Raw genomic sequence first — 113,826 nt, 5'->3', positions numbered from 1 at the left:
TCCACCCAGAGTCCCGGGACGCAATGGGCCAACCGCGGACGCTCGCGTCTTGGGGGTGGTGTGTGCCGGAGGGGCGCTCCTCGCGATGGGCTTTGCCCTGCGAAACTGGTTGCAGCTGGCCCGCCCCGGCGCTGCTTTGGTGCTCGCGCTGGTGGCGGCGATGGGCTTGGGCCTGGCGGCGGCCGCTCGTTGGGGAGCGCCACCCCGGCGCATCCTCGACGCCCTGAGCGCCGTGATCGCGGTGATGGTGGGACTCGTGAGCCTGCTCTCCGGCGGCTTCGTGGCGGGGCCGCTCACCTGGGGTCTGGTGGTGCCCATGGTGGTGCTGGTTTTCGGCGACGTGGGCCAGCTCGGGTTCTGGTTCGTGCTGCTACTCGGGGAGTTCGTCGGCATCCACGCCTACGCTCACGCCAACGCAGCTCTCTGGCGCACCAGCACCCCGCAATTCCTGCCCACCTTGATCGGCATCTTGGTGCTGATCACCCTCGTCGGTGTCGTTCACCAGCATCAGCGCCGTCGGCACCGTTCGGAGAAGGCGAGGCTGGCGAGCGCACTGGCAAAGACCGAGCGGCTCGAGGCCCTCGGTCACCTCGCTGCCGGCGTGGCCCACGACTTCAACAACCTGCTGACCATCCTGCAGACGGCGACGGACGAGCTGAAGAACCACGTGGAGGACGACTCGGATGCTCGCCGTGAGCTTTCCGCCATACGCTACGCGACGGATCGCGGAGAAGCCCTCACTCGCCAGCTCTTGCTGTTCGGGAGCAGCCACGCCGTTGGCAGCACGACCTTCGACATGCGCGAGATGCTCCGCATGTTGGACCCCGTGTTGGATCATCTGGTGCCGGCGAGCATCACGCGCCACATTTCCTTGCCGGACGGTCGCTGCTGGGTGAACGCGGAGCAACGCGCGATGGAGCAGGTGGTCGTCAACTTCGTGGTGAACGCTCGCGACGCGATGCCGGAAGGAGGGCGTCTCGCGATCGAGCTGTCGCGTCGCGACGAGAGCGTCGTGCTCACGGTTTCGGACACCGGTACGGGCATCGCTGCTCAGGTGATGCCGCATCTGTTCGAGCCGTTCTTCACCACCAAGCCGCGCGGCCGCGGGACGGGCCTCGGGCTCGCGTCGGCTCACGCAGTGGTTCGCCGGGCGAACGGCCAGATCGACGTGAGCTCCGAGCCGGGCGCCGGGGCATGCTTCACGGTGACGCTGCCGTTGGTGGAAGCGCCGGGGGCCGTCGACCCGAGCTTGCTCCCGCCGGAGCTGGACGCCGAGCGCCTGGGCGTGGTCGCGGTGGTGGACGACGAAGTCGCGGTGCTCCGCGCGGCGGGCCGGGTGCTCCGGCGCCGGGGCCACACCGTGCTCACGGCAAGTGATGGTACCGCGGCACTCCAACAAATTCTGAAGCATGACCCGCCGGTGGAGGTGCTCTTGACGGACGTGGTGATGCCGGCCATGAGCGGAGCCGAGCTGTTTCACTCTCTCAGCGAGAAGTTCCCCGAGCTCCGGGTGGTGTACATGTCGGGCTACGCGGAAGAGCGGCGGGTGACGGAGGACGTGAAGCTCGGGCTCGCGGACTTCCTGCCCAAGCCCTTCGACGAGGCATCTTTGAGCCGGGCGGTGGCCAGCGCTCTCGCCCGTCGCAGCTGAGCGCGTTGTTTGGCATGCTCGGGGCATGACGCACCTGCTCGCCTGCATCGACTTCTCTCCCGTGACCCGAGACGTGCTGGCTCACGCGAAGCGTATGGCCCAGGCGCTGGGTGCCGAGGTGACGGTGCTGCACGTGGCGGATCCCGACCCCGCCTTCGTGGGCTATGACCCGGGGCCGAAGAGCGTTCGGGACAACGTGGCACGTGAGCTGCGCGCGGAGCACCGCGAGCTCGAAGAGCTGTGCGACGCCATGCGCGGTGAGGGCCTGTCCGTGCGCCCGCTGATGGTGCAGGGAGCAGCCGAGGCTCGTATTCTGGAGCACGCCGAGCGCCTCGCGGTGGACTACCTCGTGCTCGGCTCCCACGGCCACGGAGCGCTGTACGATCTACTGGTGGGCAGCGTGGCGGACGGAGTGATGCGTCACGCTCGCGTGCCGGTGCTCATGGTGCCGTCACACCCCGGCGGCAAAGCTCGGTAGCGACGCGAAGCGACGAACGTGGAAGACGTCGTCGCCGAAGGCGGTGTACAGCACCTGCATGCGCTTGAAGTACAAGCCCACGTCGTGCTCGTCGGTCACGCCGATGCCGCCGTGGAGCTGAATGCCTTGGCGGGTGACGAAACCGCCGCCCTGGCACAGGTGCAGCTTGGCGGCGCTCACGGCGCGCTTGCGCTCGTCCGCGCTGGCGTCGGCCTGGAGCAGCGCGAGCAGCATGGTGCCCTTGCCCAGCTCCGTCTCGACGAACATGTCGACGTTGCGATGCTGCAGCGCCTGGAAGGTGCCGATGGCGACGCCGAACTGCTTGCGCTCCGTGAGGTAATTGCGGGTCATCCACAGCACCGTTTGCATGATGCCCGAGCCCTCCGCGCAGGCCGCCGCGGCGCCGTAGTCGAACACGTGCTCCAGCACGCCGGCTGCCGCGTCCGCGTCACCCACCAGGCGATCCGCCCCGACCTCGACGCCGTCGAGCTCGAGCATGGCCGCCCGGCGGCCGTCCATCGTCTTGACGGACTCGACCTTCACGCCCTTCATGCCCGGGTCGACCACGAACAGGGACACGCCGCTTTCGTCCCGCGGCCCGCCCGCGGTGCGGGCGCTGACCAGGATGTGCTGGGCCGCGTGGCCGTTGTCCACGAAACGCTTCTTGCCGCTGAGGCGGAAGCCGGAGCCGTTCTTCTCGGCCTTGGTTTCCACGTCCGTGACGCTGTGGCGGCTCTGGGCCTCCGTGGTCGCGAGGGCCAGGCTCGCGTCCCCCGCGATGGCGGGAGCGAGGAACTGCTCCAGTTGCGCCTCGCTGCCCGAGAGGGACAGCGCGCCGCCGGCCACCAGCAGCGGTACGTAGGGTTCGGGGACCAGCGTGGTGCCGAGCTGCTCGAGGATCAGGCCGGCCTCCACGAAGCTCATGCCGGCGCCGCCCGCGCTCTCCGGAAACATCACGCCGAGCCAACCGAGCTCGCCCATCTGTTTCCAGACCTTCTTGTCCCATCCGGTCTCGTCTTCGCGCAGGCGCCGCATGCGCTCCACGGGCGAGTCCTTCTTCACGAAGGACTGGACGGTGTCGATCAAAAGCTTCTGGTCTTCCGAAAGCTCGAAGTCCATGACTGGTGATTCCGTGGCTCAGGCCGAAGGCAAGCCCAAGATGAGCTTGGCGATGATGTTCTTCTGGATCTCGTTGGAGCCGGCGTAGATGGTCGCCGCGCGCATGTAGTTGAAGGCGGAGGGCACCCAGTACTCACGCTCGGGAACCACCCCGGGCTCGTTGAACCAGGAGCGGGCGTTTTCTCCCATCACGCTCATCAGGAGGTCGAAGCAGGCTTGCTGGATCTCCGTGCCGCGGAGCTTCAGGATGCTGGACTCCGGGCCCGGTGCGTGTCCGAGCTGAGCTCCGGCCAGCGCCCGGTAGTTCGCCATCTTCAATGCTTCCAGCTGCATCTCGATGCCGGCGATCTTGGCGCGGATCAGCTCGTCCTCGAGCAGCGGCTTGCCGTTCTGGTAGGTCTCCGCGCAGATGCGCTTGGCTCGGAGCAGCGCCCGAGCGCTGATGCCCACGCCCGCCACCAGGGTGCGCTCATGGCCGAGGAGAGCCTTGGCGTAGGTCCAGCCACGGTTCTTCTCGCCCACCAGGTTCTCCTTCGGAACCTTGACGTTCTCGAACCAGGTCTCGCAGAACGCCGGGGTGTTGCCGGTGGTGAGGAACGGCTTCACCGTCACTCCCGGGGACTTCATGTCGCACAGCACGAAGCTGATGCCCGCCTGCTTCTTCACGTCCGCATCCGTGCGGGCGAGAACGAAGATGAAGTCGGCGTATTGAGCGTACGTGGTCCACGTCTTCTGACCGTTGAGCAGGAAGTGGTCCCCCTGGTCTTCGGCGCGGAGCTGGAGGGACGCGAGATCGCTACCGGCGTTCGGTTCCGAGTAGCCCTGACACCACACCTCTTCGCCGCTCAGGATCTTCGGCAGATAGCGTTGCTTCTGCCAGTCGCTCCCGAACTGCATGATGAGCGGACCCACCATCGCCAGGCCAAAGGGGGAAAGGCGCGGCGCGCCCGCCAGCTCCAGCTCCTCGCTGAAGATGAAGCGCCTCGTCGCGTCCCACCCGGGACCGCCGTGCTCCTTGGGCCAGTGCGGGGCGACCCAGCCCTTGTGGTGAAGGATCTTGTGCCACTCCATCACCTCTTTCATGTCGAACTCGGCATCCGCCGCCGCCTTCTTGGCGAGGTGAGGGGGCAGAGCGCCGGCGATCCACTCGCGCACCTCTCGACGGAACGCCTGTTGCTCGGGAGAGAAGCTCATGTCCATGGCGTGATCCTCCAACGGCCGGGGCGCCGTCGCCCAGGCGGGCGCACCTTATATCACGCTCCAGTTGCGCTCCGGCGTGGCTTCGGAGATGCTCTGATCGTGACGCCGAAAGAAAAGACGATCGTGAAATCGCTGGTGGCGGTGGCTTGGGCGGACGGGACCGTGAAGGAGCCCGAGCGCGGGATGATCGAGGGCCTGCTGTGGGCGTTCGGCGCGAGCGACGAGGACGAGCAAGAGATCCTCGAGTACGCCAAGAAGAAGCGGACCCTCGCCGACGACGTGCCGGTGGACGAGCTGGAAAAGGCGGATCGCGAGCTGCTCCTGGCCCACGCGGCGCTGCTCACCCACGCCGACGGCAAGCAGACCAAGGGCGAGGAAAAGGTGCTCGCCAAGCTCACGGAGATGCTGGGTTTCGAAAAGGCCCAGGCCAAGCCCATCATCGAAGGGGCGCGGGACCGCGCCAAGAAGCTCGCGGAAAAGATCTGAGGCGGCTCTCGACTCGATGAGCGGCCTGCGCTAAAGGCCCGGGCCCCATGGGCTTTTCCTGCGGCATCGTCGGCCTGCCGAACGTCGGCAAGAGCACGCTGTTCAATTCGCTGTCCACCGCCAAGGCCGAGGCGGCGAATTTCCCGTTCTGTACCATCGAGCCCAACGTCGGCGTGGTTCCGGTACCGGACCCACGGCTCGACGCCCTGGCGAAGATCTACGCGCCGGAGCGCGTGGTGCCCACCACCATCCAATTCGTGGACATCGCCGGGCTGGTGCGCGGCGCCTCCAAGGGGGAGGGCCTGGGCAATCAGTTTCTGAGCCACATCCGCGAGGTGGACGCCATTGCCCACGTGGTGCGCTGCTTCACCGACGAGAACGTGACCCACGTCGACGGGCGCGTGGACCCGGCGGCCGATGTCGCCACCATCCACACGGAGCTCTGCCTCAAAGATCTGGAGACGGTGCAGAAGCGTCTCGATCGCGCCCAGAAGCAAAGCAAGGGCGGGGATGCGGTGGAGCGCTTGGCCATCGGTGTGTGCGAGAAGCTCGTCGCCCACCTGGATGCGGGCAAACCCGCGCGCAGCTGTGGCATCGAGGGAGAGAAGGAGACGGAGCTCGTCCGGCTGATGCAGCTGTTGACGATGAAGCCCGTGTTCTACGTAGCCAACGTGGACGAGGCGTCCCTCGGCGAGCTCCAGGAGAACGTCTACTACGGCGCGCTCAGCCGGCTGGCGGCGGAGGAAGGCGCTCCGGTGGTGCCCATCTGTGCCTCCCTGGAGGCACAGATCGCCGAGCTCGAGCCCGCCGACCGCCCGGAGTTCCTGCAGAGCGTGGGGCTCAGCGAGCCGGGGTTGAACAGCGTGATTCGCACCGGCTACGAGCTCCTGGGGTTGATCACGTTCCTCACCGCCGGGCCCAAGGAGTGCCGCGCTTGGACCATCCAGAAGGGCTGGTCTGCGCCCCAGGCCGCCGGGGTGATCCACACCGATTTCGAGCGCGGATTCATCAAGGCGGAGGTGATCTGGTGGGAGGATCTGGTCGCCCTCGGCAGCGAGGCGAAGTGTCGCGACGCCGGTAAGCTCCGCATCGAAGGCAAGGAGTACGTCGTCCGGGACGGCGACGTGGTCCACTTCAGATTCAACGTCTGAACGCATCTGCGGTGCCGGACTGATGTTGGCCCGGCGCGGAACCCCCCCGTCCCGGAGCTTCCGCGGCGGACCGACAATCAAACGACAGACATCCGTCGGTTGCCCGCACGCGCGGTCCGCGCTGGAGTTCGTCCATGACGAACGCGGCTCTGCTCCGCTGGGTTTCGTCGCCGGACAACCCCGCCGTGCGCCATCTGACGGTCGTATCGCCGCAGTAAGGGGTCCGCCCTTCGTTCCGTCACATGACCACGCCGTTCCTGCTCGGGGACCATCGCTCCGGATTGCTGGACATGCTCGAACGCGTCGCCGATCTCGATGCGACGCTGAGCCGTGGGTGCGGGCAGCGCTGAACGACATGGAAGCGCTGACCGCGGATGGCCGCGTGACACTGGGGAAGAACTACGGTCGCGCTCTGATGAGCCCGATCCCCCTCGAGCCAATCGGACATCCGTCGCGGCTTTTGACCTATCAGTGGCTCGTCGTTCGACGGCGCCTCACGGCTGCCACTCGCTGAACCGCACCACCGGGACGGGACCGCCGAAGTAGCCGAGGAAGCGTGCGATCCACACGAAGAACAGCCCGGCGAAGAGGGTGAGCGCCACGATGGTCAGGATGACGTTGGCGCGATGGCTGAGGCCCTTGCCGCCACCGCCGCGGACGAAACCCACCGCCAGGCTCACCATGGTGGCGATGTAGACGGGCGCCACGACCAAGACGAGGGGGTGGTAGTGCAGGCCCTCCAGCACGTGACCGTGGAGCACCGCGGAGGTTGCCCGGGTGAGACCGCAGCCAGGGCAGGGGATCCCGAACAGCCCTGCGGTGGGGCACAACGGGAAGTCCGAGGCGACCGCGGCGATCACCGGCAGTGTGCTGAGGGCCACCAAGCCCACGCGCTTCCAGCGGCCATCGGCGGCGCTGGGGGTGGTGGTCACGGCGACGGGATCGACTCCTTGCACGGCGGGCCGAGCATAGCTCGAATCGCGCGCCGTGACGGCTGGCCCAAAGAAGAAGGGCCGGCAGACGTCGTCTACCGGCCCTTTCTACGGCTGCTCGCAGCCTCACATGGGCGGCTGGCCGCCGCCGGCAGCCTGCCAGATCTCGTTGAGATCCCCGGTGAGGAAGTAGGGCCACAGGAACAGGTAGAGGATGGGGCTCGTCACCTGCGCGTTGGGAACGCCCGCCATGTGCTTCGCTTCCAGGACCTTTTCCGGCAGCTTCCACATCTCGATCAAACCGAGGATGGGGATGAAGAACATGATGGGGTTGAGGTCGTCCTTGCCGCGGAAGGCCTTGAGCTCGTTCACCTCCACCCACAGCACGTACAGCAGGTAGAAGCCGCAGATCATGCCGATCACGAGCTGCATGATCGGGTTGCGCGTGGCGCCGATGGGACCCGCTGCGCCGCCGCCCTGCATGGGACCGGCGCCGGGGATCGGCCCAGCCATTCCGCCGGGACCGGCGGGGATCATGGCGCCACCGGGTGGGGGTGCACCGCCGGGTCCTGGGGGAGGACCATAGGCACCCGCGGGCCCGGGCGGAGGACCATAGCCGCCGGCAGGCCCACCAGGGGGCGCGCCAGGCGGAGGACCGCCCATGGGATCACCGGGCGGTGGACCGCCCATCGGAGGGCCACCCATCGGAGGGCCGCCCATTCCAGGGGGAGGACCGCCCATGGGAGGAGCTCCACCTGGGGGAGGGCCGCCCATCGGGGGGCCACCTGGAGGAGGGCCGCCCATCGGAGGGCCGCCCATCGGAGGGCCGCCCATCGGAGGGCCGCCCATGGGGGGACCAGCCGGGGGAGGGCCGCCGGGAGTGGGGAACGCGGGGGGCGCACCGCCGGGCGCAGCGATGGTGCCGCCGAGGGGATCCGCCGGGCCGCCCGGAGAAGGCGGAGCGGCCGGCGCGGGGCGGGCGGTGCCGCAGCGGGGGCCGGCGGGGGTGCCGCAGGTGCGGGGGGGCGGGGGGCAGCGCCTGGGGAAGGTGGCGCGACGCCCAACATGGTGCCCTTCAGGGAGGGCTTGGGAGCCGCGGGCGGGGCGGGAGCCGCGGGCGGGCCACTGGCTGCGCCTCCGGGTGCGTCACCTGGGCGGGGAATGCCTGCGGGCGCGTTCATCATGAGCATGGTGCCCTTGAACTTCGGCGCCGCTGCACCTTTCAGGTTGAAACCGCACTTCGTGCAGGTCGTGGCGGAGTCCTGATTCTGTGTCCCACAGTTCGGGCAAAACACCATTCACCTCCGGGTGTCACCGGGTAAGCCGGCAAGCGCCGCCAGCCTACACGCCGAGGGGGCACTTTCTCAAGTGTATCGAGGCGCTTTCGTCGCCCTGACGGGGGAGGCATGGGGGTCTTGACACCTCCGAAGACCGCTCACTACGGTGCGCTCGCCCGGGCCCCCGGGTAGCGCGGGAAGCCGCGGCAAATCACCAGCCGCCGCCCGCCTCCGCGCTGACGCCCACGGAACTCCGAACATGGCTTTTTCCCTCAATGGGGAGCAGGAACGAGAGCTCGAAAAGATCCTCTCGCGCTACCCCAACAAGATGGCGGCGTGCATCCCCACGCTGCACCTGTGCCAGGAAGCCAACGAAGGTTGGGTCAGCGCCGACGTGATCCAGTTCGTTGCCGATCGTCTGGGCCTCGGGACGGCTCACGTGGAGGGGGTGGTCACCTTCTACACCCTCTTCAACCGCCACAAGCCGGGCAAGCACCAGGTCTGGGTGTGTCGCACGCTGTCCTGCGCGCTGCGTGGCAGTGAGAACATTCTCGACCACTGCAAGAAGCGGCTGAAGGTGGAAGAGGGTGGCACCACCAAAGACGGAAAGATCACTCTGCGCACGGCGGAGTGCCTCGCGTCCTGCGGCACTGCTCCCATGATGCAGGTCGACAAGACCTATCACGAGAACCTGACCATCGAAGGCGTCGACGAGATCCTCGATCGGCTGCTTTCAGACTGAGTCACACCATGCTCAAGCAAACCACGTATCTGTCCCACTCCTACGACAAGGCGGACGGCTACACCCTGGCCGCTTACGAGGCCGCGGGTGGCTACCAAAGCGCTCGAAAAGCGCTGGGAATGAGCCGCGAAGCCGTGGTCGAGGAAGTGAAGAAGGCGCACATCCGCGGGCGCGGCGGCGCAGGGTTCGATTGCGGCACGAAGTGGAGCTTCATGCCCAAGCAATCGGACAAGCCCCACTACCTGGTGGTGAACGCCGACGAAGGCGAGCCCGGTACCTTCAAGGACCGCACGATCATGGAGCGCAATCCCCACGCGCTGATCGAAGGCTGCATCATCGGCTGCTACGGCATCGGTGCTCACGCCGCCTACATCTACGTGCGGGACGAGCTGCACCTCGCCAAGGCGCGCTTGTGGGAAGCCATCGAAGCGGCGAAGGCCAAGGGTCATCTTGGTGCGCGCCCATTCGGCAAGGACTACGCGGTGGAGGTGTACGTCCACACCGGCGCCGGTGCCTACATCTGTGGTGAGGAAACGGGCCTGCTCAACTCCCTGGAGGGCAAGCGCGGCGAGCCTCGACTCAAGCCGCCCTTCCCGGCTCAGTTCGGCGCCTTCGGCTGTCCCTCCACGGTGAACAACGTGGAGACGATCTCGATCGTGCCCACCGTGTTCAAGATGGGTGGAGATGCGTTCAGCAAGCTGAGCGAGCTGCATCCCTTCAACGATGGCGGCGCTCGGCTTTTCGGTGTCAGCGGTCACGTGAAGAACCCCGGCATCTACGAGTGCGCGGTGGGGCTGACCCTGAGAGAGCTCATCTACGACCTGGGCGGCGGCCTCTCGGCGGGCACGGAAATCCTCGGGGTGATCCCCGGCGGCTCGTCCTGCCCGGTGCACCGACCGGACGAGGTGGTGAACGTGCCGAACGACGAGCGCTTCGCTCCCTATAACGGCAAGAGCATCCTGGACATCCCCATGGGCGTCGACACCTTCCGCGCCGTCGGCGGCATGCTCGGCACCTGCTGCGCCATCGTGCTGTCGGACGAAGCGGATCCGGTGCTCGCTTTCCACAACCTGATGCGCTTCTACCGCCACGAGTCCTGCGGTCAGTGCACGCCCTGCCGTGAAGGGTGTGGTTGGCTCGATCGCATCGCAAACAAGCTCGTGGATGGCACCGCCACGATGGAGGACCTGGATCGGGTCCACCAGATCGCCAGCGACATCACGGGCAATACCATCTGCGCCTTCGGGGACGGTGCGGCTCAGCCGGCGCTGTCCTTCGTGCGCAAGTATCGCAAGCACTTCGAGGACTACATTCTGACCGGCGGTAAAGGTCAGACCCGAAAGCTCGTCGCATGACCGTCGGAACCTTCTACTTCTCCGTATGCGCCATCGTGTGCGTGGTGGGGGCGTTGACCACGGTCATCGCGAAGAACCCCATTCGCGGCGCGGTGGGGTTGCTCGCCACCATCGTGGGCATCGCCGGGCTGTTCCTGAAGCTGGAGGCTCAGTTCCTCGCGGCCATCCAGCTCATCGTCTACGCCGGCGCGGTGGTGGTGCTGTTCGTGTTCGTCATCATGCTGCTGGGGCCGGATTCGCAACCGAAGCCCGGCAAGGGACGTCTGGCGCGCTTCGTCGGCGGCGGCGGTCTCTTGTTCCTGGCGGTGGCGGCGCTGGTGCTGATGGGCAAGGGCGAGCAGGCGCCCACGCCGCTCACCGCGCCGAACCCCGGCTACGGCTCCACGGAAGCGGTGGGCGGCCTCTTGTTCTCGACCGGCATCGTGCCCTTCGAGCTGGCCACGGCGCTGCTCATCGTGGCGGTCGTCGGTGCCATCGCGGTGGCTCGCAGCCGCCACACCAAGCGCGCGCCGAAGACCGACGCCCACGAGACTCGCCGGCTCTTCGCCGGCCCCCTGCACCCCCGCGACGCTCAGCACCCGCTCAGCAAGGAGGCCGCGGAATGAACCTCCTGGGTCAGATGGTGGAGCACTACGTGCTCCTGTCTTCCATCCTCTTCACCATCGGCGCCATCGGCTTCGTGGTGCGTCGCAACGTCCTGGTTCAGCTGATGAGCATCGAGCTGATGCTGAACGCCGTGAACCTGATGCTGGTGGCTCAGAACCGCATGCACGGCGACAGCATGAACGGGCAGATGTTCGCCTTCTTCATCATTGCGGTCGCCGCAGCGGAAGCTGCCGTCGGCCTCGCGATCGTCCTCTCCTTCTACCGCCTCCGGGCCTCCGTCGACAGCGACGAGGCGGACGCGCTCAAGCACTGAGCCATGGCAGAGCTCCTCAAGATATTCCCCGAAAGCGATTTCACGCTGCTCGCGGTGATCCTGTGTCTGCCGCTGATCGGCGCCTTCGTGAACGGCGTGTTCGGCAAGCGGTTGGGCAAGGAAGCCGTCACTCTGATGGCGCTCTCCGCCGTCGGCCTTTCCTTCCTGTTCTGCGTGCTGTCCTTCGTGATGTTGGCGCACGTGCAGCAGGGGGAGGAAGCGGCGCGCTTCACCTGGTCCGCCTGGAAGTGGCTGGACATCAGCGGCCGCTACGACATCGGCACCATTCCGGTGCAGGTGGCGTTCTCGGTGGATGCCCTCAGCGGCACCATGTCGCTGATCGTCACCGGCGTCGGCTTCCTGATCCACCTGTACTCCACCAAGTACATGGAAACGGACGCGAGCTACCATCGCTTCTTCGCCTACCTGAACCTGTTCATCTTCTCGATGCTGGTTCTGATCCTGGGCGACAGCCTGCCGGTGTTGTTCGTGGGCTGGGAAGGCGTGGGCCTGTGCAGCTATTTGCTGATCGGCTTCTGGTTCTCGGAAGAGAAGAACGCGGCCGCCGGCAAGAAGGCGTTCATCACCAACCGCATCGGTGACTTCGGCCTGCTGGTGGCCATGGCGCTGCTCGTCTACTACGTGGGCGCGCTGGACTGGTCCGGCATCGAAGCCAGCCGCAACTCGCTGCTCACGCCGGTCAAGGTCTGGCCCATCGGCAACAGCGTGCCCTTGGCAGACAAGTTCGCGTTCCTGTCGTTCTTGAACACGCCGCTCAAGGTGTCCGCGGCTTCCCTGGTGGGCTTCGCCCTGTTCCTCGGCTGCGCCGGCAAGAGCGCCCAGATCCCACTGTACGTGTGGTTGCCGGACGCCATGGCCGGCCCCACCCCGGTCAGCGCCCTGATCCATGCCGCCACCATGGTGACCGCCGGCGTGTACCTGGTGTGCCGCATGGCGCCGGTGTTCGTGTTGAGCCCGGCGGCGATGTTCACGGTCGCCCTCATCGGAGCGCTCACGGCGGTGTTCGCCGCCACCATCGCGTTCGTGCAGACCGACATCAAGAAGGTGCTGGCGTACTCCACGGTGAGTCAGCTCGGTTACATGTTCCTGGGCGTCGGAGTGGGCGCGTTCACCGCGGGCTTCTTCCACGTGATGACCCACGCCTTCTTCAAGGCCTGCTTGTTCCTCGGCGCCGGCAGCGTGATCCACTCCATGCACAAGCGCATCCACGACACGGATGCGTCGCAGGACATGCGCAACATGGGCGGCATGAGGAAGTTCATGCCCATCACCTTCGCCACCTTCGCGATGGCGTGGGTGGCCATCATCGGCGTGCCCGGTACCGCGGGCTTCTTCAGCAAGGACGAGATCCTGCTCAAGGCCTACACCTCCAGCATCGCGTCCCCGGTTGCCGGCGGAAAGCTGATGGAGATGACCCGCACCGGCCAAGAGGTCACGGCGCTCGAGCTGTGGCAGTGGCCGAGCTGGGGCAACACCGTGCTGTTCGCCTTGGGCGCCATTGGTGCCGTGATGACGGCCTTCTACATGTCGCGCCTGGTGTTCGGCATCTTCTGGGGTGACTTCAAGGGTTGGAAGATCGTCAGGAAGTGGAAGGAACCCGCTCACGACGACCACCACGATCACCATCATCACGATGCTTCCGAGCCCCTCGAGGGGCCGACCCCGAAGGAGAGCCCGTGGCAGATCACGGTGCCGCTCTTGGTCTTGGGCTTCTTGAGCATCGTCGGCGGCTTGCTGAACGCCCACCTCTTGCACATCACGCCGCTCGAGCACTGGCTCGAGCCGGTGTTCAAGGTGGCGACGGACGAGAAGCACGTGAAGCTCGCCGAGCACGGTGAAGGCCTGGTGATGATCATCGGCCTGTCCGCCGTGGCCATCGGTCTCGCGGCAGCCTTCTACATCTACATCCGCGAGCAGGGCGGCCCTGCCAAGGCGCTCGCGGAGAAGTTCCCCGGCCTGCACCAACTGGTGCTGGAGAAGTGGCGCATCGACGAGCTCTATGAAGAGACCTTCATCGGCGCCGTGGACTCCCTGGCGGAAGCCGCCGTGTGGTTCGACAAGGTCGTGGTGGATGGCGTCATTGCCCGCGCCACGGCGTTCATCGTCCAGGTGACCGGCTCGGGGCTGCGTCTGTTCCAGACCGGTCGCGTGCAGACCTACGCCGCGGTCATGGTGGTCGGTGTGGGGGGTCTGGGCTGGTTCTTGGTCGCCCCTCACGCTCGCACCAACATTGCCGAGAACGCCGGGAACTACCGCGTGGAAGCCGCCCCCGGCTTCGGCTACCAGTACCGCTGGGACGCCGATGGCGACGGCAAGTGGGACAGCGAGAAATTCGGCGACCAGACCAGCGTTTCTTTCAGCCTGGACCACGGCAAGACCAAGAAGGTGCGGCTGCAGGTGAAGAACGCTTTCGGTCGTGTGACCGAAGACGACGTGGACGTGACCCGGCCCAAGGCGGATCCCGCCGCCGGTAACACCGTCATTCAAGTGCAGCAGTTGCCCGACGGCACCGTCCGGGGCGTCGTGCCCGGACAGAATCCACAAATGCCCAATCCCCACGCGGCGCCGCGTGACGTGCGGAGGCCTGCGCAATGAGCCCGGTTGCTAAGTCGCTGTTCGAGCTCGTTCCATACCTAGTGGCGTTCGCCGTCGGCTTCGTGGTTCCGCGCCGCAAGAGCTGGCTGGAGCGCGTGGCCGTGGGCGTGGTCGGCGTGCTCGGCTTGGTGCTGATCCTCGGGCTGTGGCCCGAGAAGGCCGCCGGCGCCGCCGAAGCGGCTCCGCCCACGGAGTGGCCCGAGCTCCTGAACTTGATCGTGTTCCTGCCCATCGTCGGCGCGCTCGCCATCCTGTTCCTGCCGCGGCAGACGCCGAAGCTCCTGCGCCAGGTCACGCTCGGAATCCTGGGCCTCGATTTCCTCGCGTCGCTGCTGCTGCTGCGCGTGCCCATGACCACGGGCTGGCACTTCCAGTACGTGACGGAGTGGCTGCCGAGCTTCGGCATTCGCTACCACGTGGCGGTGGATGGCGTGAGCGTGTGGCTGATCTTGCTGTCCACGTTGACGACTCCAATCGCCGCCTACGTCTCCTTCGGCTCCATCAAGGGGCGCACCAAGGACCTGTGCTTCTCCTTGTTGCTCTTGCACGGAGCCATGCTGGGCGCCTTCGTGGCCCTGGATCTGTTCCTGTTCTATCTGTTCTGGGAGCTGATGCTGGTGCCGATGATCATTCTCATCGGCGTGTGGGGCGGCGTCGAGAAGATCAAGGCGAGCTACAAGTTCTTCCTCTATACGATGGCCGGCAGCGTGCTGATGCTGGCTGCCATCCTGTACATGGTGTGGACGCACCAGCAGGTCGCCGGCTTCGTCACCTTCGACTACCTGGCCCTGAGCCAGCTGGTGCTGCCGCGAACGGCCGCGTGGCTGTGTTTCGGCGCCTTCGCCCTGGCCTTCGTGATCAAGGTGCCGATGTTCCCGCTCCACACCTGGTTGCCGGACGCTCACGTGCAGGCGCCCACTGGCGGCTCCATCATCCTGGCGGCGGTGCTGCTCAAGCTCGGTACCTACGGCTACATCCGCTACTGCATGGGTATGTTCGCAGGCCCGGCCTGGAGCGCCGCGGCGAACCTCGCCGGCGTGGCGGTCGGGGGCGGCATCCTGTACGGCGCGCTCGTTGCCTGGAAGCAGGACGACATCAAGCGACTGGTGGCCTACTCCTCCGTGGCCCACATGGGCTTCGTGATGTTGGGCTTGTTCGCCGCGACCCACGCCGGGGTGCAGGGCGCCATCTTGCAGATGGTGAACCACGGCGTTTCCACCGGCGCTTTGTTCCTCTTGGTCGGGGTCATCTACGACCGCCGGCACACCCGCGAGGTCCGGGAGTTCGGCGGCATCGCCAAGGTGATGCCGGTGTACGCCGCGCTGTTCGTCATCGTCACGATGTCCAGCATCGGCGTGCCGGGCACCAACGGCTTCGTGGGCGAGTTCATGGTCATCATGGGGACCTTCGTGTCCCTGCCGCTCGGCTCCCACGGTCAGCTCCAGGCGGTGCTCGCGGCCTTCGGCGTGATTCTCGCGGCGGTGTACATGCTGAGCGTGGTGCAGCGCGTCTTCTTCGGACCGCTGTCGAACCCCAAGAACAAGGGCTTGGCGGATCTGAACGTGCGCGAGAGCGTGGCGCTGTCCCCGCTCATCGTCCTCATCTTCGTGATCGGGCTGTTCCCGTCGATCTTCCTGTCGCGCTCCGCGGACGCCGTGGACGCGGTCATCCAGCGCTACAACGACGGTCGCAAGGCGTACCAAGAGATGGATCCCGAAGCGACACAGGCGAAGCTCATGCCCCATGACGACGGGCCTCTGTTCAGCGGCTACCCCGAGCCGCCGAAGAAGGAAGGGGAGGAGTCGACCGAGGCTCCCACGCAAGCCGCGCAAGCTGCGCTCGGCGCGGAGGCCGGCCGATGATGAACGTCGTGTTCGGGTTGTCCCCCATCTTCGCGGTGGCTCTGGGCGCGCTGCTCCTGATGCTAGCGGAGGCCTTTGGGCGCCCCGCCTCGCCGGAGGGCATCGGTCCGAACGGTGAGGTCATCGACGCCGGGGCCGGCCGCTCCGGTGAGCTCGGGCTCATCGCGACCGTCATCCTGTTTGCCGGCGCGGTGCTCAGCGTCGCCGTGTGGATGGTCGGTCCCGAGAAGCTCAGCGGGCTCGAGGTCACCCAGCCTTACTTGGTGATGGACCGCTTCTCGATTTTCTTCTGCTTCGTGCTGTGCCTGGGCGGCGGTCTCGCATCGCTCTTGGCCGGCGGCTATCTGCCGGAGCACAAGATCGACCGCGGCGAGCTGTTCCCGCTCCTCTTGTTCTCCACGGTGGGCGCCATGGCGCTGTCCGCCGCCGGGGACGTGCTCAGCCTGTTCATCGCCCTGGAGACCATGTCCCTGGGCGTGTACGCGATGGTCGGCCTGCGCAGGAATCCGCGCTCCGCCGAGGCGTCCCTCAAGTACTTTTTGCTCGGCAGCTTCGCGGCGGCGCTGATGTTGTTCGGTGCGGCGCTCTTGTACGGCGCCACCGGCCACACGGATCTCGCCGGCATCGGCGCGGCCATCCAGAACATCGGCAAGGGCGGCAGCGTCGTGGGGGCCGCTCCAGTGCTCGTCGCGCTGGTGCTGGTGGTCGCGGGCTTGGCCTTCAAGGTCAGCGCCGTGCCCTTCCACATGTGGACGCCGGACGCCTACGAAGGCGCGCCCACGCCGGTCACCAGCTTCATGGCGGTGGCCGTCAAGAGCGCCGCCTTTGCGGTGCTGCTCCGCGTGCTGCTCGTTGGCTTCGGTGATGCCCGGCTGATGAGCTGGGCTTCGGGCTGGCCGCCAGCGCTGGCGCTCATGGCCGTGCTCAGCATGACCGTGGCCAACGTGGTCGCCGGTCGCCAATCCTCCGTCAAGCGCATGCTCGCCTACTCGTCCATCGCGCACGCCGGCTACGCCCTCATCGGCGTGGTCGCCGCCATGCGCAGCAACATGGGCGAATCCAGCGTGCTCTTCTACATGCTGACCTACACCGTCAGCACCGCCGGCGCCTTCGGCGCGCTGATCTTGTGCGGCAGCCGCGGCAAGGAAGCGGTGAGCTACGAAGATCTCGCCGGCGTGGCCAAGCGTCACCCCGCGGCGGCCCTGGCGTTCTCGCTCTTCTTGCTGTCCCTGGCGGGGGTGCCGCCCACGGCCGGCTTCTTCGGCAAGCTGTACGTGTTCCGCGCCGCGATGGACTCCCAGCTCTATGCCCTCGCCGTCATCGGTCTGGTGAACAGCCTGATCGGCGCCTACTACTATCTGCGCGTCATGGTGTTCATGTACATGCGGGAGCCCGCGCCCGGCGCCCCGGTGGCCGTGCCCATGCGCTCCGGCTACGTGGCGTCGGCCCTGGTGATCGCCGCGGTCTTGGTGTTGGCCCTGGGCCTGATCCCCGGCGCTTCGCTGGAAATGGCGGTTTCAGCGACGGTTCGTGGTGGCTGAGCTGATTCCGCGCTGAACCGACAAAACAAAAAAGAAACGGGGACGCGAAGTGCGTCCCCGTCTTTCTTCCATGCCAGACGTGAAGCTCAGCGACCGAGGTCGAACTTCAGCTCTTGCTTGGCGGTGCCGATGATGAACGGGTTGTAGGTGAGCTTCAGACCCGAGGCCTTCTCGGGAACCTCGAAGGTGACCCAGCCCTTGGCCTTCTCGCCCTTGCCGATGCGCACGCTCTTGAGGTCCGGCTCGCAGCCGCCGAAGGTGCTCGTGTAGGAGTAACCCTCGCCGTCGGTGATCTTCGCGTAGAAGGGGTTCACCGGAACGTCCTTGTCCGCGGTGCCCTCGATGCTCACCTCGACGCCGAGCTTGATGTTCCCCTTCTTGGGGCGGAAGTAGTACTTGACCTTGCACTCCTTCACGTTATCGATCGTCATCTTGTAGTCGGGGGCCGTGGCGGCCTCGCCAACGTTCCACACCTTGTTGGTGATGGGCGGTGTGGTGGCGGTCGGAACCGGGGTGGTGGGCGTCTCCGCGGTGGTCGTCGTGCTGCCGGTGGTGCTCGAGCTCTTCTTTTTGCAGGCGAGCAGAGCGCCGGCGATGAGCACGACACAGCCGAAAGCGGTCCAAGAGCTGGAGCGAATGTGCATCAGCGGCAAACCTTTCCGTAGCTGTTGAAGCCCCTGGCCGAGGGGCGGGCAGACCTTACACAGGTCGGAGCGGATTTGAAATCAGGGAGCGGCGCGTCCATGACCCACTACGGCCCGGACCTTGCTCCCCGAGGACCCGCGCCGTAATACGACCTCTCCGAGGCTCTTCTTCCCGCCGGGCGCATTTTGAGCAAGTATCTGAAATTACACATGAAGTACTTCAGCATGGGTGTTGGTCCGGCGCGGAAGCAGCGCGGCCTGCGTGCCACCTTCGTTGCCATCGCTGCCACCGCGGTAGTCGGCTGTGACAAGCCCGCAGCGTCGAGCGCGGCGACCTCCGCCTCCGCGGCGGTGGCCGTCGCGCCGTCGGCGTCGGGACCTCCTGTCACGCACGCCATCCCCGTCGCGGAGGACAAGGTCCGAGCCGTCGTGAACCCCAAGGGAGACAAGCCCTACGCCGGCCCCACGGGGAACGTCGCGGGCGTCGTGCGTTACCGCGGACCGAAGCCCAAGATGCGCGACGACGTGCTGGCGAAGATCCGGGCCAAGTGTGACGCCTCCAAGATGGTGTACGGCCCCGAGTTTCGCGTGGGCGCTGACGGCGCGCTGGCGGACGTGTTGGTGGCGGTCACCGGGTACGACGGCTACTTGCCGGCACGTTCGGAGGCGAAGCGCGTGGACGTCTCGGGCTGCGCCTTCGACCGTCGCACCGTCGTCGCGATGTTCGGGCAGCGGCTGGACGTGTACTCCAAGGACAAGGAGCCGTACATGCCGCGGCTGCTGGGCGCCTACGCCAAGGCCGTGATGGTCGCGGTGCCGGGGGGCGACGCGGTGAAGCTGTATCCCGACAAGCCCGGTCGCTTCGGGCTGACGGACGCGATGTACGGCGCGATGTACGCGGACGTGTTCGTGCTCAAGTACCGCACGGCGTCCGTCACGGGAACGGATGGGCGCTTCGAGATCAGCGGCGTGCCGGTGGGGGACCTCGAGATCGACGCGCTATTGCCGGTCAACATGCTGACCAGCAAGCAGAAGGTGAAGGTCGAAGCCGGCAAGACCACCCAGGTCGAGCTCACACTGGAGCCCGGCGACGCCGGTCACTGAGCGAGCGTCTGCTTCACGCGCTCGGCCACGCTCTTGGCGAGGGCGTCTTCGGGCGCTCCGAGATCGCCCCGCGCGCCGAGCCAGGTGCGCGCGGCATCGCGGCCCGCGCGGCGAGCGATGAGCTCGACGAGGAGCCACGACGCGAGCGGCGAGGGGGGCGCGCTGGGAGGCTCGAGCTCGGCGGCAGTCGACGAGGTGTGCAGCAGATCGCGTGCGACGAGAGCGGCGACCCAGGCGTCGGCGTTGCTGGCGTCGGCGGCCAACACCTGCTCGGCCTGACGCAGGCCGATGCCGGCGGCGCCCAGGGCGACGGCGCGCGTCGCGAGACGACCGGCGGGCAGGTGACACGCGTGAGCGAGGGACTGCGCGCGCTCGAGATCGTCGGCTCTCAGGGCGGCGTCGAGAGCATCGCGCTCGAGGGCGCTGCAAGGCGCCGCCAGGCCCACCTTGCGGCGGCGCTCGAGGCGCTCGGTGAGGGCGTCGTCGGCGAGGGCCTGGGCCGCGTCCGACGACAGCGCGCGGACACGCTCCCACGCGCCGGCGGGCGTCGGCAGCACGAGGGCGCGGGCCAGCGCCCAACGCCGCGCTTCGTCACGGCGCCCGAGGCGTTCGAGGGCGTCGATCACCAGCTCCGTGGACGCGTCGCTGGCGGGATCGAGGGCCACTGCGCGGCGTGCCTCGGACAGCGCGCGCTCCGGGTCTTTTGCCAGGGAACAGCGGGCAATCTCTTGGTGCAGGGGCGCGTATTCGTCGTCGAGATCCGCGGCTCGGGCGAACACGGCGTCGGTGCTCGGCAGCCCCTGGGCGCAGCGCACCGCGCCGAGGCGCGTCCACACTTCCGGGCTCTCGGGATCTTCCTCGGACGCGGCGCGGTAGTAGCGCTCCGCCAGCCCGAGATCGCCCCGAGCCTCCGCCAAAGCGCCGTAGGCGTAGGTGGCGTAGGCGGTCTCGCTCACCGGGCGGCCGTCTATTTCCTGGCCGTCCACCAGGCGCACCACGCTGCCGGTCGACAAGCCGCAGCCCGTGAGGCTCAAGGCCAGCGCAAACGTCGCGATGCGCATCATCGAGAGAGCTCGTCGCCCAGCGCAGCCAGGAACGCGTCGTTCTGCTCGCGCGTCCCGATCGTCACCCGCAGGCGGTGGGCCAGGCGACCGCCGCGTTGATGGAAGCTCCGCACCAACACACCGCGCGCCTTGAGGCCTTCGAACACGCGTTCGGCGGGCAGCGGCGTGGAGAGCCAGATGAAGTTCGCCTCACTCGGCGTGGGCTCGACGCCGGGCAGCGCCGCGAGCGCCTGCGAGACGCGCTCGCGCTCGGCCATCACGTGGGAGGTGACGCGGGCGAGCTCCCCCGAGAGCTCCTCCAGCACCACGGTGGCGAGCTCTTGGGTAGGGGTGGCGACGTTGTACGGCAGGCGTGCCTTGTCGAGCTCCGCGACCAACTCGGGGCGGCCGATGAGCCAACCGAGGCGCAGGGCGGCGAAGCCCACCTTGGACAGGGTGCGCAGCAGCGCGACGTTCTCGTGCTTGCGATAGAGATCGATGTGGCGCCGAGCCGCGTAGTCGGCGTAGGCCTCGTCGATGACGACCAGCGCGCCCGCGGCGGCTTCGATGATCTCATCGAGTCGCGCCGGGTCGGGCTGAGTGCCGGTGGGGTTGTTGGGGCTGGCGACGAACACCAGGTTCGGCGGTGCCATCGACAGCGCGCGGGTCATCGCGGGCACGGAAATGTCCCAGTCGGCGTCCAGGGGGACCTCGAGCACGCGCTGGCCCCGCACCTTGGCGCTCAGCTTGTACATCACGAACGTGGGGGTGGTGGTGAGCAGCGTGGGCACCGTGGTGCGACCCCGCGGCTGGCACAGCACCGTGAGCAACAACGAGATCACTTCGTCGCTGCCCACACCGACGAGAACTTCGTCTTCGCTCACCGCCGAGCGTGCGGCGATGGCCGCTCGCAGCTTCCGCGCGCGAGGATCCGGATAGCGATTCCACGCGGTCCGCGCTGCGACCTCCGCCAGCCGGGCGCGAGCAGCGGGCGACAGCAGGTCCGGCGCCTCGTTGGCGTCGAGGCGCACCGCGTAGCTCCCGGTGTCCGGAGAGTAGGCGCTGAGCTCCCGAAGCTCGGGGCGGAGCAGCTGAGCGAGCGAGAGCTCGGGCATGGCCGGGGATAGTACCCGGCTTTTGCTCAGTACGAGTATTCGAGCTGATAGGCCGTGCAGGCAGCGCCACCGGGCTGGTCGACGCGCACGAACAGCTGAGCATCGTCGGCGCCGAGACCGGAGCAGCTCAGCGTGGTTTCGGCCGTCCCGCCGGTCGCGCAGCAGCCGTGCACACCTCCGGGTGAGGTTTCCGTCGCGCCCTGGGCGCAGGTCAGCGTGGTGGTCCCCGAGGTGCACTTCGCGAAGATGCACACACGGAGGCCCGCGCTCACCGTCGCCTTGGGGTTCGGAGTGCAGCTCAGCAGGTTGTCGGTGCCCTTGAACGTGTACCAGTCGACGTCACCCGGGGCCGCGATGCCGCCCACCGTCTTCTTCGCGTCGCAGTCGTTGACGTCGTCCACCGTAGCGGCGGTGCTCTCGGCCTCGTTGGGTTCGTTCAGCGGATCGGGGCATGCGTTGGCATCGCTTGCGGCGTCTGTGGTGGCGTCGCTTGCGGCGTCTGTGGTGGCGTCACTTGCTGCGTCGACACCCGCGTCGCCAGGAAGACCTGCCGCGCCCGCGCTACCGCTGGAGCCAGCGGCACCTGCGCTGCCCGCGCTGCCCCCGCTGCCTGCGGAGCCTGCAGCCCCCGCGCTACCGCTGGAGCCTGCGGCGCCCGCGCCGCCTCCACTACCGAGGATGGTTGCAGGGTCTTCCGAGCCGCACGCGGAAAGAATGGCGACGACCAGCACGAGAGCGAGCTTCTTCATCGCTCTCAGCGTGAACGCTGCGTGACGCGGACGTTACTGACCGTTTCCGACACCGTCGTCGGAGTCGTCGTCGGTCGGCTCTCCGAGCACGAAATCTTGCCAGCGATGGCGCAGCGTGGTGCTTTCGGAAAGCTCCGGTACCAACGTGGCCGCCATGCTCACCGCCGTGAGAAACGCCTCGGCGCTGCGAGCGTCCTCGGGCAGGTTCGCGCGGGAACGCGCCGCGAGACGCTGCAGTCGGCCCAAGAGCTGGCGGGCCTGGACGCGGATGCCCTCGAGCGCTTCGTTGGAGAAGGCCGTGCGCGGGTCGTTGCCGGGAGGGAACAGCAGCGCGAAGGCGGCCGGCCGCGACTTGGCCAGACGCACCGGAACGTCCAAGGCTTCGGTCAGCTTGTCCGCCGCGGCGATGCGTTCGGACAGCTCCTCGAACGCGTTCTCCGCGAGGGCGAGGACCAACGCTTCGAGCGACTCGAAGTAGCCGTACACCGTGGCACGACCGAGCTCGGCTTCGCTCGCCACGCGCTCCACGCTGAAAGCCGCCCAGCCCACTCGCTCCGCCACGGCCCACCCCGCTCGAAGGATGTCGGCGCGACGCTGCTGTCGCTCGCGCTCGCGTCGCTCCGCAATTCCCATCACCCCCGATCGAACGCCGAGGTGACGCGAGCGTCAACGACTCACTTCCGGTAGGGATTCTTCTTGGATATGCCGTCGCTGGTGGCGGTGGCTGTCGGCGCGGGTTGGGGCGTCGGGGCGGGTGTGGGAGCGGACACCGACCGCGCGATCGTCTTTGGTTTTTGGGGTCGTTCCGGCGCGGAAACCGCGCTTGGCGCGGGCGCGACGCTGGGCGTCGGAGCCGGCGGCGCGGTGGGGATCTCCAACCCCGCGGCGCTGGGCGTCGGAGCCGGCGGTGGTGGGCTCGGTTCGGCCTGCACCGGCGTGGACGCTTTCACCAGGAGCCAGGTGCAGAGAAACCCGAGGAGCACCAGGGCACCCAGCACGAAGGGCCACAGCGGCCGTGGCTTCACCACCGGGATCACTTCCTCGGTGACGTCTTCGTTGCCTGGCGTGTGCACCGGCTTTCTGAGAGGGATGGGAAGCTCGGGGTCCGTGCCTGCTTTCAGGCGCCGGGTGACGCGCTTCTCGCGCTCTTTCAGATCCGCGCCCATCAGCGATTCGACGAAGTCCGACACTTCGGCGTGGCTCGCCAACCAACCGGTGTGGCGGCCGATGTGCTCGATGGCGTCCATCATCGCCCGCGCCGACGGAAAGCGGTCCGCGCGGTTCATCGCGCAGGCCTTGGCGAGCAAGTCGTCGAGCTGTGGCGCGACGCTCATGACGGTCGAGATACGCGGCACCCCGTTGATGAGGATCTGCGTCACCATCTTCGCGTCGTCGTCCTCCGGCCACGGCGTGGTGCCGGCGAGGGCGATCCACAAGGTGAGTCCCAGGGAGTAGACGTCGAAGTCCGGACCCACGGCTTCTCGCCGCAGGTACTCCGGCGGCAGGTACATCAGCTTGCCGACGATGTACTGCTTGTCCGTCTGCACCGAGGCGATGGCGCTCTTGGCGATGCCGAAATCGCTCACGCGAGCCACGCCGTCGCGACCGACCAACACGTTCTGAATCGAAACATCGCGGTGGAGCAGCTCCAGGCGCTGGCCGGAGGTGTCGCGGGCCTCGTGCGCCGCGTGTAGCCCGGCGAGGGCGTCCAGCCCGATGCGCAGCACGATCGGCGGCGGGATGGCGTTGCGTTTGAGCGCGACGCGATCCACCAGCTCTTCGAGGCTGGCGCCTTCCACGTAGTCGAGCACCAAGAAATGCCCGTCTTCGTCGGTGCCGACCAAGTGCGTGGCCACCACGTTGGCGTGGCGGATGTGGGCGGCGACGCGCGCCTCGTCCAGGAAACGATTCACTGCTTCCACGCGGTCCAGCATGTGCGGGTGCAGGCGCTTGATCACGACCAGGCGCTCGAATCCCGCCACCCCCACGGCGCGAGCGAGCAGCGCCGTGCCCATGCCTCCGCGCCCGAGCTCGAACAGGGGCTCGAAGGAACCGATGCTCACGCCGCTGGGCAGTGACGCTCGGTAGCTGGCGTTCATCAGAAGCGCCCCCGCGCTCCCAGTCGAAGCTCTCCGGGCGCGACCGCGGCGCTGACGGAAGCGTCCCCCCACTGCACCAGCTCGAGCCCGGCGTAGGCGGTGGCGGCTCCCACGATCACGGTGGAGGCGAGCAAGATGTCGGTGCGCCGCACCTTGCCACGCACGTCGTCCACTTGTCCGGTGGTGGGCGTGCTCGGCAGCTCGCGCTTGCCCGACAGCGCGTCGAGGCCGGACCAGGTGGTGATGCCGGCGAGCAGCGCCGTGGCGCCCGCGCCGGCGTAGAACCATCCGGGAGAGAGCGGACGGGGCTCGACGCGATCCCTTCGAGGCTCGCTCTTCGCTTCGGGACGCGTGGGTGGGGCGCTCTCGGCGGGCTGGCGGGTCTGGGCGACGTCTGCTGCTTTCGAGGTTTCCCCGGGCTTCACCGGGTGAAGCAGGATGCGGTAGCGGGCGCCGGCCTCCAGCGTCATCGATTCCTCCGCCTGGGCATCGGCATCCCCCCGGGCGATAAGCTGATGGTTACCCGGCAAGACGAAGGCTTCCCCGGCTTTCGTGGTCGCGCCATCCAGCGTCAGGGTGCAGGGGGTCGGCTCACAGGCGAGGTCGATGGCGGCGAGCTTCTTTGAAGCCTCCGCCAGCGCTTGCCGCGCTCGAGCGGCAAGGTCCGGTTCCGTCGCTTCCCGGGCGACGGCGCGCTTTGCCACGGTGGCCACCAACAAGTGGTCGTTCGCGCGCCGCGCGGCGGAGAGCGCGTTGGACAGCGCTTCGGCGTTCGGCACCGCAGCGTCCGCCTTCAAGAATGCCTTGGCCGCTTCTTGGTAGCGCGCGTGCTCGAACAGCTCGACACCCTCGTCGAAAGCCGACGCCGCCGTCTGCTCTGCAGGCTGGGCTCGTGCGCTGGAGGACAATGTCAGTGCGACCAGCAGCACTGCGCCGGGCCAACGGCTACGGACGAGGTCGATCATGCGCTACGATGCTCACTGTGACCCGACGAGGCACCTCTTGGCTAGTGCGCGCGTGCACTTTGATTGCGGCGACCACCGCGAGCTCGTGCGCGCTGGTGATCGGCGATCTGCCGGAGGGCGTGGACGGAACCGGAGGCGACGCATCCGTGACGTTGCCGGACGCGGGGCAAGATGCAGCGGAGGCGAGCACGGGGGGCTCGGCCGGCGCGGCTGGAAGCGGCGGCGCGGCCGGAAGCGGCGGCGCGGCTGGAAGCGGCGGAGCGGCGGGAAGCGGCGGAGCGGCAGGAAGCGGCGGAGCGGCGGGAAGCGGCGGAGCGGCGGGAAGCGGCGGTTGCAAGGCGACCTGCGATTGTGATGGGGACGGGCACAAGGCCAAAGGCAGTTGCGGGGGTGACGACTGCGATGACGCCGACGCCGACGTATTCCTGGGGCAAACCAAGTTCTTCGACAAGGCGAGCCTCCACCTGGGGTTCGATTACGACTGCAGCGGCGGCGTGGATCGAGATTTCAACGTGATCGACTGCGGCGGTCTGGCGCTGACCGGCTGCGCCAACAAGCCCGACGGTTACCTACAAGCCACGCCCTGCGGTCAAAAGGCGGACTTTGGCGGCTGTAAGGTGACGGGCGTGATTCCGCTACAGACCTGCGTCGACGATCCGAAGCAGACTGGCAAGACCGTGCTGTGTCACTGACCGCGGAGCGCGGCTAGCGCTTCAGCGGCTCGGTCCAACGTGACGTTGCCGTCCTCGGCGATGCGCTGCGCCACGGTCTCCACTTCGTCGCCTTCCGCGCCCGCGGCGGCGGCCACCGCTCGGGCGTGAAGGGACATGTGCCCGCGCTGGATGCCCTCCGTGGCCAAGGCACGGAGCGCGGCGAGATTCGACGCAAGCCCCATGGCGGCCGCGGTCTCGCTGAGCTCGGCTGCGGTTTCGATCTGCAGGATGGAAAGCGCGAGGCGCGCGGCGGGGTGCACCCGCAGGGTCCCGCCGACGACGCCGAGGGCCAGGGGCATCTCGAGCTCCCCGACGAGATCCCGCCCGTCGCGTCGCCAGATCGCCAGCGGCGCGTAGTGACCGGAGCGCGCGGCGTAGGCGTGCGCTCCGGCTTCCACCGCCCGCCAGTCGTTGCCGGTCGCCATCACTACGGCGTCCACGCCGTTCATGATGCCCTTGTTGTGGGTCGCCGCGCGGTAGGGATCGAGCTCCGCGAAGCGAGAGGCGTCCACGATGCGATCGATGATGGCGTCGCCATGGATGCCTTCGCAGCTCGCGTCCGCCGGGAGCTCGAGGTCCGCCGCGTGGGCACGGCAGGTGACGCGGACGCGCCGTCGGTCGCACAGGTTGCTCAGGATCCGGAGCCCCAACGTCGCTCCCGTCAGCTCCGCCGCTCGCGGCCCGACGGCTTCTGCCACGGAATTGACCAGGTTCGCTCCCATCGCGTCGCGGCAATCGACGAGCACGTGGACCACGACGATGCCGTTGCCCAGATCGCGCACCTCGATGGCGTGCGGGCCGCCGCCGCGTTCCACCAAGCCGGGAACCGCGTCCGCGGCGAGGGACAAGAGCTCCTCGTTGGCGTCCTCCAGCGCGCGAATGGCGTGCGCCGGATCGCTCACGTTGCGGAGCTCCACCTGGGTGGTCATCAGCGACTCCACCATCTCCGCCGCGAAGCCGCCGGCGCGACGCACCATCTTGGCGGCGTTGGACGCCGCCGCCACGACGCTTGGTTCCTCCACCACCATGGGCACCAAGCGGTCGATCCCGTTGATGCGAACATTGAGGGCCACGCCGAAGGGCAGACCGTAGGTGCCGAGCACGTTCTCGACGATCTTGTCCGCCGTGGCGGGCGCGAGGCCGCCTTTCGCCAGCGCCTTCTCGATGCTCTCGAGCTCCACGCCGGACAGCTCCGACACCTTCTGGCGTCGGGCTTCGATGTCGAGCTTGTAGAACCCTGGGATACGCGAACCGGAAGTCATGTCATTCACTCCAAGGCGTGGACGCCGCGAGCGTGGAGGGCGAGGTCCAACGCGTGGTGGTCGAGGGCCGCGCACTCCTGTCGAAGCTCCGCGCTGGGAGCCTCCCGAGCGACGTAAAGTGCCACGTCGCCGCCGCCCGCACCCGAAGGCAGCACGGTTCCGCCACGACGGCGCGCCAGCCGTGCCAGCTTCGCGACCTGCGGCGTGACGATGGGCACCCCCGCCGCGTCTCCCAGCGCCTGGAGCGCCGCGTGTTGGGCATCGAGGGCGTGGATGAACGCCGCAGCGTCCGCCGCCCGCAGCGCGGCGACGGCGGCATGGGATGCCTCGAGCTGCGGAGCCAGCGCGCGCTCCCGCTCGGGCAAGGCTTGCACTCGGGCGATGAGCTCGGCGGTGACGGCCGGCAAGCCGGAGGCCCACACCTCGATCACCAAGCCGGAAGGGAGCTCGGCGGCCTCACAGGAAAGCCGGTCGCCGCGCTGGGCGACCAGGGTTCCGCCACGGGCGCTGGCCGCGACGTCGATGCCACTGCCGCCGCCTTGGGCGCGATGATGCGCGGCGAGGGCGAGGGGTAAGACGCGATCGGCGAGCGTCGCGTCGTCGAGGGCGCCGCTCTCCTTCAGCTCCAGCGCGGCGAGGGACGCTACGAGGATGGCGGCGCTCGAGCCGAGGCCGAGCTTGCCGCGGGCGTCGCGCAGCGCGCTGGCATCGAACCAGGGTGCAGCGCGATCGCCGAGGGCGGCCTTCACTTCGGGAGTGACGACGCTCGCCGGACGCTCGCTGTCCGCCTCGGCGTAGCGGCTGACGGCGGAGACGATGGCGGGCGCTCCGTGCAGCACCGCGTACGCGCCCGAGAGCACGACCTTGCCGGGCGCCCGCGCTCTCATCGCGCGGCCCACTCCTCGGCGCTCACGAGGCGTGCGTCGGGTCCGGGCAGGCAGCGGATCGCGCGCTCCACGCCCGGCACGGACGCTAGCGCGTGGCCCACCTCGTCGGCGCGTTCGAGCTGGCACAACACCTTCACGTGAGGTCCCGCGTCCATGGTGTAGTAGGCGGCAATGCCGCCCTTGCGCAAGGCGCGCACTGCGTCCATCGCCGCCAGCGTGGCCGGCGCGAAGTAGCGGATCGCCGGGCGCGCGGCGAGCATGGACGCGTGCATCATCAGCGCGCTTTGCTCCATCGCCGCACCCAGGGTGGGGAAGTCGCGCTCCAACACGGCGCGCCGCACCTCTTCGAACAGCACTGGGGCGTGATGCACCCACACCGGGTAGTACGGGCTCGTCGCTCGCGTGTGCTCCATCCCTTCCGTGGAGCCCACGTCCTTCGGTCCCTTGACGGTGATCGCGACCCACATGCACACCGAAAGCTGCTCGGGGCCTGCCACTCTGTCGGCGCTCGTCGCTCCCGCGCCCAGCGCGACCCAGCCGCCGTAGACGGAGCGTGCCGCCGAGGCGCTGCTGGCGCGCGCCAGATCGCTGACCCGCGACGGGTCTTCGGGCAGGCCCGCCGCCGCCCGCGCCGCGAGCGCCAGCGCCGCGAAGCCCGAAGCGCTCGACGCCAAGCCCGCTGCGGTCGGGAAGTCGTTGACGGACTCGACCTGGGCGCGAGCGTCGAGGCCCGCCTCCGCGCGCACGCGATCCAAAAGCGCCACCACGCGGTCCCGCGCCTTGCCCTCGGCGACGGCGCCATCGAGCTCGACGCGATCGTCCCCGAGCCCCGCATCGAAACGCACGCGCGTGAAGGTGCGAAGTGCGTCCAGCGTCAGCGACAAGCTGGGAACCGCCGGCAGGTTCCGCGCGACGTCCGCCTTGCCCCAGTACTTGGCGAGGGCGATGTTCGCATGGGCGATCGCGTGGGCTTCGCTCACCGGTCGGTCTCCCGCACGCGAGTGCCGAAGCACTCGATGCCTGCGCTCCGCCAAGCGGCGAGCACTGCGTCGGCGGATTCTTCGCACAGCGCGATCACCGCGCCGCCGCCGCCGGCTCCCGTGAGCTTGGCGCCCAGGGCCCCCGCGGTGCGCGCGATGGCGCAGGCGTTCTCGATCTCCTCCGTGGACACGAACAGCCCCGCCAAGAGCATTTGATTCAGATCCATCAATCGACCGAGGCCGATGACGTCTCCGTGCTCGATGCACAAGCGAGCGTTGGAAACCACCGAGCGGATGCCTTCCAGGGCCTTGTCCACCACCTCGGGCCGCCGCGCCTTGAGCGCCGCCACGGAATCCACCATCACCTTGGTACTGGCCGGGGGCCCGGCGACGGCCACGGCGAGGACCAACGGCTCGAGCACCTTCACGGGGCGCGCGCCCTCGCTGCGGCTGAAAAGGATGCACCCCCGGGCGGCCGCCGCCGCGGCGTCGATGCCGGAGGGATTGCCGTGAAACACGCGCTCCCAGGCGGTGGCTGCTTCGAGCACTCGCTCCGGCGACGGCGGCTCCGCCGCGAGCTCGAGCACCGCCCGCGCCGTGGCGACGGCCATGGCGGCGGATGCGCCCAGGCCGCAACCGGGAGGGACGTCTACCTCGAGCCGCACCTCGACGTCGCGCTCGTCCAGCGTTGCCAGCAGCGCGCCAAACGCCTTGCCCACGTCGCTACCGTCGTTGGCTTGGATGGCGTCGTTCCCGAGCACCAGACGCGAGGCATCGGCCCGACGCGCCTGGGCACGCGCGCCCCGCTCGATGCCGGCGGCGATGGCGGGCACTCCATACACCACGGCGTGCTCGCCGCAGAGGATCACCTTGCCGTTTGCCGTGGCCATCAACTGAGGCGCGACGTCAGCGCTCGCGTCGCGCCTTCGAGCATGGCCAGCCCTTCGGCGGAGACGCGGCCCTCTCGCAGTGCGGCGATCGCTGCCTGCGACAGCTCGTCGATGCGCTGCTCTACCGCCTCCCGGGCGCCCGAGCGCTCGATGACCTCGATGGCTTGCTCGAGCTGGGCGTGGGTGGCCTTGGGGTTACCCACCACCGCGCGCAGCCGACGATGGTCCCGACCGCGCGCCCGTTTCAGCGCGATGGTCAGCAAAACCGTGTGTTTTCCGCTGCGCAGGTCGCTGCCGAAGGGCTTGCCGGTCTGCGCCGGATCGCCAAAGGCGCTGAGCAGGTCGTCGCGCAGCTGGAACGCCACACCCACCGGCGCGGCGAAGCCATCCAACGTGGTCAGGAGCTTCTGGCTCCCGCCGGCAAGCTGAGCGCCGACGCGGAGGGGACCGCGCACGGTGTAGCTCGAGGTCTTGAGCTCGTAGACCTTCTCCACGTCCCGCGTACGCCCGAGCACGTCCAGGTGCTGCCCGGCTACTGCGTCCACCTGCATCTGAGCGAAGCTCTCCAGCACCTTCGCCAGACGGCTGGGAGACACCTGTACGCGAGTGAGGGCTTCCGTCGCGAAGGCCTGAGCCAGGTCGCCAGCCAAGATTCCGGAGCGCTCGCCGAGGCGCTTGGAACGGAGCTTCTTGCTCAGCGCCGCGTGCACCGCCGGACCGCCGCGCCGCACGGTGTCTTCGTCCATCCAATCGTCGTGGATCAACAGGTAGGCGTGCAACAGCTCCAGCGCCACACCGGCGTCCAGCGCCGGCTCGAAGGGCGCGGTGCTGCTGGCGGCGCGGTAGCCGGCGACCAGCAGTGCCGCCCGCGTGCGCTTGCCGCCTCTGAGACACAGGTCGCGAACGGCGGCGGCGAGGTCCACGACCTCGGGACCGTGCGCCGACAGCGCCTGTACCTTGCCGTCCAAGAAGCTCTCGAGGCGGGCATCGACGTCGCGGCGCACGCTACTGACCAACGCCGAGAACGCGTTCTTGGCCATCGCCTTGGCCTTCGGCCGCGGCGGCTGAGGAGGCTGCTTTCGTCGCCGCTTCTTCTTGGAAGTCCGCGTCTTGGAAGGCATTTTCGGCGGAAGCGTAGGGTCGGCCGAAAACCCTGTCAATTCGATCCGGCCTTTCAATTTTCGCCCTTCTGTGGCCCGCTCGGCGGGCCGGAATGAGCGACATCTCACAGCGCAAGGAGGACCACCTCGACCTCGCCATCCGGGGGGACGTGGGCTTCAAGGAAACCACTACCCTGTTCGAGTGTGTCCGGCTGGTTCACGACGCGCTGCCGGAGCTCGCCTTCGACGAGCTCGACACCTCCCTGCATCTGCTCGGCAAGCGCCTGCGGGCGCCGATCTTGATCGCGGGAATGACCGGCGGGACCGAGCGCGCCCGCCGGGTGAATCGCGAGCTCGCGTCCATCGCTCAGGAGCGCGGCTACGCATTCGGCCTCGGCAGCCAGCGCGCGATGCAGAAGAACCCCGACGTGGCGTCCAGCTATCAAGTGCGGGAGGTGGCGCCGGACGTGCTCCTGTTGGGCAATATCGGTGTGGTGCAGGCGGCCAAGGCGACCACGTCGGAGATCGAAGGCTTGGTTCACAGCGTGGAAGCCGACGCCCTGTGCGTTCACCTGAATCCCGCCATGGAGCTGGTGCAGGCGGACGGCGACCGCGACTTCCGCGGAGCCTTGGCGGCCATCGAACGACTGGTGCGCGAGCTTTCGGTGCCGGTGGTGGCCAAGGAGACGGGCTCGGGCCTGAGCCGCGGGGTGGGGCGCCGCTTGTTCGCGGCGGGCGTTCGCCACGTGGACGTGTCCGGCGCGGGGGGAACGTCCTGGGTCGCCGTGGAGACCCATCGGGCGCCCGACGAACGCCGGGGTCTGGGGCAGACGTTCTGGGAGTGGGGCATCCCGACCGCGGCCAGCGTCGCGCAGGTGAGCGACCTCGGTCTGTCCACCGTGTTCGCGACCGGCGGTATCCAATCGGGCCTCGACGTAGCCAAGGCGATCGCCCTCGGCGCCAGCGCCGGCGGCATCGCGCGTCCGGTGTTGCAGGCTTTCGAGAACGGCGGACGCGCCGGCGCCGTGGCCTTCCTCGAGCGCGTGGAGAACGAGCTCCGCATGGCGATGTTGCTCACGGGATCGCGGGATCTCGCTGCGCTCCGCACCGCCCCGCGCACGATCGCGGAGCCGCTCAGGGGCTGGCTGTCGCCAGCAGCCGCGCCAAGCGCGGGGTGATCTCCGCCACGGCACCCGGTCCCTTGATGGACCCCTCCATGCGCACGTCGCTGCAACGGCCCTGGGCGTCGGGTTTGGCGAACAGCGGAATCAGACGCGAGATGCAGCCCGCCCGCTCCAGCCGAGCTTCGTCCCGATCGTGGTCGAACTCGAGCAGCCGGAGCTCGGGGAAGGCCTGATCCAGGTCGCCTCGAGCCGCCGCCTGATGAAAGCGCTGACAGGGCTCGCACCAGGGCGCCCCCACGTACACCAGCAAGCTCTTGCCGTCGGTCTTCGCCTTGGCCGCCTCGCGCTGGATCACGGCCGTGGCTTCCTCGCTCGACCCCGGCGCGCTCACGATCTCCACGTGGCGTGCGGGGGCGGCCTTCTCGGGGGCGGGCTTCGGCGGGTCGTCACACGCGGCGAGCACGAGCGCCGCACACAAGAGCCACCTCATGGCAGCTGACGCCGCACGATCCGGCGTAGCACGCGGCCGTCCTCGCTGGGGCTGAAGCCGCGCTTGGCGAGCCAGCGGCCCAGAGTCGTGGGATCGGGATGTCCGTCGGGGATCACGTTGTACAAGTGGTTCAGCCCGCGGGCGCGGGCCTCCTGCTCGAGGTGATCCATGATCGAGGTGCCGATGCCGCTGCCGCGCGCCTCGGGATCGACCGCCACCAGCACTTCGGCGTCGCCCCACACGGTATCCATCCAGCCGTAGCCGACGATCTTGCCGTCCTGCTCCACGTGCCACCAGTCCCCGGGGACGAGATCGCCCTCGTGCTGGTCCGCGAAATCGAACACCCCCTCGGGCGCTCCCCCGACGATGCGGGCCTTGTCGGAGTCCCAGTAGGCGGGGCTCTCGTGAACGAAGCTCGATGTCATGTCGGGCATCTTAGCTCGGGACGCCTGTCGTGGTAGCGTGCCGCGGGTCGTCCTTCGCATGCATTCCGTCGCCGTCCGAGCTCGGGGGCTCCTCGTGATTGCCCTGCTTCTGCCAGGTTGCGCCAAGGCCTGCTCCCCCGAAGGCAAGACAGACGAGCCGCAGAAGCCCGCGGTAGTGGAAACTGCAGGAGGCGTGAAGCTCACGAACGCCGGCCGCGAGCCCAAGAACAAGCTCGAGGTCGGGCGCTGGACCGGTCTTCAGTATCAACAAACGGTGGAAAGTAGCGGCTCCATCGGGCTCTCCGGCGCGCCACCAGCGCGGGGACCGACGCTTTCTGCCACGACCAGCTTTTCCGTGCTGCGGGGCACCGCCGACCCGGTGGCCAAGACCATCGATGGTCGAAAGCTGTCGCTGGTGGAGGAACGCGGCGAGCTTGTCGACGTCCACGCCGAGAGCAAGGAGGTCCCTCCGGAAGCCCTGAAGCAGCTCGACCAGGGGCTCGCCTTGCTCGTGGGCATCGTCACGCGGCAGCTGGTGGCGGAAGACGGCGAGGTCGCGGAGGTCACGACCGAGCTCGTCGGAGGCAAGAAGCCCACCCCCGAAATCAAGCAGCTGCTCGACAAGACCTTCGACGCGCAGCGCAGGTTTCCGTTCCGTCTCCCCCCCACGCCGGTGGGAGTGGGGGCCAAGTGGAGCTTCTCGGAGCCGATCGTGATTCAGGGCATCCACGCCACGCAGGCTTCGGAGATGACGCTCACGTCCTTCGACGAGCACACCGCCAAGATCGCCATCGTGGTCCGGCAGCAGGGCGGGCGGCAGGAGCTTCAGCATCCGCTGGATCCGTCGGCGTGGGCCACGGTGGAGCAGTACCGGGGCGACGGTAACGGAGAGTTCCGCATCGATCGCCTGACCGCCGTCGTGCTCGATGCGCACCTGGCCACGACGGGGAGCCTTCGGCTGTCGTGGAAAGAGGGAGATCAACCCAAGAACGCGACCTTCATCGCGGCCTCGGTCACCAACATCCGGGGTCACATCGGTGCGGCGGCGGACGGCGGTGTGGCGGACGCTGGGGCACGCGACGCGGAGTGAGAGCATGGCCCGCATCGGCCCCACGATAGCGCTCACCAGTCTCACGATCGTTGCCAGCGAGCTGATTCTGACGCGGATCTTCTCGGTGGTGCTCTGGTACCACTTCGCCTTCTTTGCGATCTCCGTGGCGCTGTTCGGGCTGGGCGTCGCGGCCCTCGCCGTGCACTTCTTCCAGCACCGGCTACCGGAGGCGCACACCGATCGCCACCTCGCGCTGGGCGCCATGGGTCAGGCGCTGGCGCTGGTGGTCGTCGATTTCGCGCTGTCTCGCTTTTCCCCCGACTGGTTCGGCGGCGTGTTCACCGAGCTGACGTTCAAGCTGGTGCTGTTGTTCCTGCTCGCCGCGTTGCCCTTCCTGGCAGCGGGCTTCGTGGTTGCCCTCGGCATGTCGCGCGCTGCCAAGACGGCTCACTCGCTCTATGCCTGGGATCTCCTGGGCGCCGGTCTCGGCTGCGCCCTCACGGTGCCGCTGCTGTCGCTGTTTGGTGGGCCCAAGGCGCTGGTGGCCGTCGCAGCGCTGGCGCTCGGGTCCGCGCTGATCGCATGCAAGGGCCGTGGCGTCCGAGGCGCCGCCCTGGTGGGCTGGCTGATCCTCGGGGCGCTGTGGCTGACCGGAGCGGAGACCAAGCTGTTCCAGGTGCGCGTGGCCAAGGGCATCGACCTGGCCCAGGTGGAGCCGGAGCTCACGCGCTGGAACGCCTTCAGCATGGTGAGCGTGCTGCCCAGCACGGGCTTCCGCGGCTGGGGACTCTCGCCGCTCTACAATGGTCCCATCCCCGACCAGAAGACGCTGGTCATCGACATGAACGCGGCCACCACGCTGACCAAGTTCTCCGGCGACTTCTCGGCGGTCAGGAACGTGGCCTTCGATCTCAGCGCCTTCGTCTACCGCGTGCGGCCCGACGCCCCCCGCGTGTGCGTCATCGGCGCCGGCGGCGGCAAGGACGTGCTCGCGGCGCTGATGAGCGGCGCCGGGCACGTCACGGCGGTGGAGGTCAATCCGCTGATCGTGAACGACGTCATGCGCGGCAGCTACCGCGAGTTCACCGGCGACCTCTACGGCCGTCCGGACGTGACGGCCGTCGCTGCCGACGGTCGCGCCTTCGTGCGCCGCGCCGGTCCGGGTTCCTGGAACGTCGTCCACCTGAGCATGGTCGACACCTCCGCGGCGAGCGCCGCCGGCGCCTACGCACTGACGGAGAACGGCCTGTACACGCAGGAGGCCTTCGAGGACTTCTTCTCCGCGCTCACGGACGACGGCCTGCTCAGCGTGTCCAGCGTGAGCCTGCCGGAGCTGGCGGTGGGCCCGCGCCTGGCGACGGTCGCCCGCGCGGCGCTGCTGCACCGGGGAGCCGACCCGGCGGCGAGCCTCGCGGTCGTGCAAACGCCCTGGCTCGGGCGGCCGAACGCCATCATGACCACGCTGATCGCGGCGCCCCGCGGGCTGCCGCCCGCGCTGTCCGCCCGCGTGGTTCAGCAGGCCAAGGCGCTGGGCTTCTACGTGGTGTACGTGCCCGGCGGCGGCATGCCCGCCGTGAGCGGCGAGCAGCGCACCATCGATCGAGTGGCCACGGCGAAGGACGACGCTGCGCTCGGGAAGGAGCTGGCCGCGCTACCCCTCGACGTCTCCGCGACGACGGACGACCACCCCTTCTTCTTCTATCAGAACCGCCTCTCGGATCTGCCGCACGCCCTCACGGCCAAGGGCCCCGCGCACCTGTTCGGGAACGGCTTGGTGATCTTGGCGAAGGTCGCCCTGGTCGCGCTGGTGATGGTGCTCCTGTTCCTGGTGCTGCCGGTGGTCCTCAGGGCGCGCGCGAGAGCGGATGACGCGCCGGGCGCCGGCTACGATCTCGGGTACGTCGCCTGTCTGGGCATCGGCTTCATGTTCGTGGAGATCGCGCTCCTGTACCGCTTGTCGGTCTACCTGGGCGAGCCCACCGCTACGCTTTCCGTGGTGCTGTTCTCCCTCCTGGTCCTGGGGGGCATCGGCAGCCGCGTGCTCGCGGGACCCACGACCGCCGCGCCCCGGCGCCTGCGCTTCGTGCTCGGCGGCGTGGTGCTGCTGGTCTTGCTCGCTGCCTTCGGTTTGCCCAGTGTGCTGGAAGCGGGCCGCGCCTTCTCCGCCACCGGGCGCGCTGCGCTTGCGGTGCTGTTGATCGCGCCCGTCGGCTTCTTGCTGGGCGCGCCGCTGCCCACGGCGCTGGTGAGCGTCGCGAGTCGTGCCCCGCACCGCATCCCTTGGCTCTGGAGCGTGAACGGCGCCACCAGCGTGCTCGGATCCATCTTGGCCACGCTCACCGCACTGCACGGTGGGCTTCGCCTCACTCTCGTCGTCGGCGCCGTCGCCTACGCCGCGGCTGCGCTCCTGTCGTTGCGCGTGGTGACTCGACAGGAGCGCGCGTGAAGGGGCGCATTGCCATCCTCGCGGTCGTCGCGCTCCATCTCGCGCTCTTGGCCTACTTCGCGCCGCCCCGCGTGATGTTCTCGAACGAGCCCATCACCACCGTGGACTACTCGCTCCACGTGGTGCAGGTCGACCGGGCGGTGCGTGCGTTCCACGAGTCCGGGAAGCTCTGGGGCTGGGATCCCCTGGAGCTCGCGGGGCAGCCCGCCGGCATGGTGGAAGACCTCACCAGCAAGGGCACCGAGCTGTTCGTGATCGCGTTGGGCGGCCTCGGCGTGCCCATGGGCCGTGCCTTCAATCTGTTCGTGCTCTGCGTGCACCTGGGGCTGGTGGCCGCCGCTTGGGGATCCGCGCGCCTCTTCGGCCTGAACCCCGCCGAGACCGCGGTGGCCATGCTCTCCTGGGTGCTGCTCTGGTTCTTCGACTCCTTCATGCACTGGTCGTGGTGGGTCGGAATGATCAGTTGGTCCTTCGCCTGCTACGCCAGCGTGCTGCTCGTGGCGCTCCTGTATCGCACCCTGGAGAGCCGGCGCCGTATCTTGTACCTGCCGCTGGCTCTGCTCGCGGCAGCGCTCGCGCTGGTGCACCCGTTTGCGGTGTTCGCCGTGCTGGTGCCTTGTGTCGCGCTCTACGCCCGGGCCTTTCGCGGGATGTCGAAGAGCGAGCACGCGCTGCTGTGGATGGCCGCGGCGTTTTCCGCCTCCACCGCGCTCTTGTGGATCGGTCCGCCGCTTCGCATGCGCCACTACATCGGCGACATCGACACCTTCTTCAACACCACGCTCTCGTATCTGTTCTTCGATACCTTCGACCTCATGCGCGACGGCCGCGAGACGGGCTGGCCGGTCCGAACGTTGGTGCGCACGCTGTGTTTCGTGGCCGCCGGGGTCGGTCTGTACCGCTACCGGAAGCGGGCGGATCGCCGCGGCCTGCCCCTCGGCACGCTGTGGCTCACGAGCTTCGCCTTCGCGTATCTGGCGGCCTACGTCTGGATCGGTCGTCAGTTCCAGCCCTATCGACAGATCGGCGTCGCTGCCCTCGGCGCCGCGCTCCTGGCGGCCCCGGTGCTCACGGAGGTGCTCTCGCCCGGCGCTCTCCGCTCCTACTCCCGAGGCGCGCAGATCGCCCTCGCCCTGGCGGTCTTCGCGATCGCCCCGCGCTTCGTGCGTACGGTCATGCACTACGTCCCCGACCTGATCCCGAAGCAGACCGTGCGCACCGGCCTCGATCTCGAGACGTCGCCGCTGGTGGGCCTCGATGAGCCCAAGCCCTTCGCCATGCGCCACACGTCCGCTGCTCCCGGCCACGTGAAGGTGCGCGACTGGCTGCTCGCCAACCACCACGGCCGCGGCCGCATCGTGGTCAGCGAGTGGATGCTCGGCGAGTACCTGGTCGTGGCCACGCATCTTCCGATCCTCGGCGGCATCCCCGAGCGCAACGTTCCCCACGTGGACGCCAACTTGTTCCGCCGCAATCCCATCGGAGCGCTTCCGGAAGCGGAGCTCGCGCGGTACTTCCGAGACTACGCCGTGGGCTTCGTGATCATCAGCGGGGATCACGGACCGTTGGACGCACGGCGCCAGCTGCTCGAGCCCATGGTCGTGCTGTCCGGCTATCGCATCTACCGCGTGCGGGAGGAGCCCAGCTACTTCGCACGCGGTGAGGGTAGGGTGGTCGAGCAACGCCTGAACCACCTGAAGGTGGCGGACGCTTCCGGCGGCGACGTGGTCTTGCGCTTCCACTGGATGGAGACGTTAGGATGTCGTCCCGGCTGTCGCGTCGAGCGCGAGGCGATACCGGGGGACAGAGTCGGCTTCATCCGCGTGCCGAGCGCACCCCAGAGCTTCGAGATCTTCCAGGACTACGCCAAGTGATTGCGGCGGCTCGCATCGTCTTCGACGTCTTCGTGTACCGCGTGCGCCGGCTCGAGATGGCGAACATGGTCGCGGCCATCTCGCTCAGCCTGGCGTTGGCGCTCCCCGGCAAGCAGGTGCTGCTGCGCGCGCTGTTTGCGGCCGTCTTGAATCTGCTCGCCTACCTCACGAACGACTACTACGACGTCGATCGCGACCTCGAGGCAGGCCGAGCACTGGACAAGACGCGCTACCTCGCCGACCACCGCCGCGCCGCCATCGGCGCGCAGCTCGGCCTGGCGGCGCTGTTGGTGGCCCTCGCCTTCGTGATCGACGTCGGCCTGTTGATCCCCGCGGCGGCCGGCGCGGGCATCTGCTGGGCGTACTCGGCCAAGCTCAAGTGCGTCCCGGTCCTCGACGTGCTCAGCATGACGCTGTGGGGCGCCGCGATGCCCCTCGTGGGCGCGCCCATCGGCAGCACCTTGGGCTGGGCGCTGGCCGCGCAGCTCGGCCTGTTCTCCACCTGCTTCGAGCTGATCCAGGTGGTGCGCGACCGGGAAGAAGATCGCGCCGTGGGCATCGAGACCACGGCCGTGCGCTACGGCGAGAGCACGGGCCGGCTGCTGATCCGGATCGCTTTCGTGGTGAGTGCCCTGTACGCCGTCCTCGTCCTCCACCGCGTGTTCGGCCTGGCGCTGTTCGCGGCGCTCTTGGTTCCTTTCGGCGACGACACCTCACGCTATTGGACGCGCATTCGCATGGTGCTCGGTGTCACCTGGCTCTTCATCCTCGGCGCGGTGTATCTGGGCGGCGGTGCCGCCGGCTTCTTGACGTAGCGCCGCCAGCTCCGTGGTGTGGCGCCGCCGGCATTCCCGCCGAGCATGGGGTCCGTTTCCTTGTTGGTCCGCCGCGGAACCTCGCGCGGCGGACCGCGCGGTTCCGCGGCGAACCGGCACAAATGAAATGAAGCGAAGGGGGCGTCCGCTTCGCGCTGCGTCGTGGACAGCTGGCGTCAGCAGCTGTCGCAGGGGTCGTCAGTTCTGCGCTGCGGCGGTGCCCGCGGCGCCGGGCTTGGTGCCGCCGCCCGCGGGTCCGGCGCTGCCCGGGGTGAGCGTCGTGGTGGTGACGGTGGCGCTGGCGCTGCCGCCCTTGTAGACGGCGTAGCTGTCACCACCGGCGCCGCCGCCGCCCGGTCCGCCGGTGCCGCCCTTGCCTCCGACGCCGCCCGCGCTGCCACCTAGGCCCGCAGATGGAGTGGAGCTGTTGGAGCAGCTGGAGCCCCCCGGTGGAATGAAGATCTCCGTGCACCCGTAGCACGATGATCCGTTCGATCCCTTCGCACCGCTGCTGCCGTTGGCGCCGGTTCCGCCGTTGGCTCCGGAGCCGCCCTTGCCGCCGTTGCCCGCCTTCACGCTGCTGTTGGTGATGGTGAGCTTGGCGTCCCACAGGAACACGCCGATGGAGCTGCCGCCGCCGGTGCCGACGCCGCCCTGTCCACCGGGGCCGCCGCCGCAGCCGGGCTTGCCGTCCTGGCCGCAGGACTGAGTGGCTGCAGAGCAGTGGCCATTGGTGAGACAGGTGCTGCAGTTGACACACGTGTGCGTCCCACCGGCGGTGCCGTTGTTTCCGGCACTGCCGGTGCCGCCTTGGGATCCCGAAGACGGCTGGTAGCCCGCTGCCGTGTAGGTTCCCTTCGAAGCGCCGTTACCGGCGCTGCCACTGCCGCCGTTGGTTCCCGTACCGGCGCTGCAGCTCGCCGGTGGATTCGCGCCGGCGCTTCCGACCGAGCCGTCCTTGCCGACGCCAGCGTTACCGAGGGCGATGCTCACGCGTTCGAGCTCCAGCTGGGTGGTCGCGCCGGTGGCGAACACGCCGTACAGCGACTCGCTCGTGGCGGCCGCGCTGGTCCGGCTCTGGATGGTCAGCGTTTCGATGCGCGCGGTGCCGCCGAGGTTGACCAGCCGGAAGGTGGCGTTGTCGCTCACCGGTCGCACGACGGTCAGAGTGGGCGCATTCGCGCTGCAGTCGCGGTGCCATTGACCGTCGTAGGTCCAACCGCCCTGCAGCGTGACCCCGGCGGCGACCACCAGGCCGTTCTCCGCGTAGTTGGCGGCCGCGAGGACCACCGTCTTCTTGGTGGCGGAGGCCGCGGCCAGGGTGAGGCCTTGTTTGATCGTCTTGCAGGGCGCGGCCGGCGCGCCGCAGCTGGCGCTGTCCGTTCCGGTGGGGGCGACGGTGATCGACGTGGCGCCGTTCGGCTTTTGGTCTTCACAGGCGATGCCCGAGTCCACGGTGCCGCCATCGGTGCCAGCGCTGCCCGCGGCGCCGGCGCTGCCGCCGCTTCCGCTCGCGCCGCCGCTTCCGCTCGCGCCGCCGCTTCCGCTCGCGCCGCCGCTTCCGCTCGCGCCGCCGGCGCCGCTCGTGCCGCCGCTTCCCGCGAGACCGCTGTCCGCACCCGCCGCGCCGCTGCTGCCGGATGTGCCGCCGGTGCCCGAGTCCTTCGTGGGGCTGGCGGTGAACTCGTCGCTGGAACAAGCGGCGAAGACGAAGAAGGCGGCGAGGGACGCGAGGCCCAAGGAAGTGCGCATGGGGCCAGCATACCCGAAGCGCGCGGCTGGCTTCACCCTGTCAAACACGCCAGCTGGTCGCGCTGCGACAGGGGCTGTCGCAGGGGTCGTCAGTTCTGCGCTGCGGCGGTGCCCGCGGCGCCGGGCTGGGTGCCGCCGCCCGCCGGTCCGGCGCTGCCCGGGGTGAGCGTCGTGGTGGTGACGGTGGCGCTGGCGCTGCCGCCCTTGTAGACGGCGTAGCTGTCACCACCGGCGCCGCCGCCGCCCGGTCCGCCGGTGCCGCCGGTGCCACCCTTGCCGCCCGGCGTGCCGCCGCTGCCTTGGTGGGGCGCGCCCACGCAGATGGGCGTGGGCGGTGGGGTCATGGAGCAATACAGGCATTCGAAGCCCAGGTTGCCGAGGGCGCCGGCGCTGCCGGTGGCCCCGGTGCCGCCGCTGGCACCGGAGCCACCCTTGCCGCCGTTGCCGGACTTCACGCTGCTGTCCAGGATGGTGAGATCGGCGTCCCACAAGAACACGCCGATGGCGCTGCCGCCGCCCGTGCCGGGGCCCCCCGGTCCGCCGGGCCCGCCACCGCAGCCGGGCTTGCCGTCTTGGCCGCAAGAATCGGCGATCGAGCTGCCGCATCCGCAGGGCGAGCCCTTCGGTACGGAGCACGGCTGACAGGTGTGCGCCCCGCCGGGGGTTCCGTTCTGGCCCGCCGTGGCCGTGCCTCCGGAGGCTCCCGAAGCGGGCTGATAGCCGGCGGCGGTGTAGCTGCCCTTGGGCGCGCCGCCGCCGGCGCTGCCGTTCTGTCCGTTGGTTCCGCCGGCGGGCGTGCAGATCGACACCGGGTTGCCGCCCCCGCTCCCCGTGCTGCCGTTGCTTCCACCACCGGCGTTGGCCAAGGTGATGCTCACGTGATCGAGGACGACCTTCGTGGTCGCGCCGGTGGCAAACACACCGTACAGGGACTCTCCGGTCTTCGCGGCGCTGCTGCGGCTCTGGATGCTCAGCGTCTCGATGCGGGCGGTGCCGCCGAGATCGACCAGGCGGAACGTAGCGTTGTCCGTAGCGGGGCGAACGATGGTCTTGGTGAGGGCATCGGCGGTGCACAGGTGCTGCCACTGGCTTTCGTAGGTCCAGCCGCCTTGCAGCGTGACGCCCGCCGGCACCACCAGGCCGTCCTCGGCGTAGTTGGCGGCGGCCACCACCACGGTGTTCTTGGTGGAGGAGGCGGCAGTGACGGCCAAACCCTGCTTGATGGTCTTGCACGGCGAGCCGGGAGCGCCGCAGCTCGCGCCGTCGGTGCCGCTGGGTGCCACGGTGACCATGGTCGCTGCGTCCGGCTTCTGGTCCTCGCAGGTCACGCCGGAATCCGGCGGGCCGCCATCACTGCCGGCGGCGCCCGCAGTGCCGGCGCTCCCCGCTGTCCCCGCACCGCCGCCGGTGCCCGCGCTTCCCGCCGTGCCGCCGGTGCCGCCGCCTCCGCCGCTACCCGCCACACCGCCGTCCGCGCCCGCGGCGCCGCTGCTGCCCGCGGCGCCGCCGGTACCGGAGTCCTTGGAGTCTGCGGCCGTGAACTGGTCACTGGAGCAGGCAGCGACGAGAGCGAGGGCCGTGAAACTGGAGACGAGGAAGCAAGCGCGCATGTCGGCCATGATAGCGCGCTTCGTCAGCCTCCGAGCGTCAGTTCCTGACCCACGTCGGGCGGCGTGAAGGGCACGTAGCGGCCGCCGTCGAACACCACGAAACGCAGTACTTTCGAGCCGATGGGCCACATGAAGCGGAACACCGCCTGGGTCGGAGCGCCGCGCTCGTCCACCTGGGTGATCTCCACCAATGCCGTGCCCACGAAGACCTTGTCGCCGACCTGCATGGGGTGGTGGCGGTCGCGGTACAGGCGATCGAAGGGGCGATCGAGGAACGAGGCCGGCACCGTGAGGCTGAGCGCGTTGGGATCGATGCGCTCCACGGTCATGGGACCGAGGGTGCCGGCGAGGCAGGTCATGGGCACCGCCGGCAGCCCGCGGGACCAACGCAGATCTTCGAGCAGCTTGCAGAAGTAGAAGTCGGGAGAATTGACGACCACCAGGCGCTCGCCGAGCCCCGTGACGCTCGCGTAGGCGCTGTCGCTCGCGCGGCGAACGGCTGCGTCCATGCGCGCCATCGCCAGCGAGCGATAGGGAAACAGCGCGGGCGCTGCGCCGGCGTGCAGCACGAGCAACAGCGCTGCGACGATTTTCGACGCGAGCCGTTCGCGCCGTGCGCGCTCGACCCATAGGGCGATCAGGCCGAAGGCGCCGATGCCCGGCAGGAACAGGGAGCGATCGCTCGGGAACGTGGCGCAGGCCGGGAGCAAAGAGAGCAGGAGCCCGACGGCGAAGAAGCGGGCGACGCGTTGTTGCCGCGGCGGACCAACCAAAATGAAGAAGAGAGCGAAACCTCCGAAAGCAAGGAGCCAACGTCCCCCGCTGGAAAGCTCGTGCCAGCGGTCGGCGCGGATCGGCCCGAGCTGTCCGGCGAGCAACGCGCCCAGGCGGTTCGGAAGCTCGCGCAGGTAGCCGAAGGGATCGCGAACGGGATCGATGTACAGCGCGGAGCCCACGGCGCCGTGCCCGAAGAGCTTGAACCCCACGGCCCAGGCGGCGGTCACCAAGAACGCGGGGGCGAGTGACAGGAGCCGCCTTCGACCGTCGTCGAGGAACGCGGCGTAGGCCAGGAAATAGCCGAAAGCGCCGACGGTGGCCTCGCTGGACGCGAAGCCGAGAGCGAGCATGACGGGGGCGAGGGCCGCGGCAGCGCGGGAGCCCTCGGCGCGCCAGCGGTGGTGGAAGAACAACGCCAGGCAGCCGAACAGCGCGCCCAGGATCACGTGGCGATTGGCGATCCAACCGACGGCGTGGGCGTGGGCGTCGTCGACCGTGAAGAGCAGGGCCGCGAGCCCGGCGACCCACGCGGGGCGCAGGAGCTTTCGGAACAGCGCCGCGGCGGCGGCGACCAAGCCGAGGTACACGAGCACGCTGTGGAGGTGCGCCAGGGCGGGGCTGTGACCCCACACGCGGTAGTCGAGGTGGTAGCCGAGGGAGGCGAGAGGACGCCAGAAGGAGATGTGGAAGTCGTCCGGGGTGATCCAGGGCAGCGAGCCGAAGCGACGGGCGGCGTCCACGCCGAGGGCGAGGTCGCGGGCGTCGTACAGGTTCAGGTTGCCGAGCTCGAAGGGACGCGTGGCGCTGAAGCGAAACAGCCAGTCTTCCGTGGCGAAGCCGGAGGCGATGCTGGGGGCCGACAGACCGAGAGCGAGAGCGACGAGCGCGAGAACCCAGCGTCGCGACGAGAGCGCGCGCTGCACTCGCGCATTCATCCGCTGCCTCGCATCACGAGCACGGCGGGGATCAGCAGCAGGTAGCAAGCGGCGGCCACCAGCAGCAAGACCGTGAGGCCGTAGGAGAGCGCGATGGCGATGGCGAGGCTGCTCGCGAGCACGCTGCCCACGCCGTTGATGCCCCAGAGCCACGGCGTTTCTGCGGACAAAGCCTGACGCGCGATGCGCAGGCCGGCCGGAAACGCGAAGCCGAGACACAGACCGGTGACGCCGCACACGGCGATGGCAAAGCCGATGCGATGCGCGTTGCCCTGCGCGGCGACGGAAGCGCTGAGGGTGGGCCAGGCGAGGGCAATGGCGGCGAGCACGGCCGCCAGCACTACGGGATACACGAAGCAGATGGGAGCGCGGTCCAAGGGCAAGCGGTCGCTCAGCAGCGAGCCGAGGCCGGCGGCGCCCACCAGGCTCGAGAGCACGACCAGCAGGCTGTAGGTCGGGTGCCCGAGCACCAGGCTCAAGCGTTGCAGGAGCGCGATCTCCGCCAACATGAAGCCGACACCGATGGCGGCGAAGTACACCAGCGCCGCCCACAGCGTGCGGCCCGAGTGCCCCTGAGGCCGCGCGCGCCGGAACAGCGGCAGCACGATGGCCACGATCACCAGCACCAAGGACGACAGCAGCGCGAGGCCCAGCGTGCGGGTGGCGAGCAGGTTCCCTTCGATGCTCCCGTGGGTCGCCTTGGGCAGCGGTTTGGCCACGGCTCGCAAGCGCACCACGTTGAAGAAGAAGGGGCGATCGTCCGTGGGCGGTCGGAAGTCCAGATCCGGCTCCAGAGCGACACGGTCGAGCTCGGCGGTGGACTTCGCCGAGAGGTATGCCACGAGGCGCGGCAGCGTCGCGGGCTTGTTCGGCGCGGCGACCACGATGAAGCCTTCTTGGTCGGCGAGCTGGGCGAGGCCCGTCTGATCCGCGGCGGTGAGCGGATCCTTGGACAGGATCAAGGTGGCGACGGGACCGGAGGCGAGCAGGGCGATGTGCGCGCTGGGATCCTTCACGCCCTTGGCGAGCAGCGCGCCGACGGCGAGCGAGACCAAGCGCGCGGTTTCCACGGTGGCCCAACGCGAAACGGTGAGCACGCCCCCGGGCTCCAGGCGATCCAGGAACAGATCGAAGGCCTGCACCGTGTACAGGCTGTTCTCCCCCAAAGCGTGGGCGCCGGCGCCGGTGGCGGCCCAGGTGTCGATGAGGGACGCCTGGATCACGGAGTAGCGCTGCTCCGGGTGCCGGGCGAGGTAGCTGCGCGCTTCGTCGTGCACCAGCTGCACGTCCGGCCGGCCGTGAATGCCGGTCTTTTCCCCCAGCGGACCGCGCAAGAGCTCGAGCAGGCGATCGTTGAACTCGATGCCCACCACCGGCGCGTGGCCCGAGAGCAATGCGGCCTGGATGTCCCGGGAGCCGCCGACGCCGATGATGGCCATCGGCCCCTTCGGGCGAATGCGATGCACGACGTTGGTGACGTCGCACTGGAGGAAACGCAATTTCTCGAAGTCGCTGCCCACCAGGTACAGCGGCGTCGCGGCGTGAGCGTCGATCTCGATGCCCTGTTGCAGCAACACCGGCGCGCGGCACTTGCGGCCGCCGCCCCACATCGCTGCCGGCACCTGCGCGGGGGCGAGCAGCTGCACCCGGGAGTGGCTGTTCCACAGCTCCTTCACCACGTTGTCGCGAGACTCCGGGCGGCCCTTCACCCACAGCGGCTCGAGACCGTGATCGCTGGCGGCATTCGCCCCGGCAAGGGCAGCCAGGCCCAGCGCCGCGGCGGCGCCCTTCTTCACCAGATCCCGATGCCCGCCGGAGCGCGCGAACAGCACCGCGGCAAGCGCGGCGATCACGCTGGAGGCGAGGATCGCCGAGCCACCGTCCAGCACGTGCAGCACCAGCGGCACCAGCGGCGCGCCCAGAGCGGCGCCGCCGAGATCCACGGCATACACCCGGCCCACGGGAAACGGCGAGCGCGTCAGCGCCGCGGCGACCACGCGCCCGGCGGGATAGAAGGGCAGGGCGATGGCGCCCGCGAACACGATGAAGAGCACCACCGTGGTGGCCACCGGCTCCACCCTCAGCGGCATCACCAAGAGCGCGACGTAGCTCGCCGGGATCGCCACGGCGAGCAGCAGGGAGTCCCGCGCCAGCGAGCGCGACAGACGCTCCAGCGTCCAACGCTCGGGGTTCAGGTATACGTGCACCGCGCCCGCCGTGAGCCCGAACAGGCCCATGGCGATCACCAGGAACGCCAGCGAGTACCAGGTCAGAACGCTGAGCAGTCGTGTGTCCAGCACCTCCAGCGCCAGCAGGCAGGAGGTGACCAGAGCCAGGCCCGCCAGGAACCAGCCCTGTCCTGGCGCCTCACGTTCGTTGGAGCTGTCCGGCACCTCAGCTGTCGTCTTCTGAATCCGTCGGCGGCGGCGGATGCGAGTGCGACACGGAGGACTGCCGGCTCTGATAGGCGGAGTTGGACGCCTCTTGGTACAGCTCCTTCGCGCGCGGAGCATTGGCGTCGGTGCGCATGATCTGAATCAGCCGCTGCATCGCCGCGCCGGGAGACAGGGATCCGTCGTACATCGACAGCTTGATGCGCAGCACCTTGAGGGCGTTGCCCTGCTCGGTGGCCTGGCTCAGCTTCGAGCGCGCGCCCTCGAGGTCGCCGGCCTCCAGAAGCTCGTCGATGGCATCCAAGTCGGCGGAATCGTCGGTCACGGCCTTCGAGGGTAGCAAGAACGCCCCCAAAGCGGCCGGAATCCTTGCGAAGGGGCCGGAAAATGTCTTCCCGGCCGTCGGGCCGTCCCTCACCCGTGCGGGGGCCCGGCGGAGCGTGATACCGTGCTCCCTCTGGACCGCCAGCGAGAGTGGAATGTCGGACGAGGATCGAGGTCGACGAACCGGGCGTAGCGATGCGCCGCCCCAGGATCTCAAGAAGGAACGCGATCAGTTCCTCAGGACATTCACCAAGGGTGCGCGGCTCACGGAAGAGTCCATCGCGGAGTTCGAGCGCATGCAGGGGCGGCTATCGGAGTTGGAGTCGGAGAACGCCGAGCTCAGGGCCAAGGTGCAGGCGGACTCCGCCATTCGGGAGCTGCTCGACAAGATCGCCGAGCTGGAGCGGGACAAGAGCGACCTGCTCAACCGCACCCAGAAGGCGGAAGCGGTCTCCAACGAATTTTCCACCCGCTTTCACGAGATCGAGGGGGAGTTCGCGAACCTCGCCAACCTGTTCGTCGCCAGCAATCAGCTCCACGCGAGCTTGTCCCCCCGCGGCGTCACGCGGCGCATCAAAGAGGTCTTGGCGCAGCTGGTGGGCGCGGAACGCTACTGCATCTACCTCGCGGATCGAGACCGCCAAGAGCTGGTCCCGGTCGCCTTCGAAGGCGTTCGCGGCGAGGAGCTGAGCCCGAGCCCCGTGGACAATGGGCCGGTCGGCACCGTCTTCCAGAGCGGGGAAGCCTCCGTGGAGGAAGATTCGGACCCGAGCAAGGGCTCGCTTCTGCGTCCGGCGGCCATCGTTCCCCTCTCCGTGGACGACCAAGTCGTCGGGGTGATTGCGATTTTTTCCACGCTGTCGCAAAAGACTCGCTTTGACACCATCGACTTCGAGCTCTTCAAGCTCTTGGGCCAGCACGCCGCCTCGGCGCTGGTCAGTGCCAGCCTGTTCGTTCAGGCGGAACGAAAAATGCCCGGGCTGGAAGCCTTCCTCGATCTCAGCGTTTGACCCATGGCCGAATACTCCTGCTTGATAGTCGAAGACTCGCCGATGATGCGGCAGCTCTTGGTCTTCGCCCTGGCCCGCGTGAAGAACCTGCGCGTGACCGAGGCGGACGACGGCGTGGATGGTCTGCGCAAGCTCGCCTCCGCTCGCTACGACATCATCGTCACCGACATCAACATGCCCATCATGGATGGGTTGAAGCTCGTCAAGCGCGTGCGCAGCGATCCGGTGCACAAGGACACTCCCATCGTCATCATCACGACGGAGGGCTCGCAGGAAGATCGCCAGCGTGCCCTGCAGCTCGGGGCGAACGCCTACATCACCAAGCCGATCCAGGCTCCGCAGGTCATCGCCACCGTCAAAGAGCTGCTCAAGATCGAGTGACCTGGGTCAAGATCTGCGGCGTCACGTCGGTGGAGGATGCCGTCCTCGCGCGGGATCTGGGAGCTGATGCCATCGGTTTGAATTTTGTTGTCGGGTCGCCGCGGAAGCTCGCGGAAGAGGACGCGCGGCGCATCGTCGGCGCCGTGGGCACGTCGCTCGAAATCGTCGGCGTGGTGGCGGACATGACCGACGCTGGCGCGCTGCGGCAGCGCGTCGGTTTCGCCACCCTGCAGCTCCACGGCGGCGAGGCGGAAAGCGCGGTCGCGGCGCTGCTCCCCGGCGCCTACAAGGCCGTGCGCGTCGGAGGCGCCGCGGACGTGGAGCAGGCGCGACGCATGCCGGGGGACCGCGTGTTGGTGGACGCGCGGGTGGCCGGAGTGCTCGGGGGCAGCGGCGTTCGTCTCGAGCTCGCGTTGGTGCGCGAGCTGTGCCGTGAGCGTTCGGTGATCGTCGCCGGCGGGCTCACGCCGGAGAACGTCGCCGAGGTGATCGCGGAAGTTTCTCCCTGGGGCGTGGACGTGGCCAGCGGCGTGGAGAGCGCGCCCGGGAAGAAGGACGCAGCGCGGGTCGCGGCGTTCGTGCGCGCCAGCAAGGGGGCGGCGTGAAGCGCGCGCTGCTCGCGGGCGCCGTCGTGGTGGCGGCGTGCTCCTCGGCGAGCATTCGCGGTGGCAGCGCCCAGGGCGCGCGCCGCGAGCTGTCGGGAACGACGCTAGCGCGCTATCAGGAGCGCGAGTGCGTGGACAGCAGCCGCGCCCCGGTGGCGCGAAGCGCCACGGTGGTGCTCACGAAACAGAAGGACGGGCGCCTGCTCTTGGCCGAGACGGCCCCGGCGCGAGACACCGTCGTTGCCGAGCAGCATTTTTCCGAAGGCGGCGAGGACGTGTACCAGGTGGTGCTGGAGCCGAGCAGCGGTTCCGCCGTGCTGTCGGACTTTCGCATCCCGCAGGACCGAGCACGAGAGGGGCGTATGACCCTGAGCGAGCGCTGGTCGGAGCGCGAGCTGCCGGACGGCGGCTTTCGTGCCACGGCCACCGGCGCCGCCGTGAGCTGCCGCTTGGTTCCGGAAGGCGCTGACGGCGGCGCACCCTGACCTTGCGCGCACCGGGCTCGCGCACGAGACTGTCCCTTCCCATGACTCAGAGCACTGCGCCCGAGCCGTTCCGCGCCGGCTACTTCGGAGAGTTCGGCGGCCGCTTCGTCGCGGAGACGCTGGTGGTCGCCCTCGCCGAGCTGGAGCGAGCGCTGGAGGACATCGTGCTCGCGGAGCCATTCCAGAGCGAGTGGCGGGACATGCTCCGGAGCTACGTCGGGCGCCCGACCCCCGTGACGCGCGCCGAGCGCTTGCGCCGAGCGCTGGATCCGAAGGGCGACACCATCGCTGCGCTGTGGCTCAAGCGCGAGGACCTGTGTCACACCGGCGCGCACAAGATCAACAACGCCCTGGGTCAGGTGCTGCTCGCCAAGAAGCTCGGCAAGACGCGAATCATCGCCGAGACGGGCGCAGGGCAGCATGGCGTGGCGACGGCAACGGCGGCCGCGGTGCTCGACATTCCCTGCGAGGTGTACATGGGCGCGGTGGACGTGGAGCGGCAAGCGCCCAACGTCGCCCGCATGCAGCTCTTGGGGGCCAAGGTCACTCCCGTGCACAGCGGGTCCCGCACGCTGAAGGACGCAATGAACGAAGCCCTGCGCGATTGGGTCACGAACGTGAGCACCACGCACTACTGCGTGGGCTCCGCCGCGGGCCCGCACCCGTACCCCACGCTGGTGGCGGAGCTCCAGCGCGTGATCGGTGACGAAGCCAAGGCGCAGCTCCACGATCACACCGGCGCGCTGCCGGATGCCGTGGTCGCCTGCGTGGGCGGCGGCTCCAACGCCATCGGCATGTTCCGCGCGTTCATGCCGGAGCCCGTGGCGCTGTGGGGCGTGGAAGCCGCGGGAGAGGGCGTGAGCACGGGCAAGCACGCGGCCACGCTCACCGCCGGGCGCGTCGGCGTGCTGCACGGCTCCCGCACCTTGGTGCTGTCCGACGACGACGGTCAGATCTTGGAAGCGCACTCCGTAAGCGCCGGCCTCGACTACCCCGGCGTCGGCCCGGAGCACGCCGCGCTGGCGCGCTCCGGTCGGGCCAGCTACCTGGCGGCGACGGACGAAGAAGCGCTCGACGCCGTGGTGCGGGTGGCGCGCCAAGAAGGCATTTTGATCGCGCTGGAGACGGCCCATGCCTTTGCGCGGCTCTCGGACATCGCCCAGCGGGAACGCGAGCGTCTCGGTCGCCCCGTCACCCTCGCGGTGTGCCTCTCGGGCCGGGGTGACAAGGACCTTTCCACCCTCCTCGAGCGACGGTCATGACGGCGGAGCGCCTTCGGCACTGCTTCTCGACGCGGGCGGGCAAGACCCGCCTGGTCGTGTATCTCACCATCGGGGATCCTTCCGTGGAGGACTCCCTGGCTTGCGCTCGCGCCGCGCTGGAAGCGGGCGCGGACGTGCTCGAGCTCGGCGTGCCGTTCTCGGATCCCACGGCGGACGGGCCGGTGATCGCCGCGGCCAGTCACCGCGCCATCGAGCACGGCGGCTCCTTGCGCCGCGCCCTGGACGTGGCCCGCGGCCTGCGCCAGCAGAGCGCCGCGCCGCTGGTGCTGTTCAGCTACTTGAATCCGATCGTGGCTTTCGGCGAGGAAGAGCTGCCCGCCGCTGCCGCCGCTGCCGGCGTGGACGGCCTGCTGGTGGTGGATCTGCCGCCGGAAGAAGGCGCGCTGCTTCGTGGTGCCGCGCGCGCTGCGGAGCTCGCGATGATCCCCCTCGTGGCTCCGACCACGTCCCCCGAGCGGCTGCCGCTGGTGGTGGATGGCGCCGACGGCTTCGTCTACTACGTGTCCCTCACCGGCGTAACGGGCTCCGCCAAGGCGCCCCTCAGCGAAGCCGCGAAGGTCGCCGCGAAGCTCGAGCGCGACATCGGCGTGCCCGTGGCCGTCGGCTTCGGCATCGACTCGCCGGAGCGCGCCCGCGCCGTCGCCGACGCCGGCGTCAGCGGCGTGGTGGTGGGCACCGCCGTGGTGCGCGCCATCGCCGGCGCCAAAGACACCGCGGGTCGCGTGGCTGCCGTCCGCGAGCTGGTGGCCGCCCTGCGCTCCGGCCTCGACAGCTGATTGTTGGTTCGGCGCGAGCCCCGTCCCGGACGCCCCCGCGGGCAACCAGATGAAACGTAATTTTCGCGCGGGTGAAACATGAAACGTCCATCTTCGCGCGGCGGCACCCTGAAAAGTCCCTGCAAATCTTAGGGCGCGCGTTGGCCCGACACTTGCTCACCTTCTCTTGCTCGGCGGGTCCGAGCGCATGGAGGAAACGATGCAGATCAAGGGCTTTTTCGATGACCGCACGTACACCGTCACTTTCGTGGTGTGGGACGAGAGCAGTCGGGACGCAGTGGTGATCGATCCGGTGCTCGACTACGACCCGGTGGGCTCCTTCACGTTCACCGAGAGCGTGAACCAGGTGAGCGACTTCGTGCGCGACGAGAAGCTCCGCTTGCGCTGGGTGCTCGAGACGCACGCCCACGCCGACCACTTGTCAGCGTCGCAGCTCCTCAAGAAGCGCTTCGAGGCGCCCGTCGCCATCGGCGAGAACATCAAGACGGTACAGAAGACCTTCAAGGGCTTGTTCGGCCTCGACGACGGCTTCGCCACGGACGGCAGCCAGTTCGATCGACTGCTTTCCGACGGCGAGACGCTGGAAGCCGGAACGCTCCGGGTCGAGGTGATCGCCACGCCCGGGCACACGCCGGCGTGCGTCACCTTCAAGATCGGTGACGCCATCTTCACCGGCGATCTGTTGTTCATGGACGACTACGGCACCGGCCGTTGCGACTTCCCGGCGGGCAGCGCCGAGGCGATGTACGACTCGATGCAGAAGATCTACGCCCTGCCGGACGCGACGCGGGTGTTCGTCGGCCACGACTACATGCCCGGCGGCCGAGAGCCGGCGTGGGAGAGCACCGTCGCCAAGGAAAAGGAGCGAAACCCGCAGCTTTCCGCCAAGACGACGCGGGAGCAGTTCATCCAGATGCGCACCGCGCGGGACGCGACCCTCGCCGCCCCCAAGCTCCTGTTTCAGTCCGTCCAGGTGAACATCGACGCGGGCCACTTGCCGCCTCCCGCGGAGAACGGCCACCGCTACTTCCGCTTGCCGCTGAACCTGTTGCGCCCCGCGAACGAGCTCGGAGAGCCGATCGAAAAGCGCTGAGCGTCAGTCCCCACGCCTTCACGCCTTCACGCCTTCGGTCGCCGCGCGCTCTTCCCGTCCCCTCACGGAGCGCGCGGCGACTTCTTTTTGTGAAGCGGGGACGCACGCGGATGCGAGTGCGAAAGCACGGTGGGCCGCGGCGAGAAGGTGGCCGGCACACGAAAGATGGCTCGTGGCGTATTTTCGGGGAGGGCGACGAGCGTTTACGAGCCGCGCTTTGGTGGAGGGTGGTTCCGCGGCGGACCGACAACAAAAGAAGAAGGGCCAGTCTCTCGGGGAGGAGAGACTGGCCCGGTTTCACTGCGGCCACGCCGACGCCCTGTGCGCGGCGCGGGCGGGAGGCTCACTCTGCGGGAGTGGGCTCCGCCTTGGCCGGGGTGGGGCTCACTCTGCGGGAGTGGGCTCCGCCTTGGCGGGGGTGGACGCCTCGGGGGTTTGGCCCGAGTGGATGCGCATGCCGTAGAAGGAGCGCCACACGAAGAACAGCGTGATGGCGAAGAAGATCGCGGCGAGGACCGCGCTGGTCTCCCGCGACAGCGTGATGGCGAGCTCCACGGCGAGCAGGCCGAACAGCGTGGTGAACTTGATGATGGGGTTCATGGCCACGCTGCTGGTGTCCTTGAAAGGATCGCCGACGGTGTCGCCCACGACGGTGGCGTCGTGCAGGGCGGAGCCCTTCTCCTTGAGATCGACCTCGACCACCTTCTTGGCGTTGTCCCAGGCGCCGCCGGCGTTGGCCAGGAACAAGGCCTGGAACAAGCCGAACAGGGCGATCGAGATCAGGTAGCCGATGAAGAAGAACGGCTCGGCGCAGGCGTAGGCCAGGGTGCCGAAGAACACCGCGAAGAAGATGTTGATCATCCCCTTCTGGGCGTACTGCGTGCAGATGCCGACGACCTTCTTGCTGTCGGTGATGCTGGCCTTGACCACGCCGTCGAGCTTGATGTTCTTCTTGATGAACTCCACCGCGCGGTAGGAGCCGGTGGTCACCGCCTGGGTGGAGGCGCCGGTGAACCAGAAGATCATCGCGCCGCCGGCCACCAGCCCGAGCAGGAAGGGCGGGTGGAGCAGGGAGAGCTTCTCCTGATTTTCCTTCAGACCGTTGGTGAGCACCACGATGATGCTGAAGATCATGGTGGTGGCGCCCACCACGGCGGTGCCGATGAGCACCGGCTTGGCGGTGGCCTTGAAGGTGTTGCCCGCGCCGTCGTTCTCCTCGAGCAGGTGCTTGGCGCGCTCGAAGTCGACGTCGAGCTTGTAGTCCTTCTTCAGCTCTTCCTCGATGCCCTCGATGCTCTCGATGGTGGACAGCTCGAAGACGCTCTGGGCGTTGTCGGTGACGGGGCCGTAGGAGTCCACGGCGATGGTCACGGGGCCCATGCCCAGGAAGCCGAAGGCGACCAGACCGAAGGCGAACACGGCGGGAGCGAGCATGATGTCGCCCAGGCCCATGCTGCTGACGTAGTAGGACGCGCCCATCAGCACGAGCACGATCACGCCCATCCAGAAGGCGCTGAAGTTGCCGGCGGTGAGGCCCGACAGGATGTTGAGGCTGGCGCCGCCCTCCTTGGAGGAGGTGACGACCTCGTCCACGTGGCGGGACTCGGTGGAGGTGAACACCTTGATCAGCTCCGGAATGACCGCGCCGGCCAGGGTGCCGCAGCTGATGATGATGCTGAGCTTCCACCACAGCGTGCCGTCGCCCAGGGTCTGGATCAGCAGGTAGCTGACCAGCACCGTGAGGCCGATGCTGATGAAGGACGTGAGCCACACCAGCTGGGTGAGGGGCTTCTCGAAGTTGAAGGACTTGGCATCGCCCAGGGTGGCCTTTTGGTACGCCTCGTTGAGCAGGTACGAGACGCCGCTCGCTACCACCATCATGATGCGCATGGCGAAGATCCAGACCAGGAGCTGCACCTGCACCAGCTCCACGGGGACCGCGAGCAGGATGAAGGTGATGAGCGCCACACCGGTCACGCCGTAGGTCTCGAAGCCGTCGGCGGAGGGGCCCACGCTGTCGCCGGCGTTGTCGCCGGTGCAGTCGGCGATCACGCCGGGGTTACGGGCGTCGTCTTCCTTGATCTTGAAGACGATCTTCATCAAATCGGAGCCAATATCGGCGATCTTGGTGAAGATGCCGCCGGCGATGCGCAGGGCGGAGGCGCCCAAGGACTCGCCGATGGCGAAGCCGATGAAGCAGGGGCCCGCGTAGTCCCGCGGGATGAACAGCAAGATGCCCAGCATCATGATCAGCTCCACGCTGATCAGCAGCATTCCGATGCTCATGCCCGCCTTCAGCGGGATCGCGTACACGCTGAAGGGCTTGCCTTCCAGGCTCGCGAAGGCCGTGCGGGAGTTGGCGTAGGTGTTGATGCGGATGCCGTACCAGGCCACGCCGTAGCTGCCGGCGATGCCGATCAAGCTGAAGCCCAGGATGACCATCACCTTGAGCGGCTCGAAGTGCTGCAAGAACCCGAAGTACACCAGGATGATCGAGCCGATGAAGATCTCGAGCATCAGGATGAACTTGCCCTGGGTGATCAGGTAGGTTTTGCAGGTCTCCCAGATCAGGTCGCTGATCTCCTTCATGGACTTGTGAGCGGGCAGGTCGCGGATCTGGCGCAGGGTGACGACGCCGAACACCAAGCCGAGAGCGGTGACGAGCAGGCCCCAGCTGAGGAGGCTCTTGCCGGTCATGCCCAGCATGTGAACGCTGTCGAGGTCGGGCAGCACCAGGTTGGCCTCACCGCCGCCGTGATGGCCCGACTCGCCTTCGCTGGCCCACGCGCTCGCGCTGAACAGGAGCGTCGCGAGCAGCGCCGCGAGGGTGGTCAAGTGGATCGTGGCTTTGTCGATGAAGCCACGGACGGACGAAACTGACATGGGATTACCTCCGCTTTCGCGGAGGCGAGCTTCCACGCCGTCGATGAGGGAGCGTCGCACGGCATGTGCGGCCCTCGGCCTCACCGTTTCGGGGCGCTTGGCCTCGCCTCGTCATTCCGGGAACCCGCGGGTCCCGGCTGGCGGCGCGGCTCTACCAGAACTGCCCACAGGCGCCAACGCCTAAGGGTAGGTGAGTGTAGGTGCAGTTAGCAGGACTTGCGGCGCCGCAGGGCCAATAGTCCGAAAATACTCAGGAACCAAAGGCTCGAAGGGGCGTGCCGGGAGCCAGCGACGCGGCAGCTGCAGCCGCTGGCGTCGTCCGAGACCACCTTGGTCTTCTGACCGCTGCTGCCGCCGCCGGTGGAAGGGCCGGCGTCGATCGTCGCGCCGCCCCCGGTCGAGGGACCGGCATCCGGCGGCGCGCCGCCGGTACCGACGGAGCCCGCGGCGCCGCCCGTTCCGGCGTCCGGCACGGTGGTGCCACCGAAGCAGTTGGAGGTGTGCACCGGACGGGTGTTGGCGCAGTCCGTGGGCGAGGCGCAGTGGGGCTCGCTCAGGTTTGGAGGCGCGCCGGAGCCGCCTACCTCGGCGACGTCCGGGTAGGCGAGGGGCACGCTCTCCCAGTACGAGCCGGTCGGGTACTCCACGCGACCGAACACCTTCTCTTGATAGGGCGCGGCTCCGCCCACCTGCGGGTTGTACACGCCGCGGCTGGAGCTGTACTTCGGGTTGCTCGGGTTGTTGGTGTAGGCGAGACCGTTGTACGCCCACACGGCGGTGTACCAATCCTCCACGATGGTGGGCTGGTTGTCCCCGACGCATTTGGTGGCGCGCCACTTGCTGGCCAGGATGCTGGCGCCGGTCGCAAGGTTGTAGGTGGCTTCCCCGGCGACGCGCTGCTGGTCGAAGCTCGGGTTCTCTCCCGCGTGCATGCCGCTGGTGACCTGACCCACGCCGTAGCCGCAGTCGAAGGAGATGATGGTGCGCGAGGCTCCGCCGACCTGATCCGACGGCGTGTCCGGAACGCAGAACTGCGTCCAGCCGCTCTCCGCCATGGCGATGGCCTTCAGGAGCTCGCAGGCGAACTTGGCCGGCACGTCGTGCAGCGGCTCGGGGTTGCCACAGCCTTGGCCGATGTCCGCCACCGCCGGACCCTGGTTCTGCCACACCGTGGGCCCCTGGGCGACGAGATCGAAGATCCCCTGCCACTCCGTGACGCTGGGGTTGGTGCCGTTCTTCGCCTCGATGCCGCAGTTGTGCGTGTTGTTCGAGCTCGAGGCCGTGTAGCAGGGGCAGTACGCGGCTGCGCTGCTCGATCCGAGCAGGATCGCCGCGCTGATGAGCCAGCGCCTCACGGCAGCACCCCCGCGACGTCGATGCGCACGCCCCGCGGCGCTGCCAACGGCTGGACCGCACCGGTCTTCAGCTCCACGGCGAAGGGCGTGGAAAAGTCGCTGGGCACGTGGTGCTCGAGCACGGCCCATTCATCGGTTGCCGCGCGGAGCTCGTCGAAGCCGGGCCCGAGCGGTCGGCTGAGGGCCGAGTTGCCACCGACCACGGTTGCGCCGCGGCCGTCGTTGAGCAGCACACCGCCGCCGGGGAACGCGTGGGGTGTAGCCCACATGCCGCCGACCCGCACCAGCTCGCTGGCCGTGCCTCCGGCGAGCGGCACCGCCTGCACCACCCAGCCCTGGGCGTCGCGGTTGGTGAACACCACGCGGGCTCCGTCCGCGTCCACGGAGAAGTCACGAGCGAAGGCGGGCATCTCCGCGAGCAGCGGGCGCAGGGTGCCGGTGTCGATGCGTACGGCGACCAGATCCGCGTGCTGCCAGGCGACGCGATAGAGCAGCACCTCTTTGCCCGTGACGCCGGCGATGTGGGTGGCGTAGCCGGAGAACGCGTGCACGGTGCGAGCCGCGCCGGTTTCCGGCGCGATCTCGTCGACCGTGAGGGAGTCCGTGCGCAGCTGGCCGTCCGTCTCCGGACCCGCCTCCCCGCGTTCGACGAGAACCGTGCCTTCCGCCGTGACCCACGGCCGTGCCGCATGCACCACACCGCTCACCAGCTTGGCCGCCGGTGCGCCGGGCCGCAGCCGGTAGAGCCACGCGCCGAAGGACGGATCGCGCCGCCGCTCCGCGTCCGCCACGACCACCACGCCGTCGCCCAACAGCGCGCCGCGCACGGTGCCGTCGGCCACGTGCGGCACGTGGCCGACCGGCGCGCTCGGCGTGCTTGCGCCGATGGGCTGGAGTCGAAGCTCCGTCTCCGTGGCGCCAGGGCGCGTGGAGAGCAGAGCCACCTTTGGGCCCACGACTGCGGCTTGACTCACGGCCTGCGGAGCTTCCTCCGCGCGGTCGTCCCCGCAAGCGCCGACCACCAACGCGATGAACAATAGCGCGCGCCGCACGACAGCGATTCTAGCCGAAGGCCGCGTGGCTTGCATCGGCCTCGACGCACCGAGACACTGGACGCGGTGAGCGACGTCTCGTGTCGAGCTTTCGTCTTCTTCGAAGACTGCGCCAAGGCCGGGTTATTGGACCTGGACGAGCTGATCGCGCGTTCGCCCATCCCGCGCCACGTGCTCGAAAACCGACGTGCCCGAGTGCCGTGGAACGACTGGGCGGAGCTGTGCGACATCTCCGGCGAGCTGCTGGGGGGCCCGGCGGGGCTCGAACGCGCAGGGCGACAGGTCGCCAACGTTCGGTTGCTCGATCAAGTCCGCAGGGTGGCCTCCTTCGTGGTGGACCCCCGAGGGGTGCTCCACGTGGCGGTTCGTTGGTTCGGCCCCAGCACCTATCGCATCATCGAGCTCGACATCGAGGACCTGGGTCCACACCAGGTGCGCATCACCGTGGACATTCCCGAGCCCTACCGTGAGTGCGCGTCCATTCTGTGGATGGCGGTGGGGGCCTTCTCCGCGATGCCGGAACAGCTGGGGCTGCCACCGGCGGAAGTGCGCGCCGCGATCACCCCTCGCAGAGGTGTCTTCGACGTGACGCTGCCGGCGCGGCGGAGCTGGACGGCCAGCCTCCGCCGCCTGCTGGGCGTGGTGCGCGGCTCGCGCGACGTGATCGAGGAGCTGTCGCGCCAGGAAGCAGAGCTCGGCGAACGCGAACGGCAGCTGGTGGAGACCGCCTTTGCGGCGCGCCACGCCGAGGACGAGCTCCGCCGCAGCGAACGCATGAACCGCGCTCTGCTCGACGCCTTCCCGGATCTCGTGGTCCACCTGGAGCGGGATGGCACGGTGATCGACGCCCGCGGGCCCGGGGCAGAGATGATGTTGGCCTATCGCGGCCGCCGCACCGTCGAGATGCTGGACGATCATCCCGACCTGCCTCGGGACGTGGTGGAGGGCGGTCTGGTTCATCTGGGCAGAGCGCTGGAGTCCGGTGAAGTGCAGCACTTCGAGTACTCGGCGGAGCTCGGCGGCGATATGCGTCGTCACGAGACGCGGGTCATCCCCTTGGGCAAGGACGAAGTGCTGGTCATCACTCGCGACGTGACGGACCGTGCTCAGGCCGAGCGCGAGCGGGCCATGACGGAACGCTTGGTGAGCATCGGCACGCTGGCCGCCGGAGTGGCCCACGAGATCAATAACCCCCTGACGTACGTGCTCGGGAACCTGGATCTGGCGCTCCTGCGCCTGTCGCGCGACGGGAGCACCATCGACTCGATCAAGGAGCTGCTGCAAAACGCCAAGCACGGGGCCGAGCGGGTGAGCCGGCTGGTGACCGACATGAAGGCGTTCTCACGGGCCACCGCGGCGGAGGTAGGCCCCGTGAACGTTGCGGACAGCGTGGAGTCGTCCCTGCGCATGGCCATGCACGAGATCCGGCACCGCGCCGACGTGGAGCGCCACCTGGACCCCGTTCCCCCGGTGATGGCGGACGAGGGACGTTTGGCTCAGGTGTTCATCAACCTGCTGGTGAACGCGGCCCATGCCATGCCCAAGGATCGCCGTGGTCTGATCGCGGTGAAGACGAGATTGGACGAGGCCGGCAACGTCGTGGTGGTCGTGGAAGACGACGGCGTCGGCATTTCGAGCCACGACCGCGAGCGGATCTTCGACCCGTTCTTCACCACCAAGCACGGGGAGGGAACCGGGTTGGGCTTGGCCATTTGTCATCGCGTGGTTCGCGAGCTGGGCGGAACGCTGGAGGTGGAGAGCACCCTGGGCGCCGGCTCGACCTTCAGCGTGACCCTGCCCGCGGCGCCCCTGCGGGCGACCACGAGCATTCCGCCCAGAGCCGCCCCCGCGGCAGGCCCGGCCGCGCGGGTGCTGGTCATCGACGACGAGCCCGCCGTCGCTCGCGTTCTGTCTCTGCTGCTATCTGAGCGACACCAGGTGGACACCGTCCACAGTGTGGACGCCGCCCTTTCTCGAATTGGCGACGGCGAGCAGTACGACGTGTACCTGTGCGATCTGATGCTCCCCGACAAGGACGGTCGCCACTTCCACGAGGCCGTGCGCCACACCTGGCCGGGTCATGAGGCGCGCGTCGTGTTCGTCACGGGAGGCGCGCTCCAGCCCGAGCTCGTCGAGTTCCTCGACGGCGTGGACAACGTGTGCCTCGACAAGCCCGTCGCTCCGGAGCGCCTGGAGCAGGCGGTGCGCGAAGCAGCTCTCACAGCTCGGCGACGACTTCCTTGATGGCGGTGCCGAGGGGGGTGCTCTCGACGATCACCCCGTGGGCGTAGCCGCCCCCCGGCGCCTCGCCGACGCTGCCCACGCCCACCACGCGAATGTGATCGATCTGACGCTGGAACGGGATGTGGCTGCCGCCGCAGATCACGATGTCCGCAGGATCGTCTCCAATCAGAGCGCCGATCTCCTCGTCCGTCATGTCCGGCGTGAACGACTCCGTCGCGTCCGCCGGGGAGCCGTGCACGACCACCATTTCCGTGCCGTTTTCCAGGGGCAAGCGCGCGATGGTGGGCATCTTGTTCAGCCGCGCCACGATCAGCTCGCCGAGCTCCACGTGGATTTGCCGCAGCCGTTCCAGGCGCTGGCGCTCCGCCGCGTTGGTGGCCGAGAGCTTGTCGGGATTGAGGCGAGCCAGCGCGCGATCCCCGATGCCCTGCACGCACAAGGCGCGGTGCTCCACCAGGAGCTTCCAGGTCTCCAGCGGGGCGGGGCCGGGAAAAAGGTGATCGCCGCAGGCGACGAGCTGGTCCCAGCCGTGGGCGTCCGCCTCGCGCATCACCGCCCGGAGGGCGTCGGCGTGGCCGTGGATGTCGGAGACGCACAGGAACCGCATGCCGGTGTCGTAGCCGAAGGTCGCGGCCACGCCAACCGGATCCGCTACACTGCGAAACGCCGATGCCCTCCGCCGACGATCCGCTGTCCTTGGCGCGCGCCATCGACCCCGAGCGGGCCGAAACACTGCTGAAAGATTTCGGTTCGCGGCGCCTCGCGCTGCTGCTCTCCACGGCGTATCCGGCGCTCACGCCGGTGCACGATTGGCAGCTCGCGGCCCTCGGGCGCATCGAGGACGAGGGCTGGCGAGCGCAGCGTCAGCGCGCGGACTCCATGGCGCGGCTCCTGGCCGCCGTGGGCGACCTCTCGGAAGAGGAAGCCGTTCAGCGGAACCTGCGCCGTGAGGTGTGGGCCGAGAAGGTGCGCATCGCGCTTCGAGAGCTGTGGCCGCCGGGCCTCGGTGGCGCGGACATCGAGGTCACCGCCCGGGAGCTGTCCGAGTTGGCGGAGACCGCCTTCGAGGTGGCCCTCGCCGAGGCCACGCACCACTACACCCAGCGCTACGGGCGGCCCCTGCGCGCCGACGGCGAGCCCAGCTCGCTGGTGGTGTTGGGCATGGGCAAGCTCGGCGGCTGGGAGCTCAACGCCGGCTCCGACGTGGACGTCATCTTCGTGTACGACACTGACGAGTGCAGCGGCGAGGTCGACAGCCACGACTTCTGGACCCGCGTCGTGCGGCGCGCGGTGAGCACGCTCGAGAATCCCACGGCTGATGGCATGGTCTGGCGCGTGGACTTGCGCTTGCGTCCGGAGGGCTCGCGGGGCGCTCTGGTGAATTCCGTCGCCGCCACGGAGCGCTACTACGAGACCTGGGGGCGGCTCTGGGAGCGCGCGGCGCTGCTGCGCGCGCGTCCCATCGCCGGAGATGCCGCCTTGGGGGCGACCTTCGAGCGCGAGGTGATCACGCCCTTCGTGTATCGCCGCAAGGTGGATCCCAGCGTCGCTACCGCCCTCGCCGAGCTGGTGGTGCGCTCGCGGGTGGAGCTATCGAGCGATCCAGCGCGGGACTTGAAGCTGGGCTTGGGCGGCATTCGCGAGGCGGAGTTCTTCGTTCAATCGCTGCAGCTGATCTGGGGCGGGCGGGAGCCGAGCCTGCGAGTGCCGAGCTTCTTCGGGGCCCTCGAGCGCTTGCGAAGCCGTGGGCTGGTCACGGACCTCGAAGCCCGCGGCATCGTGGAGGCGTACCTGCTCTTGCGCCGCGCCGAGCACCGGGTGCAGTGGATGACCGGGGTGCAGACGCACCTCTTGCCAGACACCGAGGGCGAGCGCCGCCGGCTGGCACGCTCCCTCGGTTTCGAGGACGTGGCCGCCTTCGAGCTGGAGCTCGCCTCCAAGCGGACGGTCGTGGCGGAGCTGTTCGCGTCTCTGTTGCCCGAGGCGCCCCATCCGCCGCCGCGCTATCAGGCGCTCATCGCTCTGTTGGACGAGCCGAGCGACGCGCTGTTCGAAAAATCCGAGCGCCTGTTCGGTAGTAGCGAGATCGGCGAGCATCTCGCATCCCTGGCGCGGCGCCCCGACGGCCTTTTGGGTGAGCTGTCGCGGGAACGGCATCCCGAGCTCGCGGACCAGGTGCTCGACGCCATCGCCCAGTCCGCGGATCCGGATCTCGCCGCGCGAACCCTGCGCTCGTTCTTCGGACGCTTTCTGGCGCCGGGACCCTACGTGTCCGCCGTGGCGAACGACGTGCTCGCTCTGCGCCGTCTCGTCACCGTGCTCGGGGCCAGTGTGTTCGTGGGCGAGGCCGTCGTGAGCCGTCCGGATCTGGCCGACGTGATCTTGTTCGGCGGAGGCGCGCCACCCGACGCTGCAGAGGTCGTGAGCACCGAGCTCAGCGAGGCTTGCCGCGGCGCACCGCCAGACGAAGACGAGTACGATCGCAAGGATCGCATCGTGCGCGGTCTGCGGCGAGCCAAGCGTCGGGTCACGGTGGAGGTCGCCGTGGCAGATCTCGCGGGAACCATCGAGATCCGCGACGCCACTCGCCTGCTGAGCGATCTCGCGGACGCCACGCTGGAGCGCGCCGTGGCGCTCGAGCTCGGTGCCGAGCCCAAGGGCCTGGCGGTGATCGCCGTCGGCAAGCTGGGCGGTCGTGACATCGGCTACGGATCGGATCTCGACGTGCTCTTCATTTACGACGGAGACCACGCGCCGGCCGGCAAGGATCCGCAGGAGTACTACGTGCGCTCGGCGCAGCGGGCCATCCGCTTGATCACGGGACCGCATCCCGATGGCGCGGGCTACGAGCTCGACACACGCCTGCGACCCAGCGGTAGCCACGGCATGTTGGTCACCTCACTGGCGTCCTTCGCGCGGTACCACTCGGTCTCCGACGAGGTCGACGCCTCGCGTCCGGCGGTGCAGTCCTCCGGCGCCGCCTGGGAGCGTCAAGCGTTGATCCGCGCGCGCGCCTGCGCCGGAGATCCGGAGCTCGGCGCCCGCGTGATCGCTCTCGCCGAAAAGGCCGCCTACGAGGCCGGCCCGCCTCCCGTCGCCGAAATGCATCGCTTGCGCCAGCGCATGGAAGACGAGCTCGCCGTGGAGCGCGACGGCCGCTTCGACCTCAAGCTGGGCCACGGCGGTCTGCTCGACATCGAGTTCGCGGTGCAGTGGCTGCAGATGGCCCACGGTCGCGATCCGCGGGTGCGCACGCCGGACACTCTGGAAGCGCTGGAAGCGCTGTTTGCCGCGGGCTACCTGCCGCGCCCCGAGTTCGAGGTCATGCGCGAGAGCTACGCGTTCCTGCGTCGCCTCGAGCAGCGCATGCACGTGTTGCATGGCACCAGCGCCACGGTGCTGGACGCCCACCGCCGCGGCCTCGGACAGCTCGCGCGCCGCATGGGCATCGCGGACAGCGCCCACCGCAACGCCCGCGAAGCGTTGCTCGAACGCTACCAGGACGTGACCCGCGCAGTGCGCGGCGCCTACAAGTCCGTCCTGGGCTTGTGACGGTTTCTATGTTGGTCCGGCGCGAATCCCGTCGCTGCGCCCGCGCTATTCCTTGATCTGCGCCAGCGCGACGTGAACTGGGCGGTCCTTCGACGCGGGCCAGTTGATGAACAAGCTGGCGCGGTTTCCGTCGCGGTGGATGCGCATCTTCATGGTGCGCCCCTTCTTCAGCCGGAACACGAAGTCCGCCATCGTGCCGAGCCGGATCGACTCGTAGTAATCGGCGCTCGAACGCGGCAGGCCGTCCTTGTCGGAGATGCTCTTGACGTCGCCCTCGCAGTGCACCTTCACCCACTCGCGCACGATCTTCATGAAGCAATCTTGGGCCTGCGAGTTGGCGCCCTGGGTGTTGACCGTGGCCGCCGCGCTCCACTCCGCGACGGTGGGCGGGTTCGAGCGGCCGGTCGGGATCTCCGGGATGCCATGCTCGTCCACGTCGGGCTTCTCCACCGGCGCGGCGGTGGCGGTCTCGGCGACGGTGGGGCTCGGCGTCGGCGCGGGAGCCGCGACCGGGGTGGTCGTGGCGGCTGGCGCCGGTGCCTTGTTCTCCTTGCACGCCAACAGCGCAATCGCCACCGAAGCTACACCCAATGTCGCCGTCTTGATGTTCATCGAGCCTCATCCGGTACATAGGAGCCGGACGTGACGCAAGAGGCCGGCGTCAGTGCGACGCACCGTGTGTTCGCCGCGCGACGGGGCTCGCGCCGGACCAACAAAGGAATGCGGTCAGCGGAGGAGCTTGGCGGCTTCCACGGCGCCGTAGGTGAAGATCACGTCGGCGCCGGCGCGGCGCAGGCAAGTAAGGCTCTCGAGCAGGCACTTGTCGAAGTCGAGCCAGCCCTTTTCGGCGGCGGCCTTGAGCATCGCGTACTCGCCGCTCACGTGATACGTCGCCACCGGCAGGGCGGTGTTGTCGCGCACGAAGCGAATCACGTCCGCGTAGGGCAGCCCCGGCTTGACCATCAGCCAGTCCGCGCCCTCGGCTTCGTCCAGGCGGATCTCTCGCAGCGCCTCGCGCACGTTCGCGGGATCCATCTGATACGTTTTCTTGTCGCCGCTCTTGGGCGCCGAGTCGAGGGCGTCGCGGAAGGGGCCGTAGAACGCCGAGGCGTACTTCACCGAGTAGCTGCAGATGCCGACGTCGGTGTAGCCGGCTTCGTCCAGAGCGCGGCGGATGGCGCCGACCCTGCCGTCCATCATGTCGCTGGGGGCCACGATGTCCGCGCCGGCGGCGGCCTGGGCCACGGCCATCTTGGCCAGGATCGGCACCGTGATGTCGTTGTCGATGCGGCCGTCGATCACCACGCCGTCGTGGCCGTCGCTGGAATACGGATCCAGCGCCACGTCCGGGATCACGAGCAGCTCCGGGACGTCCTTCTTGAGCGCGCGAATCGTGCGCTGCAGCAGGCCTTCGGGATTTTCGCTCTCCTTGCCGCGAGAATCTTTCAAGTCGTCCGCCAGCGCCGGAAACAGGGCGACGCCGGCCACGCCCAGCTCGTAGGCCTGGGCGGCCTTTTCCACCAAGCGGCGAATGCCGAGGCGCGAGTGGCCAGGCATGCTTTTGATCGGCGTTTCGCCGTCCCCCTCGTGCACGAACATGGGCAGCACCAGGTGCGCGGCGGACAGCTCGGTTTCACGCACCAACCCGCGGGTGGCGGCTCGGGCGCGGTTTCGTCGGGGTCGGATCAGCACGCTCCGTCTATACCACCGTCCACGGCGGGCCGGCAGCTGACGCATTTCATAGCCAAACCGGAGGTCTGGCCTAGAATGCGCTCGTGGGGATCCTCTACCTCGCTGCGCTGATTGTCGGTGTTGGCACCATCGCCATGCAGCTGCTCTTCTCCGGCCACGGAGATGCGGACGCCGACGCGCACTTGGACGTGGACGCGGACGGCGACATCGACGCGGACATCGACGCCGACGTGGACGCGGACCATGGCCACGTGGGCCACGGCGACGGCGGATTCTTGCCGATTTTCCTGTCGCTGCGGTTCTGGACCTTCGCCTTCCTGGCGTTCGGCATGGTGGGCACGTTGCTGCACTACTTCCGTATGACGACGAGCCCCGTCACCATTGGCTTGGCGGTGGCCATGGGGCTGGTTTCGGGTCTCGCGGCTTCGCTGACGTTTCGTCTGCTTTCCCGTGCGGAGATGAGCTCTGGCGGGAGCACGACGGACGCCGTTGGAAGTGTGGGCAAGGTGCTCGTTCCCGTGAGCCGTCGTGCCCACGGCAAGGTGCGCATCGAGCTCAAGGGGCAGACCGTGGACCTGCTCGCGACGACCGACGAGGACGACCTCGAAGCCGGCGACATGGTCCTGGTCGAAGAGGTCGATTCCGGCACCGCGCGCGTGGGGCGGCCCCCGCCCGAGCTCCTGCCGCCCAAACGCTGACTTTTGGTATCGCGCGCGGAGGGGGTGACCTATCCTCCGCCACCATGCCCACCGATATTCCGGACCTGGGGACGGACCTGGATACGGCCATGATGCTGCTGGGGGGAGCCGTCGGGCTCGTCGTCCTGCTGGCCCTCGTCATCTTCGTCGTCTCGCGGTTTCTCGTCATCTGCAAGCCCAACGAAATCGTCGTGATCAGCGGCCGAAAGCACAAGCTCTCGGACGGCTCCACCGTCGGTTACAACGTGCTGCACGGAGGCCGCGGCTTCCGCGTTCCGGTGCTCGAGGAGGTGAACCGCATGGACATGCGCCTCATCCCCGTGCAGGTGGAGGTGCAGAACGCGTACTCCAAGGGTGGCATCCCGTTGATGGTGCACGCCATCGCCAACGTGAAGTTGAGCAACGACGCCACCTTCATGCGCAACGCCATCGAGCGTTCGCTGTCGATGACTCCACGCCAGATCGGTGCGGTGGCCCAGCAAACGCTGGAAGGCGTGCTGCGCGAGGTCGTCGCCGAGCTCACGCCGGAAGAGGTGAACGAGGATCGCCTCAAGTTCGCCGAGACGCTGATCAAGAACGCCAAGGAGGACTTCGACAAGCTGGGGCTCGAGCTCGATGTGCTCAAGGTGCAGAGCGTGTCGGACGAGCAGAGCTACTTGAACAACCTTGGCCGCGCGCGCATCGCCCGCATGATCCGCGACGCCCAGAACGCGGAGAACATCGCGAACCAGGCCATCGCGGAGGCGCAAGCCACTGCCCGGCGGCGAGCGGAAACAGCACAAAAGCAAGCCGAGGCGCAGGTGCTCACCAAGCGCAACGAGCTGCGTGGCGAAATGGCGCGACTGGAAGCCGAAGCCAAGGCCATCGAAAACGAGGCCGAAGTCGCTGCGGAAACGGCACGCGCCCAAGCCGAGCAGGAGCTGCAGTCGATGCGCGCGGAGCTCGAGCGGCTGCGTTTGGAATGCGACGTATTCTTGCCCGCGGAGGCGGACCGCTTGGCCGCCGAGGCAGACGCTCGCGGGCGCGCAGCGCCGGTGGTGGAGAGCGGCAAGGCCGCGGCGGGCGCGCTGGCGGTGGTGGCTCAGGAGTGGCAGGCGGCGGGCGCTGACGGCCGCGATCTGTACGTGCTGCAACACTTGAAGAGCTTCGTGGAAGCGGCCGTCGCCCGCGTCACGCGCACCAAGATCGCAGACCTGTCCGTGGTCGACGGCGGCGACGGCGAAAGCTTCACGGGTGCGGTAGCGAGCTTCCCGGCGGCCGTATCCGAGGTGTTGAAAGAAACCGGTGCGGCCTTGGGCGTGGACATGAACCAACTCCTCACGGGCAAGAAGGGCGGGGTACGCTGATGGACGTTCTCTTGGTGCTCGCGCTCACGGTCGCGGTGGTCATCGGCGCCATCTACGTGATGGTGAAGAAGCTCTTGTGGGTGGCCACGCCCAACGAGGCTCTCATCTTCAGCGGTGGCAAGCGCAAGATGGAGGGCCGCAACGTCGCCTACCGTTTCGTGCGGGGTGGCCGCCGTATGCGCCGGCCGCTCATCGAGCAGGTGGACGTGATGGATCTCAGCATGTTCACCGTCATGGTTCACGTGTCCGGCGCCTTTTCCAAGGGCGGTATTCCGCTCACGGTGCAGGGCGTGGCCAACGTGAAGTTGCCCGGGGACGAGCCGTTGCTCGCCAACGCCGTGGAGCGCTTCCTCGGGCGCACGCGGGAAGAGATCTATTACATCGCCAAGGAGACTCTGGAAGGGAACCTCCGCGGCGTGCTCGCCAGCCTCACACCGGAAGAGGTGAACGAGGACAAGATGCGCTTCGCGCACACGCTGCTGGACGAGGCCGAGCACGACATGAGCCGCATGGGGCTGGTGCTCGATACGCTCAAGATCCAGAACGTGACGGACGAGGTGAACTACCTCGCGAGCATCGGCCGCATCCGCGGCGCTTCTCTGAACCAGGAGCAGGCCGTGGCCGAGGCCGAGGCCCGGGCCGACGCCCAGGTGCAGCAGGCCACGAACTGGGCAGCGTCGGAGATCGCGAAGCTCGATGCCGAGCTGTCCATCGCCCGGGAAGAGACCGCCAAGCGCGTGGCGGACGCCCGCAGCCGCCGGGAAGCCATGATCCAGGAAGCCCGCGGCCAGGTGGTGGCGCAGATCGCCCAGGTGAAGGCCGAGATCGAGCGACAGAAGGCTCGCGCACCCCAAGAGAAGCGCCGTCTGGAAGCGGACGTGGTTCAGCCGGCCCTGGCGCGCCAACGCGCCGCGGAGGAGCAGGCCCGAGGTGAAGCCGCGAACACCATGGAGCGCGGTCGTGCCGAAGCCAAGGCGCTCCACGATCTGGTGGAAGCCTATCGCTCGGGGGGCACGGCCGCTCGGGACGTGTTGGCGTTGCAGAACCTCCTGCCCATGCTCTCCCACGTTTCGGGAGCACACCATTCGCTCAGCATCGGCAAGATGAGCGTGTTGCCCGCCCAGGCCGATGGAACCGAGCTGGCCCGCAAGGCCATCGGTGCCAGCGAGCAGATCCGCGCGGCCACCGGCGTGGATCTCGCGGGGGTCGCCAAGAAGCTCGGGGGCTGACCCAAAGAGGCGTGCTACGCTCGTAACCATGGGTGTGGCGCGCTTTCTTGCGTTCTTGGCGCTGCCCGTCGTCGTCGTTTCGGCGTGTGGAGGCGAGCCCTTCGATGCCTCCGCCGCTGGCGGCGCTGCCGGACAGGACGGAGGCACGGGGGCCGGTGGGGGCAGCGGAGGGGACTGCGCGAGCGACGAGAAGTTCTGCGCCGGCAAGTGCGTCAAGCAGGCGGATCCCGCCTTCGGCTGCGACGTGGACGGTTGCAATCCGTGCGCGCTCCAGCACGCTCTCTCTGCCTGTCAGGGCGGCGCGTGCACGGTGGCCAAGTGCGACGCGAACTGGGGCGACTGCAGCAGCGAGCCAGGCTGCGAGACCGACCTGCGCCGGCCCGAGACCTGTGGCGACTGCAACACCAAGTGCGACAAGGTGTGCAGCAACGGGCAGTGCGCTGACAGCTGCGGCGGTGGCGAGACGGACTGCAACGGTACGTGCACCGACACGGCATCGGACCCGCAGCACTGCGGCGGTTGCGGCAAGGCCTGTGAAGCGCCGCCCAGCTCCACCGCGACGTGCCAGGCCGGCAACTGTGGGTTCCAGTGCAAGGCGCCCTACGAAGACTGCGACGGGGTCGGCGAGAACGGCTGTGAGGCGGACACCAACAACGACGTGCAGAACTGTAGCGCCTGCGGCGTTTCCTGCGCCACGCCGCCGCAGGGTGCTGTCGGCGAGGTCTGCAACGGCGGCCAGTGCGGCTGCGCGGGCGCGCGGACCAGCTGCAGCGTATCGGGTGGCGCCGCCTGCGTGAACCAGAACAACGATCCGCAGTTCTGTGGCAGCTGCAACAATGCCTGCAACCACGGCCAGATTTGTTCTTCCAAGTCGTGCGCCACGCCCAACTGCGCTGCGGGTCTGTTGCAGTGCGAAGGCAAGTGCGTGAACCTGGACACGGATCCCGCGCACTGCGGCAATTGCCAGACGACGTGTGGTGCCCTCCAGACGTGTATCGCTGGAACATGCGTACCGGCGACGTCGTGCGCGGGCGCGGCAACGTGTGCGTCCACCTCGACCATCGGCGCCACCTGCACGGATGCCAGCACGGACGCCGCCAACTGCGGCACCTGCGGCAAGCTGTGCGCGCCCGGAGAGGCCTGCATCGGCAGCAGCTGCACGCCGGCGCAGTTCGTCGCGGAGCCTTGGGAGTGCACCAACGCCGACACCGCCTGCGTGCTGCCCATCCTGTATCCGGCCAAGATGTACTGCGCGCCCAAGTGCCCACCCTGATTTTGTCGGTGCGCCGCGGAAACCTCAGTGAAAAACCTGGAGCGTCCGAGAGACGGCCCAGGACAGGTACAGCACGGACGCCGTGATCACGAGGGCGGGCTCGAGGCGCGCGGAGTAGAAGCGCGAGAAGGCGGCGAGGGCAGGGCGATCGGCGAGGTCGCGCTGTCGGGCGAGGGTCGCTTGGGCGCGGCGGCGCATGCGCTCGGCGGTCGCATCGTCGACGTCGTGCGTGGGAAGGGACGACAGGTCCATCGGGTCGTCGGTCATCGCGAGGGGTCCTTTTCGAGGCGAGCCACGCGCTCTTGGAGCATGGCGCGGGCGCGGGAGAGACGCTTGCGAAAAGCTTCGGGGCTGAGCCCCAGGATTGCCGCCGCGTCTCCGGGCTCGAGGCAACGCTCGGCAACGAGAAGCAACGCCTCGCGGTACTTGCCCGGCAGCGCGGAGAGGGCCAGCTCGAGGCGCGCGCTGCGTTCCGACGCCAAGGCGTGATCGTAAGGGGAGGTGGACGCGGGCTTCGGCTGCCAGCCGAGCTCGAGCAGGCGCTCCACGTCGAGGAGCGACCAGCGGCGGTAGCCGTGGACGAGGTTCTTGGCCACCGTGAAGAGCCACGCTCCGAGCCGCGTGTTCGGCTCCAGGCCCGCGGCGTGGCGCGCGAGCCGCAGGAACGTTTCCTGGAGCAGGTCTTCCGCCACGTCGCGACGGCGAACCATCCTCGAGATGAAACCGAACAGCGGGCTACGGAACCGCGCGAAGGTCTCGTCGAAGGCGCGGGCATCGCCGACCCGGAGGCGCGCGACGAGATCTTCGTCGTGCGCCTCCGCCATCGGGCGAAGCAATATTGCCGCGTCGTTCGCCATCGATCGTCTCGCTGATGGTACTCAGCCCAGCGCCGCGAGGCGACGGTGACCAACGGCCATCACCAGCCAGGTCAGCGACAAGAGCGCGAAGCCGAGGATGCCGTTGGCCAGCGCTTCGCTGATGCCCACCATCACGATCAGGTGGATCTTGGGGCTCATGGCCCACTCGGCGTTGGCCGGGACGTGGGAGCCCACGGCGGCGAACCCGGCAATGATGGCGCCCACGGTGTTGAACAGCGTGGCCCAGGTCAGGGACCGCACCGTCGCGACCCTCTTCTCGTCCGGCGCCATGGCGAAGCGCACCGCCGCGGCCAGCGACAGCAGGCCCAGCGCCAGCACGAACCACATCCCGACCCCGCCCTCGCGCATGAAGCTCATCATCGTCGTCGTCTCCCGTTCGCCTCCGGGCGCCGTACCCGGTGCTCGAGAAGGACAACGCGTGAGCGCCCCGCGCGTGACGAGGAAAACGCGTGCCGGGCCGGGATTCGCGCCGGACCGACAAGGAAGACGTCAGAAGCCGAGGTAGGCGAGGAAGCGGGCCGACGTCTCGGCGGGCTGCCCGTCGCGGCGGCGCTGGGCCTGGAGGCGATTCCACTTGGCGATGCGACGGTGATAGGCGTCGGTCGAGCGATCCAAGCGCGTCTGAAGCTTGCGAATGCGCTCGGGGTCGTTGTCGCCGTCGAGCTCGTATTCGCACTCCGCGGCCGGGATGAGCTTCAGCCGGCGGAGCTTGCCGTCCTTGCCGAAGGTGGGATCGAAGGGGAACACGCGGCAGCCGAGGGGCCGTGCCGTGTAGATGGTGCAACGGTCGTCCGCACCCAGGTAGCGGCAGCCGTAGCGGGTGTGCGCGAGCACCATCACCCGGCGGCCCTGGCGCAGGTGCACGAAGCTCTCGGGCTCGTCGTCGAGATCGATGGCGTCCTTGTCGACCCAACGTACGACGCTCTCGGGCTTGTCGCCGGTGTGCTTGACGATGCGGCGGAGGTCGCTGTCCGTCAGGGGCAAGAGCGGCTCCCGGCAGCAGTTGCCGCAGCCGGTGCAGCGGAATGACAAAAAGCGCTTTCCGATTGTCACGACGGCCCCTCTAACAGCTCGGGGCACCACGGTCGACCGGCTTTTTCCCGGCAGGAGCGCCGCTCCCCCTTGCCCGGAACATGTGCGAGACTACGGTCGAATGTCGCTGAAGATCGATCAGGACCATTCCCGGTTCCGCAACATCGTGCGTGGGAAGATCCGCCAGAATTTGCGCGGCTACATCTCCCAGGGAGAGATGATCGGCCGCAAGGGCAAGGACCTGGTGAGCATTCCCGTGCCCCAGATCGACATCCCCCGCTTCGTGTTCGGAGAGAAGCAGCAGGGGGGCGTGGGGCAGGGCGATGGCGAGCCCGGGGATCCGGTGGGTGGACAAGAAGGAGATCAGGACGGCGCGGGCCAGGCGGGCAAGGACGCCGGCGACCACGTACTGGAGGTGGACGTCACCCTCGACGAGCTGGCGGACATTTTGGGGGAAGAGCTGGAGCTGCCGGACATCGAGAACAAGGGCAAGAGCCGGATCATCTCCGCGAAGGATCGCTACACCGGCATCCGCCGCGTGGGCCCCGAATCCTTGCGCCACTTCCGCCGCACCTATCGCGAGGCGCTGAAGCGTTCCATCGCCAGCGGCATCTACGATGCGGGGCGGCCCATCGTGGTGCCCCATCCCGAGGACCGGCGTTATCGCTCCTGGAAGGAAGATCAGGAGCCGGTCGCCAACGCCGTCATCATCTACATGATGGACGTATCCGGCTCCATGGGGGACGAGCAGAAGGAGATCGTGCGCATCGAGAGCTTCTGGATCGATACCTGGCTGCAACGCCAATACAAGGGGCTCGAGAGCCGCTACATCATTCACGACGCCGTGGCACGGGAGGTGGACAAGGACACGTTCTTCCGGACCCGGGAGTCCGGCGGCACCATGATTTCCAGCGCCTACAAGCTGTGCGCCCAGCTCATCGACCAGCACTATCCGGCCAGCGAGTGGAACATCTATCCGTTCCACTTCTCCGATGGCGACAACTGGAGCATGGACGACACGCTCACCTGCATCGAGCTGCTCAAGACCGACATGCTGCCCAAGGTGAACATGTTCGCCTACGGCCAGGTGGAGAGCCCCTACGGCTCCGGGCAGTTCGTCAAAGATTTGCGCGAGCACTTTGGTGGGGACGAGCGCGTGATCACCAGCGAGATCCGCGACCGGGACGCCATCGTCAGCAGCATCAAGGACTTCCTGGGCAAGGGTAAGTAATGCCGCAGTTCGCCACCAAGACCACGCTCCCCCGCTACCTGCGCGTGGAGCAGGACCGCGTAGAGAACATCGCGCGCGAGTACGGCCTGGATTTCTTTCCGACCGTGTTCGAGATGCTGACCTACGACCAGATGAACGAGATCGCGGCGTACGGCGGTTTTCCCAATCGCTACCCGCACTGGCGCTACGGCATGGAGTACGAGCGCCTGAGCAAGAGCTACGAGTACGGCCTCTCGAAGATTTACGAGATGGTCATCAACAACAATCCGTCCTTCGCCTACCTGCTGGAGGGCAACAGCTTTACGGATCAGAAGCTGGTCATGTGCCACGTGTACGGGCACGTGGACTTCTTCAAGAACAACTTCGCGTTTCGCGCCACGGATCTGGACTCCAGCGGCCACGTGGTGGACCCACAGAAGCGCGCCAGTGGGGAGTACGGGCCGAACCGCAAGTGGATCGACAAGATGGCGAACCACGGCTCGGCCGTGCGGCGCATCGTGGACCGCCACGGCATCTCCAAGGTGGAGGAGTTCATCGACAACTGCCTCTCCCTGGAGAATCTCATCGATCCGTATTCGCGCTTCGTCGTCCGCAACCGTCGGGTCGAGCTTTCGGAAGAGCCGAGCGAGGTAGAGGTCCCGCGCCTGCGCGCGAAGGACTACATGGACGACTTCATCAACCCCGAGGAGTACATCGAAGAGCAGAAGAAGAAGATGGTGGAGGAGCGGCAGAAGCAGCGGACCAAGTTCCCTGCCGAGACCACCAAGGACGTGCTCTTGTTCCTGTTGGAGAACGCACCCCTCGAGCGCTGGGAGCGGGTGATCCTCGGAGTGATTCGAGAAGAGGCGTACTACTTCGTGCCTCAGATGCAGACCAAGATCATGAACGAGGGCTGGGCCTCGTACTGGCACTCCAAGCTGATGACCGAGCGGGTGGCGGACGCGAACGACATCATCGACTACGCGGAGAACAACGCCGGGGTGATGGCCACCAGCGGTGGCCGCTTGAACCCCTACAAGCTGGGCGTGGAGCTCTACCGCCACATCGAGGAGCGCTGGGACAAGGGGCAGTTCGGGCGGGAGTGGGAAGAGTGCGAGGATCTGGACGAGAAGAAGAACTGGGATCTGCGCCTGGGGTTGGGCAAGCAGAAGATTTTCGAGGTGCGCGCGCTGTATACGGACGTGACGTTCATCGACGAGTTTCTCACGCCGGAGTTCGCCATCGAGAACAAGATGTTCACCTACGGCTGGTCCAATCGGAACGAGCGCTTCGAGATCGACACCCGCGAGTTCCAGGCGGTCAAAGAGAAGCTCTTGAGCCAGCTCACGAACTTCGGGAATCCACACATCTTGGTGGACGACGCCAACTACGAAAACCGCGGGGAGCTGCTGCTGAAGCACGACCACCACGGCGTGGATCTGCGCATGGACTATGCCCGGGAAACGCTCAAGGCGCTGGTGCGCGTGTGGAAGCGTCCCGTGGTGCTGGCCACGGAGATGGACGGCAAGCCGACCTTGATTCGCTTCGACGGCAGCGAGCACTCCGTCAAGAACGACGCTGCGGCATGAAGCGGCTGCTGCTGGCGAGCGCGCTCTTGTCCGCCGCGTGTGGCGGCGCGCCGAGCACGCCGGCGGCAGCGCCCTCGTCGACCGCTCCTCCACCGCCCGCGCTCTACTCCGGCATGGAAGCGGCGGAGCCGCCGACGCCGAAGCCGCTGGCCACCGCGCCGGCGTGTGCACCGGGCGCGCCCTGCGGGGCTCCTCCTGCCGCCACCACGTCGGCAGCGTCGCCACCTCCACCACCGCCCAAGCCCAAGCCGGGCACGCTGCCGGGCGGTCTCGCCCGCGGTAGCCAGGACGCGGCGGACAAGGCGCTTTTTGCGGGAGACAAGGCCCTCGAGCTCGGCGACTGGGCGGCGGCCAAGAAGCACTTCTTGCAAGCAAAGAAGCTCGCGCCCAAGGATCCCGCGCCTCGGGTGGGGCTGGTGCGCGTGGCCTTGGCGTCTTCGCAGATCCCGACGGACTACGCCGCGGCGCCGAAGAACCCGAAGATCAAGGCGCTGCTTCGGGACCTGGATGCGATCGTGCACAGTGACGCAGACTACGGTCCCGCTCACGTGGAGCGTGGCCGCGTACAGCTGATCTTGGGCAACGCGCCGGAGGCACTCGCCTCCCTCGAGCGCGGGCTCGCTCTGGTGCCGAGTGATCCGGAGGCGCATTCGGCCCTGGGCGTGGCGCTGCTCGCCACGGGCAAGGCGGAAAAGGCGCTCACCCGTTTCGAGGAAGCGGCTCAGCTCGATCCGCGGAACCCTGCACGGCTCACCAACCTCGGCACCGCCTACATGATGCGCGGGCGCGTGGACGACGCCATCAAGGTGTACGAGAAGGCCGTCGCCTTGGCTCCCGACGACGCCCGCGCCCGCGGGGATCTGGGCACTGCGCTGCTCGCCAAGAATCAGCCCGACAAAGCGCTGCCGCATCTGCAGAAGGCGGTGAAGCTGGCGCCGGATCGCGCGACCTTCCTCAGCAATCTGGGCTACGCCTACCAGCGCAGCGGCGATCTGGATCGCGCCATCGCCACCTACGAGCTGGCGCTGCAGAAGGACAAGACCCTCGGCTCCGCTTGGATCAACCTGGGTACCGCCCACGCCCAGAAGGGGGACGTGGCCGCCGCCGAGGCCGCCTTCAAGAAGGCCCTCGCCCTGGACCCCACGGATCCCCGCGCCAAGGCCAACCTGGAAGAGCTGGAAGCACTCAAGAAGCAGCCGAAGAAGTGAGCCATGTGCCAGGCTCAGCGTGTGCCAGGTTTGCGTTTTGTTGTTGGTGCGCCGCGGAAACACCGCGGTTGAGCCAGCTCTGTGCCACCCACCGCGGCCCTTGACCCGCGCCCGGGGTCGTAATACTTCGCACACGAAACATTTCTGTGCGGAGCTTTCGTCGTGCCCAAGGTCGCCACTGACAGCGAGGATCTCGACGCCATCGTCGAGGTCATCGTCTACCTGTACACGGAGTCGCGTCGGGTGACGAAAGGGCTCGCCGGGCGCTACGGCCTCACGGGTCCGCAGCTCGCGGTCATCAAGATGCTCGAGCCCGTGGGCAAGCTGAGCCTGTCGGAGCTGTCCTGGAAGATCCGAGCGCGCAACAGCACCGTCACCGGCATCATCGATCGCATGGAGCGCGAGGGCCTGGTGAAGCGACGGCGGTCCGCCGCGGACCGCCGCGTGGTGAACATCGTGCTCACGGACGCCGGCAAGAAGCTCGCGTCCGAGATTTCCGTGGAACCCGTACAGATCTTTCGTCGCGTGCTCTCGGAGCTCTCCGAGGGCGACGCCAAGGAGCTGTCTCGCATTCTGACCCTGCTGGCGCGTCGCGTACGCGATCTCGCCGAAGAGTTGCCCGAAGCGGGCGAGTGAGGAGGATTCATGTCCGATCGAGATCCCGATGTCTGCGTCGTCACCTGCGCCCTCACGGGCGTGCTCGCCAACCGCAAGCAGTGCGCTGGCATCCCCTACACGCCGGAGGAGATCGCCGAAGAGGCCAAGCGTGCCTATGACGCCGGCGCGGCGGCGGTGCACATCCACGCGCGCAACGACGATGGATCCCCTACGTTTTCGCCGGCCGTGTTCGCGAAGATCAAGGAAGAGGTGCGCAAGCGCTGCCCGGTGATCTTGAACTTCTCCACCGGGACCATCGCGGACGACGTCTCGGAGCAGTGCACCTACGTGCGCGAGTCCAAGCCGGAGATCGCCGCCCTGAACATGGGCACGATGAACTACTCGAAGTACTCCAAGAGCCGGAAGTCATTCGTGTTCGACATGGTGTTTTCCAACACCTACGAGAAAATCATCAAGCTGCTCACGGCCATGAAGGAGTCCGGCGTGAAGCCCGAGCTCGAGTGTTTCGACAGCGGCCACACGGCCGGCGTGTGGCCGCTCGTGGACATGGGGCTCCTGGTGCCGCCGCTGCAGTACTCGTTCATCGTCAACGTGCTCGGCGGCATCCCGCCGCTGGTCGAGTCCCTGCAGCTGCAGGCCAAGATCGCCCACCCGGATTCCGAGTGGGAGGTGATCGGCATCTCCCACGGCCACTGGCGCATGCTCGCGACGGCGCTGGTGCTGGGCGGCAACATCCGTACGGGCTTGGAGGACCACCTGTACTTGCCCAACGGCGAGATGGCGCAGTCCAACGGCGAGATGGTGGAGGTCGCGGTGCGGCTGTGCCGGGACATCGGCCGCAGGCCCGCCACGGTGGACGAAGCGCGGAAGATCCTGAGCCTGGGGCCGGGCTGATGGAAGCGCGCGCCTATCGCTGGATCACGGTGGGCTCGGCGGGGCCGGTGGCCACCCTCACGCTGAACCGACCCGAGCGGCGCAACGCCATCGGCACGGTGATGGTCAACGAGCTCTTGTGGGCGCTGTCGGACGCCACGGCGGACGCGGACGTGAAGTGCGTCGTCATCACCGGCGCCGGCAAGGCATTCTGTGCCGGCGGGGATTTCTCGCAGATGACCGGCGGGGACGACGACGCAGCGCTGCCGCCGAAGGGCGACTACAAGGACCTGCTCCTGGCGCTGTGGCGCAGCGAAAAGCCCATCATCGCCCGGGTGAACGGCCACGCCATGGGTGGCGGCCTCGGTGTGGTGGCCGCCTGCACCTTCGCCATCGCGTCGACGGAAGCGAAGCTCGGCACGCCGGAAGTGAACGTCGGTCTGTTCCCGTTCATGATCATGGCGCTGCTGGAGCGCGTGATGGGGCGCCGCGCGTTGGTGGAGATGATGTTGCTCGGCAAGCGCCTGACGGCGGAAGAGGCCGCCGCACGCGGGCTGGTCAATCGCGCCGTGGCACCCGCCGAGCTGGACGCCGCGGTCGGCGAGCTGGCCGCGGAGATAGCGGAAAAGAGCCCCAGTGCCCTGCGCTTGGGCCTTCGCGCGCTGGCGGACACGGAAGACCTCGACCTGGACGCCAAGCTGCCCGTGCTGAGTCAGCGGTTGGGCGAGTGTCTGGGCACGGATGACGCTCGGGAAGGACTGTCGGCGTTCCTCGAGAAGCGCGCGCCGCGCTGGACCGGACACTGACAATGAGCATGCGGGAGCGCGTGGCGGAGCTCGAGGCACGCCGCGAGCGGGTGCGCCAGATGGGTGGCCCCGACAAGATCGCGCGCCAACACGAGCGGGGAAAGCTCACGGCCCGCGAGCGTCTCGACTTGCTGTTCGACGACGGCGAGTTCTTCGAGGTCGGTCTTCACGGCCGGCAGATGGGCACTGCGGGAGAGCGCGACGACACTCCGGCAGACGGCGTGGTGTGCGCCTTCGGCAAGGTGGATGGCCGCATGGTGTGCGTCGCCGCCTACGACTTCACGGTGAAGGGCGGCAGCATCGGGCAGACCGGCGAAGAGAAGGTGACGCGCCTCCGGGCCATGGCCCTCGGTGGACGCTGGCCCATGGTGTGGCTCATCGACTCCGCGGGCGCGCGCATCGACCCCGGGAGCGGTCATCATCCCGACGTGATCAGCACCTTCGCTGCCAGCGGACACTTGTTTCGCGAGCAGGTGCTGATGAGCGGCGTGGTACCGCAGGTGGCGGCCATGGTCGGCCCGGGCGCGGCGGGCACCGCCTACATCCCGGGGCTCGCGGACTTCGTGCCCATGGTGCGAGGCAAGAGCTCGCTGGCCCTCGGCGGCCCGCCGCTGGTGAAGGCGGTCACCGGTCAGGAGATCGACGAGCAGCGCTTGGGCGGCTCCACCATTCACTGCGAGGTCAGCGGAGTGGGGGACGCGGAAGTGGACAGCGACGCCGAGTGCATCGAGCTGGTGAAGAAGTACCTGTCGTACATGCCGTCCAGCTCGGAACAGGCGCCGCCGCGGCGTCCCGTGAGCGACCCCGTAGAGCGCCGGGAGGAGTCGCTCTTGGACTTGGTTCCCGACGATCCCCGTCGGACCTGGGACATGAGCGGTCTGGTGCGGGCCATCGTAGACGACGGAGAGATCTTGGAGATCAAGCCGCGCTTCGGGCGCAGCGTGATCACGTGTTTCGCGCGCATCGGTGGGCGCCCCGTGGGCATCGTCGCGAATCAGCCGAAGTACATGGCCGGGGCGCTGGAGAACGACTCGGCGGACAAGGCCGCGAAGCACATCCAGATCTGCGACGCCTTCAACGTACCGTTGGTGTTCCTGCAAGACGTGCCCGGGTTCATGGTCGGCTCCAAGGTGGAGCACGAAGGCATCATCCGTCACGGCGCCAAGATGCTGCACGCCATGAGCGCCGCCACGGTGCCGAAGATCACCGTGATCGTCCGCAAGGCCTACGGTGCGGGCTACTACGTCATGTGCGGCCGCGCCTACGAGCCGGACTTGATCGTCGCCTGGCCCACCGCAGAGGTGAGCGTGATGGGCGCCGAGGGCATGGTCAGCATCGCGGGCAAGAAGCTCTTCGCCGGAAAGGAGCCGGATCCGGAAGTGAGGAAGAGCATCGTCGAGATGATCCAGAAGAACATCGACGTCTACAAGGTCGCCGGCTGGGGCTACGTGGACGACGTCATCGATCCCCGGGACACGCGCCGCGCCATCGCCTGGGGGCTCGAGCTCGCGGAGCACAAGCGCGTGGAGCGCCCGGCGAAGAAGCGCGGCATCCTGCCGGTGTGACAGCCCGGGGGATCCAGGCTAGATTCCGGAGCATGGCTTCCCGTCTTTGGCTGGCTTTTCCCGTCCCTTTTCTCCTGGTTTTCGCCGCCTGCGGCAGCAGTGACGACGCAGCGCTCTTCAACGGCGGGGGCAACGCGGGCACGGACGCCGGCGTCGGTGGCGCGACCGGCGGTAGCGGCGGCGGCGTGACCGGCGGCAGCGGCGGCACGGGTGCGGTGGCCGGGACTGCCGGCACCGGAGCCACCGGCGCCACGGGGGGCATGGCGGGCAGCGGCGCCACGGGGGGCATGGCGGGCAGCGGCGCCACGGGCGGCATGGCGGGCGCCGGCGCCACGGGTGGAGTAGCAGGCAGCGGCGCGACGGGGGGCGTCGGCGGTACGGGCGGTGAGCCGCCCATCGGCTGCACCGGGCACTGCGGCAGCAGTGATCCCGTGCCCAACAGCAACCCCGCCTGCTACTGCGACAGCATTTGCGTGAACAACGGGGACTGCTGCGCGGACTACGGTACGGTGTGCAACACCACGACTCCGAACAGCGTGGGCTGCGGCGGCTCGGACTGCGATCAGTCCAACTCCTATTGCTGTCAGGAGTGGAGCAACCAGACGCAGTCGTACACCCCGGTGTGCCGCGCTCAGAATCAGAACTGCTACGGCGTGAACGTGGAGTGCGACGGTCCGGAGGACTGCGGCAGCGGACAGGTTTGCTGCGGCCAGCTCGCGGGCACCGGGAACTACTACACGGTGTTCGAGTGCCGGAACCCGGGCCAGTGCGCGCAGTCTGCAGGGGGCCGCATCGTGTGCGGCGGCAGCCCTCAGGTTTGCCCGACGGGGCTCACCTGCGCTCCGAGCAGCTTTCTGCCGGAATACAACGTGTGCCGTACGGTCAACTGATCCGGGCGTGCTATTGGGGTGACCATGCGCCGAACGCCCACGCTGCTGATCGTTGCTGAAGACGAGGGCGTGGCGCGGGAGCTCTCGGGGCCGCTCTTGGACTCGGGCATCGGCGCTCGCCGCGTGAACGACGTGGACGCTGCCGTCGTCGAGCTCGGGCGAGGGGAGTTCGACGTGGTGGTGGTCGACGGCGCGCGGGACGTGCCGCGCTTCGTGGAGCGGGCCGGAGCCGTCACGGCGGATCTTCCCGTGCTCGTGCTGGTGGACGCCATCGCCGACGGCGTCGCGGCCGTGCGTGCCGGTGCCCAGGACTTCCTGCGCAAGCCGCTGGACCGGGAAGAAGTGCTGTACGTCGTCGGCAAGGCCCTCGAGCTCAGCGAGCTCTCGGAGGACGAGCCGCCACGATCCATGGTGATGCCGCCGGAGCTCAAGATGGTGGGGCGCTCGGCAGCCCTGAAGGAGCTGCTCGAAACGCTGCAGCGGGCTGCCGCCGGCGTGGCCACGGTGCTGGTCCGGGGAGAGAGCGGCAGCGGCAAGGAGCTCGTCGCACGGCTCGTCCACCAGCAGAGCCCGCGGCGCACGGGCCCCTTCGTGAAGGTGCACTGCGCCGCCTTGCCGGACAATCTCCTCGAAAGCGAGCTGTTCGGCTACGAGAAGGGCGCCTTCACCGGGGCCACTTCGCGCAAGCCCGGCCGCGTGGAGCTGGCTGAGGGCGGCACGCTCTTCCTCGACGAGATCGGCGACATCACGCCAGCGACTCAGGTGAAGCTCCTGCGCTTGCTGCAAGATCGCCAGTACGAACGTCTGGGCGGCACGGAAACGCTCAGCGCCGACGTTCGCTTCGTCACCGCCACGCATCGCGATCTGGAAGATCTGGTTCGTAAGGGCGAGTTTCGAGAAGACCTGTTCTATCGGCTGAACGTGGTCACGCTGTGGGTGCCTCCGCTCAGGGCGCGACCGGACGACATCGAGCCTCTCGCTCTCGGCTTCTGTGAAAGCGTCGCGCGCGCCAACGGTCGCAGCGGCGTGGCCTTCGACGTGGAGGCGCTGGAGCTACTGCAACGGGAGCAGTGGCCGGGCAACGTGCGGCAACTGCAGAATTTCGTCGAGCGTTTGGTGGTGTTGGCGAGTGGTCCGCGCATCTCCGCGCAGGACGTGAATCGGGAGCTGAAGCGCCAGGCGGGCACCATGGGCTTTGCCGCGGCCAGCGGCTACGGGCCACAGATCAGCATGGAAAGCAGCGTGATCGACCTGGCCGCGGCGGTGAAGAAGGCCGAGCGTCGCGCCATCGAGAAAGCGCTCAAGAGCGCCAAGGGCAATCGCAACTTGGCGGCGCGGCTGCTCGGCATCAGCCGGCGGAGCCTGTACTACAAGCTTCAGGAATTCGAGCTGGGCTGAGCTACTTCTTCGGCGGGCCGTCGCACAGCCATTCGCAGCCGCACACCACGAACTTGTGGTGGGCTTCCGTGCAGGCGTCTTGAAACGCCGCGCTGGTGTCCGGCGGGGTGCAGTCCGTTTGCTCCGGCGCGCACGCCTTGGCGTTGCCTTCGGCGTCGTAGTGCATGCGCTCCTTCATGGCATTGCCGGTGCAGTACAGGTCGCATCCGCACTGCACCATGGAGTAGCCGGCGAGCTTGCAGTGATCGCTGAGCTCTCGCGGAGCTTCGGGCGCCGACGGGCAGCTGGGCTGGGGTGCCGAGCAGGTGACGCTCTGTCCGCTGGCGTCGAACACCTGGCGATTGGCGACCGGGTGCTCGATGCGCACGGGGCCGCCGCTCGTGGGGGCGGGCTCCTTGGCGGGGGGTGTGCTGCCCCCGCAGCCGACGATCACGAACACGGTCCCGAGCCAGAACGAAGCGCGCATGGCGAGCGAGGTACGACCGCACCGCCGCCGCTGCAAGTCAGCCGATGGGGCGCAGGCCGAAGCGACGATGATCCGCCAGGGTGCAGCGGTCCTGCACCACGTCGATGCCGGCGTCGGAGAGCCGCGCTGCCGCCGCGTCGTTCACGATCCCGAGCTGGAACCACACCGTCTTGGGCAGCGGGCTCAGGCTGAGGATCTCGTCCACGTGCCCGGACACGTCCGCCGAGCGCCGGAACACGTCCACCAGATCCACCGGCTCCGTCAGCTGGGTGATGTTCGCGACCACGGGCTGTCCCCACAGCGTTTGTCCGACCAGCCGCGGGTTGACCGGCAAGATGCGATAGCCCTGCTCGTGCAGATACTCCGGCACGTAGCAAGCTGCTCGGCTGCGCTCGAAATGCGCGCCGATCACCGCGATGGTGCGGGCACGCTCCAGCGCCCTGCAGGCTTCCTGGTCCGTGAGCAGCTCCGGCATGCTGGCAAGGTGATGCATGGAGGCGCCGCCGTAAAGGTGATATTCGCTGCGCATGGCCAGCATGGTGATCGAACGGGACCATTCTTTTTCGGACGACGACGCGCGGGAGCGCATGAAGGCGCTCGGTGACTACTTTGCGAACAAGCACGGCATGACGGTGAGCTGGTCGGGGCCGGACAAGGCGACCATCACCGGTCGCTACATGGTCGTCACGGTGGAGGGCAGCGTGATCCTCGCTCCCGGCAAGGTGCGCTTCGAGGGCAAGGACCCTGGCATGCTGTGGCGGGGCAAGGCCAAGGACTACCTGGGTGCGAAGCTCGACAAGTACTTGAATCCGAGCACCCCGCCCGCGGACCTGCCCCGATCTTGATGGGGATGTCGGTACGCCGCGGAAACACCGCGGCGTACCGTCGCGCTTGAGCTGGATCACGCTCTCGTCGATACTTCGCCCATGCGCTTTTCGACTCTCTTCGGCTGCGTCGCGTGCACGACGCTCGCTCTCATCGGCGCGTGCGCCCAGGACGGCAGCGGCACGGGGGCCCGCCGCCGGGGCGCCGCGGGCAGCGGCGCGACGGGCGGGCTCGGCGGAGGCGCCGGCAGCGGCGGCAATGGCGCCACGGGCGGAAGCTCGGGGACCGGCGGCAGCGCGGGCACGGCCGGCACGGCGGGCACCGGCGGCAGCGCGGGTACGGGCGGCACCGCGGGCACCGGCGGCGTCGCGGGCAGCGCGGGGACGCCGGCGTGGATGCGTCCCTCGACGGCGGCGGCGGCGCGCCGGCGGACGCCCAGGCCGACGCGCCTCCCGGTTACGACGCGTCCGCCTGCACCGCGCCGCCGCCGGATGCCGGCTGCGCCGTGGGCGAGTACTGGCACGCGTGCAAGCAGAGCTGCGTCTCTTGCTACGACGTCAGTCTGCTCGTGTTCGGCGACGTCACCAAGGTGACGAGCTTGTCGGACAGCGGCTCCGGCACGAACCAACGCTTCCCCCGGTTGGCGGCGGACGGCTCCTCCACGCGCGTCGTGCTCACCCAGGGCGTCCCGCCGACCTCGCCCACCCACACGGACTTCCTCACCGGTGTGCAGCAGGGCGCGGACTTCGCGAGCCTGGTCACGGACCTGGGGAACTTCGTGAACTACCCGGGGGAGAACGAGTCCGGCCCGCTGCTCGTGCCGGCAGGTGCCGTCGAGCCCGTGAGCGGCACCGCTGCCGCGAGCTTGTTCCTGCTGATGGACAGTGACCGCAACGGCAAGCAACAGATCATGTCCACGCCGCTGTTCCAGGGCGCGGGCTCGCCATCCGTGCTGGCGGCGCCGGTCAACGCCGGCGGCAACGACTACCACGTGGCCTACGCGCACCAGGCCACGCCCGCGCGGCTGTTCTGGAGCAGCGATCGCGCCCAGCCGGGGCTCTACACCTGGGCCGTCACCGGCGGGCAGGCGCAAAAGGTCGCTGTGACGCTTCCCGGCGGATGCGCCGCGAGCGACGAAGATCTCGAGCCCTGGGTCACGCCGGACGGCACGCTGCTGCTGTTCAGCTCACCACGGCGCGTGGGGCCGAACTGCAACGTGCCCCTCAACGGCGGCAAGCGCAGCCTGTACTTCGCGTACCTGGATCCCGCGACGGGGCTTCCCTTGGCGGACGCCGTGGAGCTCGCCAGCGTGCGCACGGCCCTCGAGCAGTCGCTGGGCAAGACGGACTTCGCCCTCGGCACGCCGTCCCTCGATCCCACCGCCTGCACGCTGTACTTCTCCTCCGACGGAGATCCCGACGACGCCGACTGGGACGTCTACCGCTCCCCGCGCTGAAACACGCACGTTCCGCGCCATCCAGCGTCGCGGACAGTTGGCTTGGCATCCCGACGCGGACATCCGGCGTGGCCGTCCCGACGCGGACAATTGGCTTGGCATCCCGACGCGGACAATTGGCTCGTTGTCCAAGCCACGATCCGCGCTGGCGCGGGTGACGTTCAGGCCTCACGTCAGGCTTGGAGCGACCGTGTTGGTCGCAGGGACGCGGACAATTGGCGTGGGCGTCCCGCCGCGGCATCTGGCGTGGGCGTCCCGCCGCGGACAATTGGCTCGGTTGTCCAAGCCACGATCCGCGCTGGCGCGGGTGACGTTCTGGCCTCAGGTCGGGTTTAAAGCGACAGTGGTGGTCGCAGGTACGCGGACAATTGGCTTGGCCGTCCCGACGCGGACATCCGGAGTGGTCGTCCTGGCGCGGACAATTGGCTTGGCATCCTGGCGCGGACAATTGGCTCGTTGTCCAAGACACGACCCGCGCTGGCGCGGGTGACGTTCGGGCCTCAGGTCGGGTTTGGAGCGACAGTGTTGGTCGCAGGTACGCGGACAATTGGCTCGGTTGTCCTGGCGCGGACAATTGGCTTGGCATCCCGACGCGGACAATTGGCTTGGCATCCCGACGCGGACAATTGGCTCGTTGTCCAAGCCACGATCCGCGCTGGCGCGGGTGACGTTCTGGCCTCAGGTCGGGTTTGGAGCGACAGTGTTGGTCGCAGGTACGCGGACAATTGGCGTCCTGCCGCGGGCGTCCTGCCGCGGACAATTGGCGTCCCGCGCGGCGCGGGTCTCTGGCGTCGGGTTTAAAGCGACAGTGGTGGTCGCAGGTACGCGGACAATTGGCTTGGCCGTCCCGACGCGGACATCCGGAGTGGTCGTCCTGGCGCGGACAATTGGCTTGGCATCCCGACGCGGACAATTGGCTCGTTGTCCAAGACACGACCCGCGCTGGCGCGGGTGACGTTCGGGCCTCACGTCGGGTTTGGAGCGACAGTGGTGGTCGCAGGTACGCGGACAATTGGCTTGGCCGTCCCGACGCGGACATCCGGAGTGGTCGTCCTGGCGCGGACAATTGGCTTGGCATCCCGACGCGGACAATTGGCTCGTTGTCCAAGACACGACCCGCGCTGGCGCGGGTGACGTTCGGGCCTCACATCGGGTTTGGAGCGACAGTGTTGGTGTCCAAGACACGAGCGCTGGCGCGGACAATTGGCCTCACGTCGGGTTTGAGCGACGTGGACGCAGGGACGGACAATGGTCGGTTGTCCTGGCGCGGACAATTGGCTTGGCATCCTGACGCGGACAATTGGCTCGTTGTCCAAGACACGATCCGCGCTGGCGCGGGTGACGTTCGGGCCTCACGTCGGGTTTGGAGCGACAGTGTTGGTCGCAGGACGCGGACAGTGTTGGTCTGGCGCGGCATCTGGCGCGGCGGACGCGGACAATTGGCTCAATTGGCACGATCCCGCGCTGGGCGGGTGACGTTCTGGCCTCCGCGCTTGACGTGGCCAAGCGACACGCGGACAATTGGCGCGGCCGTCCCGACATCCGGACAGTGTGGTCGCTGACGCGGACAATTGGCGTTCGTTGTCCTGGCGCGACAATTGGCTCGTTGTCCAAGACACGATCCGCGCTGGCGCGGGTGACAATTGGCCTCACGTCGGGTTTGGAGCGACAGTGTTGGTCGCAGGGACGCGGACAATTGGCTCGTTGTCCTGACGGACAATTGGCTTGGCATCCCGACGCGGACAATTGGCTCTGGTTGTCAAGCGATCCGCGCTGGCGCGGGTGACGTTCAGGCCTCACGTCAGGCTTGGAGCGACAGTGTTGGTCGCAGGGACGCGGACAATTGGCGTCCTGCCGCGCGTCGCGGGTCGTCCGCCTCGACAATTGGACAATTGGCTTGGCATCCGACGCTGGCGCGGGTGACATGGCGCGGACAATTGGCTCGGACAATTGTCGTTGGAAGACACGACCCGCGCTGGCGCGGTGACGTGACGCTCCGGAGCCTCATAGCGACGTTTGGTCGCAGCGACGCGACAATTGTTGGTCGTTGTCCGCGGGCGCGGGTGACGCGGACAATTGGTCGGCGTGACAATTGGCTCGGTTGTCCTGGTCCGACGCGGACAATTGGCGTGACGTTGCATCGTCAGGCCGACGCGTCCAATGGTCGCTGGGCGGCTCGGTTGTCCAAGTTGCACGATCCGCGCTGGCGCGGGTGACGTCCGGGCCTCGCGTCACGTTTGGAGCGACAGTGGTGGTCGCAGGTACGCGGACAATTGGCTGGCGCGCTCTGACGCGGCACAGGGCTTGGCTCGTTGCCCACGACTTCGCTGAGCGAAGTCGCGCCGACGCTTCGCCAACGCTCGCCGTCCTGACGCGGACAATTGGCTTGGCATCCCGACGCGACAATTGGCTCGTGCGCCGAATCTACCGCGGGGAAATGTTCGTCAGAACGAACGAAGTCGCATGGGAGGACGGGATCCGGCGCGCGCGACAATTGCCCGCATCTGACGCCTGCCCCCGCTGCGCGCATCCGTTCGGAGCGCATCCGCACTTGGCCGACTGCGCCCGCATCGTCCCGCATCCGCATCCGCATCCGCCATCCGCATCCGCCCCCGCGCGGACAATTGGCTCGCCGCGCCCGCATCCGCGCGCATCCGCATCCGCATCCGCCCGCGCCCCCCGCCCCCGCGCATCCGCCCCCGCGCCCCGCATCCGCATCCGCGCCCGCATCCGCATCCGCACCCGCGCCCGCACCCGCATCCGCACCCGCGCCCGCATCCGCATCCGCATCCGCATCCGCCCCCGCCCCCGCAACCGCGCCCGCTCCCGCGCCCGCATCCGCATCCGCATCCGCGCCCGCCCCCGCGTCCGCCCCCGCGTCCGCAACCGTCTCCGCATCCGCGACGCACACTGCGACGCGGTGTTTCCGCGGCGCTACAACAAACCCATGGCCCGGAGAGGCCCCGCGAGGTCCTCGGGGATCGGCGCTTCCACGTGCAGGCGCTCGTCGCGAACGGGGTGGGGAACGTCGAGGCTCTTTGCGTGCAAGGCGAGCCGAGCGAGGCCGAAGCGATCTCGCAGTAGACGATTGTGCTCGCTCTTGCCGTACTTGCTGTCGCCGATGATGGGCAGGCTCAAATGCTTGAGGTGGCGCCGCACCTGATGGAGGCGACCGGTGCGCGGTCGCGCTTCCACCAGGGAGTAGCGCTCGAAGCGTCCGAGCAGGCGGATCTCGGTGATGGCGTCCACTCGCGGACCACCGGGGCGCCGCGGGATCGGGTGATCCACGACTTCGTGCTCCGGCGCAGGACCGCGCACCAGCGCCCAGTACACGCGGTGGATGCCTTCGGCAAAGGACGCCTGCAGCGTGCGCACGATTTCCGGAGCGAAGGCGAACAGCAACACGCCGCTGGTTCCGCGATCCAAGCGATGCACCGGCGACACGTGGCGCTTCGCCAGGCGACCAGCGAGGCCCACGGCGGTCACGCGATCCCGCGCCCAGCCGCGATGCACAGCCAGGCCCGACGGCTTGTTCACCACGAGCACGTGGTCGTCTTGGTACAGGATGTCCACGTGGCGCTCAGCAGGCGGGGCAGTCGCACACCAGGCCGCTGGCGTCGGAGCAGGAGTCGAAGGCACCGGTGCACACGTTCTGTCCCATGCAGGCGCAGCTCACGGAGCCTTCGCAGCCCTTGGGTATGTCCACGCAGTGGGCGGTGGACCCCGGATCGCCGGCGCGCGTCACGCAGGTGTTCAACGTGCCGGTGCAGTCGGCGCAGCTGGTGACGCGGGCGCACTCGAGCTCGTCCACGCACGGGCCCCAGCAAGCGCCGTTCACGCTGGCCGTTTGTCCCGCGGGACACTGGGGTGGAAGCGACTCGCACGCTGCCTGATTGTGATCGCACTCGAAGCCGGCGACGCAACGGCCGGCGGTGCAGTGCATCGTGTCTTTGGAGATGCCGAGGGACGCGCACTGGTCGATGGCGCACATCGCGTCGCACCCGGGTGGCGGCTTGTGCGTGGCGGGGTACGCGAGGCAGCTGCAACAATCGGAGAACAGCGCGCAGTCGGCGTCCGAGGTGCACTCCGGATCCAAGCCGCCGCCCGTGCCCGCGGTGCCCGCAGTGCCCGCAGTGCCCGCAGTGCCCGCGCTGCCCGCAGTGCCTCCCGAGCCGTTGGCCGAAGTGGAGCCCCCGCAGGCGGAGAGCAGCACGGCGACGAGCACGGCCGCGCGCGACATCACTCGTCCTTCTTGGCCACGTAGCGGTGCATCACGCGCCGCTTGAGGAAGGGGAGATCTCCACTGCGAATGCGGATGGTGGCCGGCTGCTCGGAGAACAGGCGTCCGGTGAAGGCGTCGAGACCGAAGTCCGAGCCGTCCTCCGCGGCGTCCAGTCGGGCGTGCACCAAGTACAGGCCGGGGCGACCGAAGGTGCCCGTTGGACACAGCTCCACCAGGCGGCTGGTGATGGTCATGGTGCGGCCCGGTGCGAGGCTGAGGAACGCTTGCGGATCCGGTGCGCGTAGATCGGGCTGCGCGTCGCAGTTGGTGAGGCCATCCGGCCCCATCACCTCGAAGCTCACGAGCTCCCGCCGGAAGTACAGACGCTGGCGGTGCTTGCTGCGGTTCTTCAGCTTGATGGCGACCGTTGCGGTGCGCTCCGCATGGGCATCCGAGCCCTGCGCCATGCGCATCTCTATGGGTGCGTCGTGCTTGCGCTTGCGATCCTCTTCCAAGCGCGTCTTGGCCCACTTGGCGTACTTCGACTTGAGGGCGAAGGGCTGTCCGTCGAGCTCCTTGATACCGTCGGGGGCTTCGTCTTCGTCCCGGTCGCCGTCTGCCGCGCGGGCCACGAAGGGCTCCGACGGCTTCACCGGCACCTTCTTGCCGCGCTTCCAGGTGTACTTCTTCTTCTGATCCCAACCGAAGCGCGGCGTGATCAGCGAGCCCGGCACGAGCTTCCACTGGCCGCCGGCGGCGAAGCAGTACAGACGTGGATCGAAGGACTGCTCGATACCCTCTCCGGGACCGAGCTGCACCCACAGGCGATGGTCCGCCTTCTTGGGGAACATGTCCGCCGGGAGCTCGCAGCGGGTGGGCTTGTGCTTGCCGGGCACCTTCACCTCGAAGGACAGCAGGCGCGGATCGGCGACCACCCGTGCCGACGAGTCCCCGGTGTTCTCGATGCTCATCACCCAAGGCAGCCGCGGGCCGCGCTCCCGCACCGAGAGCGTGAGCTTTGGCGGCGCCGGCGCTGCCTCGGCCTTTTCGGCGCTGGGCTCTTCCGCCGCTGCCGCGGACGCCACCAACACAGCCGCGCAGAACGCGATCCCTTTTGGCCGCAGCCACATGCCTCAGGGCTACCACATTCCGGGTCCAGCTGACACACGGCCGCCGCCGCCGTAGTCTCCCGGGCGATGCGCGGCCTGTATGCCATCGTGGATCAAGACACGCTCGGGACCGAGCTGATCCCGTTCGCCGAAGCCGTGTTGCGCGCGCGCCCGGCGGCGCTGCAGCTGCGCGCCAAACAGGCCGGAGCGCGCGAGACCCTCGCGCTGCTGCGCGCCCTCGTGCCGCTGTGTCGCGCGCAGGGTGTGCCGCTGTTCGCGAACGACCGACCCGATCTCGCCGTGCTGGCCGGGACGGACGGCGTGCACGTGGGGCAAGAAGATCTTCCCGTTGCCGAGGTGCGGGCGTTCGCGCCGACGTTGCGCGTGGGTGTCTCGACACACACGGCGGACGAGCTCGCCGCGGCGCTCGAGGCGACGCCGGACTACGTCGCCTTCGGGCCGGTGTTCGCCACGCGCTCGAAGGCGCAGCCGGACGACGTGGTCGGCCTCGGCGGGCTCGAGCGCGCGTCCCGCGCCGCGCGCTCGCACGGCGTACCCCTCGTTGCCATTGGCGGCATCGACGCGCCGCGTGCGGCGTCCATCGCGCCGCTGGCCGACGCCGCTGCGGTGATCGCCGCTTTGGGCCGCGACCCCGCGCAGGCGGAAGCGACGGCGCGCGCTCTTCACCTCGCGCTGGGAGGCGCGCCGTGAGGCTGAGCGCGACGGGATCGGATCGCGACGCCGCGAACCCGGACGCGATGGCATCGGAACGCGACGGCGTGAAACTGACCGCGACGGCATCGGAACGCGACGGCGTGAAACTGGACGCGACGGCATCGGAACGCGACGGCGTGAAACTGGAGGCGACGGTGAGCCTGCCCGCAACGCTGTCGACCACGGGGAGCGCGTCATGAGCTTGCCCGCAACGCTGTCGACCATGGGAAGTGCGTCGTGAGCCTGCCCGCTACGCTGTCGACCATGGGGAGTGCGTCGTGAGCCTGATCTTGACGGCGTTGATCGTGGGCGGCGGTCTCGTCGCCGCCGGCATTGGGACGCGCCTCGCGCTCAGACGCAAGCCGGAGAAGCCGGAAGGCGACGCGCCGTCGAAGCCGGCAGCCAAGTCGTCGTCGGGCCTTGCCGAGGCCGGCTTCCGGGTGGACGTCGGCGACGTGATCAGCGTGCGCGGCCGCGAGCTCTGGCTTGCGCAGGGGTGGTTGTTGCGCGAGGGCGGCGAAGCCGTGGCTGCCGTGCTGTTCTCCGATCAGGACGTCGTCGTCGCGTTGCCTCCGCCCGACGCGCGACTCGCGCTCCTCACGGAAGTCTCCGCGAACCTACCGGATGAGCCCCCCGCCAGCATCGAGGTGAAGGGCGTGCGCTACGAACGCGTGCGACGGCTGCCGGTGGAGCTTGCCGCCCTCGCCGATACCCAACCGCCGCCGTGGAACGCGGCGCTGTTCTGCGAGTACCGTGGCCTGGGCGGAGAGCAGCTCTGGATTGTCGGCCACGGCGCGTTCTCGCGCGCGTTTCAGGGCAGCGCGATCAGCGACGACGACTTCGAAATGTGGGGCAAAGCGTCGGGATAGCTTCGCGCACGCAAAACCGATCAGCGACGACGACGTCGAAATGTAGGGCAAGCGTCGGGATAGTTTCGCGCACGCAAGACCGATCAGCGACGACGACGTCGAAATGTAGGGCAAGCGTCGGGATAGCGCTTCTATGTCGGGGCGGCGCGGAAACACCCTTCGCACTGCGCCGGGTGCGGGTCTGCGGATGCGGATGCGGATGCGGGGGCGGTCGCGGATGCGGATGCGGGGGCGGTCGCGGATGCGGATGCGGTCGCGGGGACGGATGCGGTCACGGATGCGGATGCGGTCGCGGATGCGGATGCGGTCGCGGATGCGGGTAATGGCAAGCGTCGGGATAGCGCTTCTATGTCGGGGCGGCGCGGAAACACCCTTCGCACTGCGCCGGGTGCGGGTCTGCGGATGCGGATGCGGATGCGGGGGCGGTCGCGGATGCGGATGCGGTCGCGGGACGGATGCGGTCACGGATGCGGATGCGGTCGCGGATGCGGATGCGGTCGCGGATGCGGGTGCGGATGCGCGGGCGGTCGCGATGCGCGGGCGGAGGCGCGGGCGGTCGCGGATGCGGATGCGGGGGCGGTCGCGGATGCGGATGCGGGGCGGTCGCGGATGCGGATGCGGGGCGGTCGCGGATCGGATGCGGGGCGGTCGCGGATGCGGATGCGGGGCGGTCGCGGATGCGGAAATCTATCCCAATTGATGTTCCGTGAACGAACCTGGGAGTGAGGACAAGCCTATCCCTCCTTCAATGTTCGTCTGACGAACATCTCCTCGGCGATAGATTTCGGGCGAGGTGAGGAGTGCTGGGTGCGGCGTGTTCGCGCTCGATCCTCACCCGCCGATCAAATGACTCAAGATCCGCGCCCTGGGACCAAGCCTGTCGCACCTGGCGCGGTCGCGGGGGCGGAGGGCTGGCGAGCCGAATGTCCGCGCGTGGGAGGGGCGTAGCTTTCGGCGACTGCGCGGTCGCGGAAGGCGGAGCGCTGGCGAGCCAAATGTCCGCGTGTCCGCGGGCGTGGCTGTCGGCGCGGAGGACGGAGGGCCGGCGAGTGAAATGGGAGGACCAGCGAGCCAACGTCCGCTTGTCCGCGGGGGTGGCTGTCGGCGAGTGCGCAAGCGTGCGGGACGGAGGGCCAGCGAGCCAAATGTCCGCGTGTCCGCGGGGGTGGCTGTCGGCGAGTGCGCAGGCGTGGAGGACGGAGGACCAGCGAGCCAAATGTCCGCGTGTGGGAGGGGCGTAGCTTTCGGCGACTGCGCGGTCGCGGAAGGCGGAAGGCGGAGCGCTGGCGAGCCAAATGTCCGCGTGTCCGCGGGCGTGGCTGTCGGCGCGGAGGACGGAGGGCCGGCGAGTGAAATGGGAGGACCAGCGAGCCAAATGTCCGCGTGTCGGAGGGCGTAGGTGTCGGCAACTGCGCGGTCGCGGAGGACGGAGGGCCAGCGAGTGAAATGGGAGGACCAGCGAGCCAAATGTCCGCGTGTCTGCGTATTGCGGGAGGGCGCCTTCCTTGAAAAGTAGTTGGTATGTAAACCGGTTTCGGGGCGAGGTCCCCCCCTTGACCTAAGCGGCACAAGCCACCCTTCGCTCGCGCTGGTCGGGGTCTGCGGAGAGCGAGCCAAATGTCCGCGTGTCCGCGGGCGTGCTGTCGGCGTGGAGGACGGAGGCCGGCGAGCCAAATGTCCGCGTGCGGGCGTGGCTGTCGGCAAGTGCAGTCTGGATGGCGGAGGACCAGCGAGCCAGGTGTCCGCGTGTCTGCGCATCGGGGGCGCCTTCCTGAAAAGTAGTTGGTATGTAAACCGGTTTCGGGCGAGGCCACCCTGACCTGAGCGGCGCAAGCCACCCTTCCGCTCGCGCTGGTCGGGGTGTGCGTAGGGTGGGCGAGCCAAATGTCCGCGTGTCGGAGGGGTGGCAGTCGGCGAGTGCGCAGCGTGGAGGACGGAGGACCAGCGAGCCATGTCCGCGTCGGAGGGTCTGGCGGCGAATCTATCCCCCAATTGATGTTCCGTGAACGAACCTGGGAGTGAGGACAAGCCTATCCCTCCTTCAATGTTCGTCTGACGAACATCTCCTCGGCGATAGATTTCGGGCGAGGTGAGGAGTGCTGGGTGCGGCGTGTTCGCGCTCGATCCTCACCCGCCGATCAAATGACTCAAGATCCGCGCCCTGGGACCAAGCCTGTCGCACCTGGCGCGGTCGCGGGGGCGGAGGGCTGGCGAGCCGAATGTCCGCGCGTGGGAGGGGCGTAGCTTTCGGCGACTGCGCGGTCGCGGAAGGCGGAGCGCTGGCGAGCCAAATGTCCGCGTGTCCGCGGGCGTGGCTGTCGGCGCGGAGGACGGAGGGCCGGCGAGTCGAATGGGAGGGCCGGCGAGCCAAATGTCCGCGTGCGGGCGTGGCTGTCGGCAACTGCGCGGTCGCGGAGGACGGAGGGCCAGCGAGTGAAATGGGAGGACCAGCGAGCCAAATGTCCGCGTGTCTGCGTATTGCGGGAGGGCGCCTTCCTTGAAAAGTAGTTGGTATGTAAACCGGTTTCGGGGCGAGTTCCCCCCCTTGAAGGAGGCTGGGGCTACAGCTTCGACCCCGGTTGGCGCGACGGCGGAACGGGAGGTTCCGCGGCGGACCGACACCCTCATGAAGATAGCTCGAGACCATCGTGTGGCGCGCCAGAAGGAAGATGCCTTGCATGGGTGACGACACCTTCGACGGCGAGGGTCGGCGGTGTGCCCCGAGCGACACGGACGACGACTGCGAGGGTCGTACGGGTGCCCCGAGCTACACGGACGACGACTGCGAGGGTCGTACGCGCTGCGAGCTACACGGACGACGACAGCGAGGGCCGAGGGCCGTACCCGTGCTGCGATGGGCGTATGGGCGCGGGGAGCTATACGCGGCGGAGGCGGGTGACCATGGCTTCGAGGGCGAGGGTCGGCTGCACGTTGCGCTCCACCTCCGCGATGGTCGTGAGCACCAGGGCGTGGCGCTGGGCGGCGCGCTCGGCTTCGGCGGGGGCCGTGGCGATGCGATCGCGCGCTTCCATCGCCAAGTGCTGGGCGAAGAACGCGAGGCTCTCGCGCAGGACGTCCCGCGTCTCTTTGCGGTCCTTCGCGAGGTCGATGGCGGTCGCCAGATCCGGCGCGGCGAGGGCGGCCTGAGCCGCTGTGAGGAACTCTTCGCGCGATTTCATGCGCTCCGGCTCGCTCATGTCGAGGGCCAGGGACGCGCTGCCCTGCGCCAAGGGCGCCACGGAGTCGTCGGCGCCGTGCTCGCGCAGGATGCGCGCGATGACGTCGTCCGCGAGGGGACCGAAACGGACCGCGAGAGTCCGCGAACGGATGGTGTCGAGCAGGCGGTTCGGACGGCTCGTGAGCAGGATGAAGTGGCTCTTGTCCCCCGGCTCTTCCAGCGTCTTGAGCAAGGAGTTGGCGGCTTGGATCGTCAGCTCGTGGGCGTCCTTCACGATGAACACCAGGGCGCGCCCTTCGTGGGGCGGAAATCCGCTGCGGCCCAAAACCACGCGGCGGATCTGCTCCACGCTGATGCCGGTCGCCTCGGAAGCGCCGATGATGTTCTGGGGATACAGGCCACGCTGCACCAGGACCACGTCGGGGTGCTGCGGCACGCGCGGCTCGTCCTCCGCCAGGGTGACGGCGCGCTGGCACGCGCTGCACTCGCCACAGGCGCGCGCTCCGGCGCGCTCGCACACCAAGGCTTGGGCCAGCGCGAAGGCGGCTTTCTCCTTGCCCACGCCGTCGGGTCCCTCGAAACGGTAGGCGTGGTGCACCTTGTTCGCGTCGAGGGCGCGCGTCAGCGTCTCGATGGCGGGCGCTTGGCCCCAGATTGCGTCGAACACCCTCAGCCTTCTCCGCCGGCCCACACCAGCGCGCCGCCGCTGACGACGCCCGGCCAGGCATCCACGTAGTGGGACGGCTGCCCGGGGGCGGAATCGTCGACCCACATCGCGTGGCCCGTGCCCGGCGGTCGTACGTCCACGTGCACGAACTTGTTGTTCGGGTAGTAGCCGCACCCCACGTCCCGGAGCTTGCGACACACGCGGAACAGATCCTCGTTTTTCACGCCCATCACGAACATGTCCAGCGCGCGCGCTTTGTGGTGGAAGCCGTCGTGGGCCTGCCGGCGATAGCCGCTGATCACGTAGATCACACGGTGCGGAAAGGACTCCGAGATGCTGGCGAGCACCCACGCGAGACGTGGATCGAGCAGCCGCACCGCGGGCAGCCATTCGCCATGGACGGATGCCATGGGCTCGAGGGGCAGCGGCAGCTCCGGGCGCGGCGTGCCCGGCGGCCGCGCCAGCACGCTCAGGTGATCCATCGCGTCGATGGCGACGGAGCCGTCGCAATCGAGCAGTGTGAAGCTGTCGACCTCCGCCCCATAGCGAGCGACGGTGACGGTGTAGGGTCGTTGCCACGGCTTGCAGCGCGCGGCGGGGGAGAGATCCAGCGCGCCGCTGTTCGGCGCCGGCGTCACGCCGAGAGCCCAGGTGGGCAGCACCTCGGCGCCCAACACCGGGAGCAATGGCAACGATGGCGCCATCAAGCGCTCCCCCGCGAAGCGGATGGCGAAGCCATCACTCTCCGAGGGCTCCGTCGCCTCGCACGCGCTCGAGCTCCACGACAGCTCGGTGCGGTCGACGCTCTGGGCGGGACCAAAGCGCCCGTGCCAGAAGCGCTGCCAAGCGTTGGCGCGCTCCACGCTGGGGTCGACGTAGCGGCGCAGGAGCGGGAGCTCCCGCTCGCCAGACAAACGAAACTGCGGCGGCGCGCCGGTTTCCGTCAGCCACGCCGTGGGCGTGAGGGGCCGCACCTCGCCACTGGACCACCAGCTGCCGTCCACCACCGCGCGCGGCGCCGCAGACGCCGTGGAGGCGGCCAGCAGCAGGGCAGCGGCGATCCGGGTCACGCCCGAGAAGATGCAACGATCTCGCGAATTTTTCAAACTCGCGCGGCGAGCTCGGCGATGCGCTCCACCAGCAGCTCGAAGTCGTAATCGAGGGTGGCCACATGGAAGGAGCGCTCGAGCCGGAGCTCTTCCTTCTTCCCGGGCAGCAGCTCCAGGATCTTCTTCGAGTTCTCCGGCGGAACGCTGTGGTCCTGCGGCGAGTAGGCGACCAGCACCGGAACCTGGAGGCCGGCCACGGCTTCCCGCAGCCGCGGCAGCTCCTTCAGGAACGAACCGCCCGCTGCCGCCGGCACGTAGGCATAGGCGTGCTCGTCGCCGCCTTTGGCGATGTCGTTCTCCACCAGCCCCGCGGCCTTGGCTGGCACCACGGGCAGGATCTTCTCCAGCACCGGCGCCAGCTTCGCCAGGATCCCCTCGCGATCCAGCACCGTGGCGTTGATGCAGACCACGCCGGCGACCGCCTCCGGCTGCTCCGAGGCCACGTCCAGCGCCAGGCTTCCGCCCAGCGAAAGGCCCACGAGCAGCACCTTCTTGCCCGCGCCGCGCAGACGCTCCCGCGCTCGGCGGACCTCGTCCCGCCAGTCGGCGTAGCGGCTGCGCATCATGTCCCGCCAGTGGGTGCCATGGCCCGGCAGCCGCACCATTTCGATGGCAAACCCGCGTTCCGCCAGCGCTTCCGCCAGCGGCCGCATGGACCACGGATTTCCCGTGAATCCGTGGATGACCACGATGCCGACGTCCCCGCCGGGAGCCGACCAAGCCTCGGCCCCAGGCAGGACCGGATGCTTTTCGATCACGCGGTGCCGGCGGCCTGCTCCTCCATCTTCTTCATGCCGAGACGGAGGAGGTAGAGGAACGTGTCGTAGGCTTCCTTGGCGCCGGCTTCCTCGCCCTCCAGGTACTCCGCGACCACCAGGCCGTTGAGGACCGCGAGGATCAACGCGGAGAGCGCCTTCATCTGCGGGAACTGGTCGACCTTCACGCCCAGCACATCTCCCACGCCGTCGGTGATCAGCTGCCGTGCGTCGTGCTGCAGCAGGCTGGCCCGGCGCCGGAGCTCGGGATCTCGGCGGGACGCGCTCCACACCTCGATGTTGAGGTGGGTGGTAGTGCGATTGTTATCCAGAACCTCCCACAGCGACCCCAGCACACTCATCATGCGCTTCTTGGGCTCTTCTGCGGCGGTGGCGCGGATCGCGTCCCGGACGCGGTCCAGGTACTTGTGCTGGCTGTAGGCCTGCACCTCGTGGATGAGCGCGGCTTTGCTGGCAAAGTAGTAGTGGACGATGCTCTTGCGGAGACCGAGCTCCTTGCCGATCTCGGCGAGCGTCGTGGCGCTGAAGCCCTTGCGAGCGAAGCACTTGGCGGCCGCCGCGAGGATGGCCGACACGCGCGGATTGTCCCAGTCCACTCCCCGGGCAGCGCCGTCTCCATTGCTGGTGTTGGGCATCGCCGGGGTCTCGGTGTGAGCGGATTCGATAGTCGTCATGGGTCCTTATGAGGGCGGCATCCCTCGAGGGGCGAGGGGTCCATGGCCGGTTCGACCGACGGGCCAGCCGCCGGTGACGCGGGTTTTGACCCCGCCTGGGCCTCGGCGTCAAGCCTGGTCCGGCCGGCCGTCGGGCCTGATGCGCCCGTAGCGGCGTTCCAGATAGCGCCGAAACTCCCAGGCTGGCGCGATCAAAAGGCTCAAATCCGAAGAGAAAGGCCCCAGAGCCTCGGCTTTTGAGCTCGCGATGTGCTCGAAGGCTTCCTCCACCCCTGACCCCCCCTCGCACAACAGCGCAGCCAACACGCTCACACTCCGGCTCATGCCCGCCGCGCAGTGCACCAGCACGTTCCCGGACTTCCGGCGTCGCGCGATGAAGGGCAGGGCGAGATCGATGGCGTACTCCAGCTCTCCGTCCCCGTTGCCGCCGTCCATGATGGGGATCTTCAGCCACTCCGTGTCGAGCAGCGCGGGTCCTTCCACCGGCTCCCCGCGAAACAGCGGCATGGGGCACAGCGACACCACCCCGGCGAAGGGCTTGGGGTCGCCGCTCGGATCCGTAGGCAACGCCGCGCCCCCGAGGGCGTCGACGCCTGCTCGGTAGTCACCGAGATAGATGCGCGACTCGACCCGCCACACGGCGGTGGCTCACTTCGTCTTGGGTGGGGGCGCGGGAGTTTTGGGCTTGGGCGGGGGAGCCGTCTTGGGCTTGGGCGCGGGAGGAGCCTTCGGCTTGGCGTCGGCCTTCGGCTTGGCGTCCTCGGCCTTCGCGTCAGGTTTTTCCCCACTCGGCGCCTCACCCTTGTCGCCCTCGTCGGCGGGCTTGGCGTCTTCGGCAGGCTCCCCCTCGGCGGGCTCCGCTTGCTCCGAGTCTCCGTCGGACGCGCCGTCTTCCTCGTCGAGGAAGGGATTGTCTTGCGGTGCGGGCTGCACCACCGGATCGACCTTGGGGATGGAGGCGACCGTGGAGCCACCACAAGCGACGGCCAAAAAGGGCAGGAGCAGGAGGCTGTGACGAAGGGCCATGCCCGGAGGCTACCCCGGGAGCTCAGCCCTTGGTCTTCTTTTTCTTCTTCTTGTCGCCGTCGTCGCCCGCGCCGTCGCCGTCGCCCTTCCACACCGGCATGCCCGCGTCTTCCGTCCAGCCGCGCTTGCCGAACTTCCCCGGCTCGCGCCACTCGGAAAACTCCTTGCCGCTGTCGCTTTCGCCGCCTTTTTCGGCGTCCACGCCCTGCGTCAGCACCAAGAGCTCGTCGGCCACGTACTCCGGATGTCCGTCGTCGTGCGCGCTCACGCTGTCGCGCGGCATGTCCCCGGTACCCACCCGCACGATCTGAGTCGTCGGCGGGTACAGGTCGTTCCAGCGCTCACGCACCGCGTGCTCGCCGTCCCGTACGATGCGATAGCGGTGCAGCTTGAAGCCCGGCACGCCGTGCTGGGACAGCACGCGCATGCCGCTCGGCAGGTTCTTGTCTTGCCGCTCCACCTGTTCGTAGGGAATGGCCGCGTCGATGCGCCGGATCAGCGTGACCGTGCGCGTGCGCTCGGGTCCCAGAATTTCCGCGCGCACCACGCCGTTCTTCACCGTCTCGTGCAGCACCACCGGGAAGTCGAAGGGGTTCTTCAGACGGAAGTTGATGGTGGGGTACACCACCGTCGCGTCGAGCCCCATCTTGATGTACGAGCTCGGCCGCGTGTGTGGGTAGCGCTCGACCACGTCGAGCCCCGAGAAGAACGCCGCGCCGTGCAGCGTACCGGAGATCTGACAAGTGCCGCCGCCGATGCCATCTACCAGCTCGCCCTCGGCGATCACCGGCGCCACCTTGTAGCCGTTGGCTTCGTCGCGCGGGCCCACGACTTCGTTGAAGTCGAACACCTCGCCGGGCAACAGCACCGTGCCGTCGAGCTTGGACGCCGCGAGCCGCAGGTTGAAGGTGCGCGCCGCGTAGCGCGACGCGCGGTTGTAGGGCGTCTCGAAGGAGCCCAGCACCGCGTCGAACTTCACGCCCGAAAGCTGCGCCGCCACGCGCTTCGGCTTCGACAGCTCGAACACCAGCCGCGCGGTGTGATCCCCGCGGCTCACCGCCGCCTGGATCGAGCCCAAGGTCGCGTCCACGTCCAGCAGTTGCCCCAGCGTTTCCGGCACCAGCCGCCGCTTTTCCAGGTCCAACCGCGCGTCCACGGGCGCGCGATCCAGGCCGTCCTTCAGCACCAACAGCGCCGGCAACGCGTCCTTCGCGCTGATCACCACCGGCACCGGCAGGTCGATGGGCTCGGTCTTGCCGCGGTGCGCGCGCCGGAGCGGGCTGGTCGGGTCCTTCGCGTCGCGCACCAGCTGCGCGAGCCGCACCTTGTCGATCTCCGCCCCGAGCTGCCCGAAGCGCACCGACTTCTTCTCGCCGCCGGGCAGCTCCAGCGAGAGGGTGCCCGCGACGAAATGGCGCACGCGCTCGAGGGCGCGTTGGGGAGCATCGTCGCCCAAGGGTAGCGGCGTGCCGAGCAGCCGTACCTCCGGGGGCGGCTCCTTTTCCACGCTCGGCGTCTCGCTCTTGGGCACCAGCACGTAGCCGATGCCCAAGCCGCCCAGCACCGCCACGACGACCATGGCGGCGCCGCGCCGAGCCGAGCTCTGGAAGAATCGCGACGGGCTCACGGGGGCTCGACGTATCACCAGCGCCGTGAGCCGTCCAACCCTCGAGCTTCCGCGCCGAGCCAACACCCAAATGAACCGCTCCTGACAGGGCATGTCGGTACGCCGCGGAAAAAGCAGGGCCCGGACGTCGGTGGTAGGCTCGGCGCCGTCTCATGTCAGTCCCCGACGCGGTCCGAGAAAAGCTCGACGCGCTGCCGGCGCGGCCCGGCTGCTACGTGTTCCGCGACTCTGCGGGGGAGCCGCTGTACATCGGCAAGGCCAAGAGCCTGCGCTCGCGGGTGCGGAGCTACTTCCAGGACGGCTCCAGCGACGACCGCGGCTTCATCCCGTTGCTCCGGCGGCAGGTGGCGGATCTGGAAACCGTGGTCACGGCCACGGAGAAGGAAGCGGCCATCCTCGAGAACAGCCTGATCAAGGAGCGACGGCCGCGCTACAACGTCAAGCTCCGCGACGACAAGGAGTACCTGACCCTCAAGCTCTCCTTGGAGCACGAGTGGCCGCGCCTCGAGCTGGTGCGGCGACCGGAGAAGGACGGCGCGCGCTACTTCGGCCCGTATCACTCGGCGACGGCGGCGCGGCGCACGCTGCACCTGGTGGAAAAGCACTTTCAGCTCCGCACCTGCTCCGACCGCGAGCTGTCGGGGCGGCGACGCGCATGCCTGCAGTTTCAGATCAAGCGCTGCCCGGCGCCCTGCGTGTACGAGGTGGATCGCGAGCACTACGGCCAGCAAGTGCGGGCGGTGACGCTGTTCTTGGACGGACGTCACGACGAGCTCAGCAAAGAGCTGAAAGAGCGCATGCGGCAGGCCAGCGAGCAGATGGAGTACGAGCTGGCGGCGATCTATCGCGATCAGCTCCGGGCGGTGGAGCTGGTGCGCGAGGCGCAGCGCGTGGTGGTGGTCACGGATCGCGACCAGGACGTGCTGGGCATGTACCGCGAGGGAGATCTGGTGGAGCTCAGCGTGCTGTACGTGCGCGCGGGGCGCGTGATCGATACCGCGAGCTTCTCGCACGCGCGGGTGGAGCTGCCGGACGACGAGATCGTGGCGACGTTCTTGCGCGAGCACTACGGCGGCGAGGGCAGCGCGGAGCTGGTGCCCGACGAGATCATCGTGCCGCTCCTGCCCGAGGGCGCGGAGGGCGTCGCGGAGTGGCTGGCGGAGCGGCGCCCGCGCACGAAACGGGTGGAGCTGGTGGCGCCCGCGCGGGGCAGCCGCAAGAAGCTGCTCGACCTGGCGATGGACAACGCGCGCCACGCGTTCGAGGAGAAGCGGCGCGCCGCCGACGACATCGACGAGCGGCTGGCGAAGCTCCAGACGCGGCTGCGTCTGCCCACGCTGCCGCGGCGTATCGAGTGTTGCGACATCTCGCACCTGGGCGGCAGCGACACCGTCGGCGCGGTGGTGGCTCTCGACAACGGCGTGCCCGACAAGAAGCGCTATCGCACGTACAAGGTGAAGTCCGTCGCCGATGGCGACGACTACGGCGCGATGGCGGAGGTGCTCGGGCGACGCTTTGCGCGGGGCCGTGCCGCGGCAGAGGGCGAGGAGCAAACCGGCGAGTGGGAGCTGCCGGATCTGTTCGTGGTGGACGGCGGCCGCGGGCAGCTGGCGGTGGCGCTGACCGCCGCGCGGGATCTCGGTCTGCACGACCTAGCGGTGGTGGGCTTGGCCAAGGAGAAGGAGTCGCCCCTGGGAGAGAAGCTCGTGGACCGCGTGTACCTACCGGGACAGAAGAACCCGATCCCGCTCCGGCCCAACAGCCCCGAGCTGTTCCTCCTGGCTCGAGCCCGGGACGAGGCCCATCGCTTCAGTAACCGCGGGCGCAAGAAGGTCGGCAAGAAGCGACGCTTCGAGTCGGAGCTCGATCGCATCCATGGCATCGGCCCCAAGACGCGGCAGGCGCTGCTCAAGCACCTGGGCTCCCTGGGCGCGATCCGCACGGCGAGCGACGCGGACATCTTGGCCGTGCCCGGCGTGGGCAAGCGGCAGCTCCAAGCACTGCGGGAGCACTTCCAAAAGCCATAGTGGTTGCCGACCCCGGCGGCCGATGGACAACGAAGTTGGCGCTCGCGGGTGAGATGGGGCCGATTTCCGCGCATTGGGTGGGGCACGAGGTTTGCTCGACCTTTCTACGGATGCATGGCTTTCGGGCGGCTCAAAGGGCAGCGCACGGCGCGATTGACAGCAATCGTCCCGGGCACTTACGCTCCTACCGCCGGTTTCTGGGACCGGCGTCCGGGGCGGCCGGCAGGGGTCGCCTCCACTGTTCGATTACCGGACCGGCGCTGGAGCCGGTCCCGGCCTTAGCGCCACCCAAGGAGTCGTCGTAATGAAGCTGAAGCGTTCGCCCGGGAATCGGTCGATCTCCGCGCGTCTGGTGCGTGCGGGATTGGCTGGCCTCACCGCCGTGGCGGCCATCTCAGGCCTGGCCACCGGCTGCCTGGATCGGCCCGTGTCGCCGGCCTCGCCGAACACCACCAACGTGTTCGTCGACCAGATCCGCCAGCAGAGCGTGGACAAGATCGACCTCTTGTTCATGATCGACAACTCCATCTCGATGGCCGACAAGCAGGCCATCCTTGCGGACGCGGTGCCGGAGCTGGCCAAGCGCTTGGTGACGCCGATTTGCGTGGACGCCACGGACCACACCACGCCCACCGGCCAGTACGCCACGCCGGACTGCCCGGGAGGCTCCGAGCCCGAGTTCAAGCCGATCCGGGACATCCACATCGGCGTGATCTCGTCCAGCTTGGGTGGCCACGGCGGCGACGTGTGCGAGGGCGGTGCCGAGGGTCAGAACGACCGGGCACGACTGATCGCCTCGGTGCGTGGCGGCATCCCGAGCTACAACGGTCTCGGCTTCCTGTGGTGGGATCCGGATGGCAAGGGTAACCCTCCGGGCCAGAACAACGACAGCGCACTGTTCAACGACTTTTCGGCCAACGTGAAGGGGCCGGGCGAGCAGGGCTGCGGCTACGAGGCATCCCTCGAGTCCTGGTACCGCTTCCTGGTGGATCCCCAGCCCCCTGGCGCGGTGGCGAAGGACCCCACCACCGGGCTCACGACTGTGTCTACCTGCGATCCCGCCGCCGAAGGTCAGGATTGCGATCCCGGTAACGGGCAACCCGGTATCTGCACTGGCGGCATCTGCGCGGACAAGACCCTGCTCGAGCAGCGCCAGAACTTCCTGCGGGGAGACTCGTTGGTCGCCGTCATCATGCTGAGCGACGAGAACGACTGCTCCATCCGGGACGATGGCCAGGCCTGGCTGGTGTCCACCAGCGGCAGCCCCGTTCCCCGGGCCACCAGCGCCTGCAATTCGAACCCGGATGACCCGTGCTGCTTCAGTTGCGGTCAGCTCGCGCCGCAGGGGTGCACGCCCACGGATCAGGATGTTGAGTGCCAGAAGGGCGCTTACGACCAGAACACCGAGGACACCCCCAATTTGCGCTGCTGGGAGCAGAAGCGCCGCTTTGGTGTGGACTGGCTGTACCCGATCAAGCGCTACATCGACGGCCTGACTCAGCAGCGGATCTTCAACCGCACGGGGCAGGAAGTGCCGAACCCGCTGTTCGCCAACTCCAGCGGTACCTCCCGCGATCCCAGCCTGATCTTCCTCGCAGGCATCGTGGGCGTGCCCTGGCAGCTGATTTCCGACGCGGCGAGCCAGAGCGACCCGAACACGCTCAACTACCTCAACGCGGGCGACATCGACTGGTCCAAGATCATCCACAGCGGCAGCCCGGGGCCCGGCGTGTCCGGCTACGGCCCTCCCGGTGATCCCCACATGATCGAGTCCGTCGTTCCGCGTGCGAATTTGCCAGATCCGAATTCCGCACCAGGAGCCGATCCGTACAGCGGCCACGAGTGGCTGCCGGCCAACGACGACCTGCAGTACGCCTGCATCTTCCCGCTGGAGCAGCCCCGCAACTGTCAGGGCGCCACGGGCGGCTGCGACTGCAAGACGGGTGGTGATCCGGGCTACGCCCTCAACAACCCGCTCTGCCAAGACACCGGTGGCGGGTACTCCTACACCCAGCGTTTGGCCAAGGCGTATCCGGGGTTGCGGCAGCTCGAGGTGCTGCACGACTTCGGGGAAAACTCGATCGTGGCCTCCATCTGCCCAAAGAACACGAGCGACAAGACGGCGGCGAGCTATGGCTACAACCCAGCCGTGGGCGCCATCATCGAACGCCTGAAGGAAGCGCTGAACGTCAAGTGCGTGAACCGACCCATCGCGGTGAACGTCAATCCTGACACCGGCGAGACCGAGACCCAGTGCGCAGTGGTGGAGGTGTCGGCGACCCAGAACGGTGCCTGCAACTGTGACGGAAACGCCAACCGTGGGCCGGTGGATCCCAAGCTGGTGAGCCCGGTGTTCAAGCAGCTCGCGGCTCTGGGCCAGTGCGGCCCGGGTTCCGCATCGGGCATCCCCTGCGATGCGGTCAACTTCTGCCAGTGCGAGATCAACGAGGCCTCGAACAAGCAGTCGTGCGAGAACGACCCGGACGGCGCCACCCAGGGCATCGGCTGGTGTTACATCGATGCCGAGCTCGGCATCGGCAATCCAGCACTGGTCTCCCAGTGCAACCCGCCCCGCCAGCTCCGCTTCGTCGGCAACGATACGCCGGCTTCGGGAGCGACGGTGTTCATCGCCTGCCTCGGCAAGATCCTCACAGGCGACGCGGGTAGCTGATCCCCCAGTAGGATCGACGAAGAAGGCGGCACCGAGCGGTGTCGCCTTTTTCGTTTTGTGCCTCCCGCGTTGACGCTGACGACAACGCACTTGGCGCTCTTTGGTGCTGCTTGGCGCCGTGCTGCGAAGAAGCGGCCGGCACGGACGTTGCTGTTTGCTCGATGTCGCATCGTCGCGTGATCGCTCAGCGACGCTCCGGCCATTCATCCATCAAGGAGCCGTCATCATGAAGCAGCACACGTCCCCGCGAGGGGCGCGCGCTACGGGTGTAGTGCGCGCTGGGCTCGCCGGTCTCGCCAGTGTCGGTATCGTCGCCGCGCTGTCGTCCGGCTGCCTGGATCGCCCCGTATCCCCCGCGTCGCCCAACACAACGAACATCAGCATCGACGAGGTGAAGAGCACCGCTGTCGACAAGATCGACCTCTTGTTCATGGTGGATAACTCCCAGAGCATGGCGGACAAGCAGAAGATCTTGGCGGATGCCGTGCCGGAGCTCGTGCGCCGCTTGGTCACGCCGGTGTGCGTGGACTCGCAGACCCAAGCGCTGATTCCGGGCACCGCCGCGCCGAACTGCCCGAACGGGAGCGAGCCGGAGTTCAAGCCGGTGGAGGACATCCACATCGGCGTGATCTCTTCCAGCTTGGGATCCCATGGCGGGAGCTACTGCACGTCCAACGCTACGGAGGACGACCACGCGCACCTGATGCCCACGGTGCGCACTGGCGTGCCCGACAGCGACGGCCTCGGCTTTCTGTGGTGGAATCCTGGGGGCACCGGTGGGACGGCAGACGCGACGACGCTGGTGAGCGACTTTGCCGCGGGGGTGACTGCCGCCGGCGAGCAGGGCTGCGGGTACGAAGCGTCCCTCGAGTCGTGGTATCGCTTCCTGATCGACCCGCAGCCGCCGGTCTCGGTGCGGGTGCAGGACAACACCATCCAGCTCCCCAGCTGCGCGGCGGACGGTCAAGACTGCGACGACGGCCAAGGTCATCCTGGGGTGTGCGTCGGTGGTGTCTGCGCCGACAAGACGCTGCTCGCGCAGCGCGAGAGCTTCTTACGGCCGGACTCCCTCGTCGCAGTGATCATGCTGAGCGATGAAAACGACTGCTCCATCCGCGATGGCGGACCCGGCGTGGAGGGGCAGGGGTTCCTGGCGACCTCGGAACTCCCTTTGTTCCGGGCCACGTCGGCGTGCGCGACGGATCCGGACAGCCCGTGTTGCCACACCTGCGGTCTCGGTGACGTAGAGGGCTGCCCGCCGGTGGCGGACGACGCCGAGTGCAAGAAGGGCAAGTACTCCGACACGGAGGATCCCCCGAACCTTCGCTGCTGGCAGCAGAAGCAGCGCTACGGAGTGGACTGGCTGTACCCAGTGGATCGTTACGTGAAGGGTCTGACACAGCCGCTAATCACGGATCGCATGGGGCGCGAAGTTCCGAATCCGCTGCTGCGCACCGGCGGCAAGGTGCGCGATCCGGATCTGGTGTACCTCGCGGGCATCGTGGGCGTTCCCTGGCAGCTGGTGTCCACGCCCGAGAGCAACGATCCGCAGAACGCGGACACCCTGGAGTACCTGACCCCCGAAAAGATCGATTGGAGTCGCATTACGCCCGGACCCAACAGCGATCCGCACATGGTGGAGTCCGTACAGGCTCGAAGCGGCGTACCCGGTGCCGACTCCGCGCAGGGAGCCGACGCCATCAACGGTCACGACCGCGTAAGCGACGGGTCCGATCTGCAGTACGCCTGCATCTTCCCGCTGTCCGACGCGCAGGATTGCGACGTGGACAAGTGCGACTGCAAGGACGTGGACGATGCCATCTCCAAAGCTTCGTATACCGAGAACGATCCGTTGTGTCAGGCGCCCGGTAGTGGCCCGGGCGCTGGCTACTCGAGCATGCAGTACTTCGCCAAGGCATATCCGGGCCTCCGGCAGCTGGAGGTACTGAAGGGCATCGGGGAGAACGCCATCGTGGCGTCCATCTGCCCGAAGCTGTCCAAGCTCGCGGATCAGGGCAAGCCCAGCTACGGCTACACGCCCGCGGTATCGGCCATCGTGGAGCAGCTGAAGAAGCAGCTCACTTCCAAGTGCGTGAACCGTCCCATCACCGTCATCAAGAACGACGACGGCACGACGGAGACGCAGTGCGCCGTGGTGGAAGTGAAGTCCGGCGGCGGCTGCTCCTGTGACGGCGCTCAGAACCGAAGCGCCGTGGATTCGAAGCTGGTCAAGCCCGTGCTCAGCCGGTTGAAGCAGACCGGACAGTGCGGCCTCGAAGGCGCACCGGACTGCACGCCGGATTCGTTCTGCATGTGCGAGCTGGGGGAGGCGACGAACAAGGCGTCGTGTGAGAACGACCTCGTGCCCGCCGCGGATGCCGTGGGCTGGTGCTACATCGACGCGGATCCGTCCGTAGCGGTCGGCAACCCGGAGCTGGTGAAGGACTGCCACCCCGCGCGCAAGCTGCGTTTCGTTGGCGATGAAACGCCCGCTTCAGGTTCCACCGTGTTCATCGCTTGCCTCGGAAAACCGCTGTGACCTCGACTTGATGGTCGGCCTTTACCCGCCCGGGCCATTCGGTAGGATGCCCGGGCGGTCATGGAGCTCCCGAAGACGATCCTGATCATCGAAGACGAGCCCCACATCGTCCTCGGGCTCTCGGATGCGCTCGAGTTCGAGGGCTTTCGCGTGGTCGTCGCCAAGACGGGCAAAGAGGGCGTCACGTTGGCGCGCCATGAGCGCCCCAACGTGGTGCTCCTCGATCTGATGCTGCCGGACATGAACGGCTACCAGGTGTGCGAGGAGCTCCGGCGTTTCGACGCCTTCATGCCGGTGATCATGCTCACCGCCCGCAGTCAGGAGGCCGACAAGATCCGCGGCCTGGACGCCGGAGCGGACGACTACGTCACCAAGCCGTTCAGCGTCGGTGAGCTCATCGCCCGCATTCGCGCGCTGTTTCGTCGCATCAACCGTCCGAGCGAGACCCTGGTCTTTCGCGTGGGCAATGCCAGCGTGAACGTGAGCTCCCACACGCTCCTGCGCGACGGCGAGAAAGAGGAATCCCTGAGCTTCTACGAGGTCGAGCTCCTCCGCTTCCTGCACGAGCGCCAGGGCCAACCCGTGAGCCGCGAGGAAATCCTGAACAAGGTGTGGGGCGTCGACGCCAACCCGTCGAACCGCACCATCGACAACTACGTGGTCAAGCTCCGCAAGAAGCTCGAGAAGCGCCCGGAAAAGCCGCAACACATCCTCACCGTCTACGGCTACGGCTACAAACTCGTCCCCTGACGCAACCCCGCGCGTCCGCGCACCCGCGTCCGGACCGGCGCCCGCGTCCGCACCCGCGTCCGCTCCCGCTCCCGCAACCGGCCCCGCTCCCGCGTCCAGACCCGCTCCCGCAACCGGACCCGCTCCCGCAACCGCTCCCGCCTCCGCGGACATTTGGCGCGCCGAGTCTCTCGTCTGTGAGCCAAATTGTGTCATGGGGGAGGGTAGACCTCGTCGACCCATGTCCGGCGCCGGAAGGTGGACACCCGCACGCCAAGAGCTACGTCGCAATTTGTGGCGTCAGCCGTGGAGAGTCTTCGCCGGCCATCGAGTACGGCACAAGAGATGCGTTCAAGGAATCACATGAACAAGAGGCCACGGTTTGGCTTGATCAGGGTCGGACTCCTTCTGCTCCTGGCGTCCGGCCTCGGTTGTGGGTCGTCTGACTCAAAGCGCGGTGTGGCCCCGGATGGGGGAATGTCAGACGCCGGTCCCGACGACGCTGCCGATGGGATGACGACGACGTGTGCTGTTTGCACACCTCCAAGCTACACGTGTGCCACTTCGGATCCCAACTTGGAGAGCGCCACCATGATGATCTCGGCAATCGGCGAGACGGGCTGTACGGGCGATCTTCAAGGAACACAGTACGAGATCCAGTGTGACCCCCTGGAGATTTGCTACCAGCAGAGTTGCCAACCCATCGAAGTGGATGCTGGCGCACTTTCGTTCATTCACCTCGCGTCAACACCGGTGCTGTGTGGCCCCAATCCGTAGCCACGCGACGGTGCGAAGGGGCGCACCAAGTGCTGCGCCCCTTCGCGGCGCCCTACTGCGCTCGTGAATGCGCGAGGCGATACAAGGTGCCGATGATCTTCTGCGAGCGGTCTTCGAGGGGCGCGACCAGGGGCGGGATGTAGCGAAGCCGAACGCTGACCTCGAGCACAGCGTAGCTCTCGCGCATTTCGCAGAGCGCAATGGTGTACTTGGCGCTCTTGTTGCGGCCGCGCGCATCCATGCCTTCGGCGGTATTGAGCACGACCGAGCGCGACGCCCGTCGAAGCTGGCGAGCCAAGTCCGGGTCGTGCTTCTCGATTCGAGCGATGAGCTCCACGAGATCTTCGAGCCAATCGAGCATGTCCGAGTAGATCCTGAGCATTCGAGTTCTCCGCGTTCGCCCGTCCGCGCCCACTGCGCGAGGGGTGTCCCACCCCTCACCGGCGAGTCGCAGGCGGGGTCCAGGCTGGCTGCGTCAGCAGCCACCGGCGAAGCCGGCTTGGCCTGGAGGCCGCCGAGCACGCCGGTAGGATCGGACACCCCGAGCGAGGCCTACGTGCAAATGCCGGCGCGCGGAAACGACGCGGACATGTGGCCCCCGAGCGAGGCCTACGTGCAAATGCCGGTGCGTGGAAACGACGCAGACATTGAGCGCCGAGGTTCCGCGCCACCGTGCGCGCTGCCGCGGACATTGGGCTCGCGTGTCGGGGTGGGGGGAGCGCCGAGTAGAAATGGCAGGCGCAGACATGTGGCTCCCGCGAAGCGCGGGCTTGATGGCGAGTGGAGGGAACGCCGCCGTTGCACGCCCCGCCCGAATCTATCCCCGCTCCGATGTTCGCCAGACACGCCAGGCGAACCTGGAAGCGGGGATGAGCGCGCATCCCTGCGCCGATGTTCGTCCTACGAACATGGAAGGGCGGATAGATTTCCGCCGCCCCCGCCCCCACGTCCGCCCCCGCTCCCGCTCCCGCATCCGCTCCCGCTCCCGCTCCCGCATCCGCTCCCGCTCCCGCAACCCGCGACTGCCGCGCGCCGCGCCGGGTTTCGCGCCGCCCCAACATTCAGCTCTTGCCGAGCGGCAGCACATTGCGCGGGTCGCACACCACCGTCTTGGCGTTTTGCGTGATGCCCCTCGCGCTGAGATCTGCGGCATTCACTCCGTCCCGCACACGGCGCACCTCGAGGTGCAAATGCACGTCCCCGGGTGCGCCCGAGTCTCCGACAAACCCGAGCAGCGAGCCCTCGCGCGCGTTCATTCCGCGCGCAATGCCGGGCGCGGGTCCATCAAGGTGTCCGTAGATGACGACATAGTCCCGCAAACGCCCCCCTTCACGGACGGCGTGGCGCGTGACCACGGAGTTGCCGAACAGCTCGCCGACGAACAGCACCTCGGCGTCCCCCACCTGATGCTCGAGGTTCACCAGACGCACTTCGGTGCCGCGCTTCTGCGCGATGTCGATGCCGCCATGGCCGATGGCCTTGAGGTTCTCGCCGCGGCGCTGCTCGGCATCCGGGCGATCCAGATCGTAGCCGCTGGCCACGAAGGCCTGCCCTTCCGTGAGGGGTACGGGATAGCGGTACGCGCGGTAGCTCTTCGGGCGATCCGGCCGCCGTGGGATCTGATCGTAGATGCGCCACTGCCCGGTCTTGTCGCGGTGCCCGGCCTGCTCGGCGACCAGCGCCTCCCCGGAGCTGGTCCGAGGCACCGGAATGCACACCCGACCGTCCGGCAGGGTGTCCGCGGGGCACTGCGCGGACAGGCCTTTTTGGGCGTCAGCGGCGCTTTCCACCAGCAGCTGAGGCTGCCCGAGGGGTGCCTGCCCCACCTCCGCGGCCCGCACCACCGCGGACAGCGAGGCCGCCAATAGCGCAGCTTTGACCAGGGGCTCCACGCCGGGATCATAACGCGCCCACGTCGGGATTGCTTCCAAGGCTCCGGGTTGATAGCTCGGGTGGTGTGATACCGACGGAGTTGCTCGCCCCGGCCGACGCGGCCGTCATGGAGACCTTCGTCGTGCCGCGCTATCTCTCCTTCTTCGGCGAGCTCTTGTTGGAGATGGTGCTGGCGGGGGAAGGCGCTCGCTTCGCGCATCTCGGGTGCCGCACGGGCTATCCGGACAAGCAGCTGTACGAGATCAACGGGGGCTCCACGGTGGTGGGCGTGGATCCTTCCGCGGCGGCGCTGGAGCTGGCCCGCAACAAGGCGGCTGCCCTGGGGGAAGTTCCCATCGAGTACGTGGAAGCGACGGACTTCCCCACGGGGCTCGAAGCGCAGACGTTCTCGCACACCGTGTGCCTCCATCCGGTGGGCTCCACGGAGGCGCGCCTGGATCTGTACCGTGAGATGCATCGGCTGCTGTACCCGGGAGGACAGGCGCTGGTGGCGTTGCCCCTGCGCGGTTCGTTCCAGGAAGTGGCGGACCTGCTCCGGGAGTACGCGCTGAAGCAGGACGAGGGCGAGCTCGGCCGCGTGGTGGAAGAGTCCATCGCGGCGCGCCACACGATAGAGACGCTCTCCGAGGAGCTCGAGAGCGTGGGCCTCGACGACGTGGACGTCGAGATCCGGCAGACCGCGCTGGCCTTCGACAGCGGCCGCGCCTTCATCGAAGATCCGGTGAGCCGCTTGTTGGTGCTGCCGGAAGTGAAGAGCTACCTGCCGGGCCACGACCTGGAAAAGCCCCTGGAGTACATCCGGGACGCCATCGACAAGTACTGGTCCGAAGGCAAGTTCGAGCTGACCTTGAACGTCGGCTGCGCCAGCGCCCGCCGCCTGGAATAGCGGCTTCTTCTTGTCGGTCCGGCGCGAGCCCCGTCGCGCCGCGCGGTTCCGCGGCGTTCCGACAAACCAAGATCAGTATCTATACTGCCAGAGCAGATCCAACCCGGTGCCCACGGTGCCGATCTCCGTGCGCAGTGACCAGTTCTTGCGGAAGCGCCAATCCACGGTGCCGGAAACGTCCACGCGATCCGCGCCGGCGGTGGTCTGCGTCGTGTCCGTGGCGGTGGAGCGATACGTTCCTTCGAACCAGACGGTGTCGCTGATGCGCACGGCGGCGGTGTAGCTCGACGTGTTCTCGTACGTTGCGGTGCGGATCTCGACCTGTCCCACGAGGGCGTCAGAGAGCAACGCGTTGAGTGCGGTGGCGAGGCCACCCGCTGCCACGCCGCCGGCGGCGGCGCGCGCGCCGGAGCTGCTGCTCTCTTCCGAGCTGGTGCCGCCGCCGCCCAAGAGCAGCGCCATCACTTCTTGCTCCGGCCGCGCGGGATCGCTGGACAGCTTGAGGCGCGCGTCCTTCAGGGTGCCCTGCACGTCGACGTACACGGTGCTGCCGTCCGGCGCGCGCCAGCTGGCGGTGACGTTCACGTGGGGATCGGCGGGCTCGCCGGTATCGAACATCACGCGGCCGGATTCGATCACGAAGGTCTTGCCCAGCGCCTGCATGCGCCCGCCGGCTTCCAGCTCCACGTAACCGGTGACCTTCACCTTGTCCGCGAGATCCACCACCGGCTGGCCGGTGAGCAGGATGTTCATGTCGTTGCGGGTGATCTTCACGTCCTTGCCGAGGTTCACGACGAAGTGCCAGGGCATGATCGCTCCGGCGTGCTCCTCGGTGGGCTCCCGCAGCGGCTGCTCCACGTCGATGGCGGGATTGTCTCCCAGCTCGATCACGCTGCGCGCGGAGGCCCGGGGCAGACGCGCTTCCAAGCTGGGGACGGTGGCGGTGACCACCATTCGGTCCTTCTCGCGCTCGAGCTCGAGAGTGGCGAGGCCCCGAGCGCTGGCCTGCGGCACGCCCTGCACCAGCAGCGGCACGTCTACCAGGCGCAGCCAGCCGTTGCCGCGCTCGAGGCGCAGGCCGTCGAGATACAGCGTGGCGGCGGCCTTCACGTTGTCCGTCTCCGAGCGGGCCTTGCCCTGCACGTTGGTGATCTCCAAGGCCGTGAAGCGTCCGGCGTCCCGCGCTTCCGCGCGGAAGCTGATGTCGCGGATGTCCATGCCCAGGGGCGCGATCTGCATCACGCCGCGGGTCATGCTGGCCCAGCCGAGCACCTTGCCGGTCCAATGCACGTCGGGCTTGCCGTCCTCGCCCTTGATCTCCTCGGCGACGAGGGTCGCCTTCAAGTCGCCATCCACGCGACCGCCAAGGCGCGAGAACACGTCCGTGAGGAACGGCGAGAGCACCGCGGCGCTATAGGACTTGGCCTCCAACCCGAGCAGCAAGGGGCGCTTGGTGTCGAGATCCGGCAGCGGCCCCGACCAGCGGACGCCTCCGCCGGCGTTCACCTCGATGTGGCCACCGCGGTTGTCCATGCGGGCGCGGGCCGTGGCGGTGTGGCCGTCGCTGCGCAGGAACAAGCTGCCGCTGCCCACGGGCACCATGTCCACGCTGGCGTCGTGGATGTCGATGTTGGCCGTGGCCAACGGGAGCACGGTGCCGGCGGGC

Annotated in this window: 101 protein-coding genes (1 of these 101 cut by a window edge); 52 read left to right on the top strand and 49 right to left on the bottom strand. The window is 68.3% G+C overall.

The genetic code is table 11. The features are described from left to right. Positions 1 to 49: 49 nt before the first annotated feature. The gene (locus tag H6717_13795; GenBank protein MCB9578092.1) at positions 50 to 1,651 is read left to right on the top strand and encodes a response regulator; all 1,602 of its coding nucleotides are present in this window, start codon (positions 50 to 52) and stop codon (positions 1,649 to 1,651) included. 25 nt (positions 1,652 to 1,676) lie between these two features. After that, a complete protein-coding gene (locus tag H6717_13790) occupies positions 1,677 to 2,129 on the top strand; it encodes a universal stress protein (GenBank protein MCB9578091.1) in 453 nt (150 codons plus the stop codon). Here H6717_13790 and H6717_13785 read toward each other — a convergent pair. Further along, positions 2,103 to 3,248 carry an acyl-CoA dehydrogenase family protein gene (locus tag H6717_13785; GenBank protein ID MCB9578090.1) on the bottom strand — a complete coding sequence of 382 codons (1,146 nt, stop codon included), beginning with the start codon at positions 3,246 to 3,248 and terminating at the stop codon, positions 2,103 to 2,105. The genes H6717_13790 and H6717_13785 overlap by 27 nt on opposite strands. Before the next feature lie 18 nt (positions 3,249 to 3,266). Further along, a complete protein-coding gene (locus H6717_13780; GenBank protein ID MCB9578089.1) occupies positions 3,267 to 4,448 on the bottom strand; it encodes an acyl-CoA dehydrogenase family protein in 1,182 nt (393 codons plus the stop codon). A gap of 99 nt (positions 4,449 to 4,547) precedes the next feature. Between H6717_13780 and H6717_13775 the strand changes: the two genes are divergently transcribed. The 3 genes from H6717_13775 to H6717_13765 all read left to right on the top strand — a co-directional run bounded on the left by H6717_13775 (position 4,548) and on the right by H6717_13765 (position 6,599). Further along, a complete protein-coding gene (locus tag H6717_13775) occupies positions 4,548 to 4,934 on the top strand; it encodes a TerB family tellurite resistance protein (GenBank protein ID MCB9578088.1) in 387 nt (128 codons plus the stop codon). A 47-nt stretch (positions 4,935 to 4,981) separates the two neighbouring features. Beyond that, positions 4,982 to 6,085, top strand: a complete 1,104-nt coding sequence (gene ychF / locus H6717_13770; GenBank protein ID MCB9578087.1) for a redox-regulated ATPase YchF — start codon at positions 4,982 to 4,984, stop codon at positions 6,083 to 6,085. 334 nt (positions 6,086 to 6,419) lie between these two features. After that, on the top strand, positions 6,420 to 6,599 hold the full coding sequence (locus H6717_13765) for a hypothetical protein (protein MCB9578086.1): 180 nt from the start codon (positions 6,420 to 6,422) through the stop codon (positions 6,597 to 6,599). On the opposite strand, the gene H6717_13760 is transcribed toward H6717_13765, so the two are convergent. The 3 genes from H6717_13760 to H6717_13750 form a co-directional block, all read right to left on the bottom strand. Next, positions 6,580 to 6,915, bottom strand: a complete 336-nt coding sequence (locus tag H6717_13760) for a DUF2752 domain-containing protein (protein ID MCB9578085.1) — start codon at positions 6,913 to 6,915, stop codon at positions 6,580 to 6,582. The genes H6717_13765 and H6717_13760 overlap by 20 nt on opposite strands. 228 nt (positions 6,916 to 7,143) lie before the next feature. After that, the gene (locus H6717_13755; protein ID MCB9578084.1) at positions 7,144 to 7,554 is read right to left on the bottom strand and encodes a hypothetical protein; all 411 of its coding nucleotides are present in this window, start codon (positions 7,552 to 7,554) and stop codon (positions 7,144 to 7,146) included. Continuing rightward, the gene (locus H6717_13750; GenBank protein MCB9578083.1) at positions 7,551 to 8,312 is read right to left on the bottom strand and encodes a zinc ribbon domain-containing protein; all 762 of its coding nucleotides are present in this window, start codon (positions 8,310 to 8,312) and stop codon (positions 7,551 to 7,553) included. The genes H6717_13755 and H6717_13750 overlap by 4 nt, the downstream gene beginning before the upstream one ends. A 241-nt stretch (positions 8,313 to 8,553) precedes the next feature. Between H6717_13750 and H6717_13745 the strand changes: the two genes are divergently transcribed. From H6717_13745 to H6717_13715, 7 genes are read left to right on the top strand one after another with little or no spacing between them, the layout of a single operon-like run. Continuing rightward, positions 8,554 to 9,036: an NAD(P)H-dependent oxidoreductase subunit E gene (locus H6717_13745; GenBank protein ID MCB9578082.1), complete on the top strand. Its 483-nt coding sequence runs from the start codon at positions 8,554 to 8,556 to the stop codon at positions 9,034 to 9,036. 8 nt (positions 9,037 to 9,044) lie between these two features. Beyond that, positions 9,045 to 10,391: an NADH-quinone oxidoreductase subunit NuoF gene (gene nuoF / locus H6717_13740; GenBank protein MCB9578081.1), complete on the top strand. Its 1,347-nt coding sequence runs from the start codon at positions 9,045 to 9,047 to the stop codon at positions 10,389 to 10,391. Continuing rightward, positions 10,388 to 10,996 (top strand): NADH-quinone oxidoreductase subunit J, encoded by a 609-nt coding sequence (locus H6717_13735; GenBank protein ID MCB9578080.1) that lies wholly within the window; start codon positions 10,388 to 10,390, stop codon positions 10,994 to 10,996. Before nuoF ends, H6717_13735 begins: the two co-directional genes overlap by 4 nt. A 14-nt stretch (positions 10,997 to 11,010) precedes the next feature. After that, on the top strand, positions 11,011 to 11,310 hold the full coding sequence (gene nuoK / locus H6717_13730; protein ID MCB9578079.1) for an NADH-quinone oxidoreductase subunit NuoK: 300 nt from the start codon (positions 11,011 to 11,013) through the stop codon (positions 11,308 to 11,310). Between the two features lie 3 nt (positions 11,311 to 11,313). Next, entirely contained in the window at positions 11,314 to 13,926 is a 2,613-nt protein-coding gene (nuoL, locus tag H6717_13725; protein ID MCB9578078.1) for an NADH-quinone oxidoreductase subunit L, read from the top strand. Further along, positions 13,923 to 15,788, top strand: a complete 1,866-nt coding sequence (locus H6717_13720; GenBank protein MCB9578077.1) for an NADH-quinone oxidoreductase subunit M — start codon at positions 13,923 to 13,925, stop codon at positions 15,786 to 15,788. The genes nuoL and H6717_13720 overlap by 4 nt, the downstream gene beginning before the upstream one ends. Beyond that, entirely contained in the window at positions 15,788 to 17,329 is a 1,542-nt protein-coding gene (locus H6717_13715) for an NADH-quinone oxidoreductase subunit N (protein MCB9578076.1), read from the top strand. Before H6717_13720 ends, H6717_13715 begins: the two co-directional genes overlap by 1 nt. An 86-nt stretch (positions 17,330 to 17,415) precedes the next feature. On the opposite strand, the gene H6717_13710 is transcribed toward H6717_13715, so the two are convergent. Then, a complete protein-coding gene (locus H6717_13710) occupies positions 17,416 to 17,973 on the bottom strand; it encodes a DUF4352 domain-containing protein (protein MCB9578075.1) in 558 nt (185 codons plus the stop codon). A 210-nt stretch (positions 17,974 to 18,183) separates the two neighbouring features. Between H6717_13710 and H6717_13705 the strand changes: the two genes are divergently transcribed. Beyond that, positions 18,184 to 19,077 (top strand): hypothetical protein, encoded by an 894-nt coding sequence (locus tag H6717_13705; protein MCB9578074.1) that lies wholly within the window; start codon positions 18,184 to 18,186, stop codon positions 19,075 to 19,077. On the opposite strand, the gene H6717_13700 is transcribed toward H6717_13705, so the two are convergent. The 6 genes from H6717_13700 to H6717_13675 are packed head-to-tail and all read right to left on the bottom strand — an operon-like array spanning position 19,071 to position 25,048. Then, positions 19,071 to 20,141, bottom strand: coding sequence for a tetratricopeptide repeat protein (locus H6717_13700; protein ID MCB9578073.1), 1,071 nt, complete (start codon positions 20,139 to 20,141; stop codon positions 19,071 to 19,073). The genes H6717_13705 and H6717_13700 overlap by 7 nt on opposite strands. Then, entirely contained in the window at positions 20,138 to 21,235 is a 1,098-nt protein-coding gene (gene hisC, locus H6717_13695) for a histidinol-phosphate transaminase (GenBank protein ID MCB9578072.1), read from the bottom strand. The genes H6717_13700 and hisC overlap by 4 nt, the downstream gene beginning before the upstream one ends. A gap of 26 nt (positions 21,236 to 21,261) precedes the next feature. Beyond that, positions 21,262 to 21,984 carry a hypothetical protein gene (locus tag H6717_13690; protein ID MCB9578071.1) on the bottom strand — a complete coding sequence of 241 codons (723 nt, stop codon included), beginning with the start codon at positions 21,982 to 21,984 and terminating at the stop codon, positions 21,262 to 21,264. A gap of 33 nt (positions 21,985 to 22,017) precedes the next feature. Then, complete coding sequence (locus H6717_13685) at positions 22,018 to 22,617, bottom strand: TetR/AcrR family transcriptional regulator (protein MCB9578070.1); 600 nt, start codon at positions 22,615 to 22,617, stop codon at positions 22,018 to 22,020. A 41-nt stretch (positions 22,618 to 22,658) separates the two neighbouring features. Next, positions 22,659 to 24,083, bottom strand: coding sequence for a serine/threonine protein kinase (locus H6717_13680; protein ID MCB9578069.1), 1,425 nt, complete (start codon positions 24,081 to 24,083; stop codon positions 22,659 to 22,661). After that, the gene (locus H6717_13675) at positions 24,083 to 25,048 is read right to left on the bottom strand and encodes a hypothetical protein (protein ID MCB9578068.1); all 966 of its coding nucleotides are present in this window, start codon (positions 25,046 to 25,048) and stop codon (positions 24,083 to 24,085) included. The genes H6717_13680 and H6717_13675 overlap by 1 nt, the downstream gene beginning before the upstream one ends. Positions 25,049 to 25,065: 17 nt before the next feature. On the opposite strand from H6717_13675, the gene H6717_13670 reads away from it, so the two are divergent. Continuing rightward, positions 25,066 to 25,740, top strand: a complete 675-nt coding sequence (locus H6717_13670) for a hypothetical protein (GenBank protein ID MCB9578067.1) — start codon at positions 25,066 to 25,068, stop codon at positions 25,738 to 25,740. Here H6717_13670 and H6717_13665 read toward each other — a convergent pair. From H6717_13665 to H6717_13645, 5 genes are read right to left on the bottom strand one after another with little or no spacing between them, the layout of a single operon-like run. Then, positions 25,734 to 27,032: a hydroxymethylglutaryl-CoA reductase, degradative gene (locus H6717_13665; protein MCB9578066.1), complete on the bottom strand. Its 1,299-nt coding sequence runs from the start codon at positions 27,030 to 27,032 to the stop codon at positions 25,734 to 25,736. The genes H6717_13670 and H6717_13665 overlap by 7 nt on opposite strands. Beyond that, positions 27,029 to 27,910: a hypothetical protein gene (locus H6717_13660; protein MCB9578065.1), complete on the bottom strand. Its 882-nt coding sequence runs from the start codon at positions 27,908 to 27,910 to the stop codon at positions 27,029 to 27,031. The genes H6717_13665 and H6717_13660 overlap by 4 nt, the downstream gene beginning before the upstream one ends. Then, positions 27,907 to 28,890 (bottom strand): diphosphomevalonate decarboxylase, encoded by a 984-nt coding sequence (gene mvaD / locus H6717_13655; GenBank protein MCB9578064.1) that lies wholly within the window; start codon positions 28,888 to 28,890, stop codon positions 27,907 to 27,909. Before mvaD ends, H6717_13660 begins: the two co-directional genes overlap by 4 nt. Beyond that, positions 28,887 to 29,780, bottom strand: a complete 894-nt coding sequence (gene mvk, locus H6717_13650) for a mevalonate kinase (GenBank protein MCB9578063.1) — start codon at positions 29,778 to 29,780, stop codon at positions 28,887 to 28,889. Before mvk ends, mvaD begins: the two co-directional genes overlap by 4 nt. Then, positions 29,780 to 30,901 carry a polyprenyl synthetase family protein gene (locus H6717_13645; GenBank protein MCB9578062.1) on the bottom strand — a complete coding sequence of 374 codons (1,122 nt, stop codon included), beginning with the start codon at positions 30,899 to 30,901 and terminating at the stop codon, positions 29,780 to 29,782. The genes mvk and H6717_13645 overlap by 1 nt, the downstream gene beginning before the upstream one ends. A 92-nt stretch (positions 30,902 to 30,993) precedes the next feature. Here H6717_13645 and H6717_13640 point away from each other — a divergent pair, with 92 nt between their 5' ends. Next, positions 30,994 to 32,058: a type 2 isopentenyl-diphosphate Delta-isomerase gene (locus H6717_13640; GenBank protein MCB9578061.1), complete on the top strand. Its 1,065-nt coding sequence runs from the start codon at positions 30,994 to 30,996 to the stop codon at positions 32,056 to 32,058. Here H6717_13640 and H6717_13635 read toward each other — a convergent pair. Next, positions 32,015 to 32,494, bottom strand: a complete 480-nt coding sequence (locus H6717_13635) for a thioredoxin family protein (GenBank protein MCB9578060.1) — start codon at positions 32,492 to 32,494, stop codon at positions 32,015 to 32,017. The genes H6717_13640 and H6717_13635 overlap by 44 nt on opposite strands. Next, positions 32,491 to 32,919 (bottom strand): GNAT family N-acetyltransferase, encoded by a 429-nt coding sequence (locus H6717_13630; GenBank protein ID MCB9578059.1) that lies wholly within the window; start codon positions 32,917 to 32,919, stop codon positions 32,491 to 32,493. The genes H6717_13635 and H6717_13630 overlap by 4 nt, the downstream gene beginning before the upstream one ends. Here H6717_13630 and H6717_13625 point away from each other — a divergent pair. Genes H6717_13625 through H6717_13610 form a run of 4 tightly spaced genes read left to right on the top strand, consistent with a single transcriptional unit; the run spans position 32,918 to position 39,105 of the window. Then, entirely contained in the window at positions 32,918 to 34,009 is a 1,092-nt protein-coding gene (locus tag H6717_13625) for a hypothetical protein (protein MCB9578058.1), read from the top strand. The two genes, H6717_13630 and H6717_13625, sit on opposite strands and share 2 nt — an antisense overlap. Before the next feature lie 4 nt (positions 34,010 to 34,013). Next, positions 34,014 to 36,416, top strand: coding sequence for a hypothetical protein (locus H6717_13620; GenBank protein MCB9578057.1), 2,403 nt, complete (start codon positions 34,014 to 34,016; stop codon positions 36,414 to 36,416). Next, positions 36,413 to 38,290, top strand: coding sequence for a hypothetical protein (locus H6717_13615; protein ID MCB9578056.1), 1,878 nt, complete (start codon positions 36,413 to 36,415; stop codon positions 38,288 to 38,290). The genes H6717_13620 and H6717_13615 overlap by 4 nt, the downstream gene beginning before the upstream one ends. Further along, positions 38,287 to 39,105: a UbiA family prenyltransferase gene (locus H6717_13610; GenBank protein ID MCB9578055.1), complete on the top strand. Its 819-nt coding sequence runs from the start codon at positions 38,287 to 38,289 to the stop codon at positions 39,103 to 39,105. Before H6717_13615 ends, H6717_13610 begins: the two co-directional genes overlap by 4 nt. Before the next feature lie 198 nt (positions 39,106 to 39,303). Here the strand turns inward: H6717_13610 and H6717_13605 are convergent, their stop codons facing one another. The 5 genes from H6717_13605 to H6717_13585 all read right to left on the bottom strand — a co-directional run bounded on the left by H6717_13605 (position 39,304) and on the right by H6717_13585 (position 46,897). Then, positions 39,304 to 40,857: a hypothetical protein gene (locus H6717_13605; GenBank protein ID MCB9578054.1), complete on the bottom strand. Its 1,554-nt coding sequence runs from the start codon at positions 40,855 to 40,857 to the stop codon at positions 39,304 to 39,306. Positions 40,858 to 40,946: 89 nt separating this feature from the next. Next, entirely contained in the window at positions 40,947 to 42,467 is a 1,521-nt protein-coding gene (locus H6717_13600) for a hypothetical protein (GenBank protein MCB9578053.1), read from the bottom strand. Positions 42,468 to 42,490: 23 nt separating this feature from the next. Continuing rightward, positions 42,491 to 44,179 carry a hypothetical protein gene (locus H6717_13595; GenBank protein MCB9578052.1) on the bottom strand — a complete coding sequence of 563 codons (1,689 nt, stop codon included), beginning with the start codon at positions 44,177 to 44,179 and terminating at the stop codon, positions 42,491 to 42,493. Next, the gene (locus tag H6717_13590; GenBank protein MCB9578051.1) at positions 44,176 to 46,572 is read right to left on the bottom strand and encodes a hypothetical protein; all 2,397 of its coding nucleotides are present in this window, start codon (positions 46,570 to 46,572) and stop codon (positions 44,176 to 44,178) included. The genes H6717_13595 and H6717_13590 overlap by 4 nt, the downstream gene beginning before the upstream one ends. A 1-nt stretch (position 46,573) precedes the next feature. Then, positions 46,574 to 46,897: a hypothetical protein gene (locus tag H6717_13585; GenBank protein MCB9578050.1), complete on the bottom strand. Its 324-nt coding sequence runs from the start codon at positions 46,895 to 46,897 to the stop codon at positions 46,574 to 46,576. Between the two features lie 154 nt (positions 46,898 to 47,051). On the opposite strand from H6717_13585, the gene H6717_13580 reads away from it, so the two are divergent. The 7 genes from H6717_13580 (at position 47,052) to H6717_13550 (ending at position 52,529) form a co-directional block, all read left to right on the top strand. After that, positions 47,052 to 47,906 carry a GAF domain-containing protein gene (locus H6717_13580; GenBank protein MCB9578049.1) on the top strand — a complete coding sequence of 285 codons (855 nt, stop codon included), beginning with the start codon at positions 47,052 to 47,054 and terminating at the stop codon, positions 47,904 to 47,906. 3 nt (positions 47,907 to 47,909) lie between these two features. Further along, entirely contained in the window at positions 47,910 to 48,287 is a 378-nt protein-coding gene (locus H6717_13575) for a response regulator (GenBank protein ID MCB9578048.1), read from the top strand. Beyond that, positions 48,284 to 48,892 (top strand): phosphoribosylanthranilate isomerase, encoded by a 609-nt coding sequence (locus H6717_13570; GenBank protein MCB9578047.1) that lies wholly within the window; start codon positions 48,284 to 48,286, stop codon positions 48,890 to 48,892. Before H6717_13575 ends, H6717_13570 begins: the two co-directional genes overlap by 4 nt. Next, positions 48,889 to 49,377 carry a hypothetical protein gene (locus H6717_13565; GenBank protein MCB9578046.1) on the top strand — a complete coding sequence of 163 codons (489 nt, stop codon included), beginning with the start codon at positions 48,889 to 48,891 and terminating at the stop codon, positions 49,375 to 49,377. The genes H6717_13570 and H6717_13565 overlap by 4 nt, the downstream gene beginning before the upstream one ends. A 41-nt stretch (positions 49,378 to 49,418) precedes the next feature. Next, positions 49,419 to 50,639: a tryptophan synthase subunit beta gene (trpB, locus tag H6717_13560; protein ID MCB9578045.1), complete on the top strand. Its 1,221-nt coding sequence runs from the start codon at positions 49,419 to 49,421 to the stop codon at positions 50,637 to 50,639. Further along, positions 50,636 to 51,436: a tryptophan synthase subunit alpha gene (locus H6717_13555; protein MCB9578044.1), complete on the top strand. Its 801-nt coding sequence runs from the start codon at positions 50,636 to 50,638 to the stop codon at positions 51,434 to 51,436. The genes trpB and H6717_13555 overlap by 4 nt, the downstream gene beginning before the upstream one ends. A gap of 199 nt (positions 51,437 to 51,635) precedes the next feature. Then, positions 51,636 to 52,529 (top strand): MBL fold metallo-hydrolase, encoded by an 894-nt coding sequence (locus H6717_13550; protein MCB9578043.1) that lies wholly within the window; start codon positions 51,636 to 51,638, stop codon positions 52,527 to 52,529. A 384-nt stretch (positions 52,530 to 52,913) separates the two neighbouring features. Here H6717_13550 and H6717_13545 read toward each other — a convergent pair whose 3' ends face one another. The 3 genes from H6717_13545 to H6717_13535 form a co-directional block, all read right to left on the bottom strand. Beyond that, complete coding sequence (locus tag H6717_13545; protein ID MCB9578042.1) at positions 52,914 to 55,412, bottom strand: sodium-translocating pyrophosphatase; 2,499 nt, start codon at positions 55,410 to 55,412, stop codon at positions 52,914 to 52,916. A 206-nt stretch (positions 55,413 to 55,618) separates the two neighbouring features. Continuing rightward, positions 55,619 to 56,767 (bottom strand): hypothetical protein, encoded by a 1,149-nt coding sequence (locus tag H6717_13540; protein ID MCB9578041.1) that lies wholly within the window; start codon positions 56,765 to 56,767, stop codon positions 55,619 to 55,621. Further along, the gene (locus tag H6717_13535; protein MCB9578040.1) at positions 56,764 to 57,819 is read right to left on the bottom strand and encodes a hypothetical protein; all 1,056 of its coding nucleotides are present in this window, start codon (positions 57,817 to 57,819) and stop codon (positions 56,764 to 56,766) included. The genes H6717_13540 and H6717_13535 overlap by 4 nt, the downstream gene beginning before the upstream one ends. Before the next feature lie 66 nt (positions 57,820 to 57,885). Here H6717_13535 and H6717_13530 point away from each other — a divergent pair, with 66 nt between their 5' ends. Further along, positions 57,886 to 60,063, top strand: coding sequence for a response regulator (locus H6717_13530; GenBank protein MCB9578039.1), 2,178 nt, complete (start codon positions 57,886 to 57,888; stop codon positions 60,061 to 60,063). Here the strand turns inward: H6717_13530 and H6717_13525 are convergent. After that, complete coding sequence (locus tag H6717_13525) at positions 60,038 to 60,670, bottom strand: metallophosphoesterase family protein (protein MCB9578038.1); 633 nt, start codon at positions 60,668 to 60,670, stop codon at positions 60,038 to 60,040. The genes H6717_13530 and H6717_13525 overlap by 26 nt on opposite strands. Positions 60,671 to 60,732: 62 nt before the next feature. On the opposite strand from H6717_13525, the gene glnE reads away from it, so the two are divergent. Then, positions 60,733 to 63,615 (top strand): bifunctional [glutamate--ammonia ligase]-adenylyl-L-tyrosine phosphorylase/[glutamate--ammonia-ligase] adenylyltransferase, encoded by a 2,883-nt coding sequence (glnE, locus tag H6717_13520; protein ID MCB9578037.1) that lies wholly within the window; start codon positions 60,733 to 60,735, stop codon positions 63,613 to 63,615. A gap of 45 nt (positions 63,616 to 63,660) precedes the next feature. Here glnE and H6717_13515 read toward each other — a convergent pair whose 3' ends face one another. Both H6717_13515 and hemB read right to left on the bottom strand, forming a co-directional pair. Then, complete coding sequence (locus H6717_13515) at positions 63,661 to 64,227, bottom strand: hypothetical protein (GenBank protein MCB9578036.1); 567 nt, start codon at positions 64,225 to 64,227, stop codon at positions 63,661 to 63,663. A 114-nt stretch (positions 64,228 to 64,341) separates the two neighbouring features. Further along, complete coding sequence (gene hemB, locus H6717_13510; GenBank protein ID MCB9578035.1) at positions 64,342 to 65,352, bottom strand: porphobilinogen synthase; 1,011 nt, start codon at positions 65,350 to 65,352, stop codon at positions 64,342 to 64,344. Between the two features lie 38 nt (positions 65,353 to 65,390). Between hemB and H6717_13505 the strand changes: the two genes are divergently transcribed. The 4 genes from H6717_13505 to H6717_13490 are packed head-to-tail and all read left to right on the top strand — an operon-like array spanning position 65,391 to position 69,853. Further along, positions 65,391 to 66,005 carry an NfeD family protein gene (locus tag H6717_13505; protein MCB9578034.1) on the top strand — a complete coding sequence of 205 codons (615 nt, stop codon included), beginning with the start codon at positions 65,391 to 65,393 and terminating at the stop codon, positions 66,003 to 66,005. A 44-nt stretch (positions 66,006 to 66,049) separates the two neighbouring features. Beyond that, the gene (locus H6717_13500; GenBank protein MCB9578033.1) at positions 66,050 to 67,351 is read left to right on the top strand and encodes a flotillin family protein; all 1,302 of its coding nucleotides are present in this window, start codon (positions 66,050 to 66,052) and stop codon (positions 67,349 to 67,351) included. After that, positions 67,351 to 68,580, top strand: coding sequence for a flotillin family protein (locus H6717_13495; GenBank protein MCB9578032.1), 1,230 nt, complete (start codon positions 67,351 to 67,353; stop codon positions 68,578 to 68,580). The genes H6717_13500 and H6717_13495 overlap by 1 nt, the downstream gene beginning before the upstream one ends. Positions 68,581 to 68,608: 28 nt before the next feature. After that, a complete protein-coding gene (locus H6717_13490; GenBank protein MCB9578031.1) occupies positions 68,609 to 69,853 on the top strand; it encodes a hypothetical protein in 1,245 nt (414 codons plus the stop codon). Between the two features lie 24 nt (positions 69,854 to 69,877). Here the strand turns inward: H6717_13490 and H6717_13485 are convergent, their stop codons facing one another. From H6717_13485 to H6717_13470, 4 genes are all read right to left on the bottom strand, one after another. Beyond that, positions 69,878 to 70,120, bottom strand: a complete 243-nt coding sequence (locus H6717_13485) for a hypothetical protein (GenBank protein ID MCB9578030.1) — start codon at positions 70,118 to 70,120, stop codon at positions 69,878 to 69,880. Next, positions 70,117 to 70,677 carry an RNA polymerase sigma factor gene (locus H6717_13480; protein MCB9578029.1) on the bottom strand — a complete coding sequence of 187 codons (561 nt, stop codon included), beginning with the start codon at positions 70,675 to 70,677 and terminating at the stop codon, positions 70,117 to 70,119. Before H6717_13480 ends, H6717_13485 begins: the two co-directional genes overlap by 4 nt. A 54-nt stretch (positions 70,678 to 70,731) precedes the next feature. Then, entirely contained in the window at positions 70,732 to 71,079 is a 348-nt protein-coding gene (locus tag H6717_13475) for a hypothetical protein (protein MCB9578028.1), read from the bottom strand. 141 nt (positions 71,080 to 71,220) lie between these two features. After that, positions 71,221 to 71,784, bottom strand: a complete 564-nt coding sequence (locus tag H6717_13470) for a YkgJ family cysteine cluster protein (GenBank protein MCB9578027.1) — start codon at positions 71,782 to 71,784, stop codon at positions 71,221 to 71,223. Between the two features lie 100 nt (positions 71,785 to 71,884). Here H6717_13470 and H6717_13465 point away from each other — a divergent pair, with 100 nt between their 5' ends. The 9 genes from H6717_13465 (at position 71,885) to H6717_13425 (ending at position 81,920) form a co-directional block, all read left to right on the top strand. Continuing rightward, positions 71,885 to 72,994, top strand: coding sequence for a DUF444 family protein (locus H6717_13465; GenBank protein MCB9578026.1), 1,110 nt, complete (start codon positions 71,885 to 71,887; stop codon positions 72,992 to 72,994). Continuing rightward, positions 72,994 to 74,562: a SpoVR family protein gene (locus H6717_13460; GenBank protein ID MCB9578025.1), complete on the top strand. Its 1,569-nt coding sequence runs from the start codon at positions 72,994 to 72,996 to the stop codon at positions 74,560 to 74,562. Before H6717_13465 ends, H6717_13460 begins: the two co-directional genes overlap by 1 nt. Next, positions 74,559 to 75,770, top strand: a complete 1,212-nt coding sequence (locus H6717_13455) for a tetratricopeptide repeat protein (protein ID MCB9578024.1) — start codon at positions 74,559 to 74,561, stop codon at positions 75,768 to 75,770. Before H6717_13460 ends, H6717_13455 begins: the two co-directional genes overlap by 4 nt. A 162-nt stretch (positions 75,771 to 75,932) precedes the next feature. After that, the gene (locus H6717_13450) at positions 75,933 to 76,406 is read left to right on the top strand and encodes a MarR family transcriptional regulator (protein ID MCB9578023.1); all 474 of its coding nucleotides are present in this window, start codon (positions 75,933 to 75,935) and stop codon (positions 76,404 to 76,406) included. Between the two features lie 9 nt (positions 76,407 to 76,415). Beyond that, positions 76,416 to 77,282: a 3-keto-5-aminohexanoate cleavage protein gene (locus tag H6717_13445; protein MCB9578022.1), complete on the top strand. Its 867-nt coding sequence runs from the start codon at positions 76,416 to 76,418 to the stop codon at positions 77,280 to 77,282. Beyond that, on the top strand, positions 77,282 to 78,067 hold the full coding sequence (locus H6717_13440) for an enoyl-CoA hydratase/isomerase family protein (protein MCB9578021.1): 786 nt from the start codon (positions 77,282 to 77,284) through the stop codon (positions 78,065 to 78,067). The genes H6717_13445 and H6717_13440 overlap by 1 nt, the downstream gene beginning before the upstream one ends. Positions 78,068 to 78,069: 2 nt before the next feature. Next, positions 78,070 to 79,632 (top strand): acyl-CoA carboxylase subunit beta, encoded by a 1,563-nt coding sequence (locus H6717_13435; protein MCB9578020.1) that lies wholly within the window; start codon positions 78,070 to 78,072, stop codon positions 79,630 to 79,632. A 32-nt stretch (positions 79,633 to 79,664) separates the two neighbouring features. Continuing rightward, a complete protein-coding gene (locus H6717_13430) occupies positions 79,665 to 80,522 on the top strand; it encodes a hypothetical protein (GenBank protein MCB9578019.1) in 858 nt (285 codons plus the stop codon). A gap of 24 nt (positions 80,523 to 80,546) precedes the next feature. After that, positions 80,547 to 81,920: a sigma-54-dependent Fis family transcriptional regulator gene (locus H6717_13425; GenBank protein MCB9578018.1), complete on the top strand. Its 1,374-nt coding sequence runs from the start codon at positions 80,547 to 80,549 to the stop codon at positions 81,918 to 81,920. A 1-nt stretch (position 81,921) separates the two neighbouring features. Here the strand turns inward: H6717_13425 and H6717_13420 are convergent, their stop codons facing one another. Together H6717_13420 and H6717_13415 are read right to left on the bottom strand one after the other, a co-directional pair. Next, positions 81,922 to 82,386: a hypothetical protein gene (locus H6717_13420; GenBank protein ID MCB9578017.1), complete on the bottom strand. Its 465-nt coding sequence runs from the start codon at positions 82,384 to 82,386 to the stop codon at positions 81,922 to 81,924. A gap of 37 nt (positions 82,387 to 82,423) precedes the next feature. Continuing rightward, a complete protein-coding gene (locus H6717_13415) occupies positions 82,424 to 82,861 on the bottom strand; it encodes a CoA-binding protein (protein MCB9578016.1) in 438 nt (145 codons plus the stop codon). Positions 82,862 to 82,913: 52 nt separating this feature from the next. On the opposite strand from H6717_13415, the gene H6717_13410 reads away from it, so the two are divergent. Together H6717_13410 and H6717_13405 are read left to right on the top strand one after the other, a co-directional pair. Next, entirely contained in the window at positions 82,914 to 83,231 is a 318-nt protein-coding gene (locus H6717_13410; GenBank protein ID MCB9578015.1) for a polyhydroxyalkanoic acid system family protein, read from the top strand. A gap of 371 nt (positions 83,232 to 83,602) precedes the next feature. Further along, positions 83,603 to 84,667, top strand: a complete 1,065-nt coding sequence (locus tag H6717_13405; protein MCB9578014.1) for a hypothetical protein — start codon at positions 83,603 to 83,605, stop codon at positions 84,665 to 84,667. Between the two features lie 2,934 nt (positions 84,668 to 87,601). Here the strand turns inward: H6717_13405 and H6717_13400 are convergent. The 3 genes from H6717_13400 to H6717_13390 are packed head-to-tail and all read right to left on the bottom strand — an operon-like array spanning position 87,602 to position 90,019. Continuing rightward, positions 87,602 to 88,240, bottom strand: a complete 639-nt coding sequence (locus H6717_13400; protein ID MCB9578013.1) for a pseudouridylate synthase — start codon at positions 88,238 to 88,240, stop codon at positions 87,602 to 87,604. A 7-nt stretch (positions 88,241 to 88,247) separates the two neighbouring features. Then, entirely contained in the window at positions 88,248 to 88,907 is a 660-nt protein-coding gene (locus H6717_13395; GenBank protein ID MCB9578012.1) for a hypothetical protein, read from the bottom strand. Beyond that, on the bottom strand, positions 88,907 to 90,019 hold the full coding sequence (locus tag H6717_13390) for a hypothetical protein (GenBank protein ID MCB9578011.1): 1,113 nt from the start codon (positions 90,017 to 90,019) through the stop codon (positions 88,907 to 88,909). Before H6717_13390 ends, H6717_13395 begins: the two co-directional genes overlap by 1 nt. Positions 90,020 to 90,085: 66 nt before the next feature. Between H6717_13390 and thiE the strand changes: the two genes are divergently transcribed. The 3 genes from thiE to H6717_13375 all read left to right on the top strand — a co-directional run bounded on the left by thiE (position 90,086) and on the right by H6717_13375 (position 91,581). Beyond that, positions 90,086 to 90,709 (top strand): thiamine phosphate synthase, encoded by a 624-nt coding sequence (gene thiE, locus H6717_13385; GenBank protein ID MCB9578010.1) that lies wholly within the window; start codon positions 90,086 to 90,088, stop codon positions 90,707 to 90,709. After that, a complete protein-coding gene (locus H6717_13380) occupies positions 90,706 to 90,912 on the top strand; it encodes a hypothetical protein (protein ID MCB9578009.1) in 207 nt (68 codons plus the stop codon). The genes thiE and H6717_13380 overlap by 4 nt, the downstream gene beginning before the upstream one ends. A 78-nt stretch (positions 90,913 to 90,990) precedes the next feature. Then, positions 90,991 to 91,581, top strand: a complete 591-nt coding sequence (locus H6717_13375; GenBank protein ID MCB9578008.1) for a hypothetical protein — start codon at positions 90,991 to 90,993, stop codon at positions 91,579 to 91,581. Positions 91,582 to 94,457: 2,876 nt separating this feature from the next. Here H6717_13375 and H6717_13370 read toward each other — a convergent pair. From H6717_13370 to H6717_13340, 7 genes are all read right to left on the bottom strand, one after another. Next, positions 94,458 to 95,426: a DNA polymerase III subunit gene (locus H6717_13370; GenBank protein MCB9578007.1), complete on the bottom strand. Its 969-nt coding sequence runs from the start codon at positions 95,424 to 95,426 to the stop codon at positions 94,458 to 94,460. Between the two features lie 2 nt (positions 95,427 to 95,428). Beyond that, positions 95,429 to 96,496: a DUF882 domain-containing protein gene (locus H6717_13365; protein ID MCB9578006.1), complete on the bottom strand. Its 1,068-nt coding sequence runs from the start codon at positions 96,494 to 96,496 to the stop codon at positions 95,429 to 95,431. Between the two features lie 32 nt (positions 96,497 to 96,528). Further along, a complete protein-coding gene (locus H6717_13360) occupies positions 96,529 to 97,293 on the bottom strand; it encodes an alpha/beta fold hydrolase (GenBank protein ID MCB9578005.1) in 765 nt (254 codons plus the stop codon). Beyond that, the gene (locus H6717_13355; GenBank protein MCB9578004.1) at positions 97,290 to 97,985 is read right to left on the bottom strand and encodes a TetR/AcrR family transcriptional regulator; all 696 of its coding nucleotides are present in this window, start codon (positions 97,983 to 97,985) and stop codon (positions 97,290 to 97,292) included. The genes H6717_13360 and H6717_13355 overlap by 4 nt, the downstream gene beginning before the upstream one ends. A gap of 108 nt (positions 97,986 to 98,093) precedes the next feature. Continuing rightward, a complete protein-coding gene (locus tag H6717_13350) occupies positions 98,094 to 98,624 on the bottom strand; it encodes a dual specificity protein phosphatase family protein (protein ID MCB9578003.1) in 531 nt (176 codons plus the stop codon). A 9-nt stretch (positions 98,625 to 98,633) separates the two neighbouring features. Next, positions 98,634 to 99,011 carry a hypothetical protein gene (locus tag H6717_13345; GenBank protein MCB9578002.1) on the bottom strand — a complete coding sequence of 126 codons (378 nt, stop codon included), beginning with the start codon at positions 99,009 to 99,011 and terminating at the stop codon, positions 98,634 to 98,636. A gap of 22 nt (positions 99,012 to 99,033) precedes the next feature. Then, positions 99,034 to 100,638 carry a VanW family protein gene (locus H6717_13340; GenBank protein ID MCB9578001.1) on the bottom strand — a complete coding sequence of 535 codons (1,605 nt, stop codon included), beginning with the start codon at positions 100,636 to 100,638 and terminating at the stop codon, positions 99,034 to 99,036. A 152-nt stretch (positions 100,639 to 100,790) separates the two neighbouring features. On the opposite strand from H6717_13340, the gene uvrC reads away from it, so the two are divergent. The 5 genes from uvrC to H6717_13315 all read left to right on the top strand — a co-directional run bounded on the left by uvrC (position 100,791) and on the right by H6717_13315 (position 109,381). Continuing rightward, positions 100,791 to 102,665 (top strand): excinuclease ABC subunit UvrC, encoded by a 1,875-nt coding sequence (uvrC, locus tag H6717_13335; protein MCB9578000.1) that lies wholly within the window; start codon positions 100,791 to 100,793, stop codon positions 102,663 to 102,665. A 304-nt stretch (positions 102,666 to 102,969) separates the two neighbouring features. After that, complete coding sequence (locus H6717_13330) at positions 102,970 to 105,336, top strand: hypothetical protein (GenBank protein MCB9577999.1); 2,367 nt, start codon at positions 102,970 to 102,972, stop codon at positions 105,334 to 105,336. 226 nt (positions 105,337 to 105,562) lie between these two features. Next, entirely contained in the window at positions 105,563 to 107,875 is a 2,313-nt protein-coding gene (locus tag H6717_13325; protein ID MCB9577998.1) for a hypothetical protein, read from the top strand. Between the two features lie 60 nt (positions 107,876 to 107,935). Further along, positions 107,936 to 108,625, top strand: a complete 690-nt coding sequence (locus H6717_13320) for a response regulator transcription factor (GenBank protein ID MCB9577997.1) — start codon at positions 107,936 to 107,938, stop codon at positions 108,623 to 108,625. Between the two features lie 570 nt (positions 108,626 to 109,195). After that, on the top strand, positions 109,196 to 109,381 hold the full coding sequence (locus H6717_13315; GenBank protein MCB9577996.1) for a hypothetical protein: 186 nt from the start codon (positions 109,196 to 109,198) through the stop codon (positions 109,379 to 109,381). Between the two features lie 52 nt (positions 109,382 to 109,433). Here the strand turns inward: H6717_13315 and H6717_13310 are convergent, their stop codons facing one another. Both H6717_13310 and H6717_13305 read right to left on the bottom strand, forming a co-directional pair. Beyond that, positions 109,434 to 109,763: a four helix bundle protein gene (locus H6717_13310; protein MCB9577995.1), complete on the bottom strand. Its 330-nt coding sequence runs from the start codon at positions 109,761 to 109,763 to the stop codon at positions 109,434 to 109,436. Between the two features lie 679 nt (positions 109,764 to 110,442). Then, positions 110,443 to 111,273 (bottom strand): M23 family metallopeptidase, encoded by an 831-nt coding sequence (locus tag H6717_13305; protein MCB9577994.1) that lies wholly within the window; start codon positions 111,271 to 111,273, stop codon positions 110,443 to 110,445. 107 nt (positions 111,274 to 111,380) lie between these two features. Between H6717_13305 and H6717_13300 the strand changes: the two genes are divergently transcribed. Then, positions 111,381 to 112,160, top strand: a complete 780-nt coding sequence (locus H6717_13300; GenBank protein MCB9577993.1) for a class I SAM-dependent methyltransferase — start codon at positions 111,381 to 111,383, stop codon at positions 112,158 to 112,160. A 72-nt stretch (positions 112,161 to 112,232) separates the two neighbouring features. On the opposite strand, the gene H6717_13295 is transcribed toward H6717_13300, so the two are convergent. Beyond that, positions 112,233 to 113,826, bottom strand: partial view of a translocation/assembly module TamB domain-containing protein gene (locus H6717_13295; protein MCB9577992.1) — the end only. It continues 2,987 nt past the right edge of the window; only the last 1,594 of its 4,581 coding nucleotides appear in the window; the start codon falls outside the window, past its right edge; the stop codon is at positions 112,233 to 112,235.

This window comes from Polyangiaceae bacterium, assembly GCA_020633235.1.
GTDB lineage: Bacteria > Myxococcota_A > Polyangia > Polyangiales > Polyangiaceae > JACKEA01.
Note: the sequence above shows the minus strand (reverse complement) of the source record. Positions and strands in the feature narration are given on the sequence as shown.

What these genes read in the sequence shown, in the direction of transcription:
- H6717_13420 (MCB9578017.1), bottom strand. Translation starts at nt 82,386, where the DNA reads ATGCGCGCTTCGTTCTGGCTCGGGACCGTGTTCGTGATCGTCGGCTGC.
- H6717_13555 (MCB9578044.1), top strand. Translation starts at nt 50,636, where the DNA reads ATGACGGCGGAGCGCCTTCGGCACTGCTTCTCGACGCGGGCGGGCAAG.
- H6717_13445 (MCB9578022.1), top strand. Translation starts at nt 76,416, where the DNA reads ATGTCCGATCGAGATCCCGATGTCTGCGTCGTCACCTGCGCCCTCACG.
- H6717_13435 (MCB9578020.1), top strand. Translation starts at nt 78,070, where the DNA reads ATGAGCATGCGGGAGCGCGTGGCGGAGCTCGAGGCACGCCGCGAGCGG.
- H6717_13580 (MCB9578049.1), top strand. Translation starts at nt 47,052, where the DNA reads ATGTCGGACGAGGATCGAGGTCGACGAACCGGGCGTAGCGATGCGCCG.
- hisC (MCB9578072.1), bottom strand. Translation starts at nt 21,235, where the DNA reads ATGCCCGAGCTCTCGCTCGCTCAGCTGCTCCGCCCCGAGCTTCGGGAG.
- H6717_13575 (MCB9578048.1), top strand. Translation starts at nt 47,910, where the DNA reads ATGGCCGAATACTCCTGCTTGATAGTCGAAGACTCGCCGATGATGCGG.
- H6717_13455 (MCB9578024.1), top strand. Translation starts at nt 74,559, where the DNA reads ATGAAGCGGCTGCTGCTGGCGAGCGCGCTCTTGTCCGCCGCGTGTGGC.
- H6717_13440 (MCB9578021.1), top strand. Translation starts at nt 77,282, where the DNA reads ATGGAAGCGCGCGCCTATCGCTGGATCACGGTGGGCTCGGCGGGGCCG.
- H6717_13515 (MCB9578036.1), bottom strand. Translation starts at nt 64,227, where the DNA reads ATGAACATCAAGACGGCGACATTGGGTGTAGCTTCGGTGGCGATTGCG.
- H6717_13640 (MCB9578061.1), top strand. Translation starts at nt 30,994, where the DNA reads ATGAGCGACATCTCACAGCGCAAGGAGGACCACCTCGACCTCGCCATC.
- H6717_13390 (MCB9578011.1), bottom strand. Translation starts at nt 90,019, where the DNA reads ATGTGGCTGCGGCCAAAAGGGATCGCGTTCTGCGCGGCTGTGTTGGTG.
- nuoF (MCB9578081.1), top strand. Translation starts at nt 9,045, where the DNA reads ATGCTCAAGCAAACCACGTATCTGTCCCACTCCTACGACAAGGCGGAC.
- ychF (MCB9578087.1), top strand. Translation starts at nt 4,982, where the DNA reads ATGGGCTTTTCCTGCGGCATCGTCGGCCTGCCGAACGTCGGCAAGAGC.
- H6717_13735 (MCB9578080.1), top strand. Translation starts at nt 10,388, where the DNA reads ATGACCGTCGGAACCTTCTACTTCTCCGTATGCGCCATCGTGTGCGTG.
- nuoL (MCB9578078.1), top strand. Translation starts at nt 11,314, where the DNA reads ATGGCAGAGCTCCTCAAGATATTCCCCGAAAGCGATTTCACGCTGCTC.
- H6717_13465 (MCB9578026.1), top strand. Translation starts at nt 71,885, where the DNA reads ATGTCGCTGAAGATCGATCAGGACCATTCCCGGTTCCGCAACATCGTG.
- H6717_13330 (MCB9577999.1), top strand. Translation starts at nt 102,970, where the DNA reads ATGAAGCTGAAGCGTTCGCCCGGGAATCGGTCGATCTCCGCGCGTCTG.
- H6717_13625 (MCB9578058.1), top strand. Translation starts at nt 32,918, where the DNA reads ATGTCGGGCATCTTAGCTCGGGACGCCTGTCGTGGTAGCGTGCCGCGG.
- H6717_13620 (MCB9578057.1), top strand. Translation starts at nt 34,014, where the DNA reads ATGGCCCGCATCGGCCCCACGATAGCGCTCACCAGTCTCACGATCGTT.
- H6717_13605 (MCB9578054.1), bottom strand. Translation starts at nt 40,857, where the DNA reads ATGCGCACTTCCTTGGGCCTCGCGTCCCTCGCCGCCTTCTTCGTCTTC.
- H6717_13315 (MCB9577996.1), top strand. Translation starts at nt 109,196, where the DNA reads ATGATGATCTCGGCAATCGGCGAGACGGGCTGTACGGGCGATCTTCAA.
- H6717_13495 (MCB9578032.1), top strand. Translation starts at nt 67,351, where the DNA reads ATGGACGTTCTCTTGGTGCTCGCGCTCACGGTCGCGGTGGTCATCGGC.
- H6717_13550 (MCB9578043.1), top strand. Translation starts at nt 51,636, where the DNA reads ATGCAGATCAAGGGCTTTTTCGATGACCGCACGTACACCGTCACTTTC.
- H6717_13545 (MCB9578042.1), bottom strand. Translation starts at nt 55,412, where the DNA reads ATGTCAGTTTCGTCCGTCCGTGGCTTCATCGACAAAGCCACGATCCAC.
- trpB (MCB9578045.1), top strand. Translation starts at nt 49,419, where the DNA reads ATGACTCAGAGCACTGCGCCCGAGCCGTTCCGCGCCGGCTACTTCGGA.
- nuoK (MCB9578079.1), top strand. Translation starts at nt 11,011, where the DNA reads ATGGTGGAGCACTACGTGCTCCTGTCTTCCATCCTCTTCACCATCGGC.
- H6717_13415 (MCB9578016.1), bottom strand. Translation starts at nt 82,861, where the DNA reads ATGCCGGAGCTGCTCACGGACCAGGAAGCCTGCAGGGCGCTGGAGCGT.
- H6717_13325 (MCB9577998.1), top strand. Translation starts at nt 105,563, where the DNA reads ATGAAGCAGCACACGTCCCCGCGAGGGGCGCGCGCTACGGGTGTAGTG.
- H6717_13660 (MCB9578065.1), bottom strand. Translation starts at nt 27,910, where the DNA reads ATGAGAGCGCGGGCGCCCGGCAAGGTCGTGCTCTCGGGCGCGTACGCG.
- glnE (MCB9578037.1), top strand. Translation starts at nt 60,733, where the DNA reads ATGCCCTCCGCCGACGATCCGCTGTCCTTGGCGCGCGCCATCGACCCC.
- H6717_13595 (MCB9578052.1), bottom strand. Translation starts at nt 44,179, where the DNA reads ATGAATGCGCGAGTGCAGCGCGCGCTCTCGTCGCGACGCTGGGTTCTC.
- H6717_13410 (MCB9578015.1), top strand. Translation starts at nt 82,914, where the DNA reads ATGGCCAGCATGGTGATCGAACGGGACCATTCTTTTTCGGACGACGAC.
- H6717_13675 (MCB9578068.1), bottom strand. Translation starts at nt 25,048, where the DNA reads ATGATCGACCTCGTCCGTAGCCGTTGGCCCGGCGCAGTGCTGCTGGTC.
- H6717_13475 (MCB9578028.1), bottom strand. Translation starts at nt 71,079, where the DNA reads ATGCGCGAGGGCGGGGTCGGGATGTGGTTCGTGCTGGCGCTGGGCCTG.
- H6717_13300 (MCB9577993.1), top strand. Translation starts at nt 111,381, where the DNA reads ATGGAGACCTTCGTCGTGCCGCGCTATCTCTCCTTCTTCGGCGAGCTC.
- H6717_13395 (MCB9578012.1), bottom strand. Translation starts at nt 88,907, where the DNA reads ATGTCGCGCGCGGCCGTGCTCGTCGCCGTGCTGCTCTCCGCCTGCGGG.
- H6717_13630 (MCB9578059.1), bottom strand. Translation starts at nt 32,919, where the DNA reads ATGACATCGAGCTTCGTTCACGAGAGCCCCGCCTACTGGGACTCCGAC.
- H6717_13430 (MCB9578019.1), top strand. Translation starts at nt 79,665, where the DNA reads ATGGCTTCCCGTCTTTGGCTGGCTTTTCCCGTCCCTTTTCTCCTGGTT.
- H6717_13500 (MCB9578033.1), top strand. Translation starts at nt 66,050, where the DNA reads ATGCCCACCGATATTCCGGACCTGGGGACGGACCTGGATACGGCCATG.
- hemB (MCB9578035.1), bottom strand. Translation starts at nt 65,352, where the DNA reads ATGCGTCAGCTGCCGGCCCGCCGTGGACGGTGGTATAGACGGAGCGTG.
- H6717_13485 (MCB9578030.1), bottom strand. Translation starts at nt 70,120, where the DNA reads ATGACCGACGACCCGATGGACCTGTCGTCCCTTCCCACGCACGACGTC.
- H6717_13720 (MCB9578077.1), top strand. Translation starts at nt 13,923, where the DNA reads ATGAGCCCGGTTGCTAAGTCGCTGTTCGAGCTCGTTCCATACCTAGTG.
- H6717_13525 (MCB9578038.1), bottom strand. Translation starts at nt 60,670, where the DNA reads ATGCGGTTCCTGTGCGTCTCCGACATCCACGGCCACGCCGACGCCCTC.
- H6717_13600 (MCB9578053.1), bottom strand. Translation starts at nt 42,467, where the DNA reads ATGCGCGCTTGCTTCCTCGTCTCCAGTTTCACGGCCCTCGCTCTCGTC.
- mvk (MCB9578063.1), bottom strand. Translation starts at nt 29,780, where the DNA reads ATGGCCACGGCAAACGGCAAGGTGATCCTCTGCGGCGAGCACGCCGTG.
- H6717_13780 (MCB9578089.1), bottom strand. Translation starts at nt 4,448, where the DNA reads ATGGACATGAGCTTCTCTCCCGAGCAACAGGCGTTCCGTCGAGAGGTG.
- H6717_13460 (MCB9578025.1), top strand. Translation starts at nt 72,994, where the DNA reads ATGCCGCAGTTCGCCACCAAGACCACGCTCCCCCGCTACCTGCGCGTG.
- H6717_13690 (MCB9578071.1), bottom strand. Translation starts at nt 21,984, where the DNA reads ATGAAGAAGCTCGCTCTCGTGCTGGTCGTCGCCATTCTTTCCGCGTGC.
- H6717_13490 (MCB9578031.1), top strand. Translation starts at nt 68,609, where the DNA reads ATGGGTGTGGCGCGCTTTCTTGCGTTCTTGGCGCTGCCCGTCGTCGTC.
- H6717_13425 (MCB9578018.1), top strand. Translation starts at nt 80,547, where the DNA reads ATGCGCCGAACGCCCACGCTGCTGATCGTTGCTGAAGACGAGGGCGTG.
- uvrC (MCB9578000.1), top strand. Translation starts at nt 100,791, where the DNA reads ATGTCAGTCCCCGACGCGGTCCGAGAAAAGCTCGACGCGCTGCCGGCG.
- H6717_13715 (MCB9578076.1), top strand. Translation starts at nt 15,788, where the DNA reads ATGAACGTCGTGTTCGGGTTGTCCCCCATCTTCGCGGTGGCTCTGGGC.
- H6717_13355 (MCB9578004.1), bottom strand. Translation starts at nt 97,985, where the DNA reads ATGACGACTATCGAATCCGCTCACACCGAGACCCCGGCGATGCCCAAC.
- H6717_13700 (MCB9578073.1), bottom strand. Translation starts at nt 20,141, where the DNA reads ATGATGCGCATCGCGACGTTTGCGCTGGCCTTGAGCCTCACGGGCTGC.
- H6717_13645 (MCB9578062.1), bottom strand. Translation starts at nt 30,901, where the DNA reads ATGCCTTCCAAGACGCGGACTTCCAAGAAGAAGCGGCGACGAAAGCAG.
- H6717_13755 (MCB9578084.1), bottom strand. Translation starts at nt 7,554, where the DNA reads ATGATCCCCGCCGGTCCCGGCGGAATGGCTGGGCCGATCCCCGGCGCC.
- H6717_13705 (MCB9578074.1), top strand. Translation starts at nt 18,184, where the DNA reads ATGAAGTACTTCAGCATGGGTGTTGGTCCGGCGCGGAAGCAGCGCGGC.
- H6717_13710 (MCB9578075.1), bottom strand. Translation starts at nt 17,973, where the DNA reads ATGCACATTCGCTCCAGCTCTTGGACCGCTTTCGGCTGTGTCGTGCTC.
- H6717_13635 (MCB9578060.1), bottom strand. Translation starts at nt 32,494, where the DNA reads ATGAGGTGGCTCTTGTGTGCGGCGCTCGTGCTCGCCGCGTGTGACGAC.
- H6717_13745 (MCB9578082.1), top strand. Translation starts at nt 8,554, where the DNA reads ATGGCTTTTTCCCTCAATGGGGAGCAGGAACGAGAGCTCGAAAAGATC.
- H6717_13345 (MCB9578002.1), bottom strand. Translation starts at nt 99,011, where the DNA reads ATGGCCCTTCGTCACAGCCTCCTGCTCCTGCCCTTTTTGGCCGTCGCT.
- H6717_13680 (MCB9578069.1), bottom strand. Translation starts at nt 24,083, where the DNA reads ATGAACGCCAGCTACCGAGCGTCACTGCCCAGCGGCGTGAGCATCGGT.
- H6717_13685 (MCB9578070.1), bottom strand. Translation starts at nt 22,617, where the DNA reads ATGGGAATTGCGGAGCGACGCGAGCGCGAGCGACAGCAGCGTCGCGCC.
- H6717_13480 (MCB9578029.1), bottom strand. Translation starts at nt 70,677, where the DNA reads ATGGCGGAGGCGCACGACGAAGATCTCGTCGCGCGCCTCCGGGTCGGC.
- H6717_13320 (MCB9577997.1), top strand. Translation starts at nt 107,936, where the DNA reads ATGGAGCTCCCGAAGACGATCCTGATCATCGAAGACGAGCCCCACATC.
- H6717_13310 (MCB9577995.1), bottom strand. Translation starts at nt 109,763, where the DNA reads ATGCTCAGGATCTACTCGGACATGCTCGATTGGCTCGAAGATCTCGTG.
- H6717_13785 (MCB9578090.1), bottom strand. Translation starts at nt 3,248, where the DNA reads ATGGACTTCGAGCTTTCGGAAGACCAGAAGCTTTTGATCGACACCGTC.
- thiE (MCB9578010.1), top strand. Translation starts at nt 90,086, where the DNA reads ATGCGCGGCCTGTATGCCATCGTGGATCAAGACACGCTCGGGACCGAG.
- H6717_13790 (MCB9578091.1), top strand. Translation starts at nt 1,677, where the DNA reads ATGACGCACCTGCTCGCCTGCATCGACTTCTCTCCCGTGACCCGAGAC.